At 38.6% G+C, this 115,343-nt stretch carries 116 protein-coding genes and 2 pseudogenes (2 of these 118 running past the window's edge); 43 read left to right on the forward strand and 75 right to left on the reverse strand.

The window, feature by feature from the left end; all coding sequences use genetic code 11:
- The 35 genes from KTI78_RS02670 to KTI78_RS02840 all read right to left on the reverse strand — a co-directional run.
- A protein-coding gene (locus KTI78_RS02670) for a hypothetical protein (protein ID WP_262445109.1) crosses the window boundary here: on the reverse strand, positions 1–1,478 show its 5' portion. Its footprint begins 373 nt before the window's first position; 1,478 of the gene's 1,851 nt are visible here — the first part of the coding sequence; it begins with the start codon at positions 1,476–1,478; its stop codon lies beyond the left edge, outside the window.
- 56 nt (positions 1,479–1,534) lie between these two features.
- The gene (locus KTI78_RS02675; RefSeq protein WP_262445110.1) at positions 1,535–2,392 is read right to left on the reverse strand and encodes a DUF2163 domain-containing protein; all 858 of its coding nucleotides are present in this window, start codon (positions 2,390–2,392) and stop codon (positions 1,535–1,537) included.
- A complete protein-coding gene (locus KTI78_RS02680) occupies positions 2,389–3,042 on the reverse strand; it encodes a DUF2460 domain-containing protein (RefSeq protein ID WP_262445111.1) in 654 nt (217 codons plus the stop codon). The genes KTI78_RS02675 and KTI78_RS02680 overlap by 4 nt, the downstream gene beginning before the upstream one ends.
- Positions 3,043–3,052: 10 nt before the next feature.
- Entirely contained in the window at positions 3,053–5,839 is a 2,787-nt protein-coding gene (locus KTI78_RS02685) for a phage tail protein (protein ID WP_262445112.1), read from the reverse strand.
- Between the two features lie 191 nt (positions 5,840–6,030).
- Positions 6,031–6,465, reverse strand: a complete 435-nt coding sequence (locus KTI78_RS02690) for a PH domain-containing protein (protein ID WP_041172384.1) — start codon at positions 6,463–6,465, stop codon at positions 6,031–6,033.
- A gap of 29 nt (positions 6,466–6,494) precedes the next feature.
- Positions 6,495–6,959 (reverse strand): hypothetical protein, encoded by a 465-nt coding sequence (locus tag KTI78_RS02695; protein ID WP_041172383.1) that lies wholly within the window; start codon positions 6,957–6,959, stop codon positions 6,495–6,497.
- Positions 6,960–7,039: 80 nt separating this feature from the next.
- Positions 7,040–7,267 carry a hypothetical protein gene (locus KTI78_RS02700; protein ID WP_262445113.1) on the reverse strand — a complete coding sequence of 76 codons (228 nt, stop codon included), beginning with the start codon at positions 7,265–7,267 and terminating at the stop codon, positions 7,040–7,042.
- A gap of 35 nt (positions 7,268–7,302) precedes the next feature.
- A complete protein-coding gene (locus KTI78_RS02705; RefSeq protein ID WP_262445114.1) occupies positions 7,303–7,623 on the reverse strand; it encodes a hypothetical protein in 321 nt (106 codons plus the stop codon).
- Positions 7,624–7,629: 6 nt separating this feature from the next.
- Positions 7,630–8,397, reverse strand: coding sequence for a hypothetical protein (locus tag KTI78_RS02710; protein WP_262445115.1), 768 nt, complete (start codon positions 8,395–8,397; stop codon positions 7,630–7,632).
- A 62-nt stretch (positions 8,398–8,459) separates the two neighbouring features.
- Positions 8,460–8,903: a hypothetical protein gene (locus KTI78_RS02715; RefSeq protein ID WP_262445116.1), complete on the reverse strand. Its 444-nt coding sequence runs from the start codon at positions 8,901–8,903 to the stop codon at positions 8,460–8,462.
- Positions 8,896–9,378, reverse strand: a complete 483-nt coding sequence (locus tag KTI78_RS02720; protein ID WP_262445117.1) for a hypothetical protein — start codon at positions 9,376–9,378, stop codon at positions 8,896–8,898. The genes KTI78_RS02715 and KTI78_RS02720 overlap by 8 nt, the downstream gene beginning before the upstream one ends.
- Before the next feature lie 7 nt (positions 9,379–9,385).
- Complete coding sequence (locus KTI78_RS02725; RefSeq protein ID WP_262445118.1) at positions 9,386–9,577, reverse strand: hypothetical protein; 192 nt, start codon at positions 9,575–9,577, stop codon at positions 9,386–9,388.
- A gap of 9 nt (positions 9,578–9,586) precedes the next feature.
- Positions 9,587–9,970 (reverse strand): DUF4054 domain-containing protein, encoded by a 384-nt coding sequence (locus tag KTI78_RS02730; RefSeq protein ID WP_262445119.1) that lies wholly within the window; start codon positions 9,968–9,970, stop codon positions 9,587–9,589.
- Between the two features lie 9 nt (positions 9,971–9,979).
- Positions 9,980–10,351, reverse strand: coding sequence for a hypothetical protein (locus KTI78_RS02735; protein WP_262445120.1), 372 nt, complete (start codon positions 10,349–10,351; stop codon positions 9,980–9,982).
- A 12-nt stretch (positions 10,352–10,363) separates the two neighbouring features.
- The gene (locus tag KTI78_RS02740) at positions 10,364–11,344 is read right to left on the reverse strand and encodes a DUF2184 domain-containing protein (protein ID WP_262445121.1); all 981 of its coding nucleotides are present in this window, start codon (positions 11,342–11,344) and stop codon (positions 10,364–10,366) included.
- 2 nt (positions 11,345–11,346) lie between these two features.
- Positions 11,347–11,817 (reverse strand): hypothetical protein, encoded by a 471-nt coding sequence (locus KTI78_RS02745; RefSeq protein WP_262445122.1) that lies wholly within the window; start codon positions 11,815–11,817, stop codon positions 11,347–11,349.
- Positions 11,818–11,835: 18 nt separating this feature from the next.
- Complete coding sequence (locus tag KTI78_RS02750) at positions 11,836–13,032, reverse strand: DUF2213 domain-containing protein (protein WP_262445123.1); 1,197 nt, start codon at positions 13,030–13,032, stop codon at positions 11,836–11,838.
- 97 nt (positions 13,033–13,129) lie between these two features.
- Positions 13,130–14,503, reverse strand: a complete 1,374-nt coding sequence (locus tag KTI78_RS02755) for a HEPN domain-containing protein (protein ID WP_262445124.1) — start codon at positions 14,501–14,503, stop codon at positions 13,130–13,132.
- 80 nt (positions 14,504–14,583) lie between these two features.
- On the reverse strand, positions 14,584–15,393 hold the full coding sequence (locus KTI78_RS02760) for a phage minor head protein (RefSeq protein ID WP_262445125.1): 810 nt from the start codon (positions 15,391–15,393) through the stop codon (positions 14,584–14,586).
- Positions 15,338–16,672: a DUF1073 domain-containing protein gene (locus KTI78_RS02765; protein ID WP_262445126.1), complete on the reverse strand. Its 1,335-nt coding sequence runs from the start codon at positions 16,670–16,672 to the stop codon at positions 15,338–15,340. Before KTI78_RS02765 ends, KTI78_RS02760 begins: the two co-directional genes overlap by 56 nt.
- A gap of 8 nt (positions 16,673–16,680) precedes the next feature.
- Positions 16,681–18,207 (reverse strand): phage terminase large subunit, encoded by a 1,527-nt coding sequence (terL, locus tag KTI78_RS02770; protein ID WP_262445127.1) that lies wholly within the window; start codon positions 18,205–18,207, stop codon positions 16,681–16,683.
- Positions 18,185–18,661 (reverse strand): DUF2280 domain-containing protein, encoded by a 477-nt coding sequence (locus KTI78_RS02775; protein ID WP_262445128.1) that lies wholly within the window; start codon positions 18,659–18,661, stop codon positions 18,185–18,187. Before KTI78_RS02775 ends, terL begins: the two co-directional genes overlap by 23 nt.
- A 61-nt stretch (positions 18,662–18,722) precedes the next feature.
- Positions 18,723–19,364 (reverse strand): putative metallopeptidase, encoded by a 642-nt coding sequence (locus KTI78_RS02780; RefSeq protein ID WP_262445129.1) that lies wholly within the window; start codon positions 19,362–19,364, stop codon positions 18,723–18,725.
- The gene (locus tag KTI78_RS02785; RefSeq protein ID WP_262445130.1) at positions 19,324–19,800 is read right to left on the reverse strand and encodes a hypothetical protein; all 477 of its coding nucleotides are present in this window, start codon (positions 19,798–19,800) and stop codon (positions 19,324–19,326) included. The genes KTI78_RS02780 and KTI78_RS02785 overlap by 41 nt, the downstream gene beginning before the upstream one ends.
- A gap of 24 nt (positions 19,801–19,824) precedes the next feature.
- Positions 19,825–20,004 carry a hypothetical protein gene (locus KTI78_RS02790; RefSeq protein WP_262445131.1) on the reverse strand — a complete coding sequence of 60 codons (180 nt, stop codon included), beginning with the start codon at positions 20,002–20,004 and terminating at the stop codon, positions 19,825–19,827.
- Between the two features lie 57 nt (positions 20,005–20,061).
- Entirely contained in the window at positions 20,062–20,292 is a 231-nt protein-coding gene (locus tag KTI78_RS02795; protein ID WP_262445132.1) for a hypothetical protein, read from the reverse strand.
- 271 nt (positions 20,293–20,563) lie between these two features.
- Positions 20,564–21,238 carry a DUF6988 family protein gene (locus KTI78_RS02800; protein WP_262445133.1) on the reverse strand — a complete coding sequence of 225 codons (675 nt, stop codon included), beginning with the start codon at positions 21,236–21,238 and terminating at the stop codon, positions 20,564–20,566.
- Between the two features lie 563 nt (positions 21,239–21,801).
- On the reverse strand, positions 21,802–22,380 hold the full coding sequence (locus tag KTI78_RS02805) for a hypothetical protein (protein ID WP_262445134.1): 579 nt from the start codon (positions 22,378–22,380) through the stop codon (positions 21,802–21,804).
- Between the two features lie 156 nt (positions 22,381–22,536).
- Positions 22,537–23,310, reverse strand: coding sequence for a hypothetical protein (locus KTI78_RS02810; RefSeq protein ID WP_262445135.1), 774 nt, complete (start codon positions 23,308–23,310; stop codon positions 22,537–22,539).
- Positions 23,311–23,333: 23 nt separating this feature from the next.
- Entirely contained in the window at positions 23,334–23,732 is a 399-nt protein-coding gene (locus tag KTI78_RS02815) for an antiterminator Q family protein (RefSeq protein WP_262445136.1), read from the reverse strand.
- Positions 23,732–24,133: an endonuclease domain-containing protein gene (locus tag KTI78_RS02820; protein WP_262445137.1), complete on the reverse strand. Its 402-nt coding sequence runs from the start codon at positions 24,131–24,133 to the stop codon at positions 23,732–23,734. The genes KTI78_RS02815 and KTI78_RS02820 overlap by 1 nt, the downstream gene beginning before the upstream one ends.
- Positions 24,130–25,065, reverse strand: coding sequence for a helix-turn-helix domain-containing protein (locus KTI78_RS02825; protein WP_262445138.1), 936 nt, complete (start codon positions 25,063–25,065; stop codon positions 24,130–24,132). The genes KTI78_RS02820 and KTI78_RS02825 overlap by 4 nt, the downstream gene beginning before the upstream one ends.
- Positions 25,062–25,391 (reverse strand): hypothetical protein, encoded by a 330-nt coding sequence (locus tag KTI78_RS02830; RefSeq protein ID WP_262445139.1) that lies wholly within the window; start codon positions 25,389–25,391, stop codon positions 25,062–25,064. Before KTI78_RS02830 ends, KTI78_RS02825 begins: the two co-directional genes overlap by 4 nt.
- 63 nt (positions 25,392–25,454) lie before the next feature.
- Positions 25,455–25,811, reverse strand: coding sequence for a transcriptional regulator (locus KTI78_RS02835; protein ID WP_086375913.1), 357 nt, complete (start codon positions 25,809–25,811; stop codon positions 25,455–25,457).
- Between the two features lie 8 nt (positions 25,812–25,819).
- Positions 25,820–26,041, reverse strand: a complete 222-nt coding sequence (locus KTI78_RS02840; protein WP_262445140.1) for an XRE family transcriptional regulator — start codon at positions 26,039–26,041, stop codon at positions 25,820–25,822.
- 129 nt (positions 26,042–26,170) lie between these two features.
- Between KTI78_RS02840 and KTI78_RS02845 the strand changes: the two genes are divergently transcribed.
- The 10 genes from KTI78_RS02845 to KTI78_RS02890 all read left to right on the forward strand — a co-directional run bounded on the left by KTI78_RS02845 (position 26,171) and on the right by KTI78_RS02890 (position 31,089).
- Positions 26,171–26,959, forward strand: a complete 789-nt coding sequence (locus KTI78_RS02845; RefSeq protein WP_262445141.1) for a LexA family transcriptional regulator — start codon at positions 26,171–26,173, stop codon at positions 26,957–26,959.
- A gap of 212 nt (positions 26,960–27,171) precedes the next feature.
- Entirely contained in the window at positions 27,172–27,612 is a 441-nt protein-coding gene (locus KTI78_RS02850; protein WP_262445142.1) for a hypothetical protein, read from the forward strand.
- Complete coding sequence (locus tag KTI78_RS02855; RefSeq protein ID WP_032052831.1) at positions 27,612–27,902, forward strand: hypothetical protein; 291 nt, start codon at positions 27,612–27,614, stop codon at positions 27,900–27,902. The genes KTI78_RS02850 and KTI78_RS02855 overlap by 1 nt, the downstream gene beginning before the upstream one ends.
- Positions 27,895–28,218 carry a hypothetical protein gene (locus KTI78_RS02860; protein WP_262445143.1) on the forward strand — a complete coding sequence of 108 codons (324 nt, stop codon included), beginning with the start codon at positions 27,895–27,897 and terminating at the stop codon, positions 28,216–28,218. Before KTI78_RS02855 ends, KTI78_RS02860 begins: the two co-directional genes overlap by 8 nt.
- Positions 28,219–28,229: 11 nt before the next feature.
- Complete coding sequence (locus tag KTI78_RS02865) at positions 28,230–28,940, forward strand: hypothetical protein (RefSeq protein WP_262445144.1); 711 nt, start codon at positions 28,230–28,232, stop codon at positions 28,938–28,940.
- Between the two features lie 15 nt (positions 28,941–28,955).
- Complete coding sequence (locus KTI78_RS02870; RefSeq protein ID WP_262445145.1) at positions 28,956–29,921, forward strand: hypothetical protein; 966 nt, start codon at positions 28,956–28,958, stop codon at positions 29,919–29,921.
- Entirely contained in the window at positions 29,921–30,217 is a 297-nt protein-coding gene (locus KTI78_RS02875) for a hypothetical protein (RefSeq protein ID WP_206237715.1), read from the forward strand. The genes KTI78_RS02870 and KTI78_RS02875 overlap by 1 nt, the downstream gene beginning before the upstream one ends.
- Positions 30,218–30,502, forward strand: coding sequence for a hypothetical protein (locus tag KTI78_RS02880; RefSeq protein ID WP_262445146.1), 285 nt, complete (start codon positions 30,218–30,220; stop codon positions 30,500–30,502).
- A gap of 2 nt (positions 30,503–30,504) precedes the next feature.
- Complete coding sequence (locus tag KTI78_RS02885; protein ID WP_262445147.1) at positions 30,505–30,840, forward strand: hypothetical protein; 336 nt, start codon at positions 30,505–30,507, stop codon at positions 30,838–30,840.
- A complete protein-coding gene (locus KTI78_RS02890; protein ID WP_262445148.1) occupies positions 30,841–31,089 on the forward strand; it encodes a helix-turn-helix domain-containing protein in 249 nt (82 codons plus the stop codon). It abuts the gene before it with no gap.
- A 289-nt stretch (positions 31,090–31,378) separates the two neighbouring features.
- On the opposite strand, the gene KTI78_RS02895 is transcribed toward KTI78_RS02890, so the two are convergent.
- The 3 genes from KTI78_RS02895 to KTI78_RS02905 form a co-directional block, all read right to left on the reverse strand.
- The gene (locus KTI78_RS02895; protein WP_016141864.1) at positions 31,379–31,699 is read right to left on the reverse strand and encodes a hypothetical protein; all 321 of its coding nucleotides are present in this window, start codon (positions 31,697–31,699) and stop codon (positions 31,379–31,381) included.
- 93 nt (positions 31,700–31,792) lie between these two features.
- Complete coding sequence (locus KTI78_RS02900) at positions 31,793–31,906, reverse strand: hypothetical protein (protein ID WP_239976348.1); 114 nt, start codon at positions 31,904–31,906, stop codon at positions 31,793–31,795.
- A gap of 109 nt (positions 31,907–32,015) precedes the next feature.
- Complete coding sequence (locus tag KTI78_RS02905; RefSeq protein WP_262445149.1) at positions 32,016–32,360, reverse strand: hypothetical protein; 345 nt, start codon at positions 32,358–32,360, stop codon at positions 32,016–32,018.
- Positions 32,361–32,601: 241 nt separating this feature from the next.
- On the opposite strand from KTI78_RS02905, the gene KTI78_RS02910 reads away from it, so the two are divergent.
- Positions 32,602–33,195 (forward strand): 5-formyltetrahydrofolate cyclo-ligase, encoded by a 594-nt coding sequence (locus KTI78_RS02910; RefSeq protein ID WP_262445150.1) that lies wholly within the window; start codon positions 32,602–32,604, stop codon positions 33,193–33,195.
- Positions 33,196–33,292: 97 nt separating this feature from the next.
- Here KTI78_RS02910 and tpgA read toward each other — a convergent pair whose 3' ends face one another.
- Both tpgA and ata read right to left on the reverse strand, forming a co-directional pair.
- Complete coding sequence (gene tpgA, locus KTI78_RS02915) at positions 33,293–34,072, reverse strand: trimeric autotransporter adhesin/peptidogylcan-associated protein TpgA (RefSeq protein WP_262445151.1); 780 nt, start codon at positions 34,070–34,072, stop codon at positions 33,293–33,295.
- Positions 34,073–34,129: 57 nt separating this feature from the next.
- Positions 34,130–41,488: a trimeric autotransporter adhesin Ata gene (gene ata / locus KTI78_RS02920; RefSeq protein WP_262445152.1), complete on the reverse strand. Its 7,359-nt coding sequence runs from the start codon at positions 41,486–41,488 to the stop codon at positions 34,130–34,132.
- An 866-nt stretch (positions 41,489–42,354) separates the two neighbouring features.
- On the opposite strand from ata, the gene lon reads away from it, so the two are divergent.
- The 4 genes from lon to KTI78_RS02940 all read left to right on the forward strand — a co-directional run bounded on the left by lon (position 42,355) and on the right by KTI78_RS02940 (position 47,738).
- On the forward strand, positions 42,355–44,784 hold the full coding sequence (gene lon, locus KTI78_RS02925; RefSeq protein WP_016141871.1) for an endopeptidase La: 2,430 nt from the start codon (positions 42,355–42,357) through the stop codon (positions 44,782–44,784).
- A 308-nt stretch (positions 44,785–45,092) separates the two neighbouring features.
- Positions 45,093–45,572 carry a 23S rRNA (pseudouridine(1915)-N(3))-methyltransferase RlmH gene (gene rlmH, locus KTI78_RS02930; protein ID WP_224993159.1) on the forward strand — a complete coding sequence of 160 codons (480 nt, stop codon included), beginning with the start codon at positions 45,093–45,095 and terminating at the stop codon, positions 45,570–45,572.
- A 112-nt stretch (positions 45,573–45,684) separates the two neighbouring features.
- On the forward strand, positions 45,685–46,461 hold the full coding sequence (locus KTI78_RS02935; protein WP_016141873.1) for a DODA-type extradiol aromatic ring-opening family dioxygenase: 777 nt from the start codon (positions 45,685–45,687) through the stop codon (positions 46,459–46,461).
- A gap of 167 nt (positions 46,462–46,628) precedes the next feature.
- Complete coding sequence (locus tag KTI78_RS02940) at positions 46,629–47,738, forward strand: META and DUF4377 domain-containing protein (protein ID WP_262445153.1); 1,110 nt, start codon at positions 46,629–46,631, stop codon at positions 47,736–47,738.
- A 56-nt stretch (positions 47,739–47,794) separates the two neighbouring features.
- On the opposite strand, the gene gdhA is transcribed toward KTI78_RS02940, so the two are convergent.
- Positions 47,795–49,198 (reverse strand): NADP-specific glutamate dehydrogenase, encoded by a 1,404-nt coding sequence (gdhA, locus tag KTI78_RS02945; protein ID WP_262445154.1) that lies wholly within the window; start codon positions 49,196–49,198, stop codon positions 47,795–47,797.
- 272 nt (positions 49,199–49,470) lie between these two features.
- Between gdhA and KTI78_RS02950 the strand changes: the two genes are divergently transcribed.
- Complete coding sequence (locus KTI78_RS02950) at positions 49,471–50,262, forward strand: RnfABCDGE type electron transport complex subunit B (RefSeq protein ID WP_262445155.1); 792 nt, start codon at positions 49,471–49,473, stop codon at positions 50,260–50,262.
- Positions 50,263–50,952, forward strand: coding sequence for an endonuclease III (gene nth / locus KTI78_RS02955; RefSeq protein WP_016141877.1), 690 nt, complete (start codon positions 50,263–50,265; stop codon positions 50,950–50,952).
- A gap of 36 nt (positions 50,953–50,988) precedes the next feature.
- Here nth and KTI78_RS02960 read toward each other — a convergent pair whose 3' ends face one another.
- From KTI78_RS02960 to KTI78_RS02975, 4 genes are all read right to left on the reverse strand, one after another.
- Positions 50,989–51,126, reverse strand: coding sequence for a hypothetical protein (locus tag KTI78_RS02960; protein WP_410374413.1), 138 nt, complete (start codon positions 51,124–51,126; stop codon positions 50,989–50,991).
- Positions 51,127–51,197: 71 nt separating this feature from the next.
- Positions 51,198–51,851, reverse strand: coding sequence for an adenylate kinase (gene adk, locus KTI78_RS02965; RefSeq protein ID WP_002117671.1), 654 nt, complete (start codon positions 51,849–51,851; stop codon positions 51,198–51,200).
- A gap of 86 nt (positions 51,852–51,937) precedes the next feature.
- On the reverse strand, positions 51,938–53,251 hold the full coding sequence (locus tag KTI78_RS02970) for a hypothetical protein (RefSeq protein WP_016141879.1): 1,314 nt from the start codon (positions 53,249–53,251) through the stop codon (positions 51,938–51,940).
- Between the two features lie 61 nt (positions 53,252–53,312).
- A complete protein-coding gene (locus KTI78_RS02975) occupies positions 53,313–53,831 on the reverse strand; it encodes a hypothetical protein (protein ID WP_262445157.1) in 519 nt (172 codons plus the stop codon).
- 236 nt (positions 53,832–54,067) lie between these two features.
- On the opposite strand from KTI78_RS02975, the gene mrdA reads away from it, so the two are divergent.
- Both mrdA and rsmD read left to right on the forward strand, forming a co-directional pair.
- The gene (mrdA, locus tag KTI78_RS02980; RefSeq protein ID WP_262445158.1) at positions 54,068–56,083 is read left to right on the forward strand and encodes a penicillin-binding protein 2; all 2,016 of its coding nucleotides are present in this window, start codon (positions 54,068–54,070) and stop codon (positions 56,081–56,083) included.
- Complete coding sequence (gene rsmD / locus KTI78_RS02985) at positions 56,083–56,634, forward strand: 16S rRNA (guanine(966)-N(2))-methyltransferase RsmD (protein ID WP_262445159.1); 552 nt, start codon at positions 56,083–56,085, stop codon at positions 56,632–56,634. The genes mrdA and rsmD overlap by 1 nt, the downstream gene beginning before the upstream one ends.
- Positions 56,635–56,676: 42 nt before the next feature.
- Here rsmD and KTI78_RS02990 read toward each other — a convergent pair whose 3' ends face one another.
- The 8 genes from KTI78_RS02990 to KTI78_RS03025 form a co-directional block, all read right to left on the reverse strand.
- The gene (locus KTI78_RS02990; protein WP_262445160.1) at positions 56,677–57,246 is read right to left on the reverse strand and encodes a HupE/UreJ family protein; all 570 of its coding nucleotides are present in this window, start codon (positions 57,244–57,246) and stop codon (positions 56,677–56,679) included.
- Between the two features lie 9 nt (positions 57,247–57,255).
- Positions 57,256–57,870, reverse strand: coding sequence for an urease accessory protein UreG (gene ureG / locus KTI78_RS02995; RefSeq protein WP_002117800.1), 615 nt, complete (start codon positions 57,868–57,870; stop codon positions 57,256–57,258).
- A gap of 24 nt (positions 57,871–57,894) precedes the next feature.
- The gene (locus KTI78_RS03000; RefSeq protein WP_262445161.1) at positions 57,895–58,560 is read right to left on the reverse strand and encodes an urease accessory protein UreF; all 666 of its coding nucleotides are present in this window, start codon (positions 58,558–58,560) and stop codon (positions 57,895–57,897) included.
- Positions 58,547–59,029 (reverse strand): urease accessory protein UreE, encoded by a 483-nt coding sequence (ureE, locus tag KTI78_RS03005; protein ID WP_262445162.1) that lies wholly within the window; start codon positions 59,027–59,029, stop codon positions 58,547–58,549. The genes KTI78_RS03000 and ureE overlap by 14 nt, the downstream gene beginning before the upstream one ends.
- A 76-nt stretch (positions 59,030–59,105) precedes the next feature.
- Entirely contained in the window at positions 59,106–60,806 is a 1,701-nt protein-coding gene (ureC, locus tag KTI78_RS03010) for an urease subunit alpha (protein ID WP_262445163.1), read from the reverse strand.
- A gap of 37 nt (positions 60,807–60,843) precedes the next feature.
- Positions 60,844–61,152 (reverse strand): urease subunit beta, encoded by a 309-nt coding sequence (locus KTI78_RS03015; RefSeq protein ID WP_262445164.1) that lies wholly within the window; start codon positions 61,150–61,152, stop codon positions 60,844–60,846.
- A 12-nt stretch (positions 61,153–61,164) separates the two neighbouring features.
- Positions 61,165–61,467: an urease subunit gamma gene (ureA, locus tag KTI78_RS03020; protein WP_002117495.1), complete on the reverse strand. Its 303-nt coding sequence runs from the start codon at positions 61,465–61,467 to the stop codon at positions 61,165–61,167.
- A gap of 100 nt (positions 61,468–61,567) precedes the next feature.
- Complete coding sequence (locus tag KTI78_RS03025; RefSeq protein ID WP_262445165.1) at positions 61,568–62,443, reverse strand: urease accessory protein UreD; 876 nt, start codon at positions 62,441–62,443, stop codon at positions 61,568–61,570.
- Between the two features lie 201 nt (positions 62,444–62,644).
- On the opposite strand from KTI78_RS03025, the gene KTI78_RS03030 reads away from it, so the two are divergent.
- The gene (locus tag KTI78_RS03030; RefSeq protein ID WP_005070594.1) at positions 62,645–62,968 is read left to right on the forward strand and encodes a hypothetical protein; all 324 of its coding nucleotides are present in this window, start codon (positions 62,645–62,647) and stop codon (positions 62,966–62,968) included.
- Positions 62,969–63,155: 187 nt separating this feature from the next.
- Complete coding sequence (locus KTI78_RS03035; protein ID WP_224993141.1) at positions 63,156–63,623, forward strand: copper resistance protein NlpE; 468 nt, start codon at positions 63,156–63,158, stop codon at positions 63,621–63,623.
- A 55-nt stretch (positions 63,624–63,678) separates the two neighbouring features.
- Here KTI78_RS03035 and KTI78_RS03040 read toward each other — a convergent pair whose 3' ends face one another.
- On the reverse strand, positions 63,679–65,283 hold the full coding sequence (locus tag KTI78_RS03040; protein WP_016141891.1) for an isocitrate lyase: 1,605 nt from the start codon (positions 65,281–65,283) through the stop codon (positions 63,679–63,681).
- A gap of 587 nt (positions 65,284–65,870) precedes the next feature.
- Between KTI78_RS03040 and KTI78_RS03045 the strand changes: the two genes are divergently transcribed.
- The 3 genes from KTI78_RS03045 (at position 65,871) to KTI78_RS03055 (ending at position 70,215) form a co-directional block, all read left to right on the forward strand.
- The gene (locus KTI78_RS03045; protein ID WP_004703082.1) at positions 65,871–66,860 is read left to right on the forward strand and encodes a LysR family transcriptional regulator; all 990 of its coding nucleotides are present in this window, start codon (positions 65,871–65,873) and stop codon (positions 66,858–66,860) included.
- A 123-nt stretch (positions 66,861–66,983) separates the two neighbouring features.
- A complete protein-coding gene (locus KTI78_RS03050; protein ID WP_016141892.1) occupies positions 66,984–68,309 on the forward strand; it encodes a hemolysin family protein in 1,326 nt (441 codons plus the stop codon).
- 568 nt (positions 68,310–68,877) lie between these two features.
- Positions 68,878–70,215, forward strand: coding sequence for a CitMHS family transporter (locus tag KTI78_RS03055; protein WP_262445166.1), 1,338 nt, complete (start codon positions 68,878–68,880; stop codon positions 70,213–70,215).
- Between the two features lie 41 nt (positions 70,216–70,256).
- Here KTI78_RS03055 and KTI78_RS03060 read toward each other — a convergent pair whose 3' ends face one another.
- Complete coding sequence (locus KTI78_RS03060; RefSeq protein ID WP_004793963.1) at positions 70,257–70,769, reverse strand: hypothetical protein; 513 nt, start codon at positions 70,767–70,769, stop codon at positions 70,257–70,259.
- A gap of 222 nt (positions 70,770–70,991) precedes the next feature.
- Here KTI78_RS03060 and KTI78_RS03065 point away from each other — a divergent pair, with 222 nt between their 5' ends.
- A complete protein-coding gene (locus KTI78_RS03065; RefSeq protein ID WP_262445167.1) occupies positions 70,992–71,540 on the forward strand; it encodes a DUF2239 family protein in 549 nt (182 codons plus the stop codon).
- Between the two features lie 53 nt (positions 71,541–71,593).
- On the opposite strand, the gene cysN is transcribed toward KTI78_RS03065, so the two are convergent.
- The 5 genes from cysN to lysS all read right to left on the reverse strand — a co-directional run bounded on the left by cysN (position 71,594) and on the right by lysS (position 77,678).
- Positions 71,594–73,207, reverse strand: coding sequence for a sulfate adenylyltransferase subunit CysN (gene cysN, locus KTI78_RS03070; RefSeq protein ID WP_262445168.1), 1,614 nt, complete (start codon positions 73,205–73,207; stop codon positions 71,594–71,596).
- 30 nt (positions 73,208–73,237) lie between these two features.
- Positions 73,238–74,146 carry a sulfate adenylyltransferase subunit CysD gene (gene cysD / locus KTI78_RS03075; RefSeq protein WP_000140408.1) on the reverse strand — a complete coding sequence of 303 codons (909 nt, stop codon included), beginning with the start codon at positions 74,144–74,146 and terminating at the stop codon, positions 73,238–73,240.
- Positions 74,139–74,270 (reverse strand): hypothetical protein, encoded by a 132-nt coding sequence (locus KTI78_RS03080; protein ID WP_080649498.1) that lies wholly within the window; start codon positions 74,268–74,270, stop codon positions 74,139–74,141. The genes cysD and KTI78_RS03080 overlap by 8 nt, the downstream gene beginning before the upstream one ends.
- A 250-nt stretch (positions 74,271–74,520) precedes the next feature.
- The gene (locus KTI78_RS03085; protein WP_262445169.1) at positions 74,521–75,963 is read right to left on the reverse strand and encodes a capsule assembly Wzi family protein; all 1,443 of its coding nucleotides are present in this window, start codon (positions 75,961–75,963) and stop codon (positions 74,521–74,523) included.
- Positions 75,964–76,148: 185 nt separating this feature from the next.
- The gene (gene lysS, locus KTI78_RS03090; RefSeq protein ID WP_002117806.1) at positions 76,149–77,678 is read right to left on the reverse strand and encodes a lysine--tRNA ligase; all 1,530 of its coding nucleotides are present in this window, start codon (positions 77,676–77,678) and stop codon (positions 76,149–76,151) included.
- A gap of 256 nt (positions 77,679–77,934) precedes the next feature.
- On the opposite strand from lysS, the gene KTI78_RS03095 reads away from it, so the two are divergent.
- Positions 77,935–78,423, forward strand: coding sequence for a YqiA/YcfP family alpha/beta fold hydrolase (locus KTI78_RS03095; RefSeq protein WP_016141899.1), 489 nt, complete (start codon positions 77,935–77,937; stop codon positions 78,421–78,423).
- A 15-nt stretch (positions 78,424–78,438) separates the two neighbouring features.
- Here the strand turns inward: KTI78_RS03095 and KTI78_RS03100 are convergent, their stop codons facing one another.
- Positions 78,439–78,879: an SRPBCC family protein gene (locus KTI78_RS03100; protein ID WP_262445170.1), complete on the reverse strand. Its 441-nt coding sequence runs from the start codon at positions 78,877–78,879 to the stop codon at positions 78,439–78,441.
- A gap of 445 nt (positions 78,880–79,324) precedes the next feature.
- Here KTI78_RS03100 and rubA point away from each other — a divergent pair, with 445 nt between their 5' ends.
- The 4 genes from rubA (at position 79,325) to oxyR (ending at position 82,677) form a co-directional block, all read left to right on the forward strand.
- Positions 79,325–79,489: a rubredoxin RubA gene (gene rubA, locus KTI78_RS03105; RefSeq protein WP_000760495.1), complete on the forward strand. Its 165-nt coding sequence runs from the start codon at positions 79,325–79,327 to the stop codon at positions 79,487–79,489.
- A gap of 94 nt (positions 79,490–79,583) precedes the next feature.
- Complete coding sequence (rubB, locus tag KTI78_RS03110; protein WP_262445171.1) at positions 79,584–80,765, forward strand: rubredoxin reductase RubB; 1,182 nt, start codon at positions 79,584–79,586, stop codon at positions 80,763–80,765.
- A 52-nt stretch (positions 80,766–80,817) separates the two neighbouring features.
- Positions 80,818–81,762 carry an esterase EstB gene (estB, locus tag KTI78_RS03115; RefSeq protein ID WP_016141902.1) on the forward strand — a complete coding sequence of 315 codons (945 nt, stop codon included), beginning with the start codon at positions 80,818–80,820 and terminating at the stop codon, positions 81,760–81,762.
- A 6-nt stretch (positions 81,763–81,768) separates the two neighbouring features.
- The gene (gene oxyR, locus KTI78_RS03120) at positions 81,769–82,677 is read left to right on the forward strand and encodes a LysR family transcriptional regulator OxyR (RefSeq protein WP_016144631.1); all 909 of its coding nucleotides are present in this window, start codon (positions 81,769–81,771) and stop codon (positions 82,675–82,677) included.
- Between the two features lie 29 nt (positions 82,678–82,706).
- Here oxyR and KTI78_RS03125 read toward each other — a convergent pair.
- Positions 82,707–83,297, reverse strand: a pseudogene (locus KTI78_RS03125) (SPOR domain-containing protein).
- 57 nt (positions 83,298–83,354) lie between these two features.
- Between KTI78_RS03125 and KTI78_RS03130 the strand changes: the two are divergent.
- On the forward strand, positions 83,355–83,483 hold the full coding sequence (locus KTI78_RS03130; RefSeq protein ID WP_224993132.1) for a hypothetical protein: 129 nt from the start codon (positions 83,355–83,357) through the stop codon (positions 83,481–83,483).
- Between the two features lie 59 nt (positions 83,484–83,542).
- Here KTI78_RS03130 and ppk1 read toward each other — a convergent pair whose 3' ends face one another.
- Both ppk1 and mtgA read right to left on the reverse strand, forming a co-directional pair.
- The gene (gene ppk1, locus KTI78_RS03135) at positions 83,543–85,621 is read right to left on the reverse strand and encodes a polyphosphate kinase 1 (RefSeq protein WP_016141905.1); all 2,079 of its coding nucleotides are present in this window, start codon (positions 85,619–85,621) and stop codon (positions 83,543–83,545) included.
- Between the two features lie 104 nt (positions 85,622–85,725).
- Positions 85,726–86,403: a monofunctional biosynthetic peptidoglycan transglycosylase gene (mtgA, locus tag KTI78_RS03140; RefSeq protein ID WP_016141906.1), complete on the reverse strand. Its 678-nt coding sequence runs from the start codon at positions 86,401–86,403 to the stop codon at positions 85,726–85,728.
- A 76-nt stretch (positions 86,404–86,479) separates the two neighbouring features.
- On the opposite strand from mtgA, the gene KTI78_RS03145 reads away from it, so the two are divergent.
- Positions 86,480–87,289: a rhomboid family intramembrane serine protease gene (locus tag KTI78_RS03145; protein WP_016141907.1), complete on the forward strand. Its 810-nt coding sequence runs from the start codon at positions 86,480–86,482 to the stop codon at positions 87,287–87,289.
- Between the two features lies 1 nt (position 87,290).
- Here KTI78_RS03145 and KTI78_RS03150 read toward each other — a convergent pair whose 3' ends face one another.
- Both KTI78_RS03150 and KTI78_RS03155 read right to left on the reverse strand, forming a co-directional pair.
- Complete coding sequence (locus KTI78_RS03150; protein ID WP_262445255.1) at positions 87,291–89,750, reverse strand: ABC transporter permease; 2,460 nt, start codon at positions 89,748–89,750, stop codon at positions 87,291–87,293.
- Between the two features lie 3 nt (positions 89,751–89,753).
- Positions 89,754–90,446 (reverse strand): ABC transporter ATP-binding protein, encoded by a 693-nt coding sequence (locus KTI78_RS03155; protein ID WP_262445172.1) that lies wholly within the window; start codon positions 90,444–90,446, stop codon positions 89,754–89,756.
- 44 nt (positions 90,447–90,490) lie between these two features.
- Between KTI78_RS03155 and KTI78_RS03160 the strand changes: the two genes are divergently transcribed.
- Positions 90,491–91,114 carry an arylesterase gene (locus KTI78_RS03160; protein WP_224993131.1) on the forward strand — a complete coding sequence of 208 codons (624 nt, stop codon included), beginning with the start codon at positions 90,491–90,493 and terminating at the stop codon, positions 91,112–91,114.
- Positions 91,115–91,145: 31 nt separating this feature from the next.
- Here the strand turns inward: KTI78_RS03160 and KTI78_RS03165 are convergent, their stop codons facing one another.
- Positions 91,146–91,760, reverse strand: coding sequence for a carbonic anhydrase (locus tag KTI78_RS03165; protein WP_003653067.1), 615 nt, complete (start codon positions 91,758–91,760; stop codon positions 91,146–91,148).
- Positions 91,761–92,044: 284 nt separating this feature from the next.
- Here KTI78_RS03165 and KTI78_RS03170 point away from each other — a divergent pair, with 284 nt between their 5' ends.
- On the forward strand, positions 92,045–93,070 hold the full coding sequence (locus KTI78_RS03170; protein WP_262445173.1) for an alpha/beta fold hydrolase: 1,026 nt from the start codon (positions 92,045–92,047) through the stop codon (positions 93,068–93,070).
- Positions 93,071–93,096: 26 nt separating this feature from the next.
- Entirely contained in the window at positions 93,097–94,104 is a 1,008-nt protein-coding gene (locus KTI78_RS03175; RefSeq protein ID WP_224993127.1) for a hypothetical protein, read from the forward strand.
- Positions 94,105–94,126: 22 nt separating this feature from the next.
- Here the strand turns inward: KTI78_RS03175 and KTI78_RS03180 are convergent, their stop codons facing one another.
- Both KTI78_RS03180 and nfuA read right to left on the reverse strand, forming a co-directional pair.
- Positions 94,127–96,166, reverse strand: coding sequence for a ligand-gated channel protein (locus KTI78_RS03180; protein ID WP_016141914.1), 2,040 nt, complete (start codon positions 96,164–96,166; stop codon positions 94,127–94,129).
- A 165-nt stretch (positions 96,167–96,331) separates the two neighbouring features.
- Positions 96,332–96,970 carry a Fe-S biogenesis protein NfuA gene (gene nfuA / locus KTI78_RS03185; RefSeq protein ID WP_002117617.1) on the reverse strand — a complete coding sequence of 213 codons (639 nt, stop codon included), beginning with the start codon at positions 96,968–96,970 and terminating at the stop codon, positions 96,332–96,334.
- Positions 96,971–97,128: 158 nt separating this feature from the next.
- Between nfuA and KTI78_RS03190 the strand changes: the two genes are divergently transcribed.
- From KTI78_RS03190 to KTI78_RS03210, 5 genes are all read left to right on the forward strand, one after another.
- Entirely contained in the window at positions 97,129–97,746 is a 618-nt protein-coding gene (locus KTI78_RS03190; RefSeq protein WP_002117778.1) for a rhomboid family intramembrane serine protease, read from the forward strand.
- A 170-nt stretch (positions 97,747–97,916) separates the two neighbouring features.
- On the forward strand, positions 97,917–99,593 hold the full coding sequence (locus KTI78_RS03195) for an arylsulfatase (RefSeq protein ID WP_262445174.1): 1,677 nt from the start codon (positions 97,917–97,919) through the stop codon (positions 99,591–99,593).
- Positions 99,590–100,594, forward strand: coding sequence for a formylglycine-generating enzyme family protein (locus KTI78_RS03200; RefSeq protein ID WP_262445175.1), 1,005 nt, complete (start codon positions 99,590–99,592; stop codon positions 100,592–100,594). The genes KTI78_RS03195 and KTI78_RS03200 overlap by 4 nt, the downstream gene beginning before the upstream one ends.
- Before the next feature lie 109 nt (positions 100,595–100,703).
- Positions 100,704–100,868 carry a hypothetical protein gene (locus tag KTI78_RS03205; RefSeq protein ID WP_002156409.1) on the forward strand — a complete coding sequence of 55 codons (165 nt, stop codon included), beginning with the start codon at positions 100,704–100,706 and terminating at the stop codon, positions 100,866–100,868.
- Positions 100,869–101,418: 550 nt separating this feature from the next.
- A complete protein-coding gene (locus KTI78_RS03210) occupies positions 101,419–102,966 on the forward strand; it encodes a hypothetical protein (protein ID WP_262445176.1) in 1,548 nt (515 codons plus the stop codon).
- A gap of 47 nt (positions 102,967–103,013) precedes the next feature.
- Here KTI78_RS03210 and KTI78_RS03215 read toward each other — a convergent pair whose 3' ends face one another.
- Entirely contained in the window at positions 103,014–104,348 is a 1,335-nt protein-coding gene (locus tag KTI78_RS03215) for a D-serine ammonia-lyase (protein WP_262445177.1), read from the reverse strand.
- A 161-nt stretch (positions 104,349–104,509) separates the two neighbouring features.
- Complete coding sequence (locus KTI78_RS03220) at positions 104,510–106,141, reverse strand: inorganic phosphate transporter (protein ID WP_016141919.1); 1,632 nt, start codon at positions 106,139–106,141, stop codon at positions 104,510–104,512.
- 462 nt (positions 106,142–106,603) lie between these two features.
- On the opposite strand from KTI78_RS03220, the gene metH reads away from it, so the two are divergent.
- The gene (metH, locus tag KTI78_RS03225) at positions 106,604–110,290 is read left to right on the forward strand and encodes a methionine synthase (protein WP_262445178.1); all 3,687 of its coding nucleotides are present in this window, start codon (positions 106,604–106,606) and stop codon (positions 110,288–110,290) included.
- Positions 110,291–110,333: 43 nt separating this feature from the next.
- Here metH and KTI78_RS03230 read toward each other — a convergent pair whose 3' ends face one another.
- Both KTI78_RS03230 and KTI78_RS03235 read right to left on the reverse strand, forming a co-directional pair.
- Positions 110,334–111,566 carry a hypothetical protein gene (locus KTI78_RS03230; RefSeq protein ID WP_224993113.1) on the reverse strand — a complete coding sequence of 411 codons (1,233 nt, stop codon included), beginning with the start codon at positions 111,564–111,566 and terminating at the stop codon, positions 110,334–110,336.
- A gap of 53 nt (positions 111,567–111,619) precedes the next feature.
- A pseudogene (locus KTI78_RS03235) lies at positions 111,620–111,771 on the reverse strand (transketolase C-terminal domain-containing protein); the annotation flags it as partial.
- A gap of 237 nt (positions 111,772–112,008) precedes the next feature.
- On the opposite strand from KTI78_RS03235, the gene KTI78_RS03240 reads away from it, so the two are divergent.
- A complete protein-coding gene (locus tag KTI78_RS03240) occupies positions 112,009–113,154 on the forward strand; it encodes an aldose epimerase family protein (RefSeq protein ID WP_262445179.1) in 1,146 nt (381 codons plus the stop codon).
- A 67-nt stretch (positions 113,155–113,221) separates the two neighbouring features.
- Here KTI78_RS03240 and KTI78_RS03245 read toward each other — a convergent pair whose 3' ends face one another.
- On the reverse strand, positions 113,222–114,442 hold the full coding sequence (locus KTI78_RS03245; protein WP_224993110.1) for an MFS transporter: 1,221 nt from the start codon (positions 114,440–114,442) through the stop codon (positions 113,222–113,224).
- Between the two features lie 106 nt (positions 114,443–114,548).
- Between KTI78_RS03245 and KTI78_RS03250 the strand changes: the two genes are divergently transcribed.
- Entirely contained in the window at positions 114,549–115,337 is a 789-nt protein-coding gene (locus tag KTI78_RS03250; RefSeq protein ID WP_262445180.1) for an AraC family transcriptional regulator, read from the forward strand.
- On the opposite strand, the gene KTI78_RS03255 is transcribed toward KTI78_RS03250, so the two are convergent.
- Positions 115,307–115,343, reverse strand: partial view of a glutaminase gene (locus KTI78_RS03255; RefSeq protein WP_262445181.1) — the final stretch only. It continues 1,283 nt past the right edge of the window; 37 of the gene's 1,320 nt are visible here — the last part of the coding sequence; the start codon falls outside the window, past its right edge; it ends in the stop codon at positions 115,307–115,309. The two genes, KTI78_RS03250 and KTI78_RS03255, sit on opposite strands and share 31 nt — an antisense overlap.

A 115,343-nucleotide genomic window follows, 5' to 3' on the forward strand; every position in this document is an offset into this window, starting at 1 on the left:
ACATCAAATTTAATAATGATGGTGTCATTTTCGATGTATGCCAGGCGTGGATTTATGCAGTCAGGTTTTCTATTTTCATAGATGTATTGATCATATGCGCGTCCGAAATATGCCGACATCCACTTGTAGCCGATATTTGTAAGATGGATTTTATCTCCATCATAAGGGAAGTGATACATCGGTGTGACCAACATAAACTTGTCAGATTCTTGGCATAATTCAAGATGAGCAAGTGCCATATCTTTATGTGCAGCCGTTCCATAACTCATCTGAGCCAACATAAAACGTATAGGATTATCCTTACCCGAAGCCGCTTTAATATCACTTTCAGCATCGATCTGGAGCTGTACAAGCATGGGCTTATATACTGATTTAGGGGTTCTTGAAGCTGCGGCCGCATCATTTGCACCTTGCACAAAATTAATAATCTGCGGTGTATAACCAGAATTATTAATTAGCTGCTTAGCTTTGTTTACATGCGCCAATAGTCTTGGATACCATGACGTACCTTTAATCAAATCAGAAAGTTTAAAGCTACCGTGACCAGCCGTGCTTGAGAAAATGACATGGTCACTTGGATTTATTCCCCGATTCTTCATCATGCTAACAGATGCATAATTTGCAGATCCGGAACAACAAGTCTCACCTCGATCATGATAGCCATCGACCGATGGATCCGTAAAAAATTCCCGCAATGGAATTACGGATGTTGCTTCGACATCTTTTCGTGGACCTGAATCAAATGTAAGGTTTTTATAGGGTTGTGAATCACTTAAAACTATTGGTGCCGATGCTCCCATAGTGTAAGACTCGCCATACCAAAGCATATGATTTACAGAGCCAACGTGTTGTGCCTGTTCAAAAACATAATAGTTTTTTGATTGCTGCTGCCCCCCAAATTCTTCACCACAAAAGAACCTATCTGTTAACTTATCCCAGCCAAATAAAAGCCGACCATTTGCATCTACAGGGTCCGTGCTATAACGGCCATCTTCATACTTTTTAAGCTGACCAATTATTTTAAATAGTGACTCAAATAAACCAGCTCCTACAAAGCACTCGTTTTCTTTGTCGTAATAAATTAATGCCCGTCCTAAAGCATCTGCATGAATACAGTCAATTTTAGGATCATTGGCCATCTTAATGTCGAATGCATTTCCGATGACTTCTACCTGCTTATTGGTATACACATTAGAAATGACCACAGGATCATAAGGACTTTTAACAAGTGCTGTTCCGTTCCAAATATAGTCCCCGTTTTTTGATTCATCAGGATCACTAGTGATTGTGACCTTATAATCAATAGGCATTAATGCCGTTTTAGAGTCAGCAAGTTCCTTCGTTGCAAAGGTATTAACTAACTTTTCAATAGTTGGAACTTCATCTCCTAAAAATTCAATGAGTTGTGTTTGGGCTTCTTTAAAGCCAGATTCTGTGACGTTTTGACCCACGAACTGGTCAGCATTAGGTAAAGGCATTTCTTCCCCCCAATAAAAAGCCCTGCATTTGCAGGGCTAGGGTTAAATTAAGTAAATTAAATTGACGTTTCAGGTACAGGTACAAATGGTGCACCACGGAACCGAGCACGGTTATTAAATCGGTTTGTACATGTATCGAGTCGTTTGTCACACCCCGGATAAACCCGAATTGCTTCTCCTATTGCTGGCATGTCAAGGAGTGGTAATGTTAGAAGTAAAGCCCCAGACTCATGCAAACGAACTGTACGCTTAATGCCAATGTTTGCACCTTCCAAGAATTCAACAACCCCCTGTGTAAACCAACCTTGTGGCTGACTTAAATCACAAAGGATGCGGCTAGGTGTACTATTCGGACCAATTGTCGTATTTACGGCAAAATCACCATTAAGCAGTCCACACGCATTATCAAACAAGGTATTTAAACAACCTGGTGTGTATAAATTTCTTGGCATTTGAAGTTTTAAATCATCCACTTCTGAAACTACACTGGCGTTAATTTCATGACGATTGAGTTCAGGCTCAACAATGCGGCCTTCAAATAAAACTAGCGTACCGGCGCTGGTATTAGTTGGGGTATTTATATCCATAAATATGCGCTCCAACTTAAAACGAGCACCATCCAAAACGCCGTTATGAAAAGCCTGTGCTACGGGCACGTCGCCGAATTTTGTATTTTCATTGGTTTCAATTTTGATAGAAAGGTTATCAACCTCTATTCCTAATGACAGGCTAGTACCTTCACGGCTTATGATTGGTCCGTCAGAACGAAATTCCTTGCCTTGTACCGTCAAATTTACGTCATAGCTGGTATAGCGATATTCAATACCTTGAATAGTAGTGATGGTATACAGGTCAGCCATAATGAACTGATCAGCATCTAATAAGGCAATAAGTTTGGGTGATGCTTGTCTCATATCTTATTTCCTAGAGATCCAATTAATTCAACCTTATTCGCCTTCCATAATTTATGCATAAAGTTGACATACTGTTGAGTATCATCTTTAAAACGACATCGATAATAGAAAGTACCCTTTACAGTTACTTCTACTCCCTCTTCAATTGGCTGTGAAAGAATGTATTTGCCGTCACTCGTCACCTGAGCAGATGCGGTATTCCACATCAACTTTTCTTGGTTGGAATTCCACATGGTTTTAACTGGGGTTTGATTCCACATATTAGGATCTAATTCACCGACAATTTGCTCTTCGGTATTTCCCAGTGGCAATTGACTTGTATACATATCCTTATAAAGCTGAAATGAGGTTGTAGCTCCATCACCAACAAAGGTACAGCTAAACTCATTATCCTCAGGCATCTTATAAAGAAATGAATCAAACGCCCCTCGGCGCTCTAAATAAAAACCTTGTAGTTGCTGCAATTCCTTTCTCCCCTTATTTTCACGCAAAAATGCGTAAGACAACGAGATCTCATATTTTGGAGCGGCCTGAAAACTCGCACGGAGTTCTCGGCCATTAATTGAAGTCATGATCTTGGTGTTGAACATGGGTGTAATTGATGTATCCCACTCAAGACCGGGTAATTCTGGAAATAATACGTTTGACACTAATACCTCCTTATTTACCATTCTTACCAAAGCCACGAACATAGCTATGTAAGCCGCTAGCGACTGCACGGCCATTTTTCTTTAACAAGCGCTCAATACTCTTAGCATCCACGGCACTAATATGAATGGTTGGTCCAGAACCCCCACCTTCTGCCGCTGCAGCTGCTCCAAAACTTGCACCACTACGCATAGCTTTACCCATTTCACGAATGGTATTTGCATGTTGTGAAGGTAAAACCATTTCATCTTCATGTAGCTGAGTAACAGGATTTACACCAGATGGAATGTCATAACCGCCTCGAGCTGACTTGATCTTGCCAGCAAGGCCAGCTACTAGACCAAATGCAGCAGCACCGGCACCTACGGCGAGAATTGGTCCAATGTATGGAATAGCAACCATTGCTTTAAAAGCACCTGCCATGGCTTCCCATGCAGACATCATGATGCCCTTGATAGCTTCAGCAGCCTTCAAGCCCAATCGAGCTAAACCACCAGCAGCAGTAACACTAGTACGAGTTGCTTCACCTGCAATCGTTGCCCCTGTTTGAGCAGCTTGGCCAGAAGCTTCCGCTGCCGTTTCAGCACCAACGAAACCAAGCTTACGAGCTAATTTAATCGCTTGGATTCTTAGCCAGCCTTGAAGCTCTTTAGTCGCTGATTGCAATGCAAATGCGCCCATATCAGCAAGTACGGCTTTTGTTGCATTACTCCAAGTCAAGGTACCATTCATAAGAGACTGAATGCCCTGATCCCAAAGGTTAGAAAGTCGAGAAGTGAACCCACCGAACTTAGCTTCAAAGTCTTTCATTTCCGCATCACTGATTAAGCCCATAGACTTAGTGTCAGCAACTTTCTGATCTGTCTCTAAATCAGAAATATTGTTTGTGATTTGGTTTTGATTACCTTGTTTGCCTGTAATTCCGGTTTGCTCGTTCTCAAGTGCAAGACGCTCTAAAAGACCTTGTCGTTTAATTTCGCGTAATTGATCTTCGAGCTGCTTCTCTAATTGAACTTTACGTACATTAGAAATCTTCTTGGCATCATATTCAGCTTGGATCCGAGCAGCTTCGATTTCATACAGGCGTTGAGCTTGCTGTTGATAATTGTCAATCTGTTCTTCACGAGCTTTCTTGTATTCATCAAACTCTTTCAAACGGATAGCAATAATCTTGTCTGAAGCATCCTTTTCGGCTTTGACTTTGGCAGCGGCTTTTTCATCGGCAGTCATTTTAGATTTTTCAATCTCATCTAATGCCTTCTGAAGATCTAAAGCGACTTTCTTTTCTTCGGATGCATATTTATACCGAATATCAGCAAGTGCTTTAGCTGCCTGTTCAGCTTGGCGCACAGCATCAGATTTACCCTGCTTTGCCTTATCTGATTTACCACCATCAGGATTAAGTGCTTTATTCTGGCCAATACCCGAAGTGACACCACCGCTTCCACCTCTAGCACCTAATTGTGCATTCTGTATGTCAATCTTTGCCTGAGTTAAACGATCAAATGAGGGTGTTCCACTAAAGATATTAGAAGCAGAATTAATTGCGGCTTTGGTGGTACCAGCAATATCAACCACAGTTTCTTTGGTTTCTGTCCAGATAGCCTTAACGCCACCCGCCAGAGCTTTACCTTTAGCCAGAATCCCATCCGCATTTACAAAGTTTACGGCGGTACTTCCAATAGTCCTTAAGTTACTCATAACACCAGACATTAATCGCACAAGATTTTGTAATCCAGCTCCAAGCCCAACAATAACGACTGCCACGCCCTTGGCAACTGAGCCTAATGTCTGAATAACTCCGGTAAATGCTCCACCTTTTGTCGTGCCATTCATAAAATGACTAATTACACCACTTAAAGCTGGCATCACTGCTTGAGCCAATTGATTTTTTAAGCCGGTGTACTGCATTTGAAGTACTTCAGTTTGAGCCTTTAATTCAATGGATTTTTGAATTGCCTCTTCACCAGTAATAATCCCTGCTTCTTCCATAGCAGACTGGTATTCTTTCCAAAGCTTACCGCCATCTTGCAATATTGGAATTAAACCAGTGAGATCTGAGCCCATACTTTCAAGGTAAAACGACATTTGTTGCTGGTTGACTCCAGCTTCTTCCAGCTTATCTACATATGTTTGTAAGGCTTCTACCCCATCCATCTTGGACATTTCTTCAGCGAGCTTTTTTGCCCCCTCAGCACCAGACTCCGTTTTAACAGCGATTTGCTCAAAAAAATCTTTAGCACCACCAGAACCTACTGATGCAAACTCACCGATCTTTTCGTTGAAATCTTTCATCATGTCTGAAAGTTTTTCTTGAGAAAAACCCAATGTTTGAGCTGCACCTGACAATCCCTGAAATGACTGTATTGAGGTATTTGCTAAGGCTGAGAATCTCGTAAGTTCAACATTGTTATTAGCCACTTCAATTGCCAATGTTGCTAAGCCTGCGGTAGCTACTATGGTCCCACCCACTGCTAAACCAGCAACTGCGCCTGCAGCAACCAATGCACCACCACGCAGAGCTCCTAATTTGGAAGTAATACCATCAAAAGCTGAACTTATTCTTGAACCGCCAAGTGCTTCACTAATTTGGTTGCTAAAACCCTCTGAAATAGACTTAGAAACATCATCAAACTGACGCTTAACACTTGAAAGGTCAAACTTAAACTTCACCCCTTTGGTGGAATTTTCAATTTGCTTTGCTGAATCTGAAACAATTTTTTCAGCATCATCCATACCTTTTTTTAGCTCGGATGTTTTCGCACCCACATGGACTTCAACGCGGTTGTTATTTGCCATACAAACCTCATAGGCATAAAAAAACCGCCCTAAAAGGACGGCTGTGAAAGTTTAATTCATTACACCAGTGTTTAAACCACTAAGATTTCAATTTCACTTAATTGCTGCAAGGGGGGAATTAATACACTTCCATATTATTAATAGCAAACATTAAACCCATTAAAAAAAGCACCCTAGAGTGCTTTTAAAAATCAAAGAGCTATTTTTCCTTGATCATCAAGTTCATCCAAATAATGATTAACTTGTTGTCTAAATTCTAGGGGTCTAGAAATATATGGGATTGGCGCATGTGATCCTCCAGTCCCCTTCACAACAATTGAACCAAAATTAAAAATTCGCCCAGTAATGCCTTGATCTACCCCTAGACTCTCAACCCTATTTACTTTCAATTCAATTGTATTTCTACGGATCAATCCAGTTTTCGCAATAATTCTTCGGTTTGTTATTGCAAGCTCTGTGGTTAAGACATTAATAATTGCAATTATTATTAAAATTATTCCAATACCACCTGCAAATATTAGGAGGGTGCCAAATAATAATAACCAGATTTGCGACCACCATGACACATGCGCCTTAACAATGATTTTTTCATCTTTTGCTAAGTTTGATTCAATATAATTACCCATATAAAACCTTTAGAAATGTTTAAATTTTATTACTTAATCTCTGCTTTAATTTTTTGAATCATTTGCTGTTCTAGAACACCACGTGACACACAAGTTAAAGTAATATTTTGAGTTACATCACCAACTTTATAATCCCCTTGAAGCGTTGTGCGAACATCTAAAGAATTATCTGCAATTAAAATATTATACGCAACCTTTGTGCTGGTTCGATTATCTTTCAAATAATCAATTCCCATTGTTGTTCCACAATCAGCTAAATTTGGTGTCAGGCGATAATCACGAGCAGCTGTAGAGATTACTCCGGCATCAGCATTTGCACTCATAATTTGCTCACCATTAATAGCTAATGCACGCTGGGCAGCTTTAAATATTTGGTCTTTTGAAGCACTAACTTTTTCACTTGCACTTTGGTTTAAAGTAACAGGCGCCTTATATGTAGTTGCACAACCAAATAATCCAAAACTCAATAAAGTTACCATTATAAAATTTTTCATGAGTACACCAGTTATTATCAAGTTCATACAATTTAACAAACTGGTTACTTAATGTCACATTAATATTTATAAGGGCAGCCTTAACCACCCTGCGAATAACTTTCTAAAACCTCAAGCATATCGTCTTCATCATCATCTGAAACTGTGATTGCTGGGTCTGTCTCTTCAATTCCAGCGAATGCTTCCAAGATACGACAAAGGCGTTGTATTCCAATATGTGCGGGAGGGTTAATTTGCTGATACGCACTTAATGCTCTTAATCTTGGTAAATCCATTTCGTTACGCACATAGTCGTAATCGTGCCCCATAGTCAGCACTAAATGCGTGTACAGCTCCTCCCAGATTATTCCCCCGAAGATTCATCCGCTGGTTTAGTTGCACCTGTATATTCCAAGCCTGAGGTCTTAGTTACAAGTGATAATACCTCTTCCATGTTAGCCATATCTAAGAGCTCATCAGAAACATATTCACGGGTAATATCTGGATAATTCCGTTTTAAACAAACATGAGCCATATCCACAATTACAGATGTGGGAACATTGTTTGAGCTTAATTGTTCTTGGAACCGCTCAATCGTACCCAATGGCGCCGGAGCAAAAATCCATACTTGACCAGCAATTTCTTTACTATTACCACGTGGGTTTTCAACTTGTTTAAATTGCATTTGCTATTACTCTGATAAATCGATTTTGAAAACACGGTTGAGATCATCAGCCATAGGCTGGAATTCAAACTCAGGAATATCATAATCGTCCTGTTTTGAACTGAACCCAAGCTTGTTACTGGTACAACGGTAGAAATTCATGTGCATGAATTTGCCCTTGTAATCACGTTGCAGATCTAATGCAAACTCAGGTGTATAACCCATGTCTAAGTTAGACACCGTAATTGACTTACCACCTGCTACTGTTGCCGAATATCGGAAGCTGATAAAAACAACTTTCCCAACATCCGCCGTTGCAAAAGTATATGCACCAGTTGCAGCATCTACACTGTATTGCCCTGCCACAGGTGCTGATGCCACACGTTTAAGTGGAATGGCCTTTCCATCTGTTACACCTAAATCTTTAACAAAGGTGCCGCTATTTGGAACTACTGGAGTTACTAGGCCACCTGCAGGAACGATTTCACCATTAATGGTTTGAGATACTGTCTCAATCCCGCCTTCAGCAACTACACCACCAAAGAAAATGGAATTTAACAATGTGCCATTAATACGGCCGAACGATGCTTTACCTTTAATAGAGCCTTTACCGCGTGCAGCATCAACGGCGAACTGTCCACGGCCAAAGAGTTCTTTTAAATCGAAACTAATATCAACACCTACCGACTGTAATACGCCTACTTCAACCGGTGTGGGATTACTAATCGGCTGACCGAATACATCTTGGATCGGTGTAGCAAAGATCTTGCCAGCACCAAATAAATATTGAGCCATTTATTTTGACCTCTCTAATATGACAAAACCGCCATCGAGGCGGTCATAAAATGAATATTTTGTTAGTTAGTGGTGAGGATCCGGATAGGGATAATGGCAATCGCCTGATCATCCAGCATGTTTTCTACCGCTTCATATACTTCTACTGTGCCCTCGATCCAGCAGTGCTCTACCAAACCACCTAGGGTTTGATATTCGCTAAATTCTGGATGTTCAGGTTTGATAGCTTCACGTACACGATCAATAAAAATATTCATCTGTGATGATGGAGGCTTTGCAGTATCCGACTCATGGATATAGAGATAAACCTCTGCGGCTAGCTCAACTTTTGAATCTAAACCATGTACCGGCACTTCTTGTTGATTACCTTGTGTGATAAACATCGCTGGTCGCTGTTCTGGCGTTACATGGTTAAAGTGACGTAAACGGCGACTTACGGTAATCAATCCTTCTACTTTTGTACTTAATCGATCAAACAACGCTTGATAGATTGCTTCGCTATCCACTTGCTAAACCCCGCTCAATTGCTGCATCAATATTTTTCGGCACAATCTTGGCCACGATATCCAGTGAATCACGCATAAAGCGCAATTCTCTAAAACGTACATTCCTTGAATGAGCTTTAATATTGACTTGAACTGGTGATATAGGTCGTCCAAAAGCCTGCTTAATTGTTCTTAGGTGTGCTTTAACTCCTAAAGAACCATTTAAACCAAACTCATGTGCAGGTGCATATGGCACTAAAGCGCCACCAGCTCCCACCGTTCCCTCTATCGAATCCTTATCCTCATCCACTTTAGAAGAAACGGATCCACGCAAGCGGCCTGACTGTACATTCAGCCTTTGGCCACTCAACATATCTTCCTGAATAATCCGCTGTAAGCGCAAAGTAAGAGCGTTAATCGTGCGTCTTATTTCAAACCTAACGCGATTATTCATCTCATCAAAGTTGACTTGGCTATCAACACGATAATCGCTCATAGCTTAATTACTCTTTAGCAGATGCTGCCGATTTCTTTGGCTCAACAAATTCGACAAAGCGTTCAAAACCTAAAGGCTTTAAAATATGGATAATGTCATTATCAGATTCTAAAACACCGTTTTTGATATCTAGGTTTTGCCCGGCAATAACGATTTTGGTTGGCTTGTAACCTTCTGGTGCCTGATATTTAAAAGGCATGGGTATCTCCTATACGACAAAAGCACCAACGCCTAAACGGTTAGGGTTTGTACCTTCATCATCAATTGGAATTGAATTTTTTAAGGCAAGGTAGCGCTGGCCATACATGCTGAGATCATAGAAAGCTTCTTTCGATGATCGAGAATAACTCACACTTTGGCCCGCGATAGTCATGCTCGAGGCGGTACCAAAAGCAGCACCACTGCCGCTTGCAATACCTACTTTAAGAATATGTGCTGCATACAGACCTACAGCACGTTCCTTTAATGCGCCAAACTCAATTTGAGATACGACCAGATCTGCTTCTTCTAATGCATCCTGAATTTTTGCATCAGGCAAACTGACTAAAGTCGTATCGGTAGAGAATTTCTGGCGAAACGTTTGTACGTCCATATGTCTGCCTTATTCCTTAGCCTGAGCTAACTTTGCCTGTAGTTGCTCTAGTGTTTCATCATCACTGAACGTTACTTCAAGCTTTGTTAATTCAGCTTTCACGGCGGCCAAAGCAGCTTCATCAGCTGCCTTTTGCTGTTCACCTGCTGCATCGTTTGATTTGCCGCCTTTACCACCACGACCACCAGTTTTACCTTTTGGCTCATCATCTGGGATTTCCTGAATTTCAAGATCACCTTTTTCTACAAGTGACTTAAAAGCCTTCCCTTTAGAAATACGTGTGAAATCCTCGGCGCTGACTTCTACTGTTTGGCCTTTACCGACCTGAATTCCATCAAAAGAAAAAGCGGCCTGAGAGCCGCTGTAAGTAATTTTTGGCATGTTTAGTTTTCCTTATTCAACATCGTAGTAGCGGAGAGAATCGACACGTTTTAAATAGACACCTTCATACATATAGTGTCCTGGTGTACGCATCACATAATTGATAGGTTGAGCTGCCAAGAATTCCAGTTCATTACAACGGAAAGTAATACAGCTTGGATCACGGCGATAAATAATGCTGCGGTCTGTACCACCTTCGCCTTTTCCTTCTAACGTGCTTTCAGAAGTAAACGTTAGTGTTTTACCTTGCATTGCAAAAGTATTCTTTTCCTTAATGTATTCAAGGAAAGTTTTACCAGCAGAGTCTGGAACAATACGGCTTGCTAAAATCGTGAACTTATTTTCAGGCATCACGAAAGTATCTGGTTGAACACTGCTATCAAACTTTGAAGCATTGGTAGCGCCTTTAATCGCCTTGTTAATGTCTGCAAGAACAGCTTCAACTGTAGCGGTTGCATAATCTAATGTTGAAGTAATGACCTCTACACCAGTCTGGTTATAAAAACCAAGTAAACCCGTTTCAGGTTCACCAAACCATGCAACATCACTCATATGGTTTTCATAAGCCAAACGAGCAGCAGCAACTTTGTCTGTAGTTAACTGGATACCTGCTTTCAATGCTGCTGCCGCATCAAAGATACTAATTTCGTAACCAATAACACCCGGCTGTACGGTGAGTTTTACTTCATCGTATACAACCTCTGCCAATGGCACATCATTACCTTGACCTGAGAAGCGTTTACCACGTCCAACACCTTTCTTACGTTGTAAGACACTTGCAGAACCAATGACCGCACCTTCTAAACCTTCGATTGGTAAATACTTCGCGTACGCTTGAGCTTCAGCAAGCTGCGGCGTCATTTCATCAATTGATTCAAGCTTTAAAAGCAACTTGGCAAAGTTATCTAAATTAAAAGCATCACCAACGGCAATTTGCACCCCATGTGCAACCGCCGATAAGCGAATTTTCATTTGTTCTAATTGTTTTGACATTTTTATGCTCCACGTAATCGAAGGATTGCTAAACCATCAGGACTTGTGATGGTTTCCCAAGAGGCATTAGGTAGTTCAGTAGAATCTAATGCTGCAGATGAAAGAGATCCTAACGGCGCTTGTGCTGTTGGGTTCGAGGTACGGACATACACCTTTGCCTTGATATCAATTACAGGTGCAGTGGGTTTTACCCAGATTGAACCAATCTGCATGATCGGTGCGCAGTCTTTGGCTTGATAGGCTTCTTTACCTAAAGCATTTTTTCCCGACTTACCTACATGCTGAAAAACAACCACACCAAATTTTGTATTGGTAGCATCTGTTACAGCACTTACGGTTTTACCATCTGCTGATTGAACAGCTACTTCTCCATCGCTTAACACTGTAGTGCCAGCGACCGCCAAAGATAAGATTTCTTCGGGCATATGGAGACGAGCTCGCATACCCGGAATTGCTTGAGGTGTTAATGACATTCTCTTTTCTCCAGAAACTTAGAAGCTCTGTTTCCAAGCTTCTTTTTTGTTGTTGGTTTTCTTCTCTTCACCACCAGCAGGTTTGCCATCCCCTGCATTAATGTTTTGTTGATGGTTAAGTGCATCGGCCACCGGGTTAGATGGATGAGTTCCTTTTACAGCTGACAATGCGCGGAAAGTTGTATCGATCTGATCTGGCTTTGCATCACCTACAGCAACGCTACCCATTAAAGCTGTTACTAACGCATCACCCGCTTTGGCTGCAATTACATCGCGCTTGATTTGCTCACAAGTGCAACCTTCTGTTTTTACCGTTGGCACCAATGCTTTAGCATCGGCAATCACAGCAGCACGTTCGGCAGCGGCTTGCTCAACCTTTTCTGGAGTCATCTGGTTCTTTTCCAGATCTCCCACTTTTTGCTCAAGAGTGGTTTTTTCGGTATGCAATTGATCTACCACTGCTTGAACTGCATTTAGTTCATCACCGATAGAAAATTGTTTATCACCGACTTTAAGTTTTGCAGCCTTCAAGTTTTCCAGATGCTCTTGTTGCTGCTTTAATGCATCCGCCAAGGGCTTGTTATCGCCAATGTCAAAACGAATACCGTTTACTGTTACTTCCATTGTTTTCCCCTTTGGAGTCTGCTTTTCGTCACCGATTCGGCAATCACCACCACAACGCCCGTACTTAACGAGAGCTATGTGATCACCATTAAAATTAATAAATTTAGCTTGGTACGGCGTACCGTCTGGTGCTGTACCTTGCTCAACAACTAACATGGCCCCGTAGCCAAGCGACATCTCAATGCGCTCGTTATTTTGAATAAGGTCAATACTGATCTTGTCCTTAATGAGCAGATCACCCACTAGATAATCACCTTCCTGTCGGACGTTGTCACAATAACCAATGTGATAATCCTTCCAGTTAGAGGCATTAATTTCATTTTTAGGTGGGTGATAGTCAGTAGCATCTACGCCATTGAAACTTGCAATCGTTTCAGGTTTAAAGAGCTCTTCTGCAGGCGTATAGATGTTAATAATCTGGTCTGCTGAATATCCCTCTAAAGACGGGAACTCATAGGCGTAGTACTGACGGACCTGAGGCGCTTTAGCTAAGCGAACATTGACGCATTTCAGATACCCTTCTTTGGTAAATGAGCGTGTCGATTCACTTGGCGCAAAGTCACCTACCTTGAAGAGGTAAATGTTTTTCATAAATTGCGCTCAATAAAAAAACCACCCGAAGGTGGTTGATGATTAAAAATATTTCGTCTAAATATTTTCATTTATATAAACTAAATTATTTAGGTAGTTAATTCTTTCTTTTCATAGTCTTAAAAGCATGTTCTGAATCATCTCCCTCATATGTGCTGAGTCTTACCGCACATTCTAAAAGTATTATTCTACCTACCATTATCAATCTTTCTTTATCATCGTGAAAAGATTCCAGAAAGTTATCGATAGTACCATGCAGTATTCTTGAACGCCCATCTTCATAAATTCTCTTAGAGAACTCATGAATACTTATTGTTTTATTACCCTCACAATTAAATAAAGTTTGATTATCTTCTTTATTAAATAAATTACATATTAGCTGTTTAATACCATTATTTTTACTTCCATGACTTAAAGTATCTAAACAACTTGCCAGTTTAGTAATAGCAATTGCATCATTTGGTTCTCTTACTCCTTCAGCATACCAACTCAATGCAAAAATCCATTTATTTGCCAGTTTAGGAAACTTACAATTCTTTTTATCAGTTAATCCATCAAAAATAATTTTGAAATAAGATAAAAATTCCTCTAAATCTTCTCTATTTTCATTACGATGGTTTTCATTCTTGAATATTGGTCTTACATGTTTTCCAAAATGGAATCCTAGACCATTTAAATATTTCCCATTACTTTGAAGTGTATATGTACGTGTTGGTAAGCTTCTTTCTAAATGCAAGATTTGCTTGTAAAATACAGGAAGTCCGCCTAAATACAAGGAAATCATATCTAAAGCAGATTTCGCTAAAATATTAGCAACTCTTTGTGATAATTCTTTTTCGTATCCCTTTACAGTAATTTTAATAATTGCATTATTCCCCTCAATAAATTTGAACATATCATTAGCAATACCATTTAATTCTACTTCCTCATTTTTTAATTTTCTTCTTACTAATTCTTTCCATTGTTTATTATGCTCAGTATTTCCATAATAGTTTTCTTTAGCTTTTTCTGAATAATCTACAATATTTAGCCAATTTTCAATTGAATAAATTTCTACATCACCAATTTTTATAGATTTAGAAAGTTCTAATTGAACAGTTTTTGCAGGTATATAATGAATATACTCATCTTTAAGTTCATTTATTAGTGCTTTCAACTCTAAACGTATTTTTTTTAAGTTTTCTTTAGAACTATGGTCTTCAATATTAAAACCATCCTCGGTAAAAATATTAACTATTGATCTTTCTAAAATTTTTCTAAATTGTTTTTCTTCAATTCCAATTGGCTTGTCAAAATTTGGAAATAAGCCTTCTGAGAGTTGAGCAAGGTAAATTCTAAACTGTTTATTAAACTGACATTGAATACCATTTTTTCCAGTTGAAAAACCAGTAAATTCCTCACCATCAAAGTCTTCAATATTAAATTCAAATAATTCTTTAATTAATAAATTAGCAATTTGTTTAAGTTCCACATTTAGTTCCGAACTATTAAATCACCTTTATAATATCGATAAATTTTTCTAACTAAAACAGTTAATTGCTAATTTTAATATTAAATTAATATATCCTCATAGTTAGGCAACGCCGTGCAACGACAGCGAACCTTTTGTCCGGGATGCCCTCCATCTGGCGGCGAATCCCATCTAAAAGTCTTTCCTTGGTGACTACGGCACAACGGCCTTACCCTTTCATCTTTAGACGTTTGCCAATCATATGTCTCAACACCCATTGAAAGCTGTCTGGCTTGGTTGATTTGGCCGTTAATCTTACCCATCTGATCACTAGCAATAAGACGTGCACGATAATCAGTAGATAAACCCAATTGCTTAATTGCTTTGGCCAACTCTTCATTTGTCTGGCCAGTCTGCAAAGCATTGGTGATTAGAACTTCAAGCTTATCGGCGTATTGCTGAGGAATAGACTTAATCAAACTGACGTTTGCAGTAATGTTTAGATCTACCTCATCTTGAATATCAGCAGCTCGGTAAAATGGCGTTAGATCCACACCAATAATTGTTTTGGTGTGCTCTGCAATTTGCTTGTCCACTTCCTTTTGAGTATCAGTCACAACTTTTGTGGCCAACGGTCGGGAAACCTCAACAACATATTTTGTGAGCTTTTCTCTAAACGCCGTCATCATGTCAGAGAACCAAGCATCACCAATGTTTTGGCCAACCGTTGGAATAACTAGATCCTTGGTTTGATCCTGACAGTATTTTGAAATAGCAAGCAATTGCCGTGTGTAATAGAGCTCTACACGGCGATTTACGTGCACGGCTCTAGGTTTAGAAGCTTTTCGCCCTTTCTTACGTTTCTTCGCCTGCTGGAGGTGTGGTTTCAGGATCTGAATTATCGTCGTCATCCGGCTTCACCATTGTTTCAAGCTCTTTGATGTGATCTTCATCGATCACTGAATAAACGCCGTCAATAACAAGCTGCTTCGCTATTTGCGGCTCGGTAATGACGCCCATTTGAAGATATTTATCGTCACGTTCTGCGTTAGCTTTCTCAACTTCAGAGCGAACCTTAGCGTCTAGCTGCCATAGCGGGTTAAATACAACATCCAAGCTTGGAATCAGACGACCAAATGTAGCTTGACAAATAACTTTTAAAAGCTTCAGCATGAACGGCTTTAACATCCATATTTGCTTAGTAGCAATACTGTCGTAATAGTTCCGAGTGTCATGCTCACCAGTTGCGTTCATTCCTGCAGGTGATTGGCCAAATAAAATGGTATATGGCATATCGGCAGCACCAGAAGTTTGAATCGAATATTCACGCATAAGATCAGGTAAACCACCAAAGCTATAAGATTTAGAGTCATACTCTTCCTCTTTATCTAAGACGATCATACCGTTCAAGCCCTTAAGCAATCCGACACTAAGAAAACGTTCAGCTACAGATTTCATGTCTTCTTTGATCTTATCGACCAAGTTGGGTGTTCTAATCACATCAATTTTTGATTCATGGACTAAACTAGCGGTCGCTTTCTTAACTGCAGCATGATCAAGTAGATCCTCATAAACTTCCTGTAAAACACTTACAGGCTCTTCATTGACCACATCTGCATGGCCAAATTTAATTAAGCGTGTGTGGTGGATCCGTTGGTTAGATTTGCCATCAAGCTTAAGCTTGTAAAACTCAGGTTGCTTTAAAAGCCCGCCTGCTTCATTTGGCGGTAAATACTTTGAAGTATCGGCTTCAATCTGCTTTTTCTTGAGTACCGTAAAAAACTCTAAACGACCAACACCTAGTTTGTTTAAATCGAAAGGTTGATCTAAGTTGCCGCCGTCCACCGTACCTAGAAGAACGTAGCAAACGCCATATAAGCGTGAAAGAACCAAGCTAGACAAGAGAATCCCATCTAAATTAAAAGTCTTACACGCCTCTTTAAGCTTCTCTAAATCATTATCCTGAATTCCCTCATAGAACCACCCAGCTCGGAGCATGTCACTTGCTGGTCGGTTCACAATTCGTTTGGCTAACCAATGTTGATAAACCGCCTCTAATTGTTCATCTGGAATAGTCTTCTTAACGAATGATCCATGTGATGCCTTATCGCGATCTGTACCAATATTTGAGACAAAGTTTGTATACGCCCCTGCATCGCCAATTGCATCGGACTTTTTATTTTCAGTCATAATTTCCTCTAATCAAATACAGTTGGCTTTTTAGCTAATGAATCATTAATCGCATCAATGGTCGGGTCCCACTGGTCATCATGATCATGTGACCAATCAGCGGTGAGTCCTTCGATTTCTTCGATGTAGTTCAATAACCATGGTGCGTTTGCAGGCAACCAAACGCGCTGATCTTCAACATAAAGAATGACGTCCATTGTCCGTGACAGCTTGTCCTCATCACGCTGAATTGCCCTAATAGGTAATGTAGTTTCTCTAGATATAGATTGAATCAATCCAGTACCACTCGCCTTATCTTCTACAGCCATGTAACGCAGCTTGCCGATTTTGGTGTTACTGTCCTTATGCTTATTGATAAAGGCTTTAGCCTCCTTCAATAACTCAGGTGCTTCCCATTTGCCGCGCTTCACATCAATGATGTAAAGGTTATTGTCATAGCCAAGACCAGCACATAAGAACACTGAAAAGTCATTATGCTTTTTGACCTTCTGTGCTGTATCTGCCCATACAGCCCGCCATTTAAGAACAGGTAAATCAAGATAACGTGGGAACCATTCAGCCTTAACAAGATCACCGCCAAGCTTTTTCGGTGCTTGCTGATATTGGCTTGCAAAGGTATATCGCGATACCGTAGCGCCGTCTTTATCCTGTCCGCCTTGTTCGAGTTGCAATAGCGATTGCAATGATTCTTTCAATGGCCAATAGCTTTGACGGCCTTTCGCATCTCGCTCAACATTACGTGGAATTTTGCTTTGTATTTTTTCAGGCAACTTACTGATGTATTCATCATCAATAAGCGCAGGAATACTGATCTGCTCCCACTCACCAGGCACATTACCAGTCATTACAAAGTTAGTCGGATCTTCAACGTGCAAACGCTGCATGATCAGAATAATTGGCGTGTCCGATTTAGCTTTACGCGAGTTGACCGTGTTTAGTATCTTACGGTTAGCTTTACGTCTCGCTGTTTGGCTAAATGCATCCTCAGGTTTTAAGGGGTCATCCAGAATAATCGCACCGGTAAATCCTTCATCCGCTAATGTACCGGCACGGCGACCTGTAACCTGCCCACCCATTGATGCAGAATAAACATGACCAGCGTCATAGCCATCGACTGTGGTTTTCCAACTAGACTTAGCGTCTGTACTGGTAGAAATCTTTACAGGCCACAAATTCTGAAAGTCTTCTGACTTAACAATATTTCGAGCCGTTGCAGATACATCCTCTACAAGTGACTGTGAGAAAGACAAATACAAAAAGCGTGATCGAGCATTACGGGCAATACCACGGGCAATAAGGTTTGTAAGTAATTCAGTTTTACCGCTTCCGGGTGGAACGTTAATAACTAAGTTTTTAACCTTCCCTGCAATAACCTCGTCGATCTTGTCGGCAATATATTCATGATGCCAATTGACCGAAAACTTAAAGCCCATGCGAGGCAAGAAAAAACGCCGTGTAAAGAATAAATGTTCTTTCTCACAGCGCTCTTGCTCTAACTGCATTTCAAGCAAGTTAGTATTTAGTTTCGAGTTCATCCATTGCCTGCCTTATTTGTTCAGGCGTTGCTACGACATGGGTAACATGCTCAGGGTTGAGTGGCTGACCATCTGCACCAGTAAACTCTGTCTTATTGGTGTACTTTCCTCCCATATCTTCTGCAGCTTGCTTAAGAATGCTTAGAGCTGCTACCCGATTTCTACTGTGCTTTTGATATTGACTTTCATAACGCTGCAAACGCACCGCTAAATTTGCAATGGGGATTGCCTCAGGCTTACCCAAAAACATTTCGCGAGTCTTTTCAAAATCAACTCTTAACTCTTCGCTTAGGTTCTCACCTGCCCGTTTAGTTGGGTCGTATTTCTCACACTGCTGTTTTGTTACTTTTACCCCGTATTCTTGGTTGACGAGCTCAGCAGTTTCTGTGGGTGTATTAAATACGGCAAGTGAGCGAACTATAAAGAGTTTTACCTCTTTTTTTAGAGCCGCCATATCCTCAATCCTGTCAACCTACGTCAACCTAAATAGCCAAAAAAAAGAGCCCTAAGGCTCATCATGTAATAACGCAGTTTCCACAGCATTTTGATATATCTAAATCAGAAACAAACGGCGGGTTTTTAGCGACTTCAATTAGGCGCTTAACGTTTTCATTTGCGCCCCAGCGTTTGACCACACCGATAAACTCTTCCACATCGTGACCAGCTAAATAGTGCTTTGGTAAGCCAGTATGATCACTATAAATAATCTCACCGTCTTCATCACGCTCTACGCCAATGTGGTAGAGCTCATGTTCTAGCAAAGCGCAGAATTCACTATCATTGGCTTTATCGCAAAAGGTAGCGTCGATAGTGATTAAGTATGTCGGCACAAATCCGAACCAATCCCGCATTTGTTGTTCTTGGCGAGCTTTCTTCCAGCCGCCTTGTTGAAACATAACCTTTTCACATTGGCCTAATACCATACGCTTAGCTCGCGTATACGCAGAAGAAGCCCAAGCAAATGCTAGAAACTCTTCATTGTCATGAAGCAGCTCAGCGATATGGTCATGGTCCGGGTTGTGTAGAGGACCACCGAGCGTAAGAAAATTAGCAATAACCCATTTCTTTAAATCTGGTGCCGGTATTAAACGGATTGCTTCCTCTTCTTCAGCTTGATCAATAAAGTCTAGTTGCGGGAATGGTCTGATCTGATCCATTAAATATTTGCCTCTTCAAGTTTTTGAGCCACTCACTAGCGTATTCAGTTCTTAACTGTAATGGCCCAGTATCATCGATCCTGCATCGAGAAGCTGTCTCTATACGAATTACTGTATAGCCCATCTCCTCAGCTACGTCGTAACGATCAAGACTCCAAGCTTTATTCTTAAGCTTACCCTTTCGGCCACCTGACCAAGGACCTCCAGCAATTTCAACTAAAATACGATGCTCTATTAAATGAAAATCAAATCGCCAGTGCTTCGTTGATTTAATTTGAAACTTCTTTTCGTATTTAATTTCCAGAACATCTAAGGATTGAGTAAATTCTTCCTCAGCTTCTAGATATTTTTGAGTAGCTTTAGGCAATGGTCTGCTTTTAGGTTTTGTTTTGGGCTCTTTTTTTCTTGTTAGCCAAAAATAATCTTTACTGTCCATACCTAAGACCTTTTAAAGAAACCCCTAAGGCTTATTATTGAGACGGGCAATTAACTTATTTTGCTTTGTAATGGTCAAAAAAAATCGCTCATCTAATTGAGCGACTTCGTTTTGTGTTAAACCTTTTGTTGTACAGCTTCCCAAATGATTAAGCTCTGTTTGGAGCTGTCTAATCTCATTTATGTTTTTTTGAAATTCAGTCATACATGCTCCAAAAGAAAAAGCCCACCAAATGGCGGGCTTCTGTGTATAAGTTCTAAATTAAGAAAGATATGGGTATTTTTCGGCTAGATACTTATTGGCGATTTTTGTAGTTTCAGAATAAGGAAGTTCAGCACAAAGCCAAAATCTATAAGTATTTTCACCAACAATATAACTCTGACGGTTATAGGTTGATTGTTTGCTTGAATCTAATTCACAAGCTTCAAAGTATGTACCTTCACGGTTATTTACAACTTCACCGTCCAAATCACCGCCAATACAGATATACATTTTTCTAACCAGTTTTTATTCAAGCTGGACTATAACATAAATAAAAAAAGCTCATTCCCTATTTAGAAATGAGCTATGTGAATTCCACAAAACCTGAAATCCTAAGCGTTTGGTGCTTAGCATATATGAGATTAGAACTTTTAACCTGCCTCAGCAATTAGCAGAACTCATGCGTTTAATATAATTTGGTGTAAGCTAGAAACCAAAAAAAAGCTCAGCCAATAATTGATACTTTGCGTGGCTCTGGTTAGTAATAATTAAAGTCATAAACTCAGGTGAAATAATTTTCTACTCTAGCTTTCATTTTAGGATCTAAATCTTCCTGCATAAAGAAACAGTCCCGATATTTTTCAATCAATAAGTGGATGAATTTCTGCTTATCGGGAACAGTATGTGCCAATATTAATTGTGATGAAGCTGTGATTAAATTATTAGATTGTCTCATTATTGTCATCACTAGATTCTCATCAAATCCTATTTCATCGCGCGTAAAAGAATGTTTACCCGTATGAACGAATGAGTTCAGTTGGTTGAGATGATACTTTTTAAATTCAGCAAACATATTAATTACTGGTTTAGCAGGTAAAACAAGTTTCTGCAGCATATCCAACATTTCACTTAACATAGGAAATGTGTCTTTGATAAACTGCTCTTCAAAAGTATAGCCAAAACTTAATTTAGAAATTTGAATATTAGTTGCACAAAACAATAGCCAATAGGCCCTTACGGCAGACTCAAACTGTGAACGGAATAAGACCATTGCTTGAATTGGCATATCTAACGTCAATAAAGTATTCACCCCAATTCCATGCTCAAATGAAATATAAATACATTGCTCAACCAAATCTAATCGTGGACCGCAATCAATCATTGTGCTGTTTATGATCTCTTCTTTAAGTTCCAAGATCATTTTTAATGATTTTTCTAAAAGTATTCCCCGTTCCATAAATTTACTTATCTAAAATTTTATAATTGAATCAGATTATAAGTTAAAAATTATACTGGAGGCATTAGATGAACATGAAGGTCGACTTCATTTTTCATAAATTTTACCCATAAAAAAACCGCCTAAAGGCGGCTAAACTACCAAGATAGTCTGAAGGTTATTTTTCTACCATCTTGATTAGGGATAGTCTCAACAGTGAATTTACGATTCTCAAGCTCTGCCACTACCTCCTCAATCAAACGTGGATATAACTGTGCTGTGTGGTATTCTTATGATGCGAAATTATTCTTCGCTAGAGACATATTTTTTGCTGATTGAAGAAGTTCATCTAATATGAAATCACGAGATAGTTGCTCTACTTGATTAGAGTTAGCACGAGCTTGATCTGCATTAAAATCATTAATCATTTTATTACCCTTTTATGAGTTAAGTCCTTAAATTACCTTAATTTTGAAAAAATAAAAAGCCCCGCCAATAATCGATACTTAGGCGGGTTTCATATGCCGAAATACGTTCGGCTAGTTGACTCGCATTGCGCAAATACAAGTCAGGGTTAAAAACTATTACTTTTCTTTTCTTTTAATAATTTTCACATTAACCCTTCCCGTTTGTTTCAAAAGCCAAGAATTTCTATACATTGCGTATCCCATATATGACCTTTTTATTTTATTAGAAATATCTGCCACGTTGTTATATTGCATAATAATGTATTCATCATCTTTTTCTTGAAATCTAACTCTGTTTTCAACTTTATTCATTTCTAAATCAAAACCATTATAAATTGTATTCATTTTATTCCAGTATTCATAACTTAAGTCTTCAAGTTCTTTATCCCCAATAGCTTCACTTAAAAAACTTAAAGTTCCAGTAGTGGTATGAATTTTTATTTTAAAGTCAGATAATTTGCTATTTAAAGAGCTTAATCCATCAGGAATTTTCTCATAATTTATATATGCATTCCTCAACAAATCCATTGCTTCACTTGCTAGGAGCATAGTTTCATTTATTTGTACAATTAAGTTTTTTGATTCATTAGCCAGAACTTCATTACTCTTTTGAAAATGCCAAACAATGTAAACGATAAAAGCAATTATAAATGGTGTGAAGGCCTTGAAATATTCTAGAAAGGAACAGTTATCCACTTTATACCCCTTTGAAAAATTACATAATACATCAAGGTACATAGAAACAAAAAAGCCCACCTTTTGGCGAGCTTTAAATTATTTTTGGTGCAACACTTATAACTTCGTCACACCATATCACAAATATGCCATATCTCTGCGCGCAATTCAATATTTTTACTCGATTATCATTAAAGTTTGTAATTTTTTATCTAACTCTATATCTGTCTTAGCTCCTAATTCTTTTCTTAATAAATGAACAACTTTATTCGCATTCTTATTTGATTCATTTATTAGCTTGGTTATTAGTGGACTTAATTCTTTTGATTCATTTTTAATATTTTCACCGATTTTTTTCATAGAATTTATATAGCCTTCAGATTCTTTGAGTTTTTCATCAAAATAATTTTTTATTTTAGGGATACGCTCAACACCCTCCCCAAATAATTTAATATTTTCATATTCGTTAGAAGCAATATCAAACAAATTCATAGATCTGGTATTCATAGAAACTAATTTATCAATTTCTCTTTTTTTAACTATTAGTGGGTTAATTTTTTCCTGCAAATCACGAAAATTTTCTATAAAAATTTCTAAAAATTTATATATTTGTTCTTTAGTTGAAGTTTCACAAATGAACGCAGCCTTATCAATTGTTGTACTAAAATCAAGAACTAGTTTTTTCTGTGTATCCCAATTTTGATCCAAATCTGATAGCAATGATTGAAATCCTGTAATCATTTTTGAATAATTTTCGACAAGTTCTAAATAAACATTTTTCCTCGTCTCAGCCAGTCTTGCTTCTTTTTGCAAATGTAAAGACGTTCTCCAAGAGAAATATACGCCAACTCCAATAGCGATACCTCCAATTATTGCACCCCAAATAGTTCCCCATTTTTGAATCTGTGCGGCTTCAATTGTTGCTTGAATTACTGAAATTTCATCTGCCATCAATTATCCCCATAACTTAATTTTCATAGATTTTGGCAAATAGATTCAAGTCTACTATCTAGCCATGTTTCTGCAGCTAACAAATACTTATCAATATTTCTTCGATCAACTTTTGTATGTGCAGCTAAAACAACAATTGGATATCCTTTTAAATAATGAAATTCAATCCATTGGTATAAGTCTGGACGAGATAGTTTTAACTGCATTACTAAATGATCAACTGCAACTAGTGCATCATCACTTAAAGTAACTTGAATACCTTTAGATTTAAATCCCTCTTTTAGTCGCATTAACCCTAAACTTGGTGATTTATAACTTAACTCACTAGGATTAAATGAGGCGTTTCGAGCCCATTTCCCCCATTGTGCAAGCTCATTTTGCATCATTCTAATTGTCGGTTTAATTTTAACTTTGGAATTCATCAATTTTTATCTCCCACCAAATGCTCAATTTGTTTAATCGCCACGCCCGCTTTAACTTGCTCTGTACTGAACCGTAAAACTGTAAAACCCATCATTGCCGCTTCGTTGTATTTCTCCATATCCCCCAAATAACCTTTACCTCTTGTATGTCGTCCACCACTCCAGATACCGCCCTCCACCTCAATTAAAATCTTTTTACCCGTAATTAAAAAATCCGCCCGCCACTTTCGTTTCGGGTGGAATTTATATTCCTGTTCAAAATCAATCTTGCAAGCTTTAAGATGTGTTGCTAATAAAACCTCCCCCACACTTGATTCCCGGATTTGCTTTGCTGAACGACGCTTTTTATTTTTCTGAATAGGAAATAATTCACGATATTCAGCAAGGCTCATTGATGTCATGCAGCCCCCTTTCCATTGAAACCAACCTGAATGAGGTAAGGCATCAAGTTTTTTTGTTGCTCAGGATCGGCAAGTTTTACCGCGATACGTGCAGCCAGTTGTTCATAGCTCTCGTTACCTTCAGCGTATTTGCTTGCAAACTCAGGATGAACAGAAAGTTTTTGAGCAAATGAGTAAATCTGTTTTGAACTTAGTGAATTTGATTCCCCCTGCGGGACTCGAACCTGTGTTCCATTATTTGAATTTTTAATCTGTTCACGTGCTTGGTATTTTCCACATGCGTTGATTAACCAATCTGCAAAGTGGTAATGCATGAGTTCATCACAAAGATTCTTTTCGGCGTTGTAAAGTTCAAATGCTCGTAACTCACGATCGAACCAAGACGCGTTTTTGATCTGCTCGTAAGTTTCCTGATCAGTTGCCAAACGAATTTCTTCACCAAGCTTTTTCAAACTCAACCATGTTTTTTTATTTATAGATTCATCTGATAGATTCCTTGATAGGTTCTGTGTCCCAATATTGGGACTGGTCTCAGTACCGTTTTTGGGACTGGTTGCGGTCCCATTATTGGTACTAGTACCGTTTTTGGAACCAGTACCGAAATTGGAACTAGTTCCGTTAATGGTACTAGTCCCCTTTTTGGGATTGGTTAAATCATTTTCTTCACGGCCCATCACACCAATTAACTGGTAAACCTTAACGCCATTTCCAGTTATTTCACCCGTGAATTTAATAAAAGATCCAGCTTCAAGTTCGTCTAAAACTTTGATAATGGTTTTACGGTTGAGAAGAGTATCTTTAACCATACGTTTAATGCTTGGGTAGCACTTGTGAGACTCACCAGCTCTATCAGCTAAAGCTAATAGTACAAGTCTTTGGCTAGAGGTTTTAACCTCTGCTTTAAAAGCCCAAATGGATGCGTCTAAGCTCATTGATTCCCCTCTTCATTCATCTGAATGAAAGTGCTACCTAAGTAGCGAATGCGTTTAGACCGATACAAACTTGAGATAATTTGCCCAGCATGGCCGAGATAAATACCATGTTTGCCATGTTGATCTATCAGTGCTTGCATAAACTCTTCACGTGTAACAGCAGCATTTTTCTCATCACGATTTTGGCGTGCCAAATTTTTCTTACGAACTTCTAGTAGACCAGATAAAGTTCTCAAAGCAGGCTCATGCCACGACTGATAACTTTGCTGACGCTTTTGCTCGAGCAGATTGTCTTTAGTCGTTTGATTTGATAAATTAGTTTGCATATTCGATTCCTCTAGCCAGTAATTGAATTACTAACCACTCCTGTTCGCGCAGGTAGTGGTTTTTTAATATCCAAGCTTTTCCTTTTGACCACTGATTTCGTCATGAAATAAGTCGTCAACTGTTTCAATACGGTTCATCCAACTTTTAGACATAACTAAGAGTGCTGCTACCCGCTCTTTATCAATGCTTTGATAATCTTTAGGAACTACTTTCAAACCTAAGCAACTCAAGAGTTCGCAAAAGCCCTCAATTTCAGTCAAGCCATTATTTTTCTTGTCGTTTTTCATTCGCGACAATGTGCTTGCGTCTACATTTAAATGTTCTGCAATTTCTACATTCTTATTTGTTGCAAGTGCCTGCAAAATTCGCGATACGTCATTTCTGGCACTTGCAGATAGATCGACTAATAATTTGCTCATGGTGTTTCCTAAGCTGTTTTTGATGTACCTAAAAAGAAATCAAATAGGCTTTCGTGAGTTAGTTTTTGATTGCTTGCGTTAACCATTTTTTGAATGGTTTCCATTCGTGGTTTTTTGCGCGCATGGATTAAATGGGTTTCCATGTATCCATATGAAACTTCTGCTTCTTTACAGAATTTGAGACGGTCACTCTCACTTAGTCCTCGCCAATAGCTATGAAGAGTAAGCATAAATACACCTCACTGGTAATTTTATTCAATAAATATACCCACAAGGTAAATAAAATACAACCTGTTAGGGTATTTATTTTTTCTACCCATTAGGTATTTTTGAGTTCAGCGCTAGAGGTGAATTGGAAAATGAATGAATTAAAGACTATTCATGAAATTAGACTTGGTAATACAAGGAAATTAATGAAAGAAACAGGGCTAACTCGTTCTGAATTTGCCGAAAGAATCGAAATGGCTTATGGGTTGTTGAGTCAATATATTGGAAAGAACCCAACCAAGAACATTGGCGATGAAACTGCTATAAAAATTGAAGAAGCCTTTAATAAGCCTCGTGGTTATTTAGACCAATCTGATAATCAAAGTGAAATTCAAGATCAAGTAAATTCTGCTTCTGTTTTTAAGCAAATAGATATAGAAGCTTTTAAGAAAAAATATAATATTCCTGATAGTGAAGATGCAGTTCTTTTCTCTAGAACTGTAGAAAAACCTTTTGTAATTTCAAAAAGATGGGTTCCAGTAAAGGCTTACAGCAAAATGGGGATGGACGGTTACTTTACAGATATGGGGTATGATGGTAATGCAGGTGATGGATATATTCCGACTCATACTGCAGGTGATCGTTCATACGCAATTAAAGGCACTGGTGACTCTATGTACCCAGCTATACGAAATGGCTGGTACGTTGTATGTGACCCAGATGCAGAATTAACGCCAACTGAATTCGTTCAGGTTTGTTTAAAAGATGGTAGATGCACAATTAAAGAGTTTATTGGTATTCACAATAATGTTTTAAATTTATTAGCTGTAAATGGCGGAGAAAGACTTACATTTGACATGGATGAAGTTGAAAGCATAACCGCAATTACTGATATTGTTCCTCCTAGTCAACATAGACAGCATCATCCCCAAGCCAATTAGGATTTTAAAACATCAAATTTTACGCCCACTTTTTGTGGGCTTTTTATTATCTTTTATTAATTCTACCTATGAAGTAAAGAATTTAAAGATAAATTTCACCTCTCAGGTATTTACTTTATTTTACCTTGCAGGTATATTTTTCTCACAGACAACAAAAAAGCACATCGACTCTTCTACCTTCCGATGTGCTTTTGCAAACTGCGAGATCAATTATGAATGCAAAAGTAATTCCACACAAGCATAAGGTAACAGGCATTACAGCAATTGCTGTACTTGTAGCCCTTGGTTCTTGTGAATATCGTAGCGCTAATTCTAGCGTCCCTTCTAATTACAACTACGAAAGTGAACAAGTAGTTGCCTCTGAATATCAGTTATTAGCTGCAACCAAAACGGGTGAAAACTCAGGTGAAGCTGTAGTACGTATTGATGGCTTTAAGCTAAAAGTGGGCTTTGATTTTCAAGGCGTAAAAGATAGCTACGGCGTAGCAGGATCTGACTTTACAGCTGCTGAAATTACCAACTTGGCCATTGAGTCAGTAACAGACTTGCGCGGCAAGCCATTCAATGACTTTACCAATCGTGATGACCACAGAAACATTAATACCCTTCTGGTTGGCTACATTGATCGTAATAAGTGGGTGGAGGCAATCTGATGAAAAATTATAAATGCCCTACCTGCAATAAAGTTATTCCTGTTGATCGTTCAGAAATTAAAGCTGGTGATGAAGTTTCGTTTTGCAAAGTAACGCAAACTTCTAAATCTGCTCGTTTTTCTTCGAGAGAAGGAATTGTTGAGTGCCGCGAAGGCGATGTGGTTTTAGTTAAATATCGAAAGGAACTTATTCCATTAAATATTAAGGATGTCACTCCTGCAGGAGCTCCCGGCCCGCTTACTTATGCCTTTGTTGGCTCATGTGAATGTGAGGGATCTAATCATGACTAATTTTAAAAAACACCCTGATGGGTACAAGTCTTACTTAGGCCGAGATAACACAGGCATTTATTCGGTGCGTATTGGCTGGACTGTTTATGCATCTAATGCAAACGGCACCGTTCTTTACAAAGTTAAAGATAACGTTAAGACGCCTTTAGACGTAGCTAAGTTCCAATCTGAATATCCGAAAGTTTGGGAAGTACTTACCCAAGAGATCAGCTTTCAACGCAAGAAAAAGCTAGCTATGGATCTTGGTAACTCGCACATCTCATCAATTGACCGCAAAGCTTATAAAACTAAGCGCGGCTTCACTGGCTCAAGATAAGGATAAGAAAAATGACAACTGAAAACTCAAAAGACAACTTACATATCTGGAATGCAGTTAAACAAACACCTACTAATTTTCTTAAAAAAATTGAGTTTGGTTATTTGAAAGGTAAATCGGATATTAACCCTCAATGGCGTTTAATGGCTATGACTCAAGCATTTGGCCCTGTTGGTCATGGCTGGACATACAGAATCGTTAAATTATGGTCAGAGTCTTGCACAGATGGCAGTGTCATGGCTTTTGCCGAAGTAGCTGTAAAAACCAAACTAGATGGCGTTTGGGGTGAGGAATTCTCAGGAATTGGCGGATCCACAATTGTTGATAAAAACAAAAATGGAATTAGTGCTAATGATGAAGGTTTCAAGAAAGCAGTTACTGATGCTTTAGGTGTTGCATTTAAAGCGATTGGTGTTGCCGCTGATGTCTACTTAGGCAACTTTGATGGTAGTAAGTATCTTAATAATTTTGATCAAGCTTTCCCAACAAATGAGCCACAAGCGCATAGTCACAAGCCTCAACGTACTCAGGACCAGCTTTATCAAGATGCTTTGAAAGCAATAAAAGATGCACCTGATACAAACATTTTAAATGCGGCAATTAAGAAGTTTAAAGGCACTACTTATGAATCTGGAATTACTAGAGCATGCCAAGCACGTGCAGATCAAATGGGTTGGGCACCTAAAAACATTACTCAACAAGCACAGTCATTACATCACTAATTAGGAGAGCTATTTATGTCTAATTTATTAAACGCTACTGAAGCATTTGCAGCTCTTCAAAAGGGTAAAACTGTTCTTTGTCGTTCTGCTGGTGGCATGTTGGACTTCGAAGATTTACAGCAATTCCCTGTTTCTGTATTTGTTAAACCGGGTTTTGAATTCTGCATCAAAATCGAAACTATTGAACTGGCGGGTATTACCTTCACGAAGCCTTTGACTATTGATGAATATGAAGCGGGTCAGGATGTTTTTGTTATCAATACATATCTCCCTTCGATTTATATCATAGGATTTGAAACCGCTGCACTCACTGAAGCAATTAAAAGAGGATTTGTTCAACGTGACGCAGAAAATGCCAAGCTTCAATTAAAAGCATTTTCAAAAGTTCTCGGTTTTGAAATCAATAATGATCTAAGTGTTGTTCGCCTTGGAGATGAGCCTAAAAAACAACGAGGTAAAAAAGCAAAGGCTGAACAGCCTGTAGCTATAGAAAAGCCTGTTGAAGTTATCGCTGAAGAAAATAAACAAGCAATTGTTATTACAGAGCAAACTAATGTCACCACATCTGAGGATCTGTTAGTTCCAGAAGCTAACGAGCCTAAAATAGATCCAGAATATCAAAAGACACTTGATACCTTACTGCAACGAGTTAGGGAGTCAAAAAAACCTGAAGAGGTAAATGCAGTTTATCGCTATACGCGCACTTGGTCTGACAAACAAATGGAGCCTCTCCTTCTTGCTACTCACAAGCGACTTGAAGAACTTGAAAAAGCTAAGGCACCAGCTAATGAACCACCATCATTAATGGTTCAGATCCAGACTGCACCAGACCTTACAACACTTGATGCACTTGAAATTGATGTTGCAGCTCGTGATCCACAGATTCAACCAAAGCTAATGGGATACGTAAGAAAGCGTAGAGCTGAATTAGAAAACCCACCATCTAACGAACCAGACTACCTACTGGAGAAACCTTTCTAATGTCGAAACAGATTACTCCAGAGTTTCTATTCGAGCCAAAGCTGCTACCCCAGCAGCTTTTCGAGAAGTTCATTGTTTTCAATGTGAATGCAGGTTATCGCGGAAGAGGCACACCGCACGGCGTGAACCTGATTAAAGGCAATAAAGCCACCCTTACCTTGACCGACAAAGGTGAGATGAACAAAGCAGCTCAAGAGCGCTACAAGTTAATGCTTTTGAAATATTTCAAGGAAGGTCGCTCTGCAATGGATGAGCTGAATCATGAAGTTAAACGTATTTATAAGATGGTGGCGTGAATGAGTAAAGTTATTGGTGAAGTAAATTTGAACCCTAACCGTATTGAAGGCACACCAGCTGAAGTAGCAGCTCATATCTTTCAAAATATTATTTGCCCAAGTACTGAAGAGCTACTTAAAAATAATCCTGAAGCAGCAAAAGTATTTGCTTATCACATTTTTGGTTTAGCTCTGTCTCAGTTTGCTGAGTTTCAATCAACTAAGAATTTTGAAAAGACAGTGAACGTTACCCTGAATAATTTAGTGATGCGTTTGAAACAAGAACGCAATGAATTGAGGAACTAAAAATGTCATACCAAATTCAACCGGTTGAAGTGCCAAATGATTTAAATAGTAACTGGTTCCATCCTGATATAGAGCAGCATGACACTATCAGTGAAAATTCAGAATTTTATACTAAGGAGCAATGGGTACAGCTTCAAAAAAACCTAGGTGTAGAAATACTTATTGAGCGATTGGATTATTGGGATATTCCTGAAATTCCTGAATCAGACTGTGCCGACTGGTCAAAATGGAAACCTCAAGCTCCAACTGAAGATGTTTTTCTAATAGCAGCTTTTGATTCTGATGATGGTCCTATTCTTTGGTGGGCAAAGCCTAAAACGATTGTGGAGAAAAAATAAATGAAAGTTGTTGATAAAGATGCTGAAATTGAAAAGTTCAATTCCGCTAACGATGATGCAGAATTTTCACCAGAATCTATTGCAGCTATCCTTGATGTTTCGACTTCATGGTTGCAGAAAAAGCGTTGTGAAGGTGGCGGCATCCCCTTTTCAAAAGTTCACTATCGAAAAATTTTTTATAAAAAAGCAGATGTGTTAGCTTATATAGAACGGCAGCGCATCCAATCAACATCACAAATGGCGGTTTAACCGCCTTTTTTATTGTAAAAATTTAGTAGGCAAACAATAGGCTAAAAACCAATAAAAATAGGCAAATTAGATAAAATAGGCAGATAGTAGGCAAATAAAGTATATTATCGTATCATGAGATGCACTTTAGTATTTTTTCAGGTATTTTAATTAAAATACAAATACTTAAAAATACTTTTCATATGTTTTTAAATACTCTAGTATCGTTTCATATTGCTATAAAACCCTTGTTACCCGAGAACTCATCGGGTTCAGGGTAACGACACATGCAGCGGCATCTTCGGAGCATTTATTTTTCATTGTTGTTCAAGCACTGTTCATACCAAGCTGTCTGAAAATCTTCTATTGCTTTTCTTTTAAAGAAACCAGTTTTAAATACTTTGGCAGAATAAGCAGAATTAATTAAATCTTGATAAAGTTGTTTTGCTTCTGGATCTTCTAGGCCATTCGCTATTTGCTGCAAGTCTTCAGATGGAACTTTTTGTTGACGTGCCTCCATCACAGTATAAGCAACCTTTCTTACTACATTGCAAATTTGCGGATCACTTACCGTTTCATCCGCATAACAACCACAAGCCAAAAAACTAAGAAAAAATAGTTTAAACTTCATACACCTACCTTATTTTTATAACTTTAAATTAATTAAAGAATCTTATTAATAAAAAAGAAATAGTGATTTGATCACTATTTCTTTGAAAGAGTTTTATGCGGGATTAATTATATAAAAATAAATAACAAGACCCACTAAAATGGTTGATGCAATGGTTAAATAGGTTCCAACCGTATTAAAACTCTGTAAGAACTTTAAGATTTCCATATCTTGATCCCCAAACTATTACTTATTTAAGACAAAAGAAAATTTATCACAAGTCAATAATGCCAATCAATTCACACTTATCGGATTTTTTGAGACAAAATAATTAAATTTATTGATTACATTTAATCCCGAAAGCATTCTTATAGTAGTCGGTTGCACTTTTCAGATCAGATAACAACTTTTCTTCAGTATAAGGTTTAGGCGAAATTTTTATTAAAGCGGGCATGTATTGAGTTTTATAAACCTCAGGATAGTCATGACATAAAATTTTGACTTTAACGTCTTGAGGTGTATTTGGGTTATCTAACTGATCTAAAAACTCTCCGATTTTACGATCTGACTCTTCAAATTGGGCTTTATAATCAACTTCCGCTGCTTCAGGTTCTGCTTGTTTTGTGCAACCACCAAGTAGCATTAAAGTGCTGATAGTAAGGGTTAGAATTTTTAACTTCATAGGCTTAGTAATACTGCAACAATCTTTTAAATATACTTAACCTTATTAAATGTAAATAAATACTGGTAATGCGTAAAGAAATAGAAATTTTTACCTTTAAATAAAATGTGTCAGATCACTTTATGATTATTAATCCAATGAATTTAAGGTGCTTTTCTAATTACTCTTCTATTTCCATAAAGCTGTCAAAAAATAGGTATAATTTTGCACGACTGATCTCTAATTTCTTTAGATTTACCCCATGAATGAACTCAGCTTTATTAGAAAAAATTTAAGATCTAAAAGACGTTCTTTAACTTCATTTGAACAAAAACAAGCTCAGCTTGGTGTTCTTCATCATCTCAATACCCTTCCTATTTTTCATTCTTCAAAAAAAATTGGCCTATATTTACATGCTTTTGGTGAGGTTCATACAGAGCTTCTCATAGATCTATGTTTTAAAAAGAATAAACAAGTTTATTTACCGATGATTTGTTCTATGAATCAAAAATTAGTCTGGGTAAAAATATCTAAAAATCAATATATAAACCGACGATTTTCACATCATCCATTGGGCATGAAAGAACCTATGGCAAGTAGAGCAAAGCATGTGTCTTCTCTTGATTTATTACTTATGCCACTTTTAGCCTGCGATCAATATGGTACGCGTATTGGTATGGGAGGTGGTTATTATGATCGTACCTTGGCTACTGCAAAACATCGGCCTTATCGCTTAGGAATAGCTCATCAATTTCAATTTATTGAACATACTCTAAAACGCCAAAGTTGGGACCAACCCTTAGATGCCTTACTTACCCCACAACGTTTTTATTATTTTAAAGATAATATTAGATAATATTTATGTAAAAATTAAAATCAGTCTTAATTTTTCGTGTTTCTAAAATCATAAAAGCAACCACCCTGAGGATGGTTGCTTTTACGTGACAGACCGTTTACCAAGTAATGTTAACACGTCTATTTGGTGCTAAACACTGAATGAGTTTTGCATTATTGTTACCTGAACACTGTTGGTATAAATCGGTCTGGCTATTCGCCTGAATTTGAATACGATTCGGATCTATCCCCTGTTGAACAAGTAACTTCGCAATCGTATTTGCACGCTGTGATGACAATTGATGGTTGTAACTGAATTTACCTAATGGGTCAGCAAAGCCAGAAACAATAATCGGCTTCATTGATGGGCTTTTTTTGATCTGTTCAGCAACTTTCTCAAGGTTATTCGTGCTTTGATCAATCGCTTTAGCATCAAAACGATCAAAGGCAAATAATACACTTGCTGTATGTTCGCTTATTAACTTAGTCTGTACTGGCATTTGGTTATTTTCACCCCAAGCCATCAAACCTTCACATGCTTCACCCTTCCAAGATAAACGTTCTGCTAAATATTGTTTATCAAAATCAATACGCAACTGACAGCGTTGGTATTGATTACTTTTAGGGACGCGGATATCCAACACATAGTTCCAAACTTTTACCGCAAATACCCCTTCGCTAAATTGTGGATTTCCTAATAAAGCTCGAATTTGGTCTTTATTTAATCCTGAATCTAAGCGCGCAACATCTTGGTATTCATAGCGCTTTACTTGCTTAAGGTAACTTTTTTCGATAGCTGGGAATTTAATTTCCTGTTGTTGAGCTGGCTCATTTGCAGAAGTTACCACTGAGAAACCAGCAAGAGTTGCCACCACTAAGCTTTGGATTGTTTTGTTCATCTCTTTACTCTCTTTATATGTTGACTAGGGAGAGGCGTTGCTCTCCCCACCAGTTTCTTAGTTAATGACACCACTGATACCAACACGAACACTTGGTTCACCTTGTGAAGCTGCTGCAACACCACCAGTAATTGACCAACGACCATTGTCAGAAGTCTTACGTAATGTCACACCAACTGCATTTTCACCGCCATGATATGCAGCACCTACTGCATAAGTATATTTACCTGCAACGAATGGTGCATTTTCTAAAGCCATAGCTGCAGCAATACCGGCATTGGCTTTTTTCTCAACATCATCAATACGTTTATTGGTGTCATAGAACACTTGTTGTAACTGGTCACCCAAGTTATTAATTTTATTACCAAGGTCTTGATTCGACTGGTTTAATGTGCCAATGGCATCATTAATATTGTTCTTACCAGTACCACCAATATTGTTAGTAGTGATTGAGCCATCTTTAGGATCAATCGTGGTATTTCCACCAATACTATTCTTGATGCTTTCAGAGATTTTATGGATTTGCCCACCATTTACAGCTTGGTTAGAATCCTTTTTAATTTCTCCATTTTTTACACCCTGTACAACACGGTTACCGTCTTTTCCAGCCATGTTAACGCTAGTACCACCGGTGTCTTTACCAACAGTAATTTCACCATTTTGTGTTTGCTGTTGAACCAGACCAGATTTACCTTTAGAGATGTTGTCAATATTGTTCTGAATGTTATTAATGTCAGTCGAATTTTTATCGACTTGTTTTTGAACATTCCATAATTGACCACCATTAACCGCATCTTTAGAGCCTTTTTCGACTTTACCTTCAGCAACATTCTTCAGGCTGGTACCTTTATCACCACCACCTAAAGTCACTGAGTTTTTATCGACATTGCCATTTTTATCTTTGTCATATTGGACAGCCTGATCAGATAGTTTGCCAACATCTTTGCCGATTTGATCTTTAACATCGTTAATCTGTTTGTCTAACTGACCTTTGTTCACTGCATCTTTAGCATTTACACCATCTGCAACATTGGTAATTTTCTTACCACCTGCATCAATGCCATTAACTGTAATGCTTGGACCACCTTTGATGATTAATCCTTGTTGGTTCAAGACATGACCACCGACATTTACACTGTCGAATTTCACATCTTTAAGCATTTCAATTTTCACGCCATCTTCAGTTGTACGGGTAATAATATTTTCACCGCTCGTTTTATCTTCAGCAGTTTTCGCATCAGCCCCACCAACAATATTTATGGTGTCGCCCAACTTACGATGCACAGCCTTACCATTGGTTGCCTTTTGATCATTTGCACCAAAGTTAAGACCTTTATTCGCCAGATCATTTACGCCATTAGTCACTTTGTCATCTACAGACTTAATTGCATCATGAACCGTGTTTTTACCCGTTCCACCAATATTCTGGGTAGTAATACTGCCATCGGGATTAACAACCGTATTCCCACCCATACTATTTTTGATGCTGTTAGAAATCTTATGAACCTGACCGCCATTCACAGCATCTTTAGAATTTTGCGCGATTACACCATCAGCTACATTCGTAATTTTCTTACTACCAGCATTAATGCCATCTTTGGTGATACTCGGACCATTCTTTATGGTTAAACCATTATTATTGAGTACGCTATCACCAGTAGTCACGCTATCTAAAGTTAGATCTTTCTTGGTTGAGACTTCATAGTTTGTACTACCATCTTTATTAATAGTTTCTTTTACGACAAGGTTATTGCCTTCAGATACCGTGCTTTTTGCTTTAGTTGCAGTATTTTTAACTTCACTAATTGCATCATTAATATTGTTTTTACCTGTTCCACCAATATTATTGGTAGTCAGGCTGCCATCCGGATTAACAACCGTATTTCCGCCAATACTATTTTTAATACTGTTAGAAATCTTGTGAATCTGACTGCCATTTACTGCTTCTTTTGATGTCGCTGAAATATTGCCAGCTTTAACATTATCTAAAACCGTACCGTCCTTACCTTTTAAGGTAACCTTGTCTTTAGTTTTGACATCGTCATATTTCACTGCTGCATCATCAGTTGCATTTTGCTTGGCAGCAAGATTGTCCAACTGACCTTTGTTCACGGCATCTTTGGCATTTACACCATCAGCTACATTGGTAATTTTCTTACCACCTGCATTAATGCCGTCTTTAGTAATGCTTGGACCTTCTTTAATCGTCAGACCATTATTGTTCAAGGTCGTGTTGCCAGTCGTTACGCTGTCAAACTTCGAGTCTTTTAATAACTCAATCTGAATACCGTCTTTGGTCGTACGGGTAATAACATTCTCACCACTGGTTTTAGCCGCTGGCGTTGAAGCTGCTGCTCCACCCACAATGTTTAGCTTCTCACCTAATTTACGGTGTACGTCTGCTCCACTATTACCAGCAAAGTTCAAGCCCTTGTTTTCAAGCTCGCTCTTGGTGCTGTCAATCTTGGTGTTCAGCTCAGACTTGGTGTCTTTAATCTGAGTCGTGAGCTGATCTTTTGTATTATTTAACTTGGTGTTGGTGTCCGTGATCTGGTTGCCCAAATCTTTCTTGGCATCATTCAAGTTCTTGTTGGTATCAGCAATCTGGTTACCCAAGTCTTTTTTCGTATCATTCAACTTGGTGTTGGTATCAGTAATCTTGCTGTCCAAACCAGTTTTAACTTTAGTTAACTGGTCAACGTTTACTGCATCTTTACCATTTACACCATCAGCTACATTGGTAATCTTCTTACCACCTGCATTAATGCCGTCTTTAGTGATGCTTGGACCTTCTTTAATCGTCAGACCATTATTGTTCAAGGTCGTGTTGCCAGTCGTTACGCTGTCAAACTTCGAGTCTTTTAACAATTCAATCTGAATACCATCTTTGGTCGTACGGGTAATAACATTCTCACCACTGGTTTTAGCTGCTGGCGTTGAAGCTGCCGCTCCACCTACAATGTTTAGCTTCTCACCTAGTTTACGGTGTACGTCTGCTCCACTATTACCAGCAAAGTTCAAGCCTTTATCAGTAAGGTCATTTACACCATTGGTTACTTTGTCATCTACAGATTTAATTGCATCATTGATGTTGTTTTTACCTGTTCCACCAATATTATTGGTAGTCAAGCTGCCATCCGGATTAACAACCGTATTTCCGCCAATACTATTTTTAATACTGTTAGAAATCTTGTGAATCTGACTGCCATTTACTGCTTCTTTTGATGTCGCTGAAATATTGCCAGCTTTAACATTATCTAAAACCGTACCGTCCTTACCTTTTAAGGTAACCTTGTCTTTAGTTTTGACATCGTCATATTTCACTGCTGCATCATCAGTTGCATTTTGCTTGGCAGCAAGATTGTCTAACTGACCTTTGTTCACGGCATCTTTGGCATTTACACCATCAGCTACATTGGTAATTTTCTTACCACCTGCATTAATGCCATCTTTAGTGATGCTTGGACCTTCTTTAATCGTCAGACCATTATTATTCAAGGTCGTGTTGCCAGTTGTTACGCTGTCAAACTTCGAGTCTTTTAATAACTCAATCTGAATACCGTCTTTGGTCGTACGGGTAATAACATTCTCACCACTGGTTTTAGCTGCTGGCGTTGAAGCTGCTGCTCCACCCACAATGTTTAGCTTCTCACCTAATTTACGGTGTACGTCTGCTCCACTATTACCAGCAAAGTTCAAGCCCTTGTTTTCAAGCTCGCTCTTGGTGCTGTCAATCTTGGTGTTCAGTTCAGACTTGGTGTTAGTAATCTGAGTCGTGAGCTGATCTTTTGTATTATTTAACTTGGTGTTGGTGTCCGTGATCTGGTTGCCCAAATCTTTCTTGGCATCATTCAAGTTCTTGTTGGTATCAGCAATCTGGTTACCCAAGTCTTTTTTCGTATCATTCAACTTGGTGTTGGTATCAGTAATCTTGCTGTCCAAACCAGTTTTAACTTTAGTTAACTGGTCAACGTTTACTGCATCTTTACCATTTACACCATCAGCTACATTGGTAATTTTCTTACTACCAGCATTAATGCCGTCTTTAGTGATGCTTGGACCTTCTTTAATCGTCAGACCATTATTGTTCAAGGTCGTGTTGCCAGTCGTTACGCTGTCAAACTTCGAGTCTTTTAATAACTCAATCTGAATACCATCTTTAGTCGTACGGGTAATAACATTCTCACCACTGGTTTTAGCCGCTGGCGTTGAAGCTGCTGCTCCACCCACAATGTTTAGCTTCTCACCTAATTTACGGTGTACGTCTGCTCCACTATTACCAGCAAAGTTCAAGCCCTTGTTTTCAAGTTCGCTCTTGGTGCTGTCAATCTTGGTGTTCAGTTCAGACTTGGTGTTAGTAATCTGAGTCGTGAGCTGATCTTTTGTATTATTTAACTTGGTGTTGGTGTCCGTGATCTGGTTGCCCAAATCTTTCTTGGCATCATTCAGGTTTTTGTTGGTATCAGCAATCTGGTTACCCAAGTCTTTTTTCGTATCATCCAACTTGGTGTTGGTATCAGTAATCTTGCTGTCCAAACCAGTTTTAACTTTAGTTAACTGGTCAACGTTTACTGCATCTTTACCATTTACACCATCAGCTACATTGGTAATCTTCTTACCACCTGCATTGATACCGTCTTTAGTGATGCTTGGACCTTCTTTAATCGTCAGACCATTATTGTTCAAGGTCGTGTTGCCAGTCGTTACGCTGTCAAACTTCGAGTCTTTTAACAATTCAATCTGAATACCGTCTTTGGTCGTACGGGTAATAACATTCTCACCACTGGTTTTAGCCGCTGGCGTTGAAGCTGCCGCTCCACCCACAATGTTTAGCTTCTCACCTAATTTACGGTGTACGTCTGCTCCGCTATTACCAGCAAAGTTCAAGCCCTTGTTTTCAAGCTCGCTCTTGGTGCTTTCAATCTTGGTGTTCAGCTCAGACTTGGTGTCTCTAATCTGAGTCGTGAGCTGATCTTTTGTATTATTTAACTTGGTGTTGGTGTCCGTGATCTGATTGCCCAAATCTTTCTTGGCATCATTCAGGTTCTTGTTGGTATCAGCAATCTGGTTACCCAAATCAGTTTTCGTATCATTAAACTTTTGATTTAAATTCGTAATATTTTGGGTATTTTGATTAACACGACCATCCACATTTTTAAGCTGACGAACTGTAACCGCATCTGAGTCTGCTGACCCATCTTCAACATTGGTAACACGGCGCTCTTTTCCTGCGGAACCAACAGAGATCACACCATTAGACATAGATGCGTCGCGATTTGTAAGAAATGAATTTCCTTTAGCTTGGGTTGCAACAGCATCTTGACCAAGCGCAACACTATTTTCAGCTTCTACTCGGCTACGTGCACCTAACGCAACACCACCACTCACCATAGACTGAGCATTTTGGCCTACAGCAACAGCGTTTTCTTGATCAGCAATTGCACCACCACCAATTGCGGCTGAGTTTTTACCTGCAGCTTTAGCATTTTTACCAATAGCTGCTGCATTGTCACCAGTTGCTTGAGCACCGCTACCAATTGCAGCTGAGCTATTTCCAGTTGCTTTCGCCCCTTCACCAGGATTGTTACCTGAACCAATTGCTGTTGAATTTATACCAGAAGCGAATGAGTTAATCCCCATTGCCGAAGCACCATCACCAGTAGCTTGTGCAACAGCACCAAATGCAGCTGCACCTTTACCAGAGGCATTTGACATGACACCAAATGCAGAGGAAGCATCGCCAGTCGCTTTAGAAGTCATACCAAAAGCAGAAGAAAATGCACCTGTACCTACAGCCTGAACACCAACAGCTGTTGAACCATGATTGGCTTCTGTTGTTGGATATTGACCAGCTTTAAGTACACCACCCGTAATTTCAGTATAAGTTTTACTTAATTCAGCATCACGTGCGATTTTATCAACATCATCACCACCAATTGCTACAGATGAGTTACCACGGGCAATCACGTCTGCACCAATCGAAATAGACTGATCTCCAATTGCTTTGGTCTGATCACCAATTGCAATCGATTGATTACTATTGACCCCTTCAGCACCTTTGGTCGATGCGTTACGGCCAATAGCTACATCACCACGACCTACGGATTGGCTACTACTTCCCATTGAAATAGCACCAGAACCTGAAGCTTGTGCATTCCCACCTACTGCTACTGCATCACGCCCCCTTGCAGAAGCATTAACACCCACTGCAATAGAATTAAGTCCAGTAGCGCCATCATTTTCAAAGTTGCCGCCTTGCTGACCATAATCATTAATACTGACATAGTGGGTACGAGCAGCTTTTAGCTGACGAATTGTAGCGGCATCTGAATCAGCTGCACCATCCGCAACATTCTGAATACGGCGTTCATTACCAACATCACCAACAGACAATACACCAGTTGGTGCAGGTTTTTTAGTTAAAAAACTTGCGCCAGTTGCTTGAGTTGCCTTTGAATCTTTACCCAGAGCAATACTATTTTCTGCTTCTGAACGAGCCCCTTTGCCGATGGCAACCCCACCTTCATAAGCTGCTTCAGCTTGGTCACCAATTACAACGGCATTATCTTTTTGAGCTTTTGCCCCAGTACCAATTGCTACTGACTTTTTACCTTTTGACTCTGAAAAAGCACCAAGCGCTAAAGCATTTTCTTCTGTAGCAACAGCACCGCCACCAAATGCAATTGAATCTTTACCTGTGGCTTTCGTTGCCATTTTAGGTTGATAAGCTGCGCCAGCTTGCCCCGCCACAGCGTCTGCATTTTCAATATCAGGTGAACCAATAGCAATTGAGCGATAACCTTCTGCTGTTGCAGAGTGGCCAATCGCTAATGACCCCTTACCTGTCGCTGCTGCTACGTTACCAATTGCTTGTGAAAAATCAGCAGTTGCAGCTGACTGACGCCCAACTGCAAGAGCAGTGTTTCCAGAAGATAATGCTCCAGTGCCAATGGCAACCCCTGAAATACCTTGAGTCGTTGCATAAGAACCAATTGCGGTTCCCAAGCCTTTCTCAACTACGGCTCCCGTACCAACACTCACAGATCCTCCTTGTTTAAGTGCTCCTGCATAAGGACCTGTTGTGTTGTTATATGGGTTATTACGGTTTGCAATATTTGAGCTTGTTCTATCTTGAGTTTGAGCTCCACAACCAATAGCAATATCTTTTGTATTTGCAGTATTAGCACCACCCTCACGACAAGAAGTAGTACCGGAAATAGAAGTTCCGGCCCCAAGTCCTCCCTCTGTATTTGTCGCTGCAAAAGCAGTAGCAGAAAAACTAATTGCTCCCACCAAAATAGCAGCCGATACATTTAAAGTTTTTGATTTAGTCTTTGTTTTACCTTTCGCAAGTTCAGATGTTGCAACCCATGCTCCGATCGAAGCATTCCAAACTACTTTATATACTTTATTCATAAAACTTCTCAGACAAATATCAAAAACAAGGACTACTAAAAATGTTGTTAAAAAACATTCTTAGTTTTTTGTGAGCGGAAAAAAGAGGCGGCATCCTAATGGAATAAATTTTTAAGGTAAATGTAGAGTTGGGGAAATAGAGTAAAAACGAGATATATATCACAAAATAATAGAATTAATACAAATATTAAGCATTTGATTATTATCAAAAAAAGATAAATTAAGTTTAAAATGTATCTAAATGTTCACATTAAGTAACTTTGAGTAACAATAGAGTATATACTCTAAAAAAATAAAAATTAATGACGATAAATTAGTTTATATAAATAATTTATTTTCCAATTAATATACAAATGATCTTTTAATTAAAATATTCAATTTTATTTATTAATAAAAAATAAAAAAACCAACAATATATGCACTAGAGATGGTTTATTTTATCTCACCACATTAGACTATATACTCTAAAAATTATTAATTAAGATTAAACAAAATAATAAATTTTAAATACGCTATTTTAGTGATTGTTATAAATTACCCAAACACATCTATAAACTTTTATCTTAGCATTAGCTACTTTCTTCTATAGCGTTTTTTTCATTCAATAAAAACTATTAAATAATAACCCTAAGCACATGACTTTAATAAAAAATATAGATAAGATTATTAAATTTAGATGCTTTATTGATATCAAAATAGTTTTATTGTTCAACTCTATTAAACCAATGATTTTCTTATTTTTTCAAAAAAAGTTGACTAAATTAGTCATTTTTTCCACATTTTCTCTAGTAAGGCCCTTGTAATTTTTAAAATACACATCACTATAAAAAACATGGCAACCTCGTTGTCACTCATTAGGAGTGCCCATGTCTGAACTTATTATGAATGAAAAAACTGACTTAGAGCCTCAGGTTCCAAGTGTATTACCACTTTTAGCGTTGCGCGATGTCGTGGTTTATCCACACATGCAAATTGCGTTATTCGTGGGTCGTGAAAAATCGATCAATGCAGTTGATGTGGCTCGTAACAGTGACAATTTAGTATTTGTAGTTGCGCAAAAAGATTCGCTTACAGAAGAAATTGATCACGATAACCTTTATCAGTACGGAACTGTCGCTAAGATTGTTCAAGTCGTAAATCATGAGAATGATGAAAACTGTATTAAAGTACTTATTGAAGGTTTACATCGCTCTAAACTTGAAAAAATTATCGATGAAGATAGTCATTTGACTGCTGAGCACAGCTTAAGTCCAATGACAATTAACGTAGATAAAGCTACTCAAGAAACTCGTTTGCAAGAGTTACGTACTTTATTTGCTCAATATGCTGAAGCAAAATTACGTAATGCGCGTGAACTCGTTGCTGCGGCTAATAAAATTGAAGACTTGCTACAACTCATGTTCTTCGTAGCAACACGTGTGCCTCTAAATATTGAAATTAAACAGAAGTTTTTAGAGTACGATGAGTTTGAAGCACATTTGCAAGAGCTGATGAACTACTTGGTAAATCAATCTGCAGAACAGCAAATTGAACAAACTTTGCATGACAGCGTAAAACGCCAAATGGAAAAAAACCAACGTGAATACTTTCTAAATGAAAAAATGAAAGTCATTCAACGTGAACTTTCCGACATGAATGGCGGTGCTGAAGATGACGTTGCTGAAATAGAGAAACGTCTTGCTGAAGCTGATTTACCTGAACACGTACGTAAAAAAGCTGAAGCTGAGTTCCGTAAGCTTAAAGCAATGCAACCTGCCTCTAGTGAAGCTGCTGTTGTACGTAACTATCTAGAAGTAATTTTAGATACGCCGTGGAATAAAGCGAGCAAAGTAAGTATTAACCTTGCGAAAGCACAGGAAATTCTCGATACCGATCACTACGGCTTAGATGACGTTAAAGATCGTATTGTTGAATACTTAGCTGTTCAGTCACGTGTTAAAAAGCTCAAAGGTCCGATTCTATGTTTAGTAGGCCCTCCGGGTGTAGGTAAAACTTCACTTGGTGAGTCTGTAGCGAAAGCAACAGGTCGTGAGTTTGTTCGTATGGCACTCGGTGGTGTACGTGACGAAGCTGAAATTCGTGGTCACCGTCGTACTTATATTGGTGCGATGCCAGGTAAAATCGTGCAATCTTTAACAAAAGTTGGCGTGAAGAACCCATTGTTCTTACTCGACGAAATTGACAAGATGGCGCAAGACTACCGTGGCGATCCTGCTTCTGCATTGCTTGAAGTATTAGATCCATCACAAAACAATAAGTTCAACGATCACTATTTAGATCTTGATCTTGACCTATCTGAAGTGATGTTTATCTGTACTGCAAACAGTATGAATATTCCAGAAGCATTGCTAGACCGTATGGAAGTGATTCGTCTACCGGGTTATACCGAAGATGAAAAAGTTAACATTGCTGAGCGTTACCTTGTTCCAAAAGCAATTAAGAACAATGGACTACGTGCAAAAGAGTTAACAATCCATGAAGAAGCGATTCGTGACATTGTTCAACGCTACACACGTGAAGCTGGTGTACGTAATTTAGAACGTGAAGTGTCTAAAATTGCACGTAAGGTAGTAAAAGAAGCCGTAAGTAAAAAGTCTAAAAACTTACAGCTTGATGTGACTTCTGCCAATCTTCCAGAATACTTAGGTCCACACAAGTTTGACTTTGGTATTGCAGAAGATGAAGCTCAAGTAGGACGCGTCAATGGTCTAGCTTGGACATCTGTAGGTGGTGAGTTACTTACTATTGAAGTTGCAGCTGTCAAAGGTAAAGGTAAATTCATTACGACCGGTTCACTCGGCGACGTTATGAAAGAATCTATTACCACAGCAATGACTTTAGTACGTACACGCGCTGATGAATTAGGTATTGAAGCTTCTCGTTTTGAAGAAACTGATGTACATGTTCACTTACCTGAAGGTGCAACACCAAAAGATGGTCCATCTGCTGGTTTAGCATTAACAACTGCGCTTGTATCAGCATTTACAGGTATTGCAATTCGTCCTGATATTGCAATGACTGGTGAAACAAGCTTAGGTGGTCGTGCAATGCGTATTGGTGGCTTAAAAGAAAAACTTCTTGCAGCACACCGCGGTGGAATCAAGCTTGTCTTTATTCCTCAAGATAACGTTCGTGACTTGGCAGAAATTCCTGCGAATGTTAAAGAAGGTTTGGAAATCAAAGCTGTGAAAAGTATTGATGACATCTTACCTTTAGCATTAGTTTCGATGCCAAAACCTTTGCCTAAAACACCGATTGTGAAACCGGTGGAAGGTTCAAAAGCAGCACGTCACTAATTAAAAATAAAAAAGAGAGAGCTTCGGCTCTCTTTTTTTTGTTACACAATTTGATTGAAAAATATCCAACCATCCTCATAATAGGTATTAAGAGTATTTAATTACTTTAAGTATTCTTCGTTATCTCTTCTTTTATAGATAACCTTGTTTTTATTCTCTATGATCATCTGAACTCCAGACAGATGATCATTTGATCGCAGTCCAACACAGTTTTTTGGACTGCGTTTTTTATGCCTGTCTTTTAAGATCATCAGATGTTTTCATTCCTCAGGTATAATGCGCCAGCTGTTTTTGAATGAATAGATAATATGAAAATTCGTATTCTGACCATTGGTCAAAAAATGCCTGCTTGGGTTCTTACTGGTTTTGAAGATTATTTCAAACGCATCCAACCTTTTGTTCAAACCCAAGTCATTGAACTGCCTATGGCCAAACGTGGTAAGAATGATTCAGAAGCAGATATTTTAAAATATTGCCAAGTTGAAGGTGAAAGTATTTTAAATGCTTTAAAACCAAATGAAACTTTAATTGCACTAGAAGTTGGTGGTCGTGAACTCAGTACAGAAAAATTAGCTGAGACAATGAAACAGTGGATGCTTGAAGGTAATGATGTAGCTCTCGCAATTGGCGGCCCAGATGGTTTATCAGATCAAGTACGTAAAGCTGCCGCATGGCATTGGTCACTTTCAAAACTTACGATGCCTCACCCTTTGGTACGTGTTTTATTAATCGAGCAACTATATCGGGCGATGAGTATTAATCATAATCACCCTTATCATCGTGCATAAAAGGAACAAACGTTTCATTTTAAGAACAATCCGTTGAAATCTGGATACTTTTAACATGTCCTGATTTTGGCATAATAACTATTATTCTGCTTTTCAAATCAGGTGTAATGAAATGGAACTACAAACGCTTCCCGGATTGTTTATTTCCCATGGCTCGCCCATGCTTGCACTTGATCCGGAACAGGTGGGACCTGCTCTACACCGTTTAGGTATAAATTTGCCTATACCAAAAGCAATTATCGTGATGTCTGCTCACTGGGAAAGTAAAGCACTTGAAGTGAGCATTTCAACTCGTCCTGAAACGTGGCATGACTTCCGCGGATTTCCTAAAGAGTTATATGAAATTCGCTATAGTGCACCTGGCCAACCAGAACTTGCAGAAGAAATCTTAAAATTATTGGCAGATGCACACTTTGTTGCACATGCCAATAGTACACGTCCTCGTGATCATGGCGTATGGATGCCTCTATTACATATGTATCCTGATGCAGACATTCCCGTGGTTGAAATTTCTTTGCCATCAAATTTAAGTTCGCAAGAAATTTATCGTATAGGACAAACACTAGCCCCTTTACGTGATAAACAAATTTTACTCATTGGTTCGGGAAGTATTACTCATAATCTTGCAGAGTTATCTTGGCAAGGAGACCACTCTAAAGTTCCTGAATGGGCATCGACGTTTAGAAATACAGTAGTTAATAAACTTTCACATCAAGATTATGATGGCGTATTGGAGTGGCAATCACTGCCGTATGTAAAACGCAATCACCCTAGCCTTGAACATTTTGCACCTTTGTTCTTTGCTATGGGTACAGGCAATCGTTTTACGATTGTTCATAGTAGCTTCACAATGGGTTCATTAGGAATGGACATTTATCGTTTTGATTAATTATTAGCAAATACCCCGTTTTCGGGGTATACCATTATTTTTGTTGAAAATTCGAATAATTTACAAACTTATACATTTTAAAAACCGAAACAATCAAATGTTTACATTTTCTTTTTTTAAGAATGTTTTAAGCTTATTACTGTTGTTTTTTTACTTGAAGTTTTTAAATGAAAATTAAATATTTAATTCTTGCGTTGTTACCTTTTTCTTTGATGGCGTGTCAAACAGTTACTAATACTCCTGCTCCAATTGTATCTGAGCAACAACAAAACCTTGCAAGCACTTTAGGTGAATATGCATGGACTTATCAAAATGTAAAAGCTTCTAAGCCACTTATTCTTAACTTTAGTGCAGATGGTAAATTAGCAATCAATACAGGTTGTAATGGCCAAGGCGGTACTTGGAAAGTTGAAGGTAACCAACTTGTTACTTCGAATCTTGTTTCAACGATGATGGCTTGCCAAGATGATTTAATGAAACAAGAGCAACTTTCTACTAGCCTCTTTAATGAAGCGAAATTACCAATCGAAATTAGCAACAATAATGGTCAGGTGATTTTAAGCGTGACAGATAAAACTGGACAAAAGCACATTTTCCAAGGTCAAAAAGCAGTAAATACTCAAGCTTTAACAGACTACTCTTGGTCATATCAGCCTGAAAATACTAAAAAACCAATCGTTCTTAACTTTACAAATGACCGTTTATCTATCGCAACGGGTTGTAACCGCCAAGGAACAACTTGGAAAGTTGAAAACAACACCATCGTAACAGCTGACGTAATGTCGACGATGATGGCGTGTGAACCTGCTTTAATGAAACAGGAACAATTTTCTAGCAGCCTATTCCAAAAACGTGCAATTCCGTTTGAACTCAATACAACAAATGCTGATCAACCAACATTGACAGTATCTGATGCTCAAGGCCAAAAATATACCTTTACTGGTAAAATGACACCTGAAGCAAAATATCAATCTGAAGGAAAAACAGTTTTCCTTGAAGTAGCTCCACAAACTAAATCTTGTACGGGTGTTGCACCACAAACTTGTATGCAAGTTCGTGAAGTCAAATATGATGACAAAGGCGTTAAAACTTACGCTGACAAAAACTGGTCATTATATTATGGTCAAATCGAAGGTTTTGAACATAAACCAGATCAACGCGTAATTTTGCGTGTAAAACGTTTTGATGTAAAAAATCCAGCAGCAGATCAATCTAGTCAAGCAGATGTATTAGATATGGTTGTAGAGCAAGAGTTAGTTAAGAAACCTAAAAAATAAGTTTTTAAACTAAAAAAATCCGATGCTTTTGCATCGGATTTTTTTATTTCTATATTTTAATAGATGCCTTGTGCAAGCATCGCATCAGCAACTTTTACAAAGCCAGCAATATTGGCACCGTCTACATAATTCACAGTACCGTCTTCTTTGGTACCATATCTTACACAGTTAGCATGAATATTTTTCATAATTGCATGTAGACGCTCATCGACTTCAGCATGTGTCCAGCTTAAACGAATTGCATTCTGAGACATTTCTAAACCAGATGTTGCTACACCACCCGCATTTGAAGCTTTTCCTGGTGCATACAAAATTTTAGCTTCGATAAAGTGTTCAACTGCTTCAAGTGTAGATGGCATATTAGCCCCTTCAGCTACACAAACTACACCATTTGCAATAAGCGTTTTAGCATCTTCACCTGTTAATTCATTTTGTGTAGCACATGGTAAAGCAATATCAACAGGAATATGCCAAGGTGTTTTTCCTTCAAAATATTCAAAACCATGCTTAGAAGCAAACTCGGAAATACGTCCACGTTTAATATTTTTCAGTTCCATGACTTCGGCAAGTAACTCATCTGTAAAACCATTTTTTACATAAACTGTGCCGTTTGAGTCCGACAAGGTAACCACTTTTGCCCCTAAGAACATGGCTTTCTCTGCTGCATATTGAGCAACGTTACCAGAACCTGAAACAGAAACAGTTTTACCGGCAAAAGATTGTCCACGTGCTTTTAGCATTTCTTCTGCAAAATAAACCGTACCATAGCCTGTAGCTTCTGGACGCATTAAGCTACCACCAAATGAAATACCCTTACCAGTAAAAACACAAGCGGTGTCGTTACTCAGCTTTTTCATCATGCCCGCCATATAACCGACTTCACGCGCACCCACGCCAATGTCACCCGCAGGGATATCCGTATTTGATCCTAAATGACGATAAAGCTCGATCATGAGTGCCTGACAGAATCGCATAATTTCAGCGTCAGATTTGCCTTTAGGATCGAAATCTGAACCACCTTTACCACCGCCCATTGGTAAGGTAGTAAGTGAATTTTTAAAAGTCTGCTCAAAACCTAAAAATTTTAAAATAGATAGGTTGACCGATGGATGGAAACGCATACCACCTTTGAATGGACCAATTGCTGAATTGTATTGAACGCGGAAAGCACGGTTAACTTGAGTCTGGCCTTGATCATCCATCCACGAAACGCGAAATTGAATCACACGTTCTGGCTCAACCAAACGTTCTAGCAATCCCTGCTCTGCATATTCTGGATTTTTTTCAATAAATGGCCACAAACTTGTCATCACTTCTTCGACAGCTTGCAAGAACTCAGGTTGATGCGGATCACGCGCTTGCACGTAATTCAGGAATTCATTCAGATTGTTGTATTTCAATGCACGGTCCTCAGCATAGTAATGAATTAAATTGGTGCAATACATTTTTAAATGCATCATTTAGCAGCAAAATATTAAATCCCTTTCCATCAATTTTAACAATACTTATTTTAAATTATTTTATTTACCTTAATTATCAAAAAGTTATTTTTAGAAAAACTACTTAAAAATAAGAAATATTAATTTATCTTTTCATTTTTATTGATCTATTATTGTGCAATATTGGCTACATTTTAGGTCAATCAAAAAGCCAATAAATTCGTTAAAATCCATTGACCTTACTTAGGTTTTTCTTCATTATCGCATCGTTTTAACCAAGCTATTTGCCCACTATGAATTCATCTATTTCTCTCATACGCGAGATTGATGCGTTATTGCCACAGACTCAGTGTGGTTTATGTGGACATCGTGATGGATGTCTACCCTACGCAAAGTCGATTGCTGAAGGTGAAGAAGCAAATAAATGTGTTCCAGGTGGCCAACCTGTAGCCGATGCACTCGCAAATCTATTAAATCGCCCTGTGTTAACCGCTGAAACTAGCGTATGGCCTATACAAGCCGATGGCCGCCCACAGCGAATGAAAGCAATTATTCGTGAGGATGAATGTATTGGTTGCACCAAGTGTATTAGTGCTTGCCCTGTAGATGCTATTATTGGAAGTGGTAAGCTCATGCATACCATTTTGACGGATTTATGTACGGGTTGTGAGTTATGCATTCCACCTTGTCCAGTCGATTGTATTGATCTGGTCGAAGACACCCAAGCATTACCAAATGAACAACAGCGTCTTGCTGAACAAAATGACTTAAGACAACGTTATTACGCACACATTCAACGAGAAGAAAAGCGTCGTACTCACCGTAAAGGGCCGGTAGTACGTGCTGAAATTGATACCCAATTATTTGCTCAGTTTTCTCAGGCACTTGATGAAGTACCATCAATTGAACTCATCGAGAAACCCAAAGAAGTTGTATCGACTGATGCGAAAACTACAATTGAGTTAGCGAAAATTCGTACACAAATTAAGAAACTGGAAAAACAGCTCAGTGTTCGTGAAGATGCTAAAAAGCGTCTTCATCTTGAAGAACTACAACAGCAACTCATGCAATTACAGGAGGTCTGAATGGCCGTCAAGAATATGACGAAAAAGCAGATTCAAATTTTCTTTGAACGTCTTCGCGAACAACGACCTTCACCTCAAACAGAATTAAAATATTCCTCTCCATTTGAGCTACTTATTGCAGTTATGTTGTCAGCTCAAGCGACCGACGTAAGTGTTAATAAAGCAACAGATAAGCTCTACCCTGTGGCGAATACCGCCGAAAAAATCTATAACTTAGGCGTAGATGGGTTAAAAGAATATATCAAGACAATTGGCCTCTATAACGCAAAAGCCGAAAATGTCATTAAGACCTGTAAGATTTTAATGGAGCAGTTTAACGGCGAAGTGCCAAGCAACAGAAAAGACTTAGAAGCTTTACCGGGTGTGGGGCGTAAAACAGCCAACGTGGTTTTAAATACAGCATTCGGACAACCGACTATGGCTGTCGATACCCATATTTTCCGTGTGGGGAATCGAACTGGTTTAGCAATAGGTAAAAATGTTCTTGAGGTTGAGCACCGTTTAGTAAAGGTCATTCCTAAAGAATTTATTATAGATGCACACCACTGGCTGATATTACATGGCCGTTACTGTTGTATTGCCCGTAAACCTAAATGTGCGGAATGTGTAGTTGCAGATGTCTGTAACTGGCCTGATCGCTTTGAATTTGGCGCACAAAAGCAAATTGCCATTAAAAATATTGAAGCTTAAAAATATGGTTGGGTATAGGGACATACCCAATCAAACTTACTTTAGACGCTTTTTCTCATTAAGCTCTTCTTTCGCTTGTTTTTGTACCTGTCTTAGCATTTTGTAGCTTTGAAAAGCCAAAAATATTAATAGTGCTAGACTCAGCAATACCACCAAAATCAATATGACTTTCATATTGTTCTCCTGCACTTAAGGAAAGAAAAGAGCCCTCACAAAGAGGGCTCATTATCACAAACAATATTAAATTATTTGTCTAAGATGTTGAACAAATCTTTTTGTACATCTTCAATTGTACGCAAACCATCAAGCTTGTCATAAGTTGGCGCATTTTCACCAGAAGCAGCACGGCCTTGATAGAAACCAACCAATTGCTCTGTTTCAGTGTGATAAGACGCTAAACGCTTACGGATTGTTTCTTCTTGGTCATCTGGACGTTGAACAAGGTCTTCACCAGTTTCATCATCTTTACCTTCCACTTTAGGTGGATTGTATACAGTGTGATAAACACGACCAGAAGCTGGATGCTGACGACGACCAGAAAGACGTTTTACGATTTCTTCATCAGGAACATCAATTTCAATCACGTGATCGATGCTAATCCCTTCTTTTTCCAGAGCTTCAGCTTGTGGAATAGTACGTGGGAAACCATCGAAAATGCAGCCATTTGCACAGTCAGGTTGAGCAATACGTTCTTTTACTAAACCGATAATAAGTTCATCTGAAACCAAACCACCAGATTCCATTACACTTTTAGCTTTTAGACCTAATTCAGTACCTTCACGAATCGCAGCACGGAGCATATCACCGGTTGAAATTTGTGGGACATTGTAGCGCTTACAGATCAACTGAGCCTGAGTCCCTTTGCCTGCTCCAGGTGGTCCGAGTAAAATAATGCGCATAAAAAACATCCTCATTTAAAACAATGAATATGAAGTCCGGCAGAAAAAGTCTCGTTAATCTTCAATAGATCCTGCCTGACATCGAATTATAAGAAAGCCACAAACAAATGTATTGTACCAGCAATAAATCCGGTTACCCCACCTAGTACAATAAGAATCCATTCATCCTCCTGAAATGCAGGACGCAATAAATTCTGAAATTCTTTTGGTGTCAGTTCGCGAATACGCTCTTTAAACATTTGAAAAATCTTCTGTGCCCGGCTTGCGTTCAATGCTGGGTCACATACGGGTCCCATCGTAATTTCAATTGAACGATCAATCAAGTCCGTCTTTAATCTTGCGTACTCTCTTGGCCCTAAAGAAAGCTGTAAAGAGGTGCGAACTAATGGTGTTTCCATGATTTCGTTAATATGACGCTTGACAATACGACGGGTTTTATCTTTACGCGGCCCATACATCATTTCGGTCATAATTGATTTTAACGTAATTAGATCTTCTGTAACCACACTAGAAAACACATCTGAGACTTCCTCTTGACGCTTCATAAAAGCACCTTGGACATTATAGGTCCCAATTCGAAGAACTGGTACAATCCATGGAAACTTACGATCTTTTGTTAATCTAAAAATCTGTGGGTAACGAATATAATGCGGTTCAATTGGGTTAAATACCATCCAGATTGCGATCCAGTTGGTTAAAAAGCCCCAAATTGCAGCCCAAAACGGTACTGTCCAGTGCCATGGTACGACAAACCAAACCACCATTTGGAAAATACCAAAAAACATTCCAATGAGTGCACTAATATGCCAAATAAAGTTAATTTCTTTTTGACCAACCTTTAAGAACATACGTACCATTAAACGGCGATCACCTTCCATCTGGCTCACCACCATTTCACGCATGTTAACCAGTGACTCAACATTCATGGTCAGCTCAGTCACTAATTCTTTTAACACACCCGGCAATTGCTTATGTGCTTGAGCATAAATACGGCGTTTAATAGAATAGGGCAAGTTTTCCCAAAGTACAGCATTACGGTCGATCATGACTTCATCAATGAGATGTTCAAGTTCAAAACCAACTTGTTCACCAATAATGCGTGCCATATCTTCAGGATCCATTGCTTCTAAAAATTCACGCAATGAACCTAATTTAGATAAAGTGTTATCGGTAATAATACCTGAGATACGTCCTGCTTTACGTGGCACGATACCTTGCCAACCTACTGGCAATGGTCCTAAATGGAATCCCCAAAACTTAATTGGGTAAAATACCATTTTTAAAGCCATCCACACATGTGCCCATGTGACAAAAGCCGTTACGGGAATAATACTCAAAACGGCCCAAAAATCAGGTCTGTGTAAAAAGATCTGCCACAATCCACTGACGTACTCTAACATGTAAGACTCTCGTATTTATTTGTGCTCTGCTTATGGCGAGTTAACGATAAACTGCTTTGTTTTATAAACCAAAACTTAGAGAATAAGAAAATTGAATTTGTGGTTTAGTATCTGCAGCAACATTTCCGTTCTGGTCAGTTAATTTTTCAGCCGCACCGATACCTACACTAAAAGTGCTAATTCTTTCCGAATTTAACCACACATAGGCCAAATCAACACCCGCACCTAAACGGGATTTAAAATCACCATCGACTTCTTTACTATCAAGATGCCCAGCATAGAAACCGATATAGTAACCATTTTTGTCTGTGCCAGTAAGATAATAAGGATATCTAAAACCAACTTGTCCACCGGCAGTTTTGTCACCATTCAAAAATGCACCGGCTTTTGCATAAGCAATCCCATACGGGTTTACCCATTCACCATTAAGATGTAATAATTTTTGAGTAACTCCGGCACCCACATTCCAAGTAGATGCTTTATGATCTGCTAATTTTGCTTCTGGAAGAAACGAGTAATCTTGAGCATGGGCCCAATTACTTATCGTCAAAACTGCAAGTAAGGGATAAATTTTTCTCATTATTTTCTCCATTTTCCCTAATCGTATGGTGAGAACAACCCTATTCTATTGAATGAGAGACTTTAACAGAATTATTTTGCTTCTTATATACAAGTATCTAGAATTTTGTTGTCTGCAAAGTCAAAAAGTATCTTATTAAAATGCAATGAAACTTTGAAAATTATGCAATATTTTAAACGCTCTTGCGTTAGAATAAGCAGCTATTTTTCTTACCCTATCTCATTAAGTCGATCCTTATGAAGCAGCACTTTCCTTTAAAAGATATCCAGCAAGAAAAGCGCATTTATCGAGGTCGTATCTTTTTTGCCGTAGGGATTGTGACCATCTGCTTATTAGTCTTAATTAGTCGATACGCTTATCTGCAAATTTTCCACTACGATGAATTCTCAACTGCATCCGACAAAAACCGAATTCGCTTGCAGCCACTTCCACCTGCTCGTGGTTATATCTATGACAGAAATGGTGTCTTACTAGCAGATAACTACCCTGTTTTTACAGCGACTTTAAGTAAAACAGACGTAGAAGATGTTGATAGTGTGGTTGAACAACTACAACCTATTTTGGATTTAACACAAGAAGATATTGACCGTTTTAAAAGTCGTATAAAAACTGCCCGTAAAACTGAACGTGTGGCAATTAAACTTAATTTGACTGAAGCAAATATTGCCAAATTTAGTGAAGCTAAATATAAATTTCCGGGTGTAAGAATTGAGACACAAATGACCCGTTATTATCCACATGGTGAATTATTTGCTCATGTGATTGGTTATGTCGGGCGTATCAACGATAAAGAATTAAAAAGTATTGATAAAGACTTATATGCTGGAACCAACCTGATTGGAAAGATTGGTGTTGAAAGAAGCTATGAAGATTTACTGCACGGTACACCGGGTTATGAATCTGTTGAGGCAGATGCCCATAGCAATGTATTACGCCATTTAGGCCGTAAAGACCCTACCCGCGGTAATGACCTCTATTTATCTTTAGATTACGGTTTACAAGTTGTCGCATCTCAACAGCTTGCAGGTCGTCGTGGGGCTATTGTCGCCATCGACCCTCGTACTGGCGAAATTCTAGCATTAGTATCTAGTCCAAGCTTCAACCCTAATTTGTTTGTGACAGGAATTAGCCATACTGACTATAGTTCACTGCGTGATAATTTAGATCAACCACTTTATAACCGCGCTGTACAGGGTGTATATCCGCCCGGTTCTACCATTAAGCCAATGGAAGCTATGGGTGGTTTACATTACGGCATAGTGGACTGGTCAACGGCAATTTCTGACCCCGGTTATTTCCACCTACCAGGTGATTCACATAAATTCCGTGACTGGAAAAAATCTGGTCATGGCATCGTGAACATGCATAAAGCCATTATTATGTCATGTGATACCTATTTCTATATTCTTGCCCATCAAATGGGTATTGATCAAATGAACCAATGGATGCGTCAATTCGGGTTTGGCCAAAAAACAGGTGTCGATTTACCAAGTGAAAGTGAAGGTCTTTATCCAAATCCTGAATGGAAAATGCGTACGCGTAAAGCGAAATGGATGAAGGGTGAAACTATTTCAGTCAGTATTGGGCAAGGTGCTTTTACAGCCACTCCGATACAACTTGCCATGGCAACTGCGATTACGGCAAACCATGGTTCCCACGTTACGCCTCATGTTTTACGCGCAACTCATGGTGCAAAACCATTTACCGTACGTAATGCACCTGACGGCAAAATTAACTTTAACGGAACCGACGAAGATTGGATTCAAATGCGCGATGCCATGATTGATGTAATTCAGTCAGGTACTGGTAGAGGTATTCGCACTCCTCTATATCAAATTGCAGGAAAAACAGGAACAGCACAGGTTAAGAGTATTGCGCAAGGTAAACGCTATAACGAAGCAGCCTTGAGCGAACGTCAGCTTGATCATGGTTTATTCGTTGGATTTGCCCCTGCCGATAAACCTGAAATCGCGATTGCCGTGATTTGGGAGAACGGCCGTCATGGTGGTTCTGCTGCACAACTTGCACGACCTGTATTTGATTACTGGCTATTAACGCGTAAGAAAAATCCGATTCGCCCAGCAAATCACCAAGTCAATGGTGGACTAATGACAGCAGGAATTAAACCTGGTGAACTGCCAAGCGGTGGGGAAAGTTCTAGTCCAGCACCAGTGACTTCAAACAAGCCTGCAGCAGCATCAACACCACAAACGACTCCTGCTCGTCCTGCTACCAATGAGGTCGATGAATAATGAAAAATCAATTACGCATTATTGGAGGCGAATGGAAAAGACGAGTACTTCCCTTCGCTAGCATTGATGGTTTACGTCCAACTCCGGATAGAGTACGTGAAACTCTGTTTAACTGGCTCATGTGGGACATTCAAAATGCTCAGGTTCTCGATATCTGCACAGGCTCTGGGGCATTAGGTTTTGAGGCATTGTCACGCGGGGCTGCTTCGGTTTATATGATTGAACCCGATAAGACGCAGGCAAAATTTTTAAAAGATAATGTTGAACTCTTAAAAGCCCAAAACTGTCATTTGATTAATGCAACTGCTCAACAAGCTTTACCGCGTTTAAAAGAACAATTTGATGTGGTTTTTTTAGATCCACCTTATAGCCTTGATTTATGGCAAGAGCTATCTAACTTGGCCGAGCCACATATTAAAAAAAATGGATATATTTATGTTGAAGCTGACCGTGATTTGTCTCAACTTCAACTTCCTGCAACTTGGCAACAAGTCAAAACAACCAAAGCTGGTACAGTTCACTCTGGGCTTTATCAAAAAATCGCCAAATAAAAAAAGGTAGCCTATTGCTACCTTTTACTTCCAAAGTTATGACTAACTTAATCCAATAACAGCAACAATCGCAGCGCAAGCACCTACAATTTTTTTGCCATATGGCACATATCGTGTAACCGCAGCACCCAATGCTAATCCACCACAATAAATTAAAGCCATCGCTGCAACCATACCTGTTACTAATGCCACAACATGGCCTGCATGCGCTAATTCAACGCCATGTGCCATACCATGAAAACTTGCAAGTAATGCCGCCGCGATAGGTAAAATCCGATTTGATTTTGTCCATAGTGCAATTGCTGTAACGACTAAAGAAGCAACGATTCCATATTCAGCAACATTCGCAGGTACTAAACCTTGAGCACCCACCAAGAAGCCTATAATTAGAGTGACACTCAAAGTAATGACACCCGCAATTTTCCATTGCTTAGCTGCTGACCAGAGTAAAACACCAAAAGCTAAGGCCATCACTAAATGATCTAAACCAGTAAATGGATGAATAAAACCTGCTACAAAACCCGAATGTTCATGGTCATGTCCCGGGTGTGCCATTACAAGTGTAGGTAACAATGCAAGGAGCCCTATGCCCCATTTTTTAATGAAGTTCATAATCTCTCCTTAAGCTTTAAACAGCCCTTGTTTCTCGATAAATTGAATGATTTCTTCAAGCCCATCTTGCGTTTTCATATTTGAAAATAAGAATGGTTTTTCTCCGCGCATGCGTTTCGCATCTTGATCCATAACATCAAGATTTGCACCTACCATTGGCGCAAGGTCCGTTTTATTAATAATGAGTAAATCTGACTTGGTAATGCCGGGCCCGCCTTTACGAGGGATTTTTTCTCCGCCTGCCACATCAATTACATATAAAGTTAAATCAGAAAGCTCTGGACTAAAGGTAGCTGCTAAATTATCGCCACCACTTTCAATAATAATGAGCTCTAAGCCTTCAAACTTTTCACACAAATCATCAATTGCAGCCAAGTTAATTGAAGCATCTTCACGAATTGCTGTATGAGGACAACCACCAGTTTCTACACCCACAATACGATCTGGCGACATCGCTTCGTTACGGGTTAAAAAGTTTGAATCTTCTTTGGTGTAAATATCATTTGTCACCACAGCCATGTTGTATTTATTACGCAAGGCTAAACATAAATTAAGAGTAAGCGCAGTTTTGCCCGAACCTACTGGTCCGCCAATTCCGACTCGTAATGGACTACGTTCTGTCATGATTTTTATCCTTTTTTCCTAAACTTAAGATCTGAATAACCGTGAATATTGTGTTTCATGTTTCATGCTCAGCATTGCATAACGAGGTAAAGCACTACTCAATTGTTCATCTTTGAGTTTCAAAGCGTTCTCCACAGCCTGTGGTACAAGCCCATGCAAATGCCATAAAATTCTTTGTCCAGCCATTTGTCCTAAAGGAACAGTTTTTACCGCAGCCAGAACCTGATTTTCTAAAACGGTAAAGGTATAAGCTGTGAGCACGTCAACATCGTTAAGCCCAAGTCGACCACAGAGCTGTGCATAAACAGGCACAAAACCAAACTGCTTTTTAACCTCAACAGGTTTTTGTAAAACATCTCTAATCCACGCATTCAAAGAAAATGCCAGCTGTTGAGACTCTGCCAAAAGCTCTTTAGTTTCACGACTTGCCTTATATAAATTTGCCCAAACCAGAAACTCATCTGAATCATCATGATATTGCATGAGACGTTTCAGTACTGGCAGCTCAAAGCGTACTAACAGCATCTCCAGCACTTCTTCAAAATAAGCAATTGCCGAGGTTTCATCGTGTATTAAGCCAATATCAATGGCTGTTTCTACACCTTGTGAGTAACAATATGCTCCGACTGGCAATGCCGTAGAAGACAGTGTCAGTAATTGAAGTAATTGCGCCGCGTTATGAATGGACATGGTGCAAAGCTTTGATTGGGCTTAAGCGTTGGTCATGACTATGCTGTGCATAGGCACCACTTTCAGGTTCAAACGGATGATCAGTTTCTGAGACTGTAAGCCCCAGCCCCTCTACCATTTCTGCAAGCACATGGTCAGGTTCAAAATATAAAGCAGTAGGTGTCAGCATTAATGGCACGTGTCTATTACCTAAGTGATAAGCCGCTTTAAGCAAATCAAAATCGCTTGCTGCACTGACTTGCATCAGACGTTCAGGCTTAGCATCTACACGTAGCACATCTCCCTGTTGTGTTGCAATGTAGGATCCACTACGCAAAATTCCGGTACGTGGTAAATCAGCACCAATATCTACACCACTCGCTAAAGTCGCCCGAAAGCGGGATTTTTGGCGGGTATCAAAAGTCAGTTCAACCGTTTCAAATGTTTGATCAGGAGAAATATCATCAAGGCGTTGTGTATAGATTTTCATTTAGCTATTCTCTCCTTATTTATTTCATTCATATCTACAAATACAGCAATGAGGCAAATCACCTCTATAAAAATCATCAAAACAAGAAATAGCGCTGTGCCATGGGTAATACTTCAGCAGGTTCACATATTAATAACTCACCATCAGCTCGCACCTCGTAAGTCTCAGGGTGAACCTGCATGACAGGACAATATGTGTTGTGTTTCATATCAGCTTTGCTAATAGCACGGGTGTTTTTACAAGGACTAATTAACTTTTTCAGGTTTAATTTTTCAGCAACATTTTCATCAATCGCTGCTTGAGATAAAAAGGTAATACAAGTGTTGTGCACACCACGTGGATAGGCACCAAACATTGGGCGGTAATGTACAGGTTGAGGTGTCGGAATTGAAGCATTAATGTCACCCATCGGTGCCGCTGCAATCATGCCTCCTTTAATAATCATGGAGGGTTTCACGCCAAAAAAGGCAGGCTTCCATAACACTAAATCAGCAAGCTTCCCTACTTCAATTGAACCAATTTCATGACTTAAACCATGCGTAATTGCTGGGTTAATCGTATATTTAGCAATATAACGTTTAACGCGATTGTTATCATGAAACTCGTTATCACCTTCTAAAGGACCACGTTGAATTTTCATTTTGTGGGCAGTTTGCCAAGTCCGTAAAATCACTTCCCCTACTCGACCCATAGCCTGAGAGTCAGAGGACATCATGGCAATCGCGCCTAAGTCTTGCAAAATGTCTTCGGCAGCAATGGTTTCACGGCGAATACGACTTTCTGCAAAAGCAATATCTTCAGCAATTGCTGGGTCTAAATGATGGCAAACCATGAGCATATCTAAATGCTCATCAATGGTATTAATCGTATAAGGTCGCGTTGGATTGGTCGAAGATGGCAATACATTACTTTGCCCAATCGCTTTTAAAATATCAGGTGCATGCCCACCGCCCGCACCTTCGGTATGATACGTATGAATCGTACGATTTTTAAATGCAGCTAGAGTTTCTTCTAAAAAACCGCTTTCATTTAACGTATCTGTATGAATAGCAACTTGCACATCAAACTCGTCTGCCACACTCAAGCAGTTATCAATAGCGGCTGGTGTTGAACCCCAGTCTTCATGCAGTTTTAACCCGATTACCCCAGACTTAATCTGTTCACGAATTGGATCTGGCAAACTCAAATTACCTTTACCTAACAGACCAATATTCATAGGCAAATCATCAATGGCCTGCAACATGGTCGCAATATGCCAAGGTCCCGGAGTCACTGTAGTTGCAGAGGTTCCTGCGGCAGGTCCTGTACCACCACCAACCATAGTAGTGGTACCTGACATTAGCGCAGTTTCAACTTGTTGAGGGCAAATCCAATGAATATGGGTATCAATACCGCCTGCTGTTAAAATCTGCCCTTCACCCGCAATCACTTCTGTTGCAGCACCCAAAGGAATCGTAATGTCCGGTTGAATATCAGGGTTCCCGGCTTTGCCTATTTTCCAGATTCGACCATTTTTTAAGCCTACATCAGCTTTTACAATGCCCCACCAATCGACAATGAGAGCATTTGTAATAACCGTGTCTGCTACCTCATCTGCCAGAAGTTGAGACTGTCCCATACCATCACGAATGACTTTTCCACCGCCAAATTTAACTTCTTCACCATATGTCGTTAAGTCTTGCTCAACCTCGATAAAGAGCTCGGTATCTGCCAATCGAACACGATCACCAACCGTTGGACCAAACATCTCAGCATATGCACGACGTGACATTTTCATAACTTATTACTCATCTCTTTCATTATCGTTGTTATGTTTAATCCAACTTACCCATGACACGGCCTGCAAAGCCATACACTTCCCGTTTACCAGCCAAACTGACAAGTTCTACTTCACGACTTTGTCCCGGTTCAAAACGAATTGCAGTACCAGCAGCAATATTTAATCGATAGCCTTTCGCCATTTCACGTTCAAACTGCAATGCATCGTTTGCCTCATAGAAATGAAAATGTGAACCTACTTGAATAGGTCGATCACCAATATTGGCAACAATAACTTTTAAAGTTTGTCGTCCAACATTCAGTTCAATATCCGCATCGGGAGTAATGATTTCACCAGGGATCATAAGTGCTCCTTTTTATACGATTGGCTGATGAACAGTAACTAACTTAGAACCATCCGGAAAAGTCGCTTCAACCTGAACCTCTGCAATCATTTCCGGTACTCCATCCATCACATCTTCACGCTTTAATAAAGTTGTGCCGTAATGCATTAAATCACTGACCGTCATGCCGTCCCGCGCGCCTTCAAGCAATGCAGCAGAAATAAAGGCAATCGCTTCTGGATAATTTAGCTTTAAACCACGAGCCTTACGCCGCTCGGCAACTAATCCTGCGGTAAAAATAAGTAATTTATCTTTTTCTGTTGGATTGAGTTCCATATCTCTTTCTCAAATTGCATCTATATTCATTAAGCAAAATGCATGCTCAAAAGCAGCATACGTGTTTTAATTGTTTTTTAAATACGCAATTTAACGTAATTTAAGTTTTCCATATTCTTGGGAATTCTTCATCTAAATCAAACCAATATCGGCGCAATTTAGCTCGAATCGCTGCAAAAGCATCATGACAACGTCGAACATCATTTCCTAAGAATCGAGCACAGACCACATCATCCAATAAGGTTAATGTAACAGGTGCTTCCATACGCATCATTAATTCCCGAATGAGTTCCAACTGTTGTTCCAAATAAAACAAGGAACGATATTTTTCGGGAGCAACTGCCCACAAACTTCCCATAACTGCTTGATTATTCATACCTAAACATGATTTAAGCCAGCGGTCTTGTCCTTCAAAATGTAGAGTATCTGCAACAAGTAATTTATTTTCACGCCACAATTTAAACTGGTTGTGATAGCTCCCCTGAACAAATTGCTCAGCACGTGCCTGCCGCCCAAGTACCAACATATCCCATCCAATAAAACTTGCGGCATCATCAAGATGAATATTAGTTTCCGAATATGCAAAAGCGCCATCAAACAACATCGTTTCTTGCGGAACCCACTCTAAAATAGATTGGTCTTTTACATTAAGATGAATATGCTGAAACGCTTGTTTTCCATTAGTTTTGTACCATTTCCCCGCTCCTGGAGTAGTCACTACTGCATGGGCTTGTTCTTTGGTTTCAATCTGAAAAGTAAGATGATCTCCACCAGCAATTCCCGCTGGAGGATGCACAATAATGGCATGGCAAACACCTGTTTTTTCAGGCCAGAGCATTTTTTGCACCCGAACAGGGCCATAATGCTTTCTATGATTCATTATGGTGCGTGAATTTTCAAAACAAAATCCGAGCTCTAATTGCGCATACCAAAATGGTGCTAAAGAGTTTTTTGAAAACGTTTGTACCTGATTCATTCTGGTTCATATGTTCAAAATAAGTGCTTAAACTTATAAGCAAAATACGCACCAAATATAAAAATAAGCCCAATGATAAAATTAGATACAATTTTTCGATTTTAATAAGTTAAAAAACCATCAATGTCTAACATAAAACCACATCAATTCATGGAATTATTTATACAATAGCGCCCACCGTTGCTTCCATACTTGCTCTCCATGAAACTTTTTTTCGTGTTAACGCCACTTGTCTTTTTAACTGGGTGTATTTTTGGCCAATCTAGTGAGGTCAAACGTGCAGAGAAAATACTTCATAATTTTGAATGTAAAAATGTTGAGACAAGCCAGATTGCAACAAGTTCTATTAATTCTTATTACCAACAATCTTTAGCGGTAAGCAAAGAAAAAGCGACTTCATATGTAGAGAGCTACAAGAATGGTGAAGAACTATTCGACATGCCACTAGATGAAGTTTTAAAGCAACAATATCAACTTTATAAATCAGCTTGTGATTCTTTGGGTGGAGTTTCTTCTCAACCTTAATATATAGGGGTATCCATTAACTTTTTTCGTGGATACCTTGTTTTTCTTTTTAACCATTACCCCCGATCAAAAATTACTCACTTTACCTTTTATTATAATTAAATTACATACTTAAACTTTTATTTAGCTCTTATATTTCATAGCCTGTTTACTTGTTTTTTATTTATTTTCCGAGGTTTAGATCATCATGAAAAAAACATTATTATCAGTAGCACTCTTAAGTATCCTCCTTGCCGCTTGTAGCAAAAATGAAAATAAAGCCGACACGACTCAAGCATCTGCTCCTGCACAAACGACCGAAGCAAATAACAATGCTGTAGATAGCGCGCACACAGCGGAAAACTCACTCGATTGGGACGGTACATATAAAGGTACTCTCCCATGTGCAGACTGTGAAGGTATTAAAACTGAATTAGAACTTAAAGATGATAAAACCTATGAGCTGACTGAAACTTATATTGGTAAAGGTGATACCAACCCATTTGAAACCCATGGTACCTTTACTTTCGACAAAGATAATACGTCAGTCATTACCTTAGATGATAAAGGCCAAAACCGTAAATTCTTTATTGGTGAAAACACTGCAACTGCTTTAGATATGGAAGGTAAAAAAGTTGAAGGCTCTTTAGCTGAACACTATGTTTTGAAAAAATAATTTTTAATAATTAAAAAACCCGCTCATTTGAGCGGGTTTTTTGATGAATCAATTCTTAGTGAGCAGCGAATTGGTTCATTGTGTTTTTAGCATCGTCATGCGCTTTAAGAGCGTTGTCACCAGAGAAGATTTCTTTGTGATCATCACCGATGTCAGAACCCGCCATTGCTTGGTGTTTAACACAAGCGATGCCACCGCGGATTTCTTTACGTTGTACGCCAGCAACATAAGCCAACATACCTTCAGAACCGAAGTAACCTTGTGCAAGTTCATGAGTAGAAAGAGCCGCAGTATGGTAAGTCGGAAGTGTGATCAAGTGATGGAACACACCTGCTTCGCGAGAAGCATCTGCTTGGAAAGTACGGATCTTGTCATCAGCATCAGCAGCTAATTCAGTGTTGTCATATTCAGCACTCATTAATTTAGCGCGGTCATATGCAGAAACGTCTTTACCTTCAGCAACCCAACGGTCGTAAGCTTGTTGACGGAAGTTTAAAGTCCAGTTGAATGATGGGCTGTTGTTATAAACAAGCTTAGCATTTGGAACAACTTCTTTAACACGATTAACCATGTGTGCGATTTCTTCTACGTTTGGAGTCGCGGTTTCGATCCAAAGAAGGTCAGCACCATTTTGAAGGCTAGATACACAGTCAAGTACAACACGGTCAATTTGAGTGTCAGCACGGAACTGATATAAACCAGAAGGTAAACGCTTAGGACGGTGTAATTTACCATCACGCTTGATTAAGATTTCGTCTTCTTGAGCATCAGCGATGTCAATTTCTTGAGTATCTAAATAGCTGATGTATTGAGAAGCAATGTCACCTGGCTCTTTAACCACTGGGATTTTTTGAGTCAAGTCAGCGCCTTCAGAGTCAGTACGTGCAACGATGATACCGTCATCAACACCCATTTCTAAGAATGCATAACGTAATGCATGGATCTTAGCGATGAAGTCTTCGTGTGGAACAGTTACTTTACCAGCTTGGTGACCACATTGTTTAGCATCAGATACTTGGTTTTCGATTTGAAGCGCACAAGCACCAGCTTCGATCATTTTCTTAGCAAGTAAGTAAGTTGCTTCTTCGTTACCGAAACCAGCATCGATGTCCGCAATAATTGGCACAACGTGAGTTTCAAAGTTGTCAATTTGAGCTGTGATTTCAGCTGCTTTAGCAGTATCACCAGCTTCTTGTGCTTTTTTAAGTGCACGGAATAAATCGTTTAATTCTTTTGCGTCAGCTTGACGTAAGAAAGTATAGATTTCTTCGATCAATGCAGGAACAGAAGTTTTTTCGTGCATAGATTGGTCAGGAAGTGGACCAAACTCAGAACGAAGAGCAGCAACCATCCAACCAGAAAGGTAGATATAACGTTTGCTTGTAGTACCGAAATATTTTTTGTTCGCAATCATTTTTTGTTGTGCGATGAAACCATGCCAGCAACCTAATGATTGAGTGTATTTGCTTGAGTCAGCATCGTATTCAGCCATATCACGACGCATAATCGCAGCTGTATACTTAGCAATATCTAAACCAGTTTTGAAACGGTTTTGAAGTTGCATACGAGCAGCATCTTCTGGGCTAATGTCTGCCCAAGTGTTGCCGAATTTTGCTTTTAATTGACGTACTGCATCAATCGCTGTTTGATATGTAGTCATGATATTGTCCTGTATTCATTTTAGGATTTCATCGATCGAAGCCTAGAGTCACGTTACTTAAATTTCTTATGACACCAGCTGCTTCATCATGAGCACAGCTTAGACTTAGCCAATCAATTAATCCAATATCCTTTGTTAATCTTCAGTATTTATTTAAAAAATATACCAATAAATCGATATTATAGATAAAACCAAAAAACTTAACACTCTGTTTATAAAAATAAAATTATCCTAAAGGAGTATAGAGTTTTATTCTAAAAACTTAGTAAGTCTTATTTTTATACAATTTTTGGAGATTTTCCACTCATTTTTAAATCTAAAAGTCAATTGTAAATTAGGCTATTTTTGCCAATGTAAAAAGTCAATTGATATGCTAGAAATTGAAGATATCTTCATAAATAAAGTGAATTTATATTTACTCGCCTTGAAATAAGGCAAATACAATAAACATATGGCCTTAAAGCCCTTCTCTTTCCTACTTAATTCCTACAAAAAATGTCGCTTTTCTCATCATTTTTTCACACAATAGTTATTAAATATGGCATAATTTGAAACAATTTCAGGGTTTTATTTTCGGTATTTTTTTTATGAATCTGGAGCGAGTAGATCTTAATCTATTAATATATCTTGATGTACTTCTTCGTGAAAAAAATGTTACACGCGCAGCCGAACAGCTTGGGGTAACTCAGCCTGCAATGAGTAATATTTTACGTCGTTTACGTAATTTATTTAATGATCCGCTTCTTATTCGTTCTTCTGAAGGGATGACTCCAACAGAACGTGCACTTGAATTACAACCTCGTATTCGTGATGCCCTTTCTGATCTTTCCATGATTTTGGAACCCCGTACCGAATTCCGCCCTTATACAAGTAATCGCGTTTTCCGCATTATGACATCTGACTATGCCGAGGCAACTTTAGTCCCGCGCCTTGTCAAAGCTCTACGCTCTGAAGCTCCAAATGTTGTACTCGACTTTCTTACACCAAGTGATGTGTCTTATAGAGACATGGAACAAGGTAAAGTTGATCTTGCGATTAATAGATTTAATGAAATACCGCAAAGTTTCCACCAAGTTTTAGTTTGGCGTGATAGTTTCAGCTGTATTCTTAACGACAAACACCCTGCTGTAACTCATTTGAACCTAAAAAGTTATTTAGATGCACAACATATCTGGGTTTCTAAAACAGGTATGGGCGTAGGTTTTGGTGTAAATCCAGACAAACAAGGTGGTTTGGGCTGGATTGATCAGGCATTAGAACGTATTGGTCAACGTCGTAAAATTTCTGTATTTACCCGTCACTACCAAATGCCAGCATTACTTGCTCAAAATGTTGACTTGATTGCCACCCTTCCAACTCGGATGGCGCGCCTACAAACTCAAAATCCTAAACTGGTTATAAAGGATCCTCCTTTTTATATTCCAGAATTTGAACTTAAAATGGCTTGGTGTCCGTTATTACATCATCATCCTGCTCATCGCTGGTTGCGCCAACTTATTTTATTTGTTGCTCGTCAAATGATTGAAGAAGAAAACCGTGAATTTCTAACCAACAATTCACAATTTTCTCACTATTAAATAAATTTTAATTTAATTGTCGATTTTAGACATTATCTTCAAGCGCTGAGCAATCAATCTGATTACCTCAGCGCTTTTTTGTGTTAAAACATAGTCATAATAATGATGAACCTCGGGTGATTTGTGAGTCTCTTTCAAAATATCATTATCATCGCACTGCTCATCATCGCAGCAGGCTTTTTATCTTTAACTGAAATTGCCTTGGCTGGTGCCAGAAAAGTAAAGTTAAAGATTTTAGCCGAAGCTGGCGAAGAACGTGCCCAACAAGTACTTGATCTACAAGAACAATCTGCTGACTTTTTTGCAGCTTCTCAAATTGGCCTAAATGCTGTTGCAATTTTAGGCGGTATTTTAGGTGAAGCTGCTTTTCGTCCCTTTTTTGTCACATTAGTTGACCGTTTTTATGAAGGTCCTTGGACACAGACCATTGGTTTTGCCCTCTCCTTCACCTTAGTAACTTCTCTATTTATTTTATTCGCAGATCTCATGCCAAAGCGCCTGGCCATGATTGCACCTGAAAAAATTGCGATTAGCGTTATTAACCCCATTCAAGTTTTTATTAAGGTGTGCAAACCCTTAGCTTGGGGAATAAATGCAATTGCCAACTTGCTATTTCGTTTGTTTAAAGTGAATACAACACGAGAAGATAATATTACTTTCGATGATATTTCAGCAGTTATGGATGCAGGTGCACAAGCTGGCGTACTTCAAAAACAAGAACATCACTTTATTGAGAACGTTTTTGAACTAGAAGAACGTACTGTACCGTCAAGCATGACTACACGCGAAAACGTTGTTTATTTCACCTTAAATGAACATGAAGACAGTATTCGTCAAAAATTAGCAGAATATCCTTATTCAAAATTTTTAGTATGTAATGAAAATATTGATCAGGTCATTGGTTATGTTGATGCTAAAGATTTCTTGGTGCGCATTTTAAACAATCAATCTCCAACACAATTGAATGAAACAACCATTCGTACTGTCCTGATGATTCCTGACACCCTAACTCTCTCGGAATTACTTGATCGTTTCCGCTCTACAAAAGAGAAATTTGCGGTAGTCATAAATGAATATGCACTCGTTGTCGGGGTAATCACCTTGAGTGACATTATGATTACAGTTATGGGGGATTGGGTTACTCCTATCGAAGAAGAGCAACAAATCATTAAACGTGATAATAACTCTTGGTTAATTGATGGCAGCACACCGATTGATGACCTAAGACATGCACTTGAAATTGATGAAATGCCTGATGAAGAAAATTACGAGACGCTTGCAGGCTTTATGATGTATCGTTTACGCAAAATTCCACGTCCAGCAGATTTTGTAGAATTTGGTGGATATAAATTTGAAGTTGTCGATGTTGACCATTTTAAAATTGACCAACTCCTTGTTACTCGAATTTTAGAACAAGCCGAAGTACACTCATCAATTGATGAAAATTAAATTATATTAATTTAAATACCCCATAATTTTAGATGGGGTATTTTTTCAATCTAAATAAATTTTTTAAATATATGTAATAATTATTTTAGATCTATTTATTCAGTTTGCTCTTTTAATTTAAAAGTATTATTATTTTATTTAACACTCTCATTAAAGCTTAAATACTGAAAAATAATAGAATAATCTATATATCTCAATGACTACAAAAAGATTAAGCCCCCTTTACATTGTAAATAAGCTTGTATATCTTGACTTAAAGTATAGTTTTAAATGGTTCTTCTTCTCATTTCACTCATCAAAACATATATAATTAAAAAAAATGCCATATAATTTTTATTTTTATATTACCTTTATATCATTTTATAATAGTATTTATTTATTATAATACCACTATAATGTTAATATATATGTTCAGTATTTCGCCTATATATACCCTTTTAAATGAATATATATTAACCAAATAAACTAAATATATTATTTGTCTTTTTAATAAAAATTAATAAGAATAACCAAGGTCAGAGTTTTGAATAAACTTGTTCAGTAAAACTATAGGCAAAGGATTGATTGTATGCTGACATTACTTGGTGTTGGCATGATTTTGTGCTTCATGTACTTAATCATGTCCAAACGTTTAAGCCCTATTATTGCTTTAATTCTCATCCCATTTATTTTTTCTCTCATTGCCTGGGGCCTAGGTCATTATTTTGAAAGTTTGAGTCATATTGAACTCAAAGGTCTCAGTGAGATGATGCTCGATGGCATCAAAAAATTAGCGCCAACTGGCGTAATGCTTTTATTCGCAATTTTATATTTTGCCTTAATGATCGATGCAGGTCTCTTCGATCCACCAGTCAAATGGATTTTGAAAAAAGTTAAAGGTGATCCTTTAAAAATTACATTAGGAACCGTGTTCTTAACCACCATGGTTTCTTTAGATGGTGATGGTTCAACCACCTATATGATTTGTGTGGCAGCAATGCTTCCACTTTATCAACGTTTAGGGATGAACACCCTAATCATGACAGCTCTTATGCTACTCTGTAGTGGTGTGATGAACTTAACGCCATGGGGTGGTCCGACTGCTCGTGCTGCGAGTGCCCTTCAAGTTGATCCGAGCCATATTTTCGTACCAATGATCCTTCCTATGGTTATTAGTATTGGCTGGTTATTCTTCTTGGCATACCTATATGGTCGCTATGAACAAAAACGTTTAGGTGTGATTGAGCTTGAAACTCATCATGGTGACAATATTACAGTATCTAAAGATCCTGAAGCGACACGCCCACATTTACGTAAAGTGAATATGGTGTTGACCATTATTCTCATGATTGCATTAATCAAAGGCATTTTGCCGATGTCAGTGTTATTCATGCTAGCGTTCTGTATTGCAATGCTCATTAACTACCCTAATGTTGATATGCAGAAAAAACGTATTGCAATGCATGCAGATAGCGTTTTAGCTGTGGTAGGCTTAATTTTCGCTGCGGGTATTTTCACAGGTATTTTATCTGGTACAGGTATGGTTGAGGCGATGTCTAAAGAGTTCGTCGCAATGATTCCTCCAAGTATGGGTCCATACCTTGCACCGATCACTGCTTTAGTCAGCATGCCATTGACCTTCTTTATGTCAAATGATGCTTTCTTCTATGGTGTACTACCAATTCTTGCTGAAGCTGCTTCACATTATGGTATTAGTGCAGAAGCGATTGCTCGTGCATCAATTATAGGTCAACCTGTACACTTGCTATCACCTCTTGTTCCATCAACCTATTTGTTATGTGGTCTTGCTAAAGTCGATTTTGCCGACCATCAAAAGTTCACTTTAAAATGGGCATTCATAACTTGTATGGTATTAATGGGTACTGCTTTAGTGATTGGTGTTTTCCCACTCTTTAGCACGCTTTAATTATTCATATGCAATAAAAAAGCCCCAATCGGGGCTTTTTTTTATTTCTGTACATATTCAATTAAGTGATCTAACACAATCTGAAAATGCAATGTAATGTCTTCTTCTAAAATTTTATAGGCATTATCGAATTGCACCATTGGCCAACCTTCTTTCCAAAATGGAAAAATATTGTGTAGACCTTCAGTCACGATCGCGTCTTCACGACTAATCGCTTGAGCAACTTGAGCTAAAACCTGAGCGGTTTCTGCACCATCAATAGCTAAATAATCAATACCACGTGCTTTAAAAATACGGATACGGTCTTTTTTATAACGAATCTTTTTCGCCTGACCCGAATTCAAGCCTAATGCCAGCGTAGCAGCTTCTACAAACTTTTCTTCAAAGTTTGCATTCAATGCAACTAAAGCCTGTTTATGTGCTTCTTGACGCCCAGCTTTCCCCCCATTACGGATAATCTCATTTGCTTCCGTATCCAGCTTATCTTTTTTCATAGACTGTAAAATGTCTAAAATTTCGATATCGCTTAAAGATTCAGGAGATTGCTCAATCATGGGAGTCCTAATACACAAAAATAAAAAAACATTGTCTCATAAAAGCGATATCAAAGCAGAATAAAATTTTAAATAGCCTATTCTCTTGACTATTTTTATAGTTCTAACTTCATAGACTACACTCATAAAATCAAATAATCCCTTGGTTATAATTTTAATTATTTGCCAAATTAATTTTACCCTGATAATATTATTTTACCCCGGTAAAAATATACAGCTAAAATGAATACTAAAATCACCTATACTGCTTTCACTGGAAGCACACTTATTGCGAGCGGCTCCCTAGTTGAACTTGCAAAAAAACTTAAAGATCTTCCGAAAACAACGGGAAATATTCTGATTTTTAATGATCAAACAGGTCAACAAATTGATCTTGATCTTTCTGGTTCGGAACAAGAATTTCAACAACGTTATGCTGAACCGGAAGAAATTAAAAAAGTTGGACGACCTAAACTCGGTGTAATTTCTCGTGAAATCACTTTACAGAAAAAACATTGGGATTGGTTAGATCAACAAAGTGCGAGTGCATCAGCAGTAATTCGTAAGTTAATTGATAAAGAATTAAATAACCCAAATTCTGAAGGTAATATCATGCTCGCTAAACAAGCCATCGACCGTTTTATGTCTGCCATGTTGGGTAATATGCCAAATTACGAAGAAGCAACACGCGCCTTATATCAAGGTGATCGAGATATATTTTTAAAGATGATTCAGAGCTATCCTAAAGATTTAAGGGAATATTTAACTTTAAAAACTCAAAGTATTTTCTAAACCCAATAAAAAAAACCCGCTTACGCGGGTTTTTTCAAAATCAATTCAGCCTATTAAAGACGGACTAATTCCACAACTTTTTCAGCTGCCTCTTCAACGGTTTCAGCAGTAACTTCTGTATCTGTGCCATCCACCGCTGTAGTGATAACCACAACACCTGTTTCACGCAATAACGTGATTTGCTCAGCCGTTAAGTTGGCTTTTGCAATCGCAACTACACCTTGTTGGATCAATAAACTTTCTAAAACTTGAGCTTTCTCGATTAACTGTGCAGAAATCCCAATCACCGCAGGTTTTTGACCTAAACGCGCAGCACGATCTTCAGCTGTTACAGGATTGCTATGCGCAGTCCATTCAACAGCAGCTTCAACCATACCCGCACCAACCGTTACATTGCTTAAACGATCAATAAAGATGAATGAGCCTGTATAACGAGAATCTTGATATTGATCAAATACAACTGGTGCATCAAACTCAACAACAACATCGGCAATTGCATTTAACTCAAGCTCTTCAACGTGAGTATGCTCAAGCGTATTCACATTTACACGGTAGTGAATATTAGTGACTTTAGCAGGAACAGTCTGAGTACCAATCTTAACGTTGTACAACTTACCTTTCACCAGCGGATGTTCATTCATCCATACCACTGAAGCGCGAACACTACGCGAAATTAATGGTTGCTCGCCAGCACGCACCAAAACGTTACCACGGCTAATATCAATTTCATCATTTAATGTTAATGTAACCGCTTGACCTGCTACAGCTTGCTCAAGGTTTCCATCAAAAGTAACGATTTCTTTAACTGTTGAACGCTTACCTGATGGAAGTGCAACAATCTCATCACCAACGTTGATTTCACCTAAAGCAATCGTACCTGCGAAACCACGGAAATCAAGGTTTGGGCGATTTACATACTGAACTGGGAAACGGAATTCGTGTTTATTCGATTCACGACTAATTTCCACCGATTCAAGAATGCTCATCAAGGTTTGACCTTTGTACCAAGGCGTATGAGCTGATGGATTTACAACGTTATCGCCATTTAAAGCAGAAATTGGTACAAACTGAATATTGGCTGGACGGCGATCGCCCAACTGGCTTACGAAAGCATCATATTCAATCTGAATTTCAGTGAAACGTTCAAGTGAATATTCAACTAAGTCCATTTTATTAATGGCCACAACAATATTCTTAATACCCAGTAAACTTGCAATAAACGTATGGCGACGAGTTTGAGTTTGTACACCATAACGCGCATCAATCAAGATAATTGCAAGATCAGCAGTTGATGCACCAGTTGCCATGTTACGCGTATATTGTTCATGCCCTGGGGTATCAGCAATAATAAACTTACGCTTTTCTGTTGAGAAATAACGGTAAGCTACGTCAATGGTAATACCTTGTTCACGTTCTGCTTGCAGGCCATCTACCAGTAATGCCAAATCTGGTGCATCACCCGTAGTTCCTACTTTTTTACTGTCACGTGTTACCGCTTGCAATTGATCTTCATAAATCAATTTTGAATCGTAGAGTAGACGCCCAATAAGCGTACTTTTACCATCATCTACGTTACCGCAAGTCAAAAAGCGTAGAAGATCTTTTTGTTCGTGTTGCTTTAAATAGGCCAAGATATCTTGACTGATTAATTCTGATTGATGAGACATTGCTCAAACTCCACAAATTTAGAAATTGTCTTAGAAATAGCCTTCTTGCTTTTTCTTTTCCATTGAGCCCGCTTCATCATGGTCAATCATACGACCTTGACGCTCAGAACTCGTGGCTAAAAGCATCTCTTGGATAATTTCAGGTAACGTATCTGCTTCAGACTCAACTGCACCAGTCAATGGATAACAGCCAAGCGTACGGAAACGTACAGACTTCATCTGTGGAACTTCACCCTCTTTTAAACGCATACGCTCATCATCAACCATGATTAACGTACCGCTACGCTCTACTACTGGACGAACAGCAGAGAAATAAAGAGGAACGATTTGAATATTTTCTAAATAGATATATTGCCAGATATCCAACTCAGTCCAGTTAGATAAAGGGAATACACGAATACTTTCACCTTTGTTCACTTTACCATTGTAAAGGTTCCAAAGTTCAGGACGTTGGTTTTTCGGGTCCCAACGGTGTTTACTATCACGGAATGAATACACACGCTCTTTCGCACGTGATTTTTCTTCATCACGGCGCGCACCACCAAAAGCAGCATCAAATTGATATTTATCCAAAGCCTGTTTTAAAGCTTGGGTTTTCATGATATCGGTATATTTTGAACTACCATGATCAAATGGGTTGATTCCTGCTTCACGACCTTCTTTGTTCTGATGAACAATTAAGTCAAAACCATGAGTTTTTGCCATGTTATCGCGAAACGCGATCATGTCTTTAAACTTCCAGCCCGTATCTACATGTAATAATGGGAATGGAAGTTTAGCCGGATAAAATGCTTTTAAAGCAAGATGAAGCATAACAGCCGAGTCTTTACCAATCGAGTAAAGCATGACTGGGTTTTCAAATTCCGCAGCAACCTCACGAATAATGTGAATACTTTCAGCTTCAAGTTGCTTGAGATGTGTGAGTCTTGATTCAGTCATGAACACGTCCTTCTCTATCCATTTTGCCCATAAAATCTAGAAGCGGTATTAAACCACCACCTAGAAGACCATGTGGAGGAACGAGTGCCATAACAACTCCAATTTTTCGTGATAAATAATCCAACCACAAGCCTTTATATGGCTTATAGCATTAGTTATGCATTATAGTGATTTAAAACCGATTCCTTTTGCTTGTTTTTTCATATTGATATTCGATTTAATCATATACATATAATATGCTGATTCACTTGCATAACTTCACAATCGTAGCTTGCGCAATTAACTTAAGCAAATTACGTTCTAGGCTTTATTTTCTCTAAAAACCATAAAAAAAGAGAAGCATTAAAGCTTCTCTTTTTAAACATAATTTAATCTTAGAAACCAAACATTTTACGTTCTAATGGAATTTCAATACCGATAGAGGCACCTGCATCATTGCCTTCCAAATCAGAATCACTTACCCAACCATTAATTTTTAATGGAAGATCAGGTTTGATGAAATGTGTCCAAGTTAAATCAAGTGCTTTAATTTCATCATCTTTAGGAAATGCTTTATTGATTGTCAAATTAGATTGGTTAACTTTAACTACCATAGCACGACCACTTAAACGGTTCATGACATCAAAGCGGATATCACCACCCACTGAATACATTTGTCCGTCACCACCCATCGCGTGTCCTAACGGGAAACCATGTTGGTAATAACCATCTTTATAAATGTAATGATTATAAGAAATGCCTTTTACATCACCATTGGTTCGTGTGTCAGCCCATTCTGCATAAAGTTGATATGGCATATCATTGTAGCTTGACGAATAGTCCACACCAGCTAAGTACATTTTCTTAGAAGGAAGTAGTCCAGCTTCATCTTCACCTACATATTGACCATAAATGCCAACAGGGGTATTTATAAGAGATTGTAGATTTAAACGAGCATCAAAACCTGCGATTTGGTTAGATCTATCTTCAGCTGCGTCATAAACATTATCATTACCCTTGATCGCATTCCATAAAGAATCCCAACTTTCAGAGCGACCTTCACCACCCCATTGTAAAGTTCGAGAAGCACCTAGCTCTAAATAGGGTAATGGCTGTGCAGTTATCCGTAGACCTAATAATTTAGCATCTGGAATTGCTTTATAATCATCTAATTGACCAGCAAATGCTTGATATTGCCAAGGTCCAATCCAAGACAACCATTTTGTTTCAAAAGCATTTTGTACAGCACGTTGTGCAGTCACACCATAAACTGGGCGACTCGCATCACCACGAATTAAGCTGCCATCGTGTCCTGGTCCCCACCATGTTGGAATTTGACCTGCAACTACCCACTGATTCCAAAGTTTACCAGCGACATATGAACCTTCAACATTAACGTCTTGTCCATTATCAATTTGCGGATCTTTTTCTGCATTTACACGGATTTTTGCATCCCAGTTTTCGCCACCGGCATTAAACTCTAACGAACCTTGATATTGAGCTTTTTGATTATCACCAAATGCTTGAGGAATATTTTTTATATCAGTTTCAGCAAAAGCACCCACTTTAACTGTGCTGTTATCTGCTTTTAATGCATTAAGAACTGAGTTAATAACTTTTTGTTGAGCTGGATGAGATACTTTTGCCTGAGAAAGTGCTCGCTGTATTTCATCACCACTTAATGGCCAAGTTGAGGTGCTGATATTAATAACACCTTGTTGGTTCAACCAATTTAAGTCAGTACGTAAGTCTTCATTATTTAGCACTAAACCTTGTGCAAAAATAGCGGATGAAGCGGTTGCCAATATTGCGATCGAAAGTGTTCTTTTTAGAAACATGCCAGCACAATTCTCAAAGTTATTTATGAGCAACACCTTAAATTTTTTATCACAAATTTGCAATTGTTAAACTGTGCAATTACATTTTTTAACGCTATTTTAAGATACGTATAAATAGGTAAGTTTCTAGATATAAAAGGTAATAAAAAAGGCAGTATAAATACTGCCTTTTGTACCTTAGAAGATTAACCTTCTTTACGGCGCATATGCGGGAATAAAATTACATCGCGGATACTTGGGGCGTCAGCAAATAACATAACCAAACGGTCGATACCAATACCTTCACCTGCTGTTGGAGGTAAACCATATTCAAGCGCTTCTACAAACTCTGCATCATAATGCATTGCTTCATCATCACCTGCGTCTTTTTCCGCTACCTGAGCTTGGAAACGTTCAGCCTGATCAATCGGGTCATTTAACTCGCTAAAGCCATTTGCTAATTCACGACCACCAATGAAGAATTCAAAACGATCTGTAACATGTGGATTGTCATCATTACGGCGAGCCAATGGAGAAGTTTCCGCTGGATAATCAGTAATAAATGTTGGTTGACGAAGTTTAGTCTCAACAGTTTCTTCAAATACGATCGTTTGAAGCTTACCTAAACCAAAACCAGGCTTAACTTCTTCTTTCAACTCTTCACGGATAAATTTTGCAAGAAACTCGCGGTCACCTACATTTTCAGGCGTGAACTGCGGATTATTCTCTAAGATCGCATCGAACATAGAGATTTTCTTGAATGGACCTTTAAAGCTAAACACTTCACCTTGATAAGGAACATCAGTTGTACCTAGAATATCCAAAGCCAACTTTTCAAGCATATTTTCAGTCAATGCCATTAAGTCTTTATAATCAGCATACGCCTGATAAAACTCGATCATCGTAAATTCAGGGTTATGACGTGTTGATACCCCTTCATTACGGAAGTTACGGTTGATTTCAAAAACACGTTCGAAACCACCAACAACCAAACGCTTCAAATAAAGCTCAGGTGCAATACGCAAGAATAAAGGCATATCCAAAGCATTATGATGTGTTTCGAATGGACGTGCAGAAGCCCCCCCTGGAATCACATGCATCATTGGCGTTTCAACTTCCATGAAACGTTCGTTGTTTAAAAATGCTCGAATACCTGCAACAACTTTGGCACGAATTTCAAAAGTTTTACGTGTTTCTTCATTCACAATTAAGTCAAGGTAACGTTTACGGTACTTAACTTCTGTGTCATTTAAGCCATGAAATTTATCTGGTAACGGACGAAGAGATTTTGTAAGCAGTTCAAAACCTTCAAGGTGAACATATAAGTCCCCTTTGCCTGAACGTCCGATATAACCTTCGGCAGCAATGATGTCACCAAGATCCAAACCTTTAATGGTTTCAAGAATATCTTTTGGTAAACCTTTACGGTCAACATATAACTGAATACGACCTGTCATATCTTGGATTACCATGAAAGAACCACGGTTTAACATGACACGACCAGCCACTTTTACATAGACATGCTCAGCGCTTTCAATTTGTTCTTTCGACTGATCTTTAAATTGTTCTTGTAGATCAGCAGCGTAATGTTCACGCTTAAAAGTGTTCGGCCAAGGGCTCTTTCCAGTTTCCTTCGCAACATCTTGGATTTGCTTTAATTTGGCATGACGCTGTGCAATTAAATCGTTTTCGGAAATAGTTGGTTCAGAAGTCGATTGAGCGTTTTGTTGCGTCATCTCTGCCTCGATTAAGTAAAAATGAAGTGGCATAGCTTAACAGATTGCAGGAGTTTTTCGAATGATTTCAATCAAACAAAAATGAAAAAAGACAATTTATGGAAAAGAGCAGTACTTTTTAAAGACAAAATGACTTAGACCAATCGCTAAGATCATTTTTTAAAGCATTTAGTAAAATATAAAAAAATCCAAATAACCTCGATATTCAAAGGCCCTATTTGCCTTTTATTTTATCAATGAGATTGTGTCGTAAATAATGAAAATTCTATTTTTACATGGCTTGGATTCTTCTCGTGAATCGACAAAGTTCCACGCCATTTTGCATCCACATAAGTTTTGTATTGATGTTGACTACCGTAACTTAAGTTATGCGTCTGTTGAGTACTTTTATCATCAAGCTATTCAAACCATCAAACCGGATCTACTGGTTGGCCACAGCCTTGGAGGGTATTGGGCCTTAAAAACTGCCGCTCAACATAAATTAGCTGTGATTGTAGCGAATCCAAGTCTTACGCCGAGTTTTCGATCTGACTACCCTCAACTGTCAGAAGAAGAGCTCACCCTCTCTAATCCTAAAATGGCCTATTTAGAATTAGGAGATGAGCAACTTGATATGTATCAGGTTCAACAAAAACTTGCACCTTACATGAATATTGAAACGTTTGAGGGCGGACATCATCGCTTGGCCTATCCTTCTCGTATCAATGATTTGATTATGAAAATTTATAAAAAATATTTGGCTTAAATTAATGCAGATAGCTTACTTTTCTTCTGCTAATTTCTTGATTACCTCAAAACCTTGAACGAAGCCACTTTTCAACATACCCATATATTCAGGTAAGGTGGCTAATTCGACTTTTAAAGTAGTTACATTATCGTGCTGACTCAAAAAATATTTTTCTAATGAACCACTCCAGCCTTTGACTTCTTCACTTTCTAAATCTTCCTTACCGTCCTTAATCATTCCTAAATGTTTAAAAATCAAGATTTCCGGCTTTTTCAATTCTTCAATAGTGGAAACCATGCCATTGCCTTCGCCATCTAAGAAATAAGTTTTACCACCGATTTGCCAATCGGTAAGCATTGAGGAATCCGGGGCAAAAAATTTTGTCCAAGCATTATATGTTTCGCTATTCCAAAGTAATTCCCATACTTTCTCTATAGGCGCTTCAATTTCCACTTCGTATTCTAAATTTTCCATATTTTACTTCCCTGAATTATTCCGTTTTATGATGTCGACTTTTAATTTTCGCGTTTAATAATGACATCTGTTGACTTTTTATTTGTTGTTATTTAGCGTTGTTATTATATAAATCTTTTAAATGATCAGACCCTTTTTATTTTTCAGCACGTCCATAAGTAAAAGCAAGTTTAAAATTAACGTTAAGAATGCATTACTTATTATTAGTTTATGTTGAAGTTTCGCCTAAATAACCGCTTATTTGTCCTAACCTGCCATTCATCTTTGCTTACGAATGATTAAACTCCGTTATTTGCTTTACATTAAATGTAGAACTGCGTAAAAATTTGATATCCGATCAAAGGCACATTGGTTATTATTGACCGGATCGTGGTTACATTATTAATAGATGGAATAGTTTTACTGAAAGGCAGCTTTAAGCAAACTTATCAGTGCGGAGAGTCTCATGAAAAAATATCAATGTATCGTTTGTGGATGGATTTACGATGAAGCAGAAGGTTGGCCACAAGACGGCATTGCAGCTGGAACAAAATGGGAAGATATCCCTGATGACTGGACTTGCCCTGATTGCGGCGTTTCAAAAGCTGACTTCGAAATGATCGAAATCTAATGATTTAAATTAAAAGGCCATGATTGACATGGTCTTTTTTACGAATATTACCAATCACCGTATTAAATAAACAATTCTAACTCTGGAGAGAAAAATGCATCCTATCGTCATTATCGGATCAGGCATGGCGGGTTATACCTTAGCACGTGAGTTTCGTAAGCTTAACCCAGAGCAAGAACTTGTGATGATTTGTGCGGATGATGCAGTGAATTATGCAAAGCCAACATTATCAAATGCATTTGCAGGTAAAAAAGCACCTGAACAAATTGCTTTAGGTGATGCTGCTAAAATGGGTACTCAACTCAATATGCGTATTGAGCCTTTCACTTTTGTAAAAGAAATTTTAGCTGAACGTCATGAGCTTGTTCTTGAGAAAGATGGAGTAACTTCAAATCAACCGTATTCAAAACTGATTTTAGCGGTTGGTGCTAACCCAATTCGACTTGCAATTGCGGGTGATGGTAGTGATGACATCCATGTTGTGAACTCACTCATTGATTACCGTGCTTTCCGTGAAAATCTAGCTCAACGTAAAGACAAACGTGTTGTTATTTTGGGTGCCGGTTTAATTGGTTGTGAATTTGCCAATGACTTACTTCACAGTGAATATGACATTACTGTTATTGATTTAGCGCCTCAACCATTAGGCCGCTTATTGCCAAGTCATATTGCTTCTGCATTCCAACAAAACCTCGAAGAAGCTGGTGTTAAATTTGCGTTAGGTACAACCGTTGAAAAAGTCAGCAAAATTAATAATGGCGAAGATTATGCAGTTACGCTTGCGAACGGCCAAACTTTAATTGCTGACATCGTTCTTTCAGCCATTGGGTTACAGCCAAATATTTCACTTGCTAAAAGCGCAGATATTCAAACAAGCCGTGGCATTATTACCAATAGCTTGCTTGAAACAAATCAAGCCGATATTTATGCGATTGGCGATTGTGCAGAAGTAAACGGCACCCTACTTCCATATGTAATGCCGATTATGCAGCAGGCTCGTGCTCTTGCTAAAACCCTCAGTGGGCAACAAACTGCGGTGCATTACCCTGCTATGCCAGTAGCAGTAAAAACTCCAGCCGCTCCACTTACCGTTTTACCGGCACCAGTTGATGTAGAAGTAAACTGGGAAACAGAAGAGTTCGACGATGGTATGCTTGCTAAAGCAATTGACAATGAAGGAACATTGCGTGGTTTCGTATTGTTAGGTGCAACAGCAGGTAAACAACGCTTAACATTAACAAAGCTTGTTCCAGATCTTATTCCAGCCCAAGCATAAGGTTTGAATCAGGGATACTCTTTTGTGAGTATTCCTTTAAGGAATGAATAACATGAATAGTGCCTTACAGTTTAACGTTTCGCCGTACACATCTTTCATGCAAGAGACCAAAGTCAATTTAGGCAATGGTATTGAGCTACATGTAGAAGTGGGTGGAAAGCCGGAACATCCAACCATTTTGCTCATTATGGGTCTTGGGGCTCAAATGCTTTTTTGGCCGGATTTCTTCTGTAAATCACTCATTGACCAAGGTTTTCGTGTTATTCGTTTTGATAACCGTGACATCGGCCTTTCTTCAAAAGTACGTCATGAAGGTAAGCGATTAAATACGGTTAAGTTAATGGGCCGCTTTGCACTCGGGTTAAGTAATCAAGGCGCACCGTATACACTGCATGATATGGCAGATGACGTATCCATGCTCATTGATCGTTTAGGTGTGACTAAAACCCATGTCATTGGCGCATCGATGGGTGGGATGATTGCTCAAATTCTTGCAGCAAAATATCCTGAAAAGGTTGAAAAATTGGGGCTCATGTTTACCAGTAATAATCAGCCTTTTTTACCTCCCCCTTTTCCGAAACAACTTTTGAGTTTAATTGGCAAACCCGAGTCACGTGACGAAGATGGTATTGTTAATCACAGTTTAAAATTATTTCAATTGATTGGTTCACCTGGTTACGTCAACCAGATTGAAGCAATGCAAACTGCACGCAAACTTTATCAACGTAGCTATTATCCTGCTGGTGTACTTCAACAGTTTTTAGCAATATTATGTACAGGCTCCTTACTTCAACTGGACCGTGAAATTAAGCAACCTGCGTTAGTCTTACATGGCTCTCGTGATCGCTTACTTCCACCTAGTCATGGTAAGGCTGTAGCAAAAGCAATTTCCGGTGCTAAGTTTGAATTAATTGATGGAATGGGGCATGATATCCCTGCACATTTTATTCCACAGCTTAGCGGTTTATTTGCGCATCATTTTAAATCATCATACTAGGACACTATGGCTGCATTACCCTCACTAAGACAGCTATCATATTTAGTTACGTTGTCGGAAACTTTGCATTTTACTGAAGCAGCACGCCGCTCTTTTGTCACGCAATCGACGTTATCAGGCGGCATCATGGAGCTTGAACGATTGTTAGGTGGCGTTCTGGTAGAGCGTGACCGTCAGAATGTGCGTTTAACACCCTTGGGTGAACAAGTCGTTGCTCGTGCCCGTGTACTACTAGCAGATGCTCAAGATTTAATGCGTTTGAGCCGTGAAATGAGTGAACCGTTAACAGGTGATTTGCATTTGGGCGTTATCCCAACCATTGCGCCTTTTATCTTGACACGGTTACTTGATGAAGTGCATCAGCAGTTACCTAAAATTCAATTGCATCTGCACGAAGCTCAAAGTGAAAAAATTGTAGAGCGTCTAGAACACGGTAATCTAGACATGATTGTTCTTGCTCTACCATTTGATACTAGAGGCCTAAAAGTCGCTGAAATTTCGAAAGAAAACTTGTACCTTGTGTGTAGTAAACAAGATGCAAATGCTTTACAAGCAAACTCTTTAGATGATCTTGATTTATCAAGATTAATTTTGCTTGAAGAAGGCCACTGTTTACGTGACCACGTTTTAAGTGCCTGCCCTATCGGTGAACGTAAAAACGACAACCGTTTAAAAGCAAGCTCTTTACCAACTTTGGTGGAAATGGTTTCTTCTGATTTAGGCTTTACGCTTTTACCAGAAATTGCAATTGATAACAGTATGATCAAGTTTAATGATCAAATTACTGCAAAACCAATTGAAGATGCCCCGAGTCGGACTTTAGCATTAGTTACTCGTAAAAGCACACCGCTACAAAGTGAATTCGACGTGTTACTGCAAATTATGCAGAAAATAACGACAAACTTACATGAATAAAAAAAGGAGTCTTCGGACTCCTTTTTGTTTTACTGAGCTGTAAGCGATGCCCACTTAAACACCCAAGCAGACGGCATATTCAAACTATTATCGGCAATAATTTTTTCTCTAATAATTTGTGCGATAGCATAATCATTGGCTGGGTCTATCATAACTCGTATTCCTTTAGTGGTTGGACTAGTGACAACCTTATAGCCTTTTGCTTCAAGCTGAGATTGAACCCGATTTGCTTTATTTTGATTAGCTGCTAATGCAACCTGTACCATCCACTTTTTTTCACCATTTTCTAAAATTTCTTTAGCGATTGCAGCATCAAGTTGTTTTTTATTTTCAGAATTTTTATTTTCTTCTAACTTCTTTGTGTGAACATCTTCAGTTTTCTTTTGAGCTAAAAACTCATCTTGCTTTTGTTTTCTTTTCTGGATAATTATTGCTTTATTCTTTACTTCACTTTTTTTATTTTTATCATTAGAAGCTGGGACAAAATAAGGATATATGGCTTGGTCATTAAATCTTTAAAAGACGATGATATCCCCATAACACTTCTGCTCTGCGTAAGCGGTCACTGGCATTATCCCCAAAAGTATTTTAAAAAGTAAACTTCTAATAAAGCATTGCATCTTATTCATTTACCAAAGTTAAGTATATTTAATGCGGCGTATTAAAGTAGATTTCACATGATTTGTATATTTTTAAAATTCAATGTTTTATGCCAAAAATCACATATTTTAAAAACATCTTGCTGTGCTTCAAATTATTATCGTTTACCCAACAACCATTTAGAAATACTAACTAAATTAGATTGAATTTCAGTGAATTAAAAAGCCGACAAAATGTCGGCTTTTTAATGAGAGTTAAAAGTTCATTATTTAATAATTTCTAATAGTGCTCTTTGAGCATTATGTAGTTTTTCACCTTCTGCTGGCTCAGCACGTACCCAAGTACCATCTGACTGCAATAACCAAGCTTGCTGATTATCTTGCAAATAGTTCACGAGTCCTTGTTGATAAATACGCTTTTTCAATGCAGGATCTTCAACAGGGAAACATGCTTCAACGCGGTTAAATAAATTGCGATCCATCCAGTCTGCGCTTGAGCAGTAAATACGTGCATCCCCATTATTACTAAAGTAATAAACGCGAGTATGCTCAAGGAAACGTCCTACAATTGAACGTACACGAATATTTTCTGATAAGTTAGGTAAACCCGGACGTAAACAGCAAATAGAACGAATAATCAGGTCAATCTGAACACCTGCTTGAGATGCTTCATATAATTTATTGATCAATTGAACTTCCGTTAAGGCATTCACTTTCACAATAATTTGAGCTTTACGCCCAGCCTTAGCATTGGCAATTTCTTCATCAATGAAGTTGATGAGCTGAGCATGTAAGGTAAATGGCGCATGTAATAGCTTTTTCAATTTCGCCATTTTGCCCATACCTGTGAGTTCTTGGAATATGCGGTGCACGTCTTCACACAGATCTTTATCAGTCGTCATGAGACCATAATCGGTATAAATTCGAGCATTCATCGCATGGTAGTTACCTGTTCCTAAATGAACATAACGCACCAGTTTGTTGTTTTCACGGCGTACCACCATAATCATTTTGGCGTGAGTTTTATAACCTACGATACCGTAAACAACGACAGCCCCCGCTTCTTGTAAAACGTTCGCTACTTCAATATTGGACTCTTCATCAAAGCGAGCGCGCAATTCAATCACTGCAGTCACTTCTTTTCCATTACGCGCAGCTTCCGCCAAAATCTGTACAATTTCAGAATCAGCGCCACTACGGTAAAGTGTTTGCTTGATTGCCAACACTTGGGGATCGCGAGCAGATTCACGAAGTAGCTGAATGACGGGAGCGAAAGATTCAAATGGATGATGAAGCAAAATGTCTTGCTTCTGCATTGCAGAGAAAATGCTCTCGGTCTTTTTAAACACTTTAGGCACAACCGGCGTATGCGAGTCATAACGCAAATGAGGGCGTTTAAAATTTGAAACCAAACGAGCCAAGTTTACAGGACCATCAACTTTGTATAATTGCTCATCGGTTAAATCAAATTCTTCCAATAAGTACTCATAAATATGCTGTGGACAGTTATGAGTCACTTCTAAGCGAACCGCACGACCGAAACGTCGAGAACTTAATTCACCTTTTAAAGCTTTTGCTAAATCTTCAACATCTTCATTTAATGCCAAGTCAGCATTACGTGTAACACGGAATTGATAACAACCAGTTGCAGTCATTCCAGGGAATAAATCTGACACATGCTCATGGATAATGGCAGATAGCATAACGTGATGTTCTTTACCACCTGTTAACTCATCTGGCAGTCGAACCACGCGAGGTAATGAACGTGGTGCTGGTACCACAGCTAAATCAATTTGACGACCGAAAGCATCTTTACCTTCTAATGTCACAATAAAGTTCAAGCTTTTATTGACGAGACGTGGGAACGGATGCGCTGGATCTAAGCTAATTGGCGTTAATACAGGTGCAACTTGCTCTTGGAAATATTTCTTAATCCAAGCCGACTGTGCTGGCGTTAACTCACCACGACGGAGGAAGCAAATATCTTCTTCACGTAACTTAGGTAAGATTTCCTCATTTAAAATACGATATTGACGTTCAATCGCAGCATGAGCAGTTTCAGAGATTTTTTGTAGGACTTGTCGTGGCGTCAATCCATCAGGGCTACGACTTTCATTGCCTAGAGAAAATTGCTCCATTACCCCCGCAACACGAATTTCAAAGAATTCATCGAGATTGCGTGAAAAAATAAGCAAGAAATTCATTCGCTCAAGTAATGGATGTAAAGGGTCTACCGCTTGCTCCAATACACGCAAATGGAAGTCAAGAATAGACAATTCACGATTTATATAACGGTCATTATAACTATATTCTGTTGGGGTCGTCGGTGTAATCGCTGTATTCATGTCTAACTCAATTCTCTATCCAGCCAAAATCTCTATAAAACAGTATGCTGCAAAAATATGACAATTTGGTAAAAACTAAAAAATTTACACATCTTTAAACATCATCATTCAGGAATTTGGGTGCTATTCATATAACGTAAAATAACGCGTTTTCTATATTGTAGTTTACGATCGTTGCGGTGATCTTGGTAATATTTCGGGTCAGGCAATAAAGCGGCTAAAAAAGCAGCTTGTTCGCGCGTTAAGCTTTTAGCACTTTTACCATAATAATATTGTGCAGCTGCTTCAACACCATAACGATTTTTGCCAAACTCAACAGAGTTCATATACACCTCAAGAATTCGGCGTTTTGACCACATTCGCTCCATCATCCATGTTGCGATAGTTTCTTGGCCTTTACGAATAAACGAACGCTTGTTGTATAAAAATAAGTTCTTTGCAAGTTGCTGAGACACAGTAGACCCACCCGCAACCACTTCACCTTTTTCATTATTACGCTCTAGAGCAAAACGAATACCATCCCAGTCAAAGCCATGATGATAAATAAACTTTGCGTCTTCTCCTGCTAAAATCGCATGTTTGAAATTGTCGCTAATATCATCATAGTCAAGCCATTCATGAATAATCGGCTCCGATGTATCTGACCAATAATCTAATCGCATAAACATGGTGGTATCGACTTCATGTGTACGCCACCAAACTAAACTTGAGAAAATCCAAAGCTGAATAAGGAGAATTGCCCCAATAAAAATTAACAACACGCGAACAATAAAAGCTTTCATGTTCGTCCTGATCTCCTGTATTCAACTTTTTTCATGTTAAGCTGTTAAGCATGTTCATATATAACAAAAGCATAGCATGACTCAATATCAGCCTCCGCACATTAATCGTAAACTCAATGTACAAACTTGGTGGCTGACCGCCCTATTGATCTTGATTAATGTAGGTTTGTTTGTCTGGCAAATTGCGACTGGTGTCGATATTAGCGACCCAGCCATGAAAGATGCTATTCATTGGGGTGCAGATTTTACACCACTTACTTTTACTGGGCAGCCCGAACGCTTATTTACCAGCATGTTTTTTCATTTTGGTCTTGTTCACCTCATGCTTAACATGTGGGCTCTCTATATTTTCGGTAATGTTGCTGAGTCACTATTTGGTCGCTTCTATTTTATAGGCATGTATTTACTTGCTGGCTTATTCGGTAGTCTTTTAAGTAGTTATATGACGATTCAAAATGGACATGAATTACTGCAACATTTCGATCAAAGCTTACTGCCTCATGTTAGTGCAGGTGCTTCGGGTGCCGTGATGGGATTAGGTGCTGCGTTAACCGTTCTTTCCTTATTTCCACCGCTTCCACATCAAGCCTACATACTCGATAAAAAAGCATTATTAATGATTATGGCCATCAACCTTGTTTTTGGTTTTGTCGCAACGGGTATTAATAATGCCGCGCATATTGGCGGCATGATTATTGGCGCATTCCTTGCGCTAATGTGGTACTTAAGCTATGTCAGCAAGTTAAAAACTATACTTAAAATTTTAGGCTTATTAGGCGCAGTAATTATTACAGGTGGTTTCTATATGTACTGTGTACAAATCAATACACCTTTACTTCCGCTATGGCATGAAATCATTATCCAGAATCCTGACATTATTCCTTAACCTACAATTGATTTAACTCTCTTAAACTTTGTAAAGGCGGTAAATTACAGAGATAACCTAATCGATAACGACCAATTAGGGCACAAATCAGCATCATGCCAAGAGGTAAAATCAGCCATATTTCAATATGCCACTGTAGGGCCATATTCATTTTATAACTTGCAATCACACTAATCACTTCTGCAAAACAGCAGGCAACTATGCCTGCTAACAGACCTAAGAAACCAATCTCAAAACTAAGCATTTGCTTCATTTTATTTTTAGATAAACCAAATGAACGCAGTAAAGCAACCTCACGGCGTCGCTCGTCCATTAACAAGTTTAAGCATGCAATCAGTACCAATATTCCAGAAAAACCGACTAATGCTGCCAGTACAGTTACTATTTTGACCAAAACATTCATTAACCGTTTTACTTCATCTAAAATTCGGTCAACATCAATAAATACAGTATTGGAAAACTGCTGAATAATATTGATCATCTTTGGCTGATCTTGCTTAGGCACATAAAAACTGCCTAAATAACTTCCAGCATTTTCATCTAAAGTTTTAGGTGAAAAAATAAAGAAAAAGTTAGGGCTAAAACTTTCCCACTCTACACTCCGATAATTCACAACTTTGGCTTGCAAGGTCCCTTCTGGCAGACTAAAGGTAAGTTTGTCTCCAATTTGGATTCCTAAACTTTCGGCAGTCTTACTTTCGACTGAAACCTGCCCCACACCATTAAACTGAGCTTGACCACTTGTAATGACATTGTCATTTGGTAATAGATTTGATTGAGTCAAATTCAATTCACGGCGCAAAGAATTATTTTGCTTTATCGCCTCTTCTGAAAAAGGTACATCATTTTTAGCCAGCAATCGGCCACGAATATTTGGATATAACGGGGTGCTTTGCCAACCATGTTGCTTTAACTGTTGCTCAAAAGCTTTTAAATCGAATGGAGGTAATCCATAAACAAATTGATTCGGCGTACCTTCAGGAAGTTGTTGTTGCCAACGCTCCAATAAATCTGTTCTTAATACACTGAGGACTGTAATGAGGCTTAAGCCTAAAGCCAATGCGGTAATTTGTAAGGCACTCTGTGATGGGGAACGAATATAAAAAGACAAACGATTTTTCAGCTTTTTTAAGCTGCGAAGCAATAGCCAAACAACGGTATAAAGCAAAATACAAAGAACAATAATGGCAGCCAAAACCAGAATACTGAGCATTAAGTTTTCACTCAACACTAAACTAAAAACAATCAGGCTACTAATGCCAGCAAAAAACATAAAGAATAAAGATTTTCGAGATTTGGCTTGCTCGCGAATAACGCGAATTGGAGGTGTATTTAAAAGTTCCCAAATGCTTGGCAAAATAAATCCAAGCAGTACGATCACACTCGTAAAAATAGCAATGGGTAAAGGTCCAATTAAAAGTGGTATGACCGAAAAACTTAGCTCTAATTGAGGAATTAATTGCAGCATAAGCTGGAGCAGGCCATAACCCATGATTAAACCTAATAGACTGCCCAACACAATTGAAATCGCACTGACAACACTAAGTAATCCAATATATGCCCATAAGATTTGGAACTTACTGGCTCCTAAACATCTGATCAGCGCAATATGATCTTGGTTTTGTTGCACATAACGTTGACTCGTTAGAGCGATGGCAATCCCACACAACAAAATCGTTAAAATATTGGCTAATTGCAAAAAGGTATCTAGGTTTTCAAGCGGGCGTAATAATCTACTATTCGATTCACTTGCATCACGTAAACGCAAGCCAGCCGTCTCATCTGCGTCTTTAGCTGTTTGATGCTGTTGCTTAAATTGCTTTGAAAATGCCTGAACTTGTTCAGAGCTACCTGCCATTAACAGGCGATAATCAATTCTGCTTCCTGTCTGAATCGCATGCGTTTTAGCAATATCAGCTTGATGGATAATGACGGTAGGTGAAAAACCTGAAAAACCGAGTTCCTGATTTGAATCACGCACGATTACGCCACTAAAGCGGAAGCTACCGTCAGCAATAGAAACAACATCTCCTCTTTTTACTTTTAATAAGTCCGCAGCTCTTTGACTTAGCCAGACTTCACCAGATTGAATCGCTTGAGTTTTTGGCTCAATTTCAAGCTGTCCTCTTAGTGGAAATGCAGGTTCTATTGCTTTTACATTGACCATGACAAATTGATCTTGGGTATGCGCCATAGAGCTAAATAGAGTGACATTGGTTTGTTTTAAACCAAGCTGCTCTGCCCTTTTTTTCCACGGCTGTTCGATAGGCTCGTTATTCGACAGAACCAAATCCGCACCCAGCATTTGTGAAGCTTGCAGACTTACTGCCTGTTTGACTTGGTCATTACTAAATTTTAGGGCAGTTGTTGCACTGATCGCCAGCGATAGAGCAATAATGAGTAGATATAATCCACCCGTACGAAAACTTTGTAGTAAAAGTGGTTTGAGAAGATTACGCATCATTTAACCACCCTGTACTATCTTTAATCGGCCGTCATCTAACTCGACATGACGCTGACAAAGGGTTGCTAAATTACGATCATGCGTCACCAAAATTAGAGTGGTGCCTAACTCTCGGTTTAAATCAAAGAGTAAGCTTTCAATTTCTTGTGCCGTCTGACCATCTAGGTTTCCAGTCGGTTCATCCGCAAAAATAATTTGTGGTTCTGCAATAAGAGCTCGTGCAATTGCCACACGTTGTTGCTCCCCTCCAGATAAGACTTTAGGCGTTTGTTCAACCTGTCGACTAAGTCCTACTCGATGCAACCAATCTAAAGCTTTTTTCTCTGCGGTTTTATAATCAAAATCTTTACGTAATCGTAAGGGCAACATCACATTTTCAAGCGCACTCAACTGAGGCAAAAGTTGAAAAGATTGAAATACGAAACCAATATGCAGCATTCGGATTTGAGCACGCTGTTCCTCTGTTAACTGATGAACAGCTTGACCACATAACCAGACTTCCCCTTCAGACGGTTGATCTAAAGTCGCCAAAATTCCCAATAAGGTTGACTTACCTGAGCCAGAACGTCCCGTAATTGCTACCTGTTCCCCTTCAAAAATCTCTAAATCGATATCTTTTAAAATCGTAAACTGATTTTGGTTAATCTGAATAGTTTGTGTAACTTGATGGGCAGCAATGATGGGTTGTGGCATGATGTAAAAAGTCCTATGTATTCAGAATCAGGGTCGAAGTACAAATGTATAAATCTTTTTTGATTGGTTCTAAAAGCATCATGCTCATCTCATTAAGTATGCTGCCCATGCTTGTATCGGCGAAAACTATTTTAATTTTAGGAGATAGTATTAGTGCCGGTTACGGAATTGATCCCAAACAAGGTTGGGTACAATTACTGCAAAAACGCTTAGACCAACAGTATCCCAAACAACACAAAGTGGTCAATGCAAGTGTGAGTGGAGAAACGACCAACGGCGCTTTAGCTCGATTACCTAAGTTATTACAAACTTATAAGCCAAATATAGTTGTGATTGAATTAGGCGGAAATGATGGCTTGCGTGGTCAACCGCCTCAAATGATTCAAAAGAATCTGGATCAACTTATTCAATTAAGCCAAAAACAAAAAGCCAAAGTTATTCTTTTTGGTATGAAAATTCCGCCAAATTATGGGGCTGCGTATAGCAAGGCTTTTGAAAATAACTATAAAGTTGTCAGCCAAAAATATCAGGTGAAATTACTTCCGTTTTTTCTAGATGGTGTTGCTGGTCAAAAACAACTTATGCAAAATGACTTGATTCATCCAAATGCTCAAGCACAGTCACAATTACTTAAGTTAGCTTATCCATATATAAAAGGTGCCCTATAGGCACCTTTTAATTTTAAATATTTTATTCTGATCAGAAATCAAAGAAAGTAACTTCACCAGTTTCTAGTGAATATTCTGCACCAACAACAATCAACTCACCTTTCGCAATCAAGCTTTCAAGTACACTTGAACCATGACGTAATTGATTGACCGAAGCAAAAACGTTTGAACGTACCGCATGACACGATAATTTTTTCAAATCATTTTTCAAATCAGTTTGCATTAAAATTTCAACTGATGGGCGAACACGGTTCACAATCGACATTAAGTTAGATGATGGCGGTTGATCAGGATTCATCAACGTATCAATTGTTGCTTGAATCGCGCCACAATGACTATGTCCTAATACGACGACAACCGGACAGTCATAGCGCTCTGCCGCGAACTCAACACTACCGACTTGTGAAGGTGCAACCACGTTACCAGCAACACGAATTACGAATAAGTCACCAAGACCTTGATCAAATACCATTTCTGCTGGAACACGAGAATCTGAGCAACCTAATACAATCGCAAACGGATTTTGATCCTTTGCCATTTCAGCGCGTTCATGATGCGATAAGGTTTTTGCAAGGGAAGTATTTCCATTTACAAATCGTTGATTACCAGCTTTCAGACGATCTAAAACTTCTTGCGCAGTAGGCATTTTATATTTCCATTGTTTTTTCAAGGTTAGAAATCATTTTAATGTGTCAAAATTTGAATGTCACTGACAAAAAATAAATCCTTTGCCATGAAAAAAATGAAAAGTACGTCATCTTATTTAATGTAGGTTTTACGGCCAATTCCCTGCTGTTTAGCGAAAAAATAGACATACTTTGGTCCTCGTATTGACTATAATTTTCTTCATTCCAAATATTTGGCAAATGACTCATTGGCAAAGTTTTTCAATAATTTTTCAAACTCGCTTAAGCATCAAGGATGAAATCTATGGCAAGGCTGTCCACATCAATTAAAGCCTCTATGAAAAAAACTGCTACTGCCCTGTCTTTGGCTTGTAGCGTATTGTCAGTCATGAGCATTTCTCAAGTGCAGGCAGCCGATAATATTGATGTCAGCTTTCAAACAATATTACAGCAAGAGCGTAGCTGGGCCGGACTACAAAGCAAAAGTCTAAAGGTCGGCGATATCACTTGGTCGTATAGTGAAGGTGGCTCTAGCACAAAGCCAACTTTACTACTCATTCATGGCTTAGCGGGCAGTCGTGATAACTGGAACCGAGTAGCTCGTTATCTCACCACAAATTACCATGTCATTATTCCTGATTTACCGGGTAGTGGTGAAACTATCGTTTCTCAAGACTTCGACTATTCGGTCCCAAATCTTGCAGAAAAATTACGTCGATTTGTTGAAGCTGCAAATTTAAAAGGTCCAATCCACATTGCAGGACATTCACTCGGCGGATCTATTGCCCTACTTTACGCTGGACAATATCCATTTGAAACCAAAAGTCTATTCTTGGTTGATAGTGGCGGTATTTTCCGTTCTGCAAATACAATTTATCTCAAAGATCCAACCTATCTAAAACAACTTTTAGTATCTAAAAAAGGCGACTTTAATTATTTATTAAAACAAACCATGTTTAATCCTCCATTTATTCCTAAAGAGTTTTTGCAAGCTCAAGAAAAATTGATGATTGATCAGGCGCCTCAAACACAAAAACTGGTTGATCAACTGATTGCACTTAATAAGGTTTATACGCCAGATTCATTTGCCGTACTTACCAAAACAATTGATGCACCGACGCTCATTTTATGGGGTAAGCAAGATAAAATTATTAATGTAGAAGTCGCAAATGAACTGAAACGGCTTTTAAAGAAGGCTGAGCCTCCCGTTATTTTGGAAAACGTAGGCCATATGCCAATATTGGAAGCTGAACAGTTGGTCATTCAACAATATGTACCGTTTTTATTGAAAGTAGAAGCAAACCAGTCTTTAAAAACGACTACGCCTTAAATAAAACTTTTAATTTGTGAGACCTTATGTCTACCCAACCCCTCATTGAAAAACTTATTGCAGCTCATCTAGATTTTTTAGATGAGCAATTTGCTCAGACTCAGGTGATTCAACAAGAGTTTGAGCAGTTTTATCATTGGTTGGGAAGTCGGCAATTACAACACATTTGGACTTTTGAACCGATTCAACAGCTGATTCAAAAGCAGATTTTAGACACGCCTGCTTCTGATTTTCTGATTGAACAAATTGCTGAGCATATTCGCTTTGCTTTGATTCATCCTGCAAATGACACGGCAACTGTTGAAGACGTTATTCCTGTTTTAACGATTGACCGAATTGCACAGTACGTTGCGAGTAAGGAAGAGCACCGTAAAAAGCTGATTAAAACGATTGTGAATAACCCTGCCTTTTCAGCCTTACTCACACAACTGATTCAGCAAACAATGCATGATTATTTAGATGAATCAATGTCAAAGCGTGTACCAGGTGTAGGTCGTTTCATGAAGATGGGTAAATCCGTTTTAGAAACAGTAACTGATTCAAATCTGGACGATACGATTAATCATTATTTGCAAAAGAATATTTTAAAACTGAGCCAGATGAGTGAGCGGGTTTTAAACCAACATTTTGACAATGATAAGCTCTACCATTTTCAGGCAAATATTTGGCATAAAGTTAAAACGATGCCGCTGTCTGTTTTAAAAAATTATATAGAAGTTCAAGATCTAACCAAAACAGTAGGTTTAGGACATGAAATCTGGGACCATATTCGTCAAACCGATTATTTAAAACAACAAGTACATGACGGCATTTACACTTGGTATGTTCGTAATCAGGAACGTAATTTTCACTTGTTACTTCGTGACCTCAATATTGACGAAAGTTTAGTGAAGCATGAACTGACCGCATTACTTATACCCGTACTACAACAATTAGTCACAACCGGACATTTAAGACGCCGTGCCCGTGTTTACCTAGAAAAGTTTTATTATTCTGAAAAAGCATTAGATATTTTAAATAACAAAGGCGCTTAAAGCGCCTTTGTTATTTAATTATTTAAAATTTATAAATAATACCTAAATTATAACGACGTCCGTCTAAGACATAATTATATGTTGCTACATCAATGTCTTTATCAAATAAGTTATAGATGCCTGCCGCAACTTGGATTTTGTCAGTCGGTTTATAGTTCATACCAACATCAACCAGTCCATAAGCAGGCTTTCCTTCAGCCATTGAGGTACGGCTTAAATATTCAGAAGTTTTGCTACGGAAATTCAAGCGACTCCACATATTGACTAAGTCATTAACTTGCCAATCTAAAGTGGTATTAAACATATGTTCCGGCATCTCATTTAAAGGCTGACCTTTAAATTGACCACTTTTTTGTTCAGTATCGGTATACGTATAATTGGCATTCATTTTTAAATCTGGTGAAATCAACCAACCAAATGTCGCTTCAACACCTCTCATATTGGCTTTATCTACATTTGTGCGTTGACTCACAAAATCAAAATCTAGACCTAACCACTTACACTCGCGAGCACCTGCATCTCCTGAGCACGTTCTAACTTCTGTAATTTTATCTTTAAATTCACTATTAAAAATCGTTAAGCCAGCATTCAAGTTATCTAAATTATCCCACGCGAATGACAGCTCATAGTTAGTACTTTTCTCTGGTTTTAAATTTGGATTACCAACAATCACTCCAGCAGAACTGCTGCCACCTGTAGCTTGCCCCCATTCTGCTACGGTCGCTCGTAGTGCAGGTGTTTTATAACCTGTTGATACGCCGCCTTTAATAATCCAGTTATCATTTAAAGTCCATACACCATATACTTTAGGACTAAAATGATCTCCAAATTTTTCATCCTGATCCATTCGTAATGACATTGTTAAAGTGAAAGGATCAATAATATTCCATGCATCTTCTGCAAATAACGCCCAGCTATAACGATCTAAATTAGAAACAGGTTGTGAGCCACCCACTTTTAACTGGTTACCTAAATCGTCTAATTCTTCTTTTAAATAGCTTCCGCCCACGCTAAGCGCATGATTTGCGAGTGTGATCTGGTTAAGCGTATTAAATGTAGTATTTACAGCTTCCATATTTCTAGATGGATTCTTATTTTCTTCGCGCTGAATATAAGAATGAGTCTTTACAGGACCGATGTCACCACGATGCGTTAAGCTATATTCTGTACGGTAATAGTCTGTTAATGAATCTGCTGGTGGATTACGTCCAGTTTGAATTGGTGAAACTGTTTTACCTATTGTGGCATTACGATTTTGGATAGAACGCTGGTATTCAAGCTCAATGGTATGTTGATCATTAGGAGTCAAACTTAAAGTCGCCCCTCCTGCACGAATTTTTTGTTTGTGGTAACCGCCAATAATTTCATCTTCATCTCTTTGTGAAAATGTACCATTGGCTTTTAATCCAAGTAAATTCTTAATTAATGGTCCCGACACATAAGTATTAGCTTGGTAAAGATTTCCAGATTTATTATTTTCTTGAATTGTTGTATCTAACTTAACAGAACTGTTCCAAACATCTGCTACTTTTTTAGTGATGATATTAATCACACCACCCATGGCATCTGACCCATATAGACCAGACATTGGACCACGAATAACCTCAATACGTTCGATACTTTCGATTCCCGGTAACCAACCTTGTTCAATACCTGAATTATCACTATTTGGTCGCACAGAACGTGTATTTACTTTCTTACCATCGACCATAATAACGGTATATGCACTTCCCATTCCCCGAATACTGATATCAGATGAGCTTCCACCACCTGTAACAACCACACCAGGTACATCTTTAAGTGCATCAGTTACATCACGATATGCTTTTTTATTAATTTCATCTTGAGTTAAAACAGAAATAGAAGCTGCTGCTTTTTTTATATTTTGTTCAAAACCACTTGCTGTTACGACAATTTTTTCTAATTGTGCCACTTCACTTTCTTTTTTATTTTTTATGGAAGAATCAACTAAAATATTTTCACTTTCAGCAGCATAAGCCACAGGAAACATTACTGTAAGTACCGAAATTGATAATACAGATTGGAAAATACTCTTCGTCATACCCTACTCCAACAGATTAAATTATGAATAAATATTAAGTTTTGCTTAAACAAATGTAACAAATTTAAATACAAAAATAAATAATATTGATAATTATTTTCAATTACAAGACCATAAAAAAACCTCATTGCGAGGCTTTTTTATTTCACTTTTCAAATAATTTGATTATTTGAAATAAGCACCTTCGGCTTGCGTATGGTCAGTTTGGTCAACTACACGTTGAAGTTCAGGAATGTTCTCTCTTAGAGTGGTTTCTACACCTTGTTTCAAGGTAACGTCAATTGCTGAACAACCTTGGCAACCACCACCAAATTTTAATACAGCAGTTAAACCATGTTCTGGGTCATCTTGTACTTCTACCAAGCTACAATTTCCGCCATGCCCTGCAAGACCTGGGTTAATTTCTGCTTGAAGAATGTAAGTAATACGTTCTTCAATCGAAGCATCTGGACCAACACGTGGAACTTTAGAATTTGGAGCACGGAAGGTAAGCTGACCACCAAAACGGTCCTTATTGTAATCGATTACAGCATCTAAAAGATAAGGAATAGATGGCGCATCAATATACGCAGGAAAATCAGGATAGTCCTGTTTATAATCTGTTGGAATCACTTCTTCTGGCGCACTATATGCCATACAGCATTCGGCACGTGGCGTACCCGGATGCTCAACAAAAATTCGAACGCCAATTCCCGGAGTATTTTGCTTCGTTAATAAATCGTGCAAATACTCTTGTGCAGATGGTGTAATCAAAAGGTTTGGAATTTCTTCTGCAACAGCAGTGTTGGTGTTCTCAGTCGACATAACAATATTCCTCAAGCTGATGCCTTTATATTAACCGAAGATGAGGTAGATTTAAAAAAAATCAACTAAATTTGTCGGATTTATACACAACAGGGTTTCAAGTTAAGTTTTTAATGGCATTATTGACCTCAGTATTGATCATTTTTTAAATATTTCTTATGTTGCATTTGCCGTTTAACCATACAGTTACTCTTATTATTATTACGGTCATTATCTCTTTACTTGCTTTTAGCAATCAAAACGTAATGAACCGATTGATTTTTTGGCCGCCTGCAATGCAACGTGGACAAATTGATCGATTCATTACTCATGGCTTTATCCATGCCGATGGAACACATCTACTCTTCAACATGATTACCCTATTTTTCTTTGGCAGTATTATTGAAAGTTTTTATCGCCAATATTTTTACGACATGGGTTTTGTGTTGTTTTACTTAGGGGGCTTAATCTTCGCGATTTTGCCAAGCTATTTACAACATAAAAATGATGCAAATTGGGCCAGTCTAGGCGCCTCAGGGGCGGTTTCAGCAGTTTTATTTGCTTATATTCTGTTTCAACCATGGAAGCTGATTTTTGTATTTTTCATTCCTGTCCCTGCTATTATTTTCGCTATTTTATATGTGGCCTATAGCATTTGGGCAGGTAAACGTGGCAATAGCCATATTAACCATAGTGCTCATTTGTGGGGTGCAGCTTACGGGATCATCGTCACCATTTTACTTGAGCCAAAAGTTATTCCACATTTCTTAGATCAACTTACACGCCTTCCTTTCTAAGGGAGATAAATCAAAGGAAAGTCCTTAGTGGGCTTTTCTTTTTTTCTCATTAATTTATCACTATAAATTCTCAGTCTTTTTTCTGATTTTCTTTGATCAATTCGTTGTTTTGTTTGCAAAAACCATCTGATTAAACTCATGCCAGTTCTTTTAATAATTCAGATGATACAATGAAGTACAAAGCAATTTTATCTAGCCTTTCCATTGCTTTATTTAGCTTATCTTTGGCTGGATGTAATGACAACGATAATCAAGAAAATGTTGTAAGCACACCTAAGCAACCGAATATTTTATTTATTATGGCGGATGACTTAGGCTATTCAGATTTAGGGGCTTTTGGCGGTGAAATTCACACGCCTAATATTGATAGTTTGGCTCAAGAAGGCCGCCTTTTAACAGATTATCATACTGCTCCAACCTGTTCTCCGACACGCTCTCAACTCATTTCCGGTACTGATCACCATTTAGCCGGTATTGGGGCAATGGCCGAACTCACACCTGAGCGTTTGAAGGGACAACCAGGCTACGAGGGATATTTAAACGAACGCTCGCTATCGATTGCTCAAGTGCTTAAAGATAATGGTTACCGCACGTACATTAGCGGTAAATGGCATTTAGGATTAACGCCTGAAACCAATGCACATGCTAAAGGTTTTGATCATTCATTTACCCTATTACAAGGTCTAGATCACCACTTAAAACAAGCTCCAAGTGCGTTTAAACGAAATTCAACTTATACAGAAGATGGGCAAGTTATTCCTGTTTCAGCTTTGCCTGATGACTTTTTCTCGACAAATTATTTTACCGATAAATTACTCAGCTACTTAGATTCAGGCAAAAATAGTGGCAAACCATTCTTTGCTTATGCTGCTTACACAGCACCTCACTGGCCAATTCAGGCACCTGCTGAATACCGCGAAAAATATCGCGGAGTTTATGATGTCGGTTACGATGCTATTCGTAACGCACGTATTGCTAAGCAAAAACAGCTTGGAATTATCCCTGCAAACTTTGAAGCAGCAGAACCCGTTGCAACACAAAATGCCCCACAAAAATATGGAAAATGGGATGAGTTAACAGCCGAGCAAAAGGCACTCGAAGCCCGTAAAATGGAAATCTATGCAGGCATGGTCGAAAACCTTGATGCTAACGTCGGCCGCATTATTCAATACCTCAAACAAAATAATCTTTATGACAACACTTTAATTTTCTTTGTTTCTGACAATGGCGCAGAAGGTTTTGTACGTGGAGGATATGGTAGTGAATCCGGTTTTGATAACTCTGTAGCAAACGTAGGTACACCTACTTCGTACCACTATATCGGGCCACGTTGGGCCGAGGTCAGCGCGGCACCTTTCCACTTATGGAAAGACACAGCGGGCGAAGGCGCAACGACTGCTCCTGCCATTGTGAAATTACCGAATCAGAAAAAAGCAGAAGCAACCAATCATAGTTTTGCATCTGTGCTCGATGTTTTCCCTACCTTACTAGAATATGCCCATATTCCAGTACCTCAAGGCCAATACAATGGTCGTACCATTAATACGCCATCAGGGGTTTCATGGAAGCCTTTACTTGAAAATAAAACCACTACCATTCGCCCTGCTAATTTTAGTTTTGCTGATGAATTACATGGCAGTAAATATGCAAAACAAGGCGAATGGAAAATTGCCCTTCAAGGACGCCCTGAGTTAGGTACAGGAACTTGGGAGCTGTATAACATTGCCACTGACCGTGGAGAAAACCACAACGTTGCGCAGCTTTACCCAGCAAAAGTTCAAGAACTCTTATCGGTCTATGAAAAATATACTGAAAAGAATGGTGTGCAGGAATATAACGCCAAATGAAATTAAAACCATTTTTAGTGATCACAATCAGCCTGTCTTTTATGACGGGCTGTAGCCAATCTTTAAAAATTTCTGAATCTTCCTCTTCGACTCAAAAGCAAAATTCCTTAGCCGACTTGGGCTCTATTGAAAAGTGTAAAAAGTATACTGGACTACCTCAAGGTTGGCTTAAACAGCCAACAGCTGGGATGGTTTTAATTGCCGATGGGCATTTTAATTTTGGTTCTGAAAAAGCCTATCCAGATGAACTGAATTTTGGAAAAAAACAACGAGAAGTCAAAGGATTTTGGATTGATCAGACCGAAGTCACCGTGGCTCAATTTGCAAGCTTCGTAAAAGCAACAGGCTATATCACTGATGCCGAAAAACAAAAGCAGGCCGCAGTTTTTTCACCAGACCCTCATCATCCACAACAATGGTGGCAACTAAAATCGGGATATACATGGAAAACTCCAAACGGCAGTACTGGTGCTATAGCAAATCCTAATGAGCCTGTACGATATGTGAGTAAAAATGATGCGGAACATTATGCAGTGTGGCTAGGACATGATTTACCAACAGAACTAGAATGGGAATATACAGCTAAAGCTAATTCAAAAACTGATACACCTTTACATCAAGCTCCTACTGATGAACATCAGCATCCCCAAGCAAATTACTGGCAAGGTGAATTCCCTTTTCAAAATCTAAATCAAGATCACTTTAAAAGTGTTGCACCCGTTGGATGTTTTGCATCAAACAATTTCAAACTATTTGATATGATTGGAAATGTATGGGAATGGACATCATCACCGTATCAAGGTGCTCATGACCAACATATGGGAAATTATTCTAATTTACGACAACAACAAATCGCGAGCACACAATATGTAATTAAAGGTGGATCTTTCCTTTGTGCACAAAATTATTGTTCACGTTATCGTAGTAGTAGTCGCTACCCACAAGATTTCGATTTAGCTGCAACACATGTAGGGTTTCGAACAATTTTACGGTCTCCTTAATTTCTTCTTAATTAAGCTTATTAAAGATATTTTTTAACCAAAATTAGATCGAAAAATAATCAAAATATTTTTATAGTACAAATGAGAATGATAAAAAAGCGAGAACAAGATGAAAACTTTACTTCTTTGCGCCGCAGCAATTTTCACGATTTCACTATCAGCCTGTGCAGTCCATACTCCCGAAGGTAGTATTGTGATTGACCCAGATTCACCATATTACGGACATCCAGGAGGCTTTTGCCCACCAGGACAAGCTAAAAAAGGACGTTGTTAGAAACTCCCTCTTTTAGAGTAATTTTTAAGTTACTCTAAAGAAATAGAGTTCAATCAAGTAATTGAATACTCAATGGAGGGTTCCACGCCCAAATTAGATGGGATGAAACTAGAAAATTATGGTGTAAAAAAATCACCATATCCCCAAGATTTTTAAAAGACAATCTTACGTTGTCTTCTATCTAGTTTCACCCCAATTCTTTCTTATTCCATTTGACTTTTCTTACTACTTAAGAAAAAAGTCTAATTTTTAATCATTACTGTATCTCTATTATTGATACATTTTGAACATTTTACCTTCAGGTTAAAACTGATGTATTTGCTTAATACAAAATAATCATTTATGTAACGTAAGTCTATAAAAATGTTTTAAAAATGTGAAAAAAATTAAGACTAAAATGAGATGAATTTATCATAATAATCCTCTCTTTCCAGTTTCATCACACAAATAATCAATATTATTTTGTCAGTTATTGCCACTCGTTTCCTTTCATTGGCATAGATAATGTATACATCTGTATATTAACCCAGTCGTATTAACGAGATATTTTATGTCCAGCACAAGTCAAGTCGAAGGTCTACAATTTCCGGTACACGCCTCAACAAAAAAACAAAGTACGTCTCGTACAGGCCAAGAGATTTTATCCGAGGCTTTATCTATTGTAGATAATAAAACTGCACAACAAGTGCTGAATGAAAAAAACTGGCGCAAAAATTATCCTATATATTTTAAAGCCCTTGTTAAACAAGGAATTTCTAATATCAACAACCCAATTACCATTGCAAAGCAAGGTTTGCATAAAGCTCATCATATTTTTGATTATTATCGTGATAATAAGCATTACTTTTTAAAAGATGCCGTTCATATTGCTTCATCTAAACCACTTTATACAGTAAAACTTAAAGGTGAAAGTGACGCTGCACCAGAATGGTATGTTCCTTATAAAGGACAAAAGCTCAGTGGACAAAGCTTACTAGACCAAATTCAACGCTGGGAAAAGGCAGGTATTATTGAACCAAGCCATGCCACGGCATTGCGTGAAGCTATTGCACATCCAGAATGGTTCGATTTATCTGACCGTACCATGGTGTTATTTGGAGCTGCCTCAGAAGCAGGTCCTCTACCTTGGTTAGCTAAATGGAAAGCGAATATTGTTGCGGTAGATTTACCCAACTCACGAGTCTGGGGAAAAATCTTAAATACGATTCAAAAAGGCAATGCCACCCTCATTGCACCAAGTGCTGAACAAATTGATTCTTCAGCAAAAGCTTCCGAGCTAAAAGATAAGTTAGGTGCAAATTTACTGACTCAATTACCAGAAATTGCACAATGGTTGGTGCAGTTTCCGCAAAAGTTAGATTTGGCAGCAATCGCCTATTTAGATGGTGAAAAGCATGTACGTGTTTCCATGGCAATGGACAGTATTATGCAATATGTGAGCGAGCATAAATCTGATACAAGCCTTATGTTTATGTGTACTCCAACCGATGTTTATGCGGTACCAAAGGAAGTTGCAGAGGCTGCTCAAGAGAAATTTAAATCACGCAAAAAAATACAAAAATTAGCAGTAAAAGGTGTTTCCACACTTTCTCTCAATCGTTTTTTTCAAGCGCCATATCAAGACTTGGTTACATGTGAAAATGGAAAAACTTATGGTATTGCTGACTGTTTAGTGGTTGAACAAGGTCCAAACTATGCTTTGGCGAAACGTATTCAACAATGGCGTGCGATTTTGGCTCGTCATCAAGGTCAACGTGTCAGTATTAATATTGCTCCATCAACAACCACTCATTCAGTGACTAAAAATCCATTACTGAAAGCTGCTTTTAATGGCGCAGAGCTTTTTGATGTAGAAGCATTTAGCCCTGAAACCACTAACGCTATTATGGCGGCACTCTGGATTCATGACTTAAGAAATGAGTCTTCTGTAGCAAATCCTGAAACTGTATTGGACCACCCGCTTGAACTTATGATGGAAGGTGCCAACCATGGTGGATTATGGCGTGTGGCTTATTTAGCAAGAACTGCCCTGCCTTTCGCTGCAATTTATGGCTTTGCTACCGAAAAGCTACCTTTTAGAAAATCATCTAAAAAATAAATTTATTAAAGCCCAATCTTAGAATTGGGCTTTTTTCTAGTGTGTCTTTATTTAGCTTGAAATTGTGATAGATATTTTTGCATTTCATCAGATGGTACCATACCGCCTCCAGTCGCCCATATCACATGATTCGCCTGCTGCAACTGCTCAGCTGTTAACTGATGCAAAGCTAAGTAATCAGGACTCGTCTGAACATAATATGGTCCCATCATGCCTGCTGCGGCAGAAGGCTCAAGTTGAATATTCTCGGTTCGATTTAAAAGCGCAATGAGCTCATATAAACGTTCATCATGAATGGTATAGTAACCATCGATTAACTGTTGCATCGCACGTCCGACAAAACCTGAAGCACGCCCTACCGCAAGCCCGTCTGCCGCCGTAACGTTATCAATACCGATGTCATTTACTGAAATCTGATCATGCAAGCCTGTGTGAACACCAAGTAACATACACGGTGAATGGGTTGGTTCCGCAAAGATACAATGTACATGCTCACCAAAAGCCAGTTTTAGTCCAAAACTTACCCCACCTGGGCCACCACCGACGCCACACGGCAAATAAACAAATAATGGGTGTTCAGCATCGACTTTAATTTGTTTTTGCTCAAATTGCTGTTTTAAGCGTATTCCTGCAACGGCATAACCTAAAAATAATGTTGTTGAGTTTTCATCATCAATGAAAAAACAATGGGGATCTTGCTCTGCGGCTTTTCTTCCCTCTTCAACCGCTACGCCATAATCACTGGCATATTCCACAACATTAACACCCAGTGAACGCAATTTGTCTTTTTTCCAAGCTCTAGCATCAGCCGACATGTGAACAGTGACTCTAAAGCCGAGTTTGGCGCTCATAATCCCAATAGAAAGCCCAAGGTTACCTGTAGAACCCACTGCAATTTGGTACTTAGAAAAGAAAGCCCGAAATGAATCTTGATCTAATTTACGATAATCATCTTCTGGTTTGAGTAAGCCCGCCTCAATTGCTAATTTTTCGGCGTGAGTTAAGACTTCATAAATACCACCACGTGCTTTAATAGAACCTGAAATAGGTAGATGGCTATCTTTTTTCAGCCAGAATTTTCCAGTCAGTTGTACTTGTTCTGTTGAAGAAAGTGCTTGTTGCATATGAGCAATTTCGACGATATCTGATTCAATTTTTCCCTGTTGTGTTTGAGTTTCAGGAAATACCTGTGCTAAATAAGGTGCGAAACGCGCCAGCCTTGCTTCTGCTTCCCTTACGTCCTCAGCAGTTAGTCCAACTTTTGCTAAAGCTTCTTTTAAAGGATAGCGATGAGGTGTAAACCAAAATGCCTCTTGATAAGCTTGCAACGTTTTAATAAGTGGGAATTGTTGTTTTAGCTGATCTATTTGAACCGCATCCATAATCTATCCTGATATAAAATTTTAAGCCCAGCCTATGAAGCTGTTTGGCCTACAACAAATATTAATTTATAGCTGAATGTACATTAAAAACAGTCTCAACTTTAAAAACTAGACAAATAAAAAAGCCACTGTGAACAGTGGCTTTAATTTTTTAAATGCTTTTATACAAACTGTAAGAATAACCAGTACAAACCGCCTGATAAGCAGATTGTTGCTGGAAGAGTAAATACCCATGCAGAGAGAATTGTCTTCACGGTATTAAAGTTTAAGCCTGATTTATTCGCGACCATCGTACCGGCAACAGCACTGTTTAAAACGTGTGTTGTTGAAACTGGCATACCTAAACCATCGGCAGCTGCAATTGTACTCATCGCGACAAGCTCAGCAGACATCCCTTGACCATAAGTCATGTGATGCTTACCAATACGTTCACCCACAGTCACAACAATACGTTTCCAACCCACCATTGTACCGAGGCCAAGTGCTAAAGCTACCGCCACTTTGACCCAAGTCGGGATGTATTGTAAGAATGAATCTAAGCTACTACGGTATTCTTTCACGAGTTTTTGCTGTGATTGATCCATTTTTGGTAAAGCATCTGCTTTATCCAAACGCTTAAACGTCGTTGTACTCAAATACATGTCATTACGAATTTCGCTAATAGCAGCTTCAGGAATATCTTTTAAGTTGTTATAGCTAGAAACTCGCTCACCCAAGTGATCAGTCATACTTGCTAATGCAGGCACGACTTCAGGAGTTTGCTGTTTAGTTTGAATATATTTAGTCAGAATAACACGTGCTTTTTCATCGGTTAATTCAGGCTGATTTTGATTCAAAAATACGGCAGTTTGAGAAGAAAGCTGATGGAATGATTGAACTTGTTGTGTATCGAGGTTTTTATTTAATGAATAAGCCAATGGCACCAGACCAACCAAAATCAGCATGATGAGACCCATACCCTTTTGACCGTCATTAGAACCATGTGCGAAACTTACACCTGTACAGGTAAAGATCAAGATTGCACGAATGATTGCTGGTGGTGGTTTATTACCTTCAGGTGGTTGGAATAATTCTAATTGGCGTTTAAAAATAGTTTTAACCAACAAGAATACAATCGCTGCAAAAGCGAAACCAATTAAAGGTGAAAATAATAATGCCTTACCAACTTTAATCACCTGATCCATATCAACACCACTGGTCGTTACGCCAGTAGATGCACTCAATAGATGGTTCATAATGCCCACACCCAAGATTGAACCAATCAAGGTATGAGAACTAGATGCAGGAATACCTAAGAACCATGTACCTAAGTTCCAGAGAATCGCAGCAATAAGAAGCGCAAAAACCATTGCGAAACCCGCACCACTGCCCATATTCATAATCAGTTCAACAGGCAACAATGCAATAATGCCGTAAGCGACTGCGCCGCTTGCAACCATTACCCCAAGAAAATTACAAAAACCAGCCCACATGACTGCAACCGGTGCCGGTAAAGCATTGGTGTAAATTACTGTTGCCACTGCATTTGCAGTATCGTGAAAGCCATTTACAAATTCAAAGCCTAAAGCAATCAAGAGTGCAGTAGATAAAAGAATAACTGAATAAAGGCTCAAAGGTGGTACATGTGCTAAATCAGCACTCACCTGAAATCCGATATAAATAAGTGTTGCAACAATAATCGTCAGAAACACCGGCATAAAAAACTTAGGTGTCGGGACATGTACATTCGTCGATTTGACTTGCAGGTTTGCCGCAAGTTTTGAATCCGAAACAGGGGGTAGATTAGAATTCATGCAGACGGTAAGAGGATAAGAAAATCCTCTGTATTCTTAAATTAAATTATGACAATTATATGACAAAGCAGCGCCTGATGAAGTCAATTTTTCATATTTTGACCTCATTTGATGCACCTTTCCCCTACTTATTTTATTTTTTTATTAAAATACAATAATTTACACAACTCCATATCTATCGAATTTATGACTATTTTTAAAGCAAAAATATCTAAAAAATTACCTAAACGGCCACTTTTTAAACAACACAATTGTCATAAAACCGAATATTGGAGATGAAATATTTCAATATCATGATCATTTTATGAATATTTGATGAAAAATCAGACTCTACTTTGTCATAAAGCGCTTGTTTGCTGAATAAGTTACAGTGAATGATGGGTCGTTATAGGTCATCTATTGCGCAACTATTCTGTTACAATAGCGCCGCATTTTTAAATTTGTACAATATCGGGGTTTTATATGTCCACGCTTGCCACCCTAAAAGCGCTTCTTGCCAAACGTATTTTGATAATTGATGGTGCAATGGGCACCATGATTCAGCGCCATAAATTGGAAGAAGCCGACTACCGTGGTGAGCGTTTTGCCGATTGGGCACATGACTTAAAAGGTAATAATGATCTTTTAGTGCTGACACAACCCCAAATTATTCAAAGTATTCATGAAGCTTATCTTGATGCAGGCGCAGACATTATTGAAACCAATAGCTTTAACGGCACGCGTGTTTCAATGTCTGATTATCATATGGAAGATCTTGTTCCAGAGATTAACCGTGAAGCAGCACGTTTAGCTAAAGCAGCTTGTGAAAAGTATTCGACGCCAGATAAACCGCGTTTTGTCGCAGGTGTGCTTGGGCCAACATCACGTACTTGTTCAATTTCACCGAATGTAAATGACCCTGCCTTTCGTAACATTACCTTTGATGAGCTAAAAGAAAACTATATTGAAGCGACTCATGCGCTCATTGAAGGCGGCGCAGATATCATTTTGATTGAAACCGTATTTGATACATTAAACTGTAAAGCAGCAATTTTTGCGGTCAAAGAAGTCTTTAAAAAAATTGGTCGCGAATTGCCAATCATGATTTCAGGGACTATTACCGATGCATCAGGCCGTACCTTAACAGGTCAAACTGCCGAAGCATTCTGGAACTCTGTACGTCATGGTGACTTGCTATCGATTGGTTTTAACTGTGCGCTTGGTGCAGATGCAATGCGCCCTCACGTAAAAACCATTTCTGATGTAGCAGATACGTTTGTTTCAGCACATCCAAATGCAGGCTTACCAAACGCATTTGGTGAATATGATGAAACACCAGAGCAAACTGCAGCATTCTTAAAAGAATTTGCAGAAAGTGGCCTCATTAATATTACTGGTGGTTGCTGTGGTACAACGCCTGACCACATCCGTGCAATTGCCAATGCGGTAAAAGATATTGCACCTCGTCAAGTTCCTGAAACTGTACCGGCTTGTCGTTTAAGTGGTTTAGAACCATTTAATATTTATGATGACTCACTTTTCGTGAACGTAGGTGAACGTACCAACGTTACAGGTTCAAAAAAATTCTTACGCTTAATTCGTGAAGAAAACTTTGCCGAAGCTTTAGAAGTGGCACAGCAGCAAGTTGAAGCTGGCGCACAGATTATCGACATTAATATGGATGAAGGGATGCTCGATTCGCAAAATGCGATGGTGCATTTCTTAAACCTTGTGGCTTCTGAGCCAGATATTTCACGTGTGCCAATTATGATTGACTCATCAAAATGGGAAATCATTGAAGCTGGCTTAAAATGCGTACAAGGTAAACCCGTTGTTAACTCGATTTCATTAAAAGAAGGTTATGACGAGTTTGTCGAAAAAGCTCGCCTGTGCCGTCAATATGGTGCTGCGATTATTGTTATGGCTTTTGACGAAACAGGTCAGGCCGACACTGCTGAGCGCAAACGTGAAATCTGTAAACGTTCTTATGACGTATTGGTTAACGATGTCGGCTTCCCTGCTGAAGATATTATTTTTGACCCGAACGTGTTCGCAGTAGCAACAGGTATTGAAGAACACAATAACTATGGTGTCGATTTTATTGAAGCCACAGGTTGGATTAAACAGAACTTACCACATGCCATGATTTCTGGTGGTGTATCGAACGTTTCGTTCTCATTCCGCGGTAATGAACCTGTTCGTGAAGCGATTCACTCTGTGTTCTTGTACCATGCCATTAAACAAGGCATGACCATGGGTATTGTAAATGCCGGCCAAATGGCAATTTATGATGATATTCCAAGCGAGCTAAAAGAAGCGGTTGAAGATGTCATCTTAAACCAAAACCAAGGTGAATCTGGACAGGCTGCGACTGAAAAATTGCTTGAAGTGGCTGAAAAATACCGCGGACAAGGCGGCGCTACAAAAGAAGCTGAAAACCTTGAATGGCGTAATGAGTCTGTAGAAAAACGTCTTGAATATGCCTTAGTTAAAGGTATTACCACTTACATTGATGAAGATACCGAAGAAGCGCGCCTCAAAGCTAAACGTCCTTTAGATGTAATTGAAGGCGCTTTGATGGATGGTATGAACGTGGTCGGTGACTTGTTCGGTTCAGGTAAAATGTTCTTGCCACAGGTGGTGAAATCTGCACGTGTTATGAAGCAAGCCGTGGCTTGGCTTAACCCCTACATTGAAGCTGAAAAGACAGGTAGCCAATCTAAAGGTAAAGTCTTAATGGCAACTGTTAAAGGCGACGTACATGATATTGGTAAAAATATTGTAGGCGTAGTACTGGGTTGTAATGGTTATGACATTGTTGACCTTGGCGTGATGGTACCTTGCGAGAAAATCTTGCAAACTGCAATTGATGAAAAATGTGACATCATCGGTTTGTCAGGTCTGATCACACCGTCTTTAGATGAGATGGTATTCGTTGCGAAAGAAATGCAACGTAAAGGGTTTAACATTCCTTTATTAATTGGTGGCGCGACTACATCAAAAGCACACACAGCAGTAAAAATTGATCCTCAGTATCAAAACGATGCAGTGATTTATGTGGCTGATGCTTCGCGTGCGGTAGGTGTTGCAACGACCCTCCTTTCGAAAGAAATGCGTGGAAACTTTATTGCAGAGCACCGTGCTGAATATGCCAAGATCCGTGAACGCTTAGCCAACAAACAGCCAAAAGCTGCCAAATTGACTTATAGCGAATCAGTTGAAAACGGTTTTAAAATTGACGAAAGCTATGTACCACCAAAACCAAATCTTTTGGGAACACAAGTTTTAACGAACTACCCACTTGCTACACTCGTCGAGTATTTTGACTGGACACCATTCTTTATTTCTTGGAGCTTGGCGGGTAAGTTTCCGAAAATTTTAGAAGATGAAGTGGTTGGTGAAGCGGCAACTGACTTGTACAACCAAGCTCAAGCGATGTTGAAAGATATTATCGACAATAATCGTTTTGATGCTCGTGCTGTATTTGGTATGTTCCCTGCTCAGCGCACTGACGCCGACACAGTGAGCGTATTTGATGAAGCTGGTCAAACTGTTACCCATACTTTTGAGCATTTACGTCAACAATCTGACAAAGTAACAGGTAAACCAAATTTATCCTTGGCAGATTACATTCGAGCTGATCGCGAGCAGCAAGACTACTTGGGCGGATTCACTGTATCGATTTTTGGTGCAGAAGAACTGGCAAATGAATACAAAGCCAAAGGTGATGACTACTCTGCAATTTTAGTTCAGTCATTGGCTGACCGTTTTGCTGAAGCCTTTGCAGAACACTTGCATGAACGCATTCGTAAAGAGTTCTGGGGCTATAAAGTTGATGAACAGCTTAGCAATGAAGAACTGATTAAAGAGAAATATGTCGGTATTCGCCCTGCACCGGGTTACCCTGCTTGCCCAGAGCACTCTGAAAAAGCAGTGTTGTTTGATTGGTTAGGTTCTACCGACAAAATCGGTACCAAACTGACTGAACACTTTGCAATGATGCCGCCATCTTCGGTAAGTGGTTTCTACTATTCGCACCCTCAAAGTGAATACTTTAATGTGGGTAAAATCTCTCAAGACCAACTTGAAGATTATGCGAAACGTAAAGGTTGGACACTTGATAAAGCGAAACGTTGGTTAGCGCCGAATTTAGATGATTCAATTGCTTAATATTAAGTGAGAAAAAAGTCCCCTCGAGTGAGGGGATTTTTTATTATTTTTCAAAGACGCCTGCAATATGAGTCATGCCATTAAGTGTATTCGCTCCTAATTTTACATTATTAAAATAAAAGGTTTGTCTATCACTATCTGAAGTTATGCCAGAACAAGGGATTTCTCGATTTCCACACATGAACTCTTTTTCACCAATTATTGTTTTAACGCTTAAATGCCCTGCAAGCTCTTGAATAATGGATATATTTATAAATTCATTACTATTTTTAAAACCTAGATTATAAATTTTTTGATCATTTTTAACTGTAGCTATATAACGATTATGAATAGGCAACATCACAATTTTTTGATTTCCCAATTGTAAGTCACTATAATTTTTAGGCATATTCATATTTACACTAATATTTATTTTCTTATTATTATCATGATCAATCAATTCTATATTTTCTAGATAGAAATCTATATTTTTTTGATCTTCCTTCCAAAAACCATCATCCAATTTCTCTATATTTATAAAACTCCCACCTTTATACACCAAACTAATTACAGCACTACTTTTTGGCTTATTTTCATAAAAAATTATACTTAAATATGAAATATCCTCATTATTCTTTAAAGTAAACTCCTTTGCAATATATATTAATTCATCATTATAATATTTCTTAGTCTCTTCAAAATCTATAATTTTAAAAATACTTCCCTCTATAACAATATCATTAACTTTGTTAGCTGAAAACCTATCTTTTTGAAACAATGGCCAATTAGAAGGAGCGGTAAAATTTATATTTCCAGACACAACTACGGGAACTCTATTTCCTATCTCCTCTCCGTTTATAGAACTTAATAAGAACTCACTTTTAGACTGATTCAAGTCAAAACTCAATTTAAATTTATCCCCCAAATTTTCTATCTTATATGTAGTACCTTCTGGACAAGACAAGATCGGCAAACATATTAGTGCCTTATTTAAAGTATCCTTCCATGTCAAATAATCTAAACTCGCTATATTTGAAAAAGGTTTTAATGAAATAGAACCCAAGAGCTTTTGCCCTCCTCCCTGTCCTATTAAATTAATTAAGACAGCCTCAGTAGGATCATTACCATAAGCAATTAGATCATAGTTAGTTATGGCTGGGTTCAGCTCTACCTTTTCATTAACACTAATGCCTTGTATGAGCAATGTATTGTCTTTATTTGATACTATGCTTTGATTATTCTCACCACATCCAGTCAATATTAAAAAACTTAACAGACTAAACTGTATTTTTTTCATTTTTCAAATCCTATTTATAATTTTTAGTCATTTTATAACACATCTAGCAAATCAATCATTGAGTGTTTTTTGGCAATTAAAAAGGCTTAGCACCTTTTGTGATTTCTTCCCAAATGGTTTGCTCATCTCGAGGCTTAATGGTTGGCACATGTAGTACAGCAACCTCAATACCCTATTTTTCAAGCTCTTCGGCTGTGTCAAGTGCATTGAAATCAAATGAAAACTTTAAAACTGAGTCGGAATGATTCCTAAAAATAGCTTACTGTCGAATTTTGCTCATAAGATTAATTTCTTTATAAGCGTAAACTGAACTAGTTTTTTCAATATTTAACATTAACAGCTCCATTATTATTAACACTATCTATAATAAAAACCTCTTTAAAAAGATGAAAAATCAATCTTATATTCATCCAGTCCAACTATTACAAAATAGAGTATAAGCATGAAAAAATTGGCAATTTTAGGTGTTACGATTTATAGCTTTGCACAACTTGCAAATGCAGCAACATTAAATGTAAAGCCATATGGCACAACTCAAGACGGTCAAAAAGTTGATCTATACACTATGAGTAATAACAATGGTGTCTCCGTATCATTTATCAGTTTCGGTGGTGTAATTACACAGATTTTGACTCCTGATGCTCAAGGTAAAAAAAACAATATTGTTTTGGGCTTTGATGATCTAAAAGGTTATGAAGTTACTGACACCAAGGCAGGTATTCATTTTGGTGGATTGATTGGCCGTTATGCGAACCGTATTGGTAATGCTAAATTTAGCTTAGATGGAAAAACGTATAACCTTGAAAAAAATAATGGACCGAATTCATTACATAGCGGGAATCCTGGTTTTGATAAACGTGTGTGGCAAGTTAAGCCCCTCGTTTCCAAAGGTGAAACCGTTAAGGCATCTCTTAAGTTAACCAGTCCAAATGGAGATCAAGGTTTTCCCGGAAAATTAGATGTAGAAGTGATCTATAGTCTTTCAGATCGAAATGAATTCAAGATTGAATATAAGGCCAAAACTGATCATCCTACAGTCGTTAATCTCACCAACCACAGTTATTTCAATTTATCAGGCGCTGGCAATAACCCTTATGGTGTACTAGATCATGTGGTACAACTCAATGCAGACCGTATATTGGTAACCGATCAAAACTCTTTACCAACAGGTGAAATTGCTTCAGTTGCAGGTACACCTTTTGATTTTCGGACGCCTAAAGCTATTGTGAAAGATATTCGAGCGAATAATCAGCAATTGGCGTATGGATATGGCTATGACCAAACTTGGGTAATTAATCAAAAGTCTCAAGGGAAATTAAATCTTGCAGCTAGTGTGGTTGACCCAAAATCTAAACGAACCATGCAGGTTTTAACCACTGAACCAAGCGTCCAAATGTATACGGCGAATCATTTGCTAGGAAATATTGTTGGCGCAAATGGCGTACTCTACCGACAAGCAGACGCACTAGCACTAGAAACACAACATTTTCCAGACAGCCCGAATCAACCATCTTTCCCGTCTACACGTTTAAACCCAAATCAAACTTATAACAGTGTCACCGTATTTAAATTTGGTATTCAAAAATAGTTTTTTAATTAGAACTAACGTTATTTAAAAAAGACTCTCAGTTGAATATGACTGAGAGTCTTTTCATTTATTTAATTTTTGTGTTTGGTAAAAGTGCTGTTGCAAAACCAAGTAATGGCAACAATGAACATAAACCAAATACCCATTCAATGCCGTTAATATCCGCTAAATGCCCTAGCCCCGCTGCGGCAATACCACTTACCCCAAACATGAGACCAAACATTAAACCTGCAATCATGCCTACACGGCCCGGAACAGCTTCTTGTGCATAAACCACCATTGCTGCAAAAGCTGATGACAACACCAAACCTGCAATAATTGAGAAAACTGTTGTCCAAAATAAATTTGCATACGGCATCATTAATGCAAACGGCGCCATACCAACAAATGAAACCCAGATCACAGCTTTACGGCCGATCTTGTCACCAATTGGACCACCTGCAAATGTGCCTAAGGCAACGGCTGCCAAGAAGGCAAACAAATGCAACTGAGCTGTTTGAATACTGATATGGAACTTGTGAATTAAGTAAAAAGTAAAGTAGTTACTAATGCTGGCAATGTAGGTAAATTTAGCAAACATCAACACACTAATTGTGCTCAAAGCAATAATCAGCTTACGACCATGCAATTTAGTATGTGCTTGAGTTGCACGTGCAGCTACCTGATTTTTAGCATGATTCACCGTCCAACGGCTTACCCCAAATAGAACCCAAATCGCTAAAAGTGCAAATATCACTAAGCCCGCAACTGCATGCTGCCCAAACGGTACAATCAATAACGCTGCTAATAACGGGCCAATGGCAGTACCAGTGTTCCCGCCCACTTGGAAAGTTGACTGAGCTGTACCGAAGCGCCCGCCCGATGCCATTCGTGCCACCCGCGAAGCTTCTGGATGAAAAGTTGCAGAGCCTACCCCAATTAGCGCAGATGCACATAACAACACAGCAAAACTTGGTGAAAATGCCAACAAAATAATGCCGCAAAATGTAACCATCATCCCGAGTGGGAGAAGATACGGTTTTGGATGTTTATCGGTATAAAGTCCAATCCAAGGCTGAAGCAGTGAACCTGTAATTTGATATACAAACGAAATCAGGCCAACCTCCGCAAAACTCAGCGAAAAGTTTGCTTTTAGCATTGGATAGATGGCCGGTAGCACTGCCTGAATTAAATCGTTCAGTAAATGTGCGACCGCCACGGCGCCTACAATTTTAATAATCATTCCCTGAGGCTGATCATTTGCAACGGTATTGGCAATACCATCTTTCAATTGTATTGAAGACGTCATACCTGAAAAACTCCAATATTTTTAAATGAGATGCTTATTGTAAATTGTCGCTTATAAAGTTATCTTCCAATAATCATCGCATAAGTGACAATTTTCAGGATAATTTATGTCCGATTCTCTTATTCAGTCTGATTTGTCTGAACTTGTGATTGGACTCTCTTCTGAACATTCTTACCGAGAAATCACCCCTACCCACACGCATACACGTGCACAGTTTTTATATGCCTCTACAGGAAATATTCAGGTTTTTACACCCAATCATGTGTGGATTGTTCCACCCATGTGTGCCTTATGGATTCCAGCACATGTAGAGCACAGTGTGATTTCACTAAGTCACGTTAAGTTAAATACGGCATTGGTTGAAGCAAATGCAGCCGCTCGAATGGGACAACATTGTTTTATTATTCGAGTCAGTAATCTGTTGCATGAACTTTTGATTCGTTTAAATGAAATTGAACGAGAAGACGCTCCAAATACTGCGACTTCCCAAGAGCTTTCACGTTCTTTACAAATTTTGATTTTTGAAGAAATTCATCGGGCCAATTTGTTGACTATCCAGATACCGTGGCCGAAAGACAAACGATTATTAAAAATTTGCCAAGAGTTATTACATACGCCTGACCATTCAAAAGATTTAACAAATTGGGCTGATGATATTGGCGCGAGCTCTAGAACTTTAATGCGTATGTTCCAAAAAGAAACGGGGCTATCTTATCGGGCATGGGTACAGCAAATGCATATTGCACTTGCCTTGAGTAAAATCGCGAATGGCGAATCTATTGCTCAAATTTCAGAGTCACTGGGGTATACAAACCCCAGCGCGTTCAGTGCAATGTTTAAGCGACATCTAGGGAAAACACCTCATCAGTTTAGAAGTGCCGCGATGTCGCTATAAGTCTTT

It is taken from the genome of Acinetobacter sp. WU_MDCI_Abxe161, assembly GCF_025514355.1.
Lineage (GTDB): Bacteria > Pseudomonadota > Gammaproteobacteria > Pseudomonadales > Moraxellaceae > Acinetobacter > Acinetobacter pittii_E.

What these genes read in the sequence shown, in the direction of transcription:
- KTI78_RS02675 (WP_262445110.1), bottom strand. Translation starts at nt 2,392, where the DNA reads ATGAGACAAGCATCACCCAAACTTATTGCCTTATTAGATGCTGATCAG.
- KTI78_RS02685 (WP_262445112.1), bottom strand. Translation starts at nt 5,839, where the DNA reads ATGGCAAATAACAACCGCGTTGAAGTCCATGTGGGTGCGAAAACATCC.
- KTI78_RS02690 (WP_041172384.1), bottom strand. Translation starts at nt 6,465, where the DNA reads ATGGGTAATTATATTGAATCAAACTTAGCAAAAGATGAAAAAATCATT.
- KTI78_RS02695 (WP_041172383.1), bottom strand. Translation starts at nt 6,959, where the DNA reads ATGAAAAATTTTATAATGGTAACTTTATTGAGTTTTGGATTATTTGGT.
- KTI78_RS02700 (WP_262445113.1), bottom strand. Translation starts at nt 7,267, where the DNA reads ATGGGGCACGATTACGACTATGTGCGTAACGAAATGGATTTACCAAGA.
- KTI78_RS02705 (WP_262445114.1), bottom strand. Translation starts at nt 7,623, where the DNA reads ATGCAATTTAAACAAGTTGAAAACCCACGTGGTAATAGTAAAGAAATT.
- KTI78_RS02710 (WP_262445115.1), bottom strand. Translation starts at nt 8,397, where the DNA reads ATGGCTCAATATTTATTTGGTGCTGGCAAGATCTTTGCTACACCGATC.
- KTI78_RS02720 (WP_262445117.1), bottom strand. Translation starts at nt 9,378, where the DNA reads ATGAGCGATTATCGTGTTGATAGCCAAGTCAACTTTGATGAGATGAAT.
- KTI78_RS02725 (WP_262445118.1), bottom strand. Translation starts at nt 9,577, where the DNA reads ATGCCTTTTAAATATCAGGCACCAGAAGGTTACAAGCCAACCAAAATC.
- KTI78_RS02730 (WP_262445119.1), bottom strand. Translation starts at nt 9,970, where the DNA reads ATGGACGTACAAACGTTTCGCCAGAAATTCTCTACCGATACGACTTTA.
- KTI78_RS02735 (WP_262445120.1), bottom strand. Translation starts at nt 10,351, where the DNA reads ATGCCAAAAATTACTTACAGCGGCTCTCAGGCCGCTTTTTCTTTTGAT.
- KTI78_RS02740 (WP_262445121.1), bottom strand. Translation starts at nt 11,344, where the DNA reads ATGTCAAAACAATTAGAACAAATGAAAATTCGCTTATCGGCGGTTGCA.
- KTI78_RS02745 (WP_262445122.1), bottom strand. Translation starts at nt 11,817, where the DNA reads ATGTCATTAACACCTCAAGCAATTCCGGGTATGCGAGCTCGTCTCCAT.
- KTI78_RS02750 (WP_262445123.1), bottom strand. Translation starts at nt 13,032, where the DNA reads ATGAAAAACATTTACCTCTTCAAGGTAGGTGACTTTGCGCCAAGTGAA.
- KTI78_RS02760 (WP_262445125.1), bottom strand. Translation starts at nt 15,393, where the DNA reads ATGACGACGATAATTCAGATCCTGAAACCACACCTCCAGCAGGCGAAG.
- KTI78_RS02765 (WP_262445126.1), bottom strand. Translation starts at nt 16,672, where the DNA reads ATGACTGAAAATAAAAAGTCCGATGCAATTGGCGATGCAGGGGCGTAT.
- terL (WP_262445127.1), bottom strand. Translation starts at nt 18,207, where the DNA reads ATGAACTCGAAACTAAATACTAACTTGCTTGAAATGCAGTTAGAGCAA.
- KTI78_RS02775 (WP_262445128.1), bottom strand. Translation starts at nt 18,661, where the DNA reads ATGGCGGCTCTAAAAAAAGAGGTAAAACTCTTTATAGTTCGCTCACTT.
- KTI78_RS02780 (WP_262445129.1), bottom strand. Translation starts at nt 19,364, where the DNA reads ATGGATCAGATCAGACCATTCCCGCAACTAGACTTTATTGATCAAGCT.
- KTI78_RS02785 (WP_262445130.1), bottom strand. Translation starts at nt 19,800, where the DNA reads ATGGACAGTAAAGATTATTTTTGGCTAACAAGAAAAAAAGAGCCCAAA.
- KTI78_RS02790 (WP_262445131.1), bottom strand. Translation starts at nt 20,004, where the DNA reads ATGACTGAATTTCAAAAAAACATAAATGAGATTAGACAGCTCCAAACA.
- KTI78_RS02795 (WP_262445132.1), bottom strand. Translation starts at nt 20,292, where the DNA reads ATGTATATCTGTATTGGCGGTGATTTGGACGGTGAAGTTGTAAATAAC.
- KTI78_RS02800 (WP_262445133.1), bottom strand. Translation starts at nt 21,238, where the DNA reads ATGGAACGGGGAATACTTTTAGAAAAATCATTAAAAATGATCTTGGAA.
- KTI78_RS02810 (WP_262445135.1), bottom strand. Translation starts at nt 23,310, where the DNA reads ATGGCAGATGAAATTTCAGTAATTCAAGCAACAATTGAAGCCGCACAG.
- KTI78_RS02815 (WP_262445136.1), bottom strand. Translation starts at nt 23,732, where the DNA reads ATGAATTCCAAAGTTAAAATTAAACCGACAATTAGAATGATGCAAAAT.
- KTI78_RS02820 (WP_262445137.1), bottom strand. Translation starts at nt 24,133, where the DNA reads ATGACATCAATGAGCCTTGCTGAATATCGTGAATTATTTCCTATTCAG.
- KTI78_RS02825 (WP_262445138.1), bottom strand. Translation starts at nt 25,065, where the DNA reads ATGAGCTTAGACGCATCCATTTGGGCTTTTAAAGCAGAGGTTAAAACC.
- KTI78_RS02830 (WP_262445139.1), bottom strand. Translation starts at nt 25,391, where the DNA reads ATGCAAACTAATTTATCAAATCAAACGACTAAAGACAATCTGCTCGAG.
- KTI78_RS02835 (WP_086375913.1), bottom strand. Translation starts at nt 25,811, where the DNA reads ATGAGCAAATTATTAGTCGATCTATCTGCAAGTGCCAGAAATGACGTA.
- KTI78_RS02840 (WP_262445140.1), bottom strand. Translation starts at nt 26,041, where the DNA reads ATGCTTACTCTTCATAGCTATTGGCGAGGACTAAGTGAGAGTGACCGT.
- KTI78_RS02845 (WP_262445141.1), top strand. Translation starts at nt 26,171, where the DNA reads ATGAATGAATTAAAGACTATTCATGAAATTAGACTTGGTAATACAAGG.
- KTI78_RS02850 (WP_262445142.1), top strand. Translation starts at nt 27,172, where the DNA reads ATGAATGCAAAAGTAATTCCACACAAGCATAAGGTAACAGGCATTACA.
- KTI78_RS02855 (WP_032052831.1), top strand. Translation starts at nt 27,612, where the DNA reads ATGAAAAATTATAAATGCCCTACCTGCAATAAAGTTATTCCTGTTGAT.
- KTI78_RS02860 (WP_262445143.1), top strand. Translation starts at nt 27,895, where the DNA reads ATGACTAATTTTAAAAAACACCCTGATGGGTACAAGTCTTACTTAGGC.
- KTI78_RS02865 (WP_262445144.1), top strand. Translation starts at nt 28,230, where the DNA reads ATGACAACTGAAAACTCAAAAGACAACTTACATATCTGGAATGCAGTT.
- KTI78_RS02870 (WP_262445145.1), top strand. Translation starts at nt 28,956, where the DNA reads ATGTCTAATTTATTAAACGCTACTGAAGCATTTGCAGCTCTTCAAAAG.
- KTI78_RS02875 (WP_206237715.1), top strand. Translation starts at nt 29,921, where the DNA reads ATGTCGAAACAGATTACTCCAGAGTTTCTATTCGAGCCAAAGCTGCTA.
- KTI78_RS02880 (WP_262445146.1), top strand. Translation starts at nt 30,218, where the DNA reads ATGAGTAAAGTTATTGGTGAAGTAAATTTGAACCCTAACCGTATTGAA.
- KTI78_RS02885 (WP_262445147.1), top strand. Translation starts at nt 30,505, where the DNA reads ATGTCATACCAAATTCAACCGGTTGAAGTGCCAAATGATTTAAATAGT.
- KTI78_RS02890 (WP_262445148.1), top strand. Translation starts at nt 30,841, where the DNA reads ATGAAAGTTGTTGATAAAGATGCTGAAATTGAAAAGTTCAATTCCGCT.
- KTI78_RS02895 (WP_016141864.1), bottom strand. Translation starts at nt 31,699, where the DNA reads ATGAAGTTTAAACTATTTTTTCTTAGTTTTTTGGCTTGTGGTTGTTAT.
- KTI78_RS02900 (WP_239976348.1), bottom strand. Translation starts at nt 31,906, where the DNA reads ATGGAAATCTTAAAGTTCTTACAGAGTTTTAATACGGTTGGAACCTAT.
- KTI78_RS02905 (WP_262445149.1), bottom strand. Translation starts at nt 32,360, where the DNA reads ATGAAGTTAAAAATTCTAACCCTTACTATCAGCACTTTAATGCTACTT.
- KTI78_RS02910 (WP_262445150.1), top strand. Translation starts at nt 32,602, where the DNA reads ATGAATGAACTCAGCTTTATTAGAAAAAATTTAAGATCTAAAAGACGT.
- tpgA (WP_262445151.1), bottom strand. Translation starts at nt 34,072, where the DNA reads ATGAACAAAACAATCCAAAGCTTAGTGGTGGCAACTCTTGCTGGTTTC.
- ata (WP_262445152.1), bottom strand. Translation starts at nt 41,488, where the DNA reads ATGAATAAAGTATATAAAGTAGTTTGGAATGCTTCGATCGGAGCATGG.
- lon (WP_016141871.1), top strand. Translation starts at nt 42,355, where the DNA reads ATGTCTGAACTTATTATGAATGAAAAAACTGACTTAGAGCCTCAGGTT.
- rlmH (WP_224993159.1), top strand. Translation starts at nt 45,093, where the DNA reads ATGAAAATTCGTATTCTGACCATTGGTCAAAAAATGCCTGCTTGGGTT.
- KTI78_RS02935 (WP_016141873.1), top strand. Translation starts at nt 45,685, where the DNA reads ATGGAACTACAAACGCTTCCCGGATTGTTTATTTCCCATGGCTCGCCC.
- KTI78_RS02940 (WP_262445153.1), top strand. Translation starts at nt 46,629, where the DNA reads ATGAAAATTAAATATTTAATTCTTGCGTTGTTACCTTTTTCTTTGATG.
- gdhA (WP_262445154.1), bottom strand. Translation starts at nt 49,198, where the DNA reads ATGATGCATTTAAAAATGTATTGCACCAATTTAATTCATTACTATGCT.
- KTI78_RS02950 (WP_262445155.1), top strand. Translation starts at nt 49,471, where the DNA reads ATGAATTCATCTATTTCTCTCATACGCGAGATTGATGCGTTATTGCCA.
- nth (WP_016141877.1), top strand. Translation starts at nt 50,263, where the DNA reads ATGGCCGTCAAGAATATGACGAAAAAGCAGATTCAAATTTTCTTTGAA.
- KTI78_RS02960 (WP_410374413.1), bottom strand. Translation starts at nt 51,126, where the DNA reads ATGAAAGTCATATTGATTTTGGTGGTATTGCTGAGTCTAGCACTATTA.
- adk (WP_002117671.1), bottom strand. Translation starts at nt 51,851, where the DNA reads ATGCGCATTATTTTACTCGGACCACCTGGAGCAGGCAAAGGGACTCAG.
- KTI78_RS02970 (WP_016141879.1), bottom strand. Translation starts at nt 53,251, where the DNA reads ATGTTAGAGTACGTCAGTGGATTGTGGCAGATCTTTTTACACAGACCT.
- KTI78_RS02975 (WP_262445157.1), bottom strand. Translation starts at nt 53,831, where the DNA reads ATGAGAAAAATTTATCCCTTACTTGCAGTTTTGACGATAAGTAATTGG.
- mrdA (WP_262445158.1), top strand. Translation starts at nt 54,068, where the DNA reads ATGAAGCAGCACTTTCCTTTAAAAGATATCCAGCAAGAAAAGCGCATT.
- rsmD (WP_262445159.1), top strand. Translation starts at nt 56,083, where the DNA reads ATGAAAAATCAATTACGCATTATTGGAGGCGAATGGAAAAGACGAGTA.
- KTI78_RS02990 (WP_262445160.1), bottom strand. Translation starts at nt 57,246, where the DNA reads ATGAACTTCATTAAAAAATGGGGCATAGGGCTCCTTGCATTGTTACCT.
- ureG (WP_002117800.1), bottom strand. Translation starts at nt 57,870, where the DNA reads ATGACAGAACGTAGTCCATTACGAGTCGGAATTGGCGGACCAGTAGGT.
- KTI78_RS03000 (WP_262445161.1), bottom strand. Translation starts at nt 58,560, where the DNA reads ATGTCCATTCATAACGCGGCGCAATTACTTCAATTACTGACACTGTCT.
- ureE (WP_262445162.1), bottom strand. Translation starts at nt 59,029, where the DNA reads ATGAAAATCTATACACAACGCCTTGATGATATTTCTCCTGATCAAACA.
- ureC (WP_262445163.1), bottom strand. Translation starts at nt 60,806, where the DNA reads ATGAAAATGTCACGTCGTGCATATGCTGAGATGTTTGGTCCAACGGTT.
- KTI78_RS03015 (WP_262445164.1), bottom strand. Translation starts at nt 61,152, where the DNA reads ATGATCCCTGGTGAAATCATTACTCCCGATGCGGATATTGAACTGAAT.
- ureA (WP_002117495.1), bottom strand. Translation starts at nt 61,467, where the DNA reads ATGGAACTCAATCCAACAGAAAAAGATAAATTACTTATTTTTACCGCA.
- KTI78_RS03025 (WP_262445165.1), bottom strand. Translation starts at nt 62,443, where the DNA reads ATGAATCAGGTACAAACGTTTTCAAAAAACTCTTTAGCACCATTTTGG.
- KTI78_RS03030 (WP_005070594.1), top strand. Translation starts at nt 62,645, where the DNA reads ATGAAACTTTTTTTCGTGTTAACGCCACTTGTCTTTTTAACTGGGTGT.
- KTI78_RS03035 (WP_224993141.1), top strand. Translation starts at nt 63,156, where the DNA reads ATGAAAAAAACATTATTATCAGTAGCACTCTTAAGTATCCTCCTTGCC.
- KTI78_RS03040 (WP_016141891.1), bottom strand. Translation starts at nt 65,283, where the DNA reads ATGACTACATATCAAACAGCGATTGATGCAGTACGTCAATTAAAAGCA.
- KTI78_RS03045 (WP_004703082.1), top strand. Translation starts at nt 65,871, where the DNA reads ATGAATCTGGAGCGAGTAGATCTTAATCTATTAATATATCTTGATGTA.
- KTI78_RS03055 (WP_262445166.1), top strand. Translation starts at nt 68,878, where the DNA reads ATGCTGACATTACTTGGTGTTGGCATGATTTTGTGCTTCATGTACTTA.
- KTI78_RS03060 (WP_004793963.1), bottom strand. Translation starts at nt 70,769, where the DNA reads ATGATTGAGCAATCTCCTGAATCTTTAAGCGATATCGAAATTTTAGAC.
- KTI78_RS03065 (WP_262445167.1), top strand. Translation starts at nt 70,992, where the DNA reads ATGAATACTAAAATCACCTATACTGCTTTCACTGGAAGCACACTTATT.
- cysN (WP_262445168.1), bottom strand. Translation starts at nt 73,207, where the DNA reads ATGTCTCATCAATCAGAATTAATCAGTCAAGATATCTTGGCCTATTTA.
- cysD (WP_000140408.1), bottom strand. Translation starts at nt 74,146, where the DNA reads ATGACTGAATCAAGACTCACACATCTCAAGCAACTTGAAGCTGAAAGT.
- KTI78_RS03085 (WP_262445169.1), bottom strand. Translation starts at nt 75,963, where the DNA reads ATGTTTCTAAAAAGAACACTTTCGATCGCAATATTGGCAACCGCTTCA.
- lysS (WP_002117806.1), bottom strand. Translation starts at nt 77,678, where the DNA reads ATGACGCAACAAAACGCTCAATCGACTTCTGAACCAACTATTTCCGAA.
- KTI78_RS03095 (WP_016141899.1), top strand. Translation starts at nt 77,935, where the DNA reads ATGAAAATTCTATTTTTACATGGCTTGGATTCTTCTCGTGAATCGACA.
- KTI78_RS03100 (WP_262445170.1), bottom strand. Translation starts at nt 78,879, where the DNA reads ATGGAAAATTTAGAATACGAAGTGGAAATTGAAGCGCCTATAGAGAAA.
- rubA (WP_000760495.1), top strand. Translation starts at nt 79,325, where the DNA reads ATGAAAAAATATCAATGTATCGTTTGTGGATGGATTTACGATGAAGCA.
- rubB (WP_262445171.1), top strand. Translation starts at nt 79,584, where the DNA reads ATGCATCCTATCGTCATTATCGGATCAGGCATGGCGGGTTATACCTTA.
- estB (WP_016141902.1), top strand. Translation starts at nt 80,818, where the DNA reads ATGAATAGTGCCTTACAGTTTAACGTTTCGCCGTACACATCTTTCATG.
- oxyR (WP_016144631.1), top strand. Translation starts at nt 81,769, where the DNA reads ATGGCTGCATTACCCTCACTAAGACAGCTATCATATTTAGTTACGTTG.
- KTI78_RS03130 (WP_224993132.1), top strand. Translation starts at nt 83,355, where the DNA reads ATGATTTGTATATTTTTAAAATTCAATGTTTTATGCCAAAAATCACAT.
- ppk1 (WP_016141905.1), bottom strand. Translation starts at nt 85,621, where the DNA reads ATGAATACAGCGATTACACCGACGACCCCAACAGAATATAGTTATAAT.
- mtgA (WP_016141906.1), bottom strand. Translation starts at nt 86,403, where the DNA reads ATGAAAGCTTTTATTGTTCGCGTGTTGTTAATTTTTATTGGGGCAATT.
- KTI78_RS03145 (WP_016141907.1), top strand. Translation starts at nt 86,480, where the DNA reads ATGACTCAATATCAGCCTCCGCACATTAATCGTAAACTCAATGTACAA.
- KTI78_RS03150 (WP_262445255.1), bottom strand. Translation starts at nt 89,750, where the DNA reads ATGCGTAATCTTCTCAAACCACTTTTACTACAAAGTTTTCGTACGGGT.
- KTI78_RS03155 (WP_262445172.1), bottom strand. Translation starts at nt 90,446, where the DNA reads ATGCCACAACCCATCATTGCTGCCCATCAAGTTACACAAACTATTCAG.
- KTI78_RS03160 (WP_224993131.1), top strand. Translation starts at nt 90,491, where the DNA reads ATGTATAAATCTTTTTTGATTGGTTCTAAAAGCATCATGCTCATCTCA.
- KTI78_RS03165 (WP_003653067.1), bottom strand. Translation starts at nt 91,760, where the DNA reads ATGCCTACTGCGCAAGAAGTTTTAGATCGTCTGAAAGCTGGTAATCAA.
- KTI78_RS03170 (WP_262445173.1), top strand. Translation starts at nt 92,045, where the DNA reads ATGGCAAGGCTGTCCACATCAATTAAAGCCTCTATGAAAAAAACTGCT.
- KTI78_RS03175 (WP_224993127.1), top strand. Translation starts at nt 93,097, where the DNA reads ATGTCTACCCAACCCCTCATTGAAAAACTTATTGCAGCTCATCTAGAT.
- KTI78_RS03180 (WP_016141914.1), bottom strand. Translation starts at nt 96,166, where the DNA reads ATGACGAAGAGTATTTTCCAATCTGTATTATCAATTTCGGTACTTACA.
- nfuA (WP_002117617.1), bottom strand. Translation starts at nt 96,970, where the DNA reads ATGTCGACTGAGAACACCAACACTGCTGTTGCAGAAGAAATTCCAAAC.
- KTI78_RS03190 (WP_002117778.1), top strand. Translation starts at nt 97,129, where the DNA reads ATGTTGCATTTGCCGTTTAACCATACAGTTACTCTTATTATTATTACG.
- KTI78_RS03195 (WP_262445174.1), top strand. Translation starts at nt 97,917, where the DNA reads ATGAAGTACAAAGCAATTTTATCTAGCCTTTCCATTGCTTTATTTAGC.
- KTI78_RS03200 (WP_262445175.1), top strand. Translation starts at nt 99,590, where the DNA reads ATGAAATTAAAACCATTTTTAGTGATCACAATCAGCCTGTCTTTTATG.
- KTI78_RS03205 (WP_002156409.1), top strand. Translation starts at nt 100,704, where the DNA reads ATGAAAACTTTACTTCTTTGCGCCGCAGCAATTTTCACGATTTCACTA.
- KTI78_RS03210 (WP_262445176.1), top strand. Translation starts at nt 101,419, where the DNA reads ATGTCCAGCACAAGTCAAGTCGAAGGTCTACAATTTCCGGTACACGCC.
- KTI78_RS03215 (WP_262445177.1), bottom strand. Translation starts at nt 104,348, where the DNA reads ATGGATGCGGTTCAAATAGATCAGCTAAAACAACAATTCCCACTTATT.
- KTI78_RS03220 (WP_016141919.1), bottom strand. Translation starts at nt 106,141, where the DNA reads ATGAATTCTAATCTACCCCCTGTTTCGGATTCAAAACTTGCGGCAAAC.
- metH (WP_262445178.1), top strand. Translation starts at nt 106,604, where the DNA reads ATGTCCACGCTTGCCACCCTAAAAGCGCTTCTTGCCAAACGTATTTTG.
- KTI78_RS03230 (WP_224993113.1), bottom strand. Translation starts at nt 111,566, where the DNA reads ATGAAAAAAATACAGTTTAGTCTGTTAAGTTTTTTAATATTGACTGGA.
- KTI78_RS03240 (WP_262445179.1), top strand. Translation starts at nt 112,009, where the DNA reads ATGAAAAAATTGGCAATTTTAGGTGTTACGATTTATAGCTTTGCACAA.
- KTI78_RS03245 (WP_224993110.1), bottom strand. Translation starts at nt 114,442, where the DNA reads ATGACGTCTTCAATACAATTGAAAGATGGTATTGCCAATACCGTTGCA.
- KTI78_RS03250 (WP_262445180.1), top strand. Translation starts at nt 114,549, where the DNA reads ATGTCCGATTCTCTTATTCAGTCTGATTTGTCTGAACTTGTGATTGGA.